Source organism: Vibrio sp. 1069, assembly GCF_033340555.1.
The window spans coordinates 1-115343 of sequence record NZ_JAWOWP010000015.1 but is presented as its reverse complement, the minus strand read 5'-3'; the positions used below and the strand labels follow the sequence as shown (position 1 = coordinate 115343).

Below are 115343 nucleotides of genomic sequence, written 5' to 3'. Positions count from 1 at the left end.
GATATGACAGGCACAAAAGGCTCTGAAACAACCGATATTTTCTTCGGCTTCTGTGGTGATGATAAGTTTGTAGGATACGGAGGTAATGATATTGTCTTCGGTGGCTGGGGAGACGATACCTTGCTTGGTGGCCGAGGTAACGACTTTGTTTCTGGCGGCTTTGGAAACGATTTCCTATCCGGAGGATTAGGAAACGACAAACTCTTTGGTGGCTGTGGCGACGACACAATTTTTGATTATTCAGGCAACAACTACTTGAGTGGTGGCTGGGGTAACGACACCCTCGTTGTTGGTGATGGTGAATCAGTACTGAGCGGTGGCTGTGGAGACGACACCTTCGTGCTTACAAACCGCCTGGCTATTGGTGTACCTGATCAGCCAGTATCTTCCAACGATATTGATGTCAAAGCCGACATTGTCGATTTTAATATTTTCCATGACAAACTTGTCTTTGATATGGGCCGAGACACTGATAACGATGGCATTCGAGATACGTTCTTGGATTCAGCGGATGATCTGACTTTATCTTACAATGAATGTGGCTGGGCAGTATTCTCAAGTGATGAATACAATGTTGAAGTGACACTAAACGGTGTGAGCTCTGCATACATCAACTATGCAGAACAAAATGGTATCGACATTTTCGATTTTGCTTAACCTCAATCAGTTAAGTTCAATGAGATATTCGATATGACAACTAAAATAGGAGGCGCGATGCCTCCTATTTTGTTTGGCGGTGGTGCGTCTACTATTCGAATGGTGCAGGGTCACCTGATCCCAAACGAACTACAACAGGTTCACCTTCGCTAAAGTCAATTACAGTCGTAGGTTGTTCACCTAGGTAACCGCCATTAAGAATCACATCAACCGCATGTTCTAGTTTATCGCGAATATCCTCTGGATCAGATTCTGTTACGTCACTGCCAGGTAGAATCAACGACGTAGACATCATCGGTTCACCTAATGCTTCCAACAAGTCCAAGGCAATTTGATTGTCTGGGACACGGATACCGATGGTCTTACGTTTTGCATTCATCAAACGACGCGGCACTTCTTTTGTGCCTTTGAAGATGAAGGTGTAAGGACCTGGTGTGTTATTTTTCAGCAGTCGGAATGCAGAGTTATCCACTCGCGCATAGAGAGAAAGCTCCGACAAATCACGACACAGTAAAGTAAAGTTATGCTTATCATCCAGACGACGAATCTGACAGATTCGTTCCAGTGCTTGTTTGTTCTCCAACTGACAGCCAAGTGCGTACCCTGAATCAGTAGGGTAAACCACAACGCCGCCGTTACGAATGATTGCTACTGCTTGATTAATCAAGCGAGCCTGTGGGTTTTCTGGGTGAACGTAAAAAAACTGGCTCATTGTAATTCCTCATTATCGAGCCTCTCGGCTCTATATTTTTATGGGTTCTCGACTTCGTATTACTGAGTATTATTCAACGAAGGATCTATTCCCCAATCTTTCCAAACTGGTTCGACGCCAGCAGGCAACCATAGGTTCCTTCCTAGCTCCATCCACGGTGATGGGTAGTGAAAATCACTGCCTTGAGAGGCTAATAGTTTGTATTGTATAGCATAATCAGCCAAGTTGCGCCTTTCTTGTTGCGCTTGCTGTGGCTGTGCAACTTCCATCGCATCACCACCTGCTTCGACAAACGCTGCTAGAAGACGCTTAATCCACTTCGCTGTCAACTTATATCTGCCAGGATGCGCTAATACCGCCATTCCACCAGCCGCATGGATAGCATCAACCGCATCCTTCATCGAACACCAATTCGGTGGTACATAACCTGGGTTATTACGCGTTAGGTATTTTTTAAACACCATTTGCATGGTTTTTGCGTAACCATTATCTACCAACCATTTCGCGAAATGCGCTCTTGTCACTGGAGCATCACCGGCGATTTGCCTTACCTCTTCAAGCACACCTACTCGAGTTGCTTTTTGTAGTCGCTCTGCAATTAACTCAGATCGTGTTATGCGATGCTGCTTCTGCTGTTCTATGAGGGCAGATAATTGTTCATTTTCCGGATCAATATTCAGGCCGACAATATGAATGTCTTTGTTTTGCCAGACGGTCGATATCTCAATGCCATTGATGATTTTTATCGGCAAATTATTATCTTGAACGTATTGCTTAGCTAACGCCAAACCGTCAACCGTATCGTGATCAGTGATCGCCAAAACCTCGATATCAAAACTCAGCGCCCTTTCCACTAAATCTTTAGGTTCTAACCGACCGTCCGATGCAGTGGTGTGACTATGTAAATCAATTCTCATATTTTTATCGTTTTAATGCCGTTTTGGGGTTGACTTTTTACTCTCGCACTAGTTAACTAGTACACAAATACAAAGTACGTAATTTAAGGTTCACCATGTTACAAGAATTTAACCAAAACCAAAAAGCGAAAGTTGCGGTTTGTCTTAATAAGGCAAACTCATCAGATCTTGCTTGGTGGCGCACTTGGACTAGTTCTTGGTGGGCAAACGTATACTTCTAGTTTATAGAACCAAACGTTGTAAAGCCCGCTACTTAAGCGGGCTTTTTTGTTTTGTTGCTCATTTCACATTCAACTGCCTAAACATTAATCGAATATGGCCAACTCTAGATTGGGAGAACGTTTGCTTTATGCGACTATGTACGGCAGGAAGATTTAAACAGCTACAAGGAGGTCTTGTGAACAAGGCCATTGAAATTAAGAAACTTGGACAGCTTGAAGTGCTAACGGCTTCCGTCCCTTATACTCAAGACCCGACTCGCTTGTTCCACACACTATGTGAGAACAAAACTGACAGCCTATTGCTGGAATCTGCTGAGATCGATTCAAAGCAAAATTTAAAATCCCTGCTGATCGTAGATTCAGCGGTTCGCATTGTTTGCTTCGGCCATACCGTTAGCATGCACGCCTTGACCAATAACGGTAAAAACCTACTGTCTCACCTAAACCAAAACATCCGTGGTGACGTTGAGAGCAAGTTCGATGGCGAAACGCTAACTTTGGAGTTTAACCAGCCATGCGACACGTTAGATGAAGACTCTCGCCTACGTGAAGCCTCTTCTTTCGATGCGCTGCGTTTGGTTCAGCATAGTTTTGATATTTCGCAGCAAGACAAGCACGCGATTTTCCTTGGTGGTCTGTTTGCCTACGACTTAGTCGCAAACTTCGAGCCGCTTGGTAATGCAAAAGCAACAAATCAGTGTCCAGATTACGTTTTCTACGTAGCGGAAACACTACTTGTTGTCGACCATCAAACGGAATCTTGCCAGCTTCAAGCGACGTTGTTTGTTGATGGTTCAGAGAAAACAACGTTAGAGACTCGTATTGCAGAAATTAGCGTCCAGTGTGCAGCGCCAAAACTGTTGCCGAGTGCAGAGCAAATAACAGATGTAACGGTAGAACCTAGCGTGTCTGATACAGACTTCTGCCAAACCGTTCGCGACTTAAAAGAGTTCGTAGTGAAAGGCGATGTATTCCAAGTTGTACCGTCTCGTAGATTCACTCTACCTTGCCCTTCTCCACTCGCGGCTTACAAAGAACTGAAACAAAGTAACCCAAGCCCTTACATGTTTTACATGCAAGATGAGCTGTTCACTCTGTTTGGCGCATCACCAGAAAGTGCGCTTAAGTACGAAACACACACTAACCAAATTGAAATCTACCCAATAGCAGGCACACGTCGCCGTGGTAAGCGCCCTAACGGCGAGATTGATTTCGACCTAGATAGTCGCATCGAACTTGAACTGCGCACCGACATGAAAGAAAACGCAGAACACATGATGTTGGTTGACTTGGCACGTAACGACGTCGCTCGTATTGCTCAATCTGGTACTCGCCACGTAGCAGACCTTCTAAAAGTCGACCGCTACAGCCACGTAATGCACTTGGTGTCTCGTGTGGTTGGTCAACTGCGTGAAGACCTAGACGCGCTGCACGCATACCAAGCATGTATGAACATGGGTACGCTCACCGGCGCACCTAAGATTCGTGCCATGCAGTTGATTCGCGATGTAGAAGGCGCACGACGCGGTAGCTACGGCGGCGCTGTTGGCTACCTCACTGGTGAAGGCACACTCGACACCTGTATCGTGATCCGCTCAGCGTACGTTGAGAACGGCATTGCTCAAGTTCAAGCTGGTGCTGGCGTGGTGTTCGACTCTGATCCACAAGCGGAAGCAGACGAAACGCGCGGCAAAGCACAAGCGGTAATCTCTGCTATCCAAGCAGCGCATAATTCACAATAAGGAATAGGGTTCAGAGATGGCTAATATCATTTTTATCGACAACTTTGACTCGTTCACCTACAACCTTGTGGATCAATTCCGCTCGCTAGGTCACTCAGTCAAGATTTACCGAAACAACATCCCAGCAGAAACCATTGAACAAGCGGTAAATGAGCTTGAAAACCCAGTGGTTCTGCTATCACCAGGTCCTGGTGCACCTTCAGAGGCAGGCTCAATGCCAGAGCTTATCCAACGTATGAAAGGCAAAGTGCCGATGATCGGCATTTGTCTTGGTCACCAAGCGATTGTTGAAGCGTACGGCGGTACTGTTGCTGGCGCGGGCGAAATCATTCACGGTAAGGTCTCTATGATGGAGCACCAAAACCATGCGATTTACCAAAACCTACCATCACCACTTGCAATTGCACGTTACCACTCGCTGGTTGCGACCAAGGTTCCTGAGAGCCTAACCATCACAGCAGAAGTGGATGACTTGGTAATGTCTGTTGTACATGAAGAAGATAAAGTTTGCGGGTTCCAGTTCCACCCGGAATCTATTATGACGACCTACGGAGCAACACTGTTGGCCAATGCCATTGAATGGGCACTTGAAGAACAAACTTCAACGAACCCACTCACTGCTTAAAAAGCACTTGGCACATAAGAAATTTAGGAGAGGAAATATGGAAGCAATCATCAACCCTATTATTACCAAACTGTACGAGCAAGAATCGCTTACTCAGGAAGAGAGCCAACAGCTATTCGACATCATTATCCGTGGTGAACTAGACCCAATTTTGATGGCATCAGCACTGACTGCACTAAAAATCAAAGGCGAAACGCCGGATGAAATAGCAGGCGCGGCAAAAGCACTACTGGCAAACGCAAACCCATTCCCTCGCCCAGATTACGATTTCGCAGATATCGTAGGCACTGGCGGCGACGGTCACAACACCATCAACATTTCAACCACTGCGGCGTTTGTTGCTGCAGCATGTGGTCTAAAAGTAGCGAAACACGGTAACCGCAGCGTTTCAAGCAAATCTGGTTCTTCTGACCTTCTTGATTCATTTGGTATCAACCTAGCTATGAGCGCAGAAGATACGCGCAAAGCGGTAGACGAGATCGGTGTTGCTTTCCTATTTGCACCTCAGTACCACGGTGGTGTGCGCCATGCGATGCCAGTGCGTCAAACCATGAAAACACGCACCATCTTTAACATCCTTGGTCCACTGATTAACCCTGCTCGTCCTAACATCGAATTGATGGGCGTTTACAGTGAAGAACTGGTTCGTCCTATCGCAGAAACCATGCTACAAATGGGTATGAAGCGCGCCGCTGTAGTTCACGGCAGTGGCTTGGACGAAGTAGCAATTCACGGTGAAACAACCGTTGCCGAAATCAAAGACGGTAAGATCACAGAGTACACGCTAACGCCTGCAGACTTCGGTCTAGACGCGCACCCGCTAGAAGCGATCAAAGGTGGCGATCCTGAAGAAAACAAAGCGATCATTACCAATATTCTGACGGGTAAAGGTACAGATGCACAATTGGGTGCAGTGGCAGTAAACGTTGCTCTGCTAATGCGTCTATTCGGCCACGAAGATTTAAAAGCCAACACGCAACAAGCGATTGAGGCAATGAACTCAGGCAAGGCGTACCATTTGGTACAACAACTTGCCGCACACGCTTAAGGAATTGAAGAAGATGACTGACTTCAACACTCAGCAAGCTGACAACCTGTCTGAACACGTTTCTAAGAAAGAAGCAGAAATGGCAGAAGTACTGGCGAAAATTGTCCGCGACAAATATCAGTGGGTAGCAGACCGTAAGGTGTCTCAACCGCTAAGCACATTTCAGTCTGATTTGCTGCCATCGGACCGCAGCTTCTACAATGCTCTGAGTGGCGAAAAGACGGCATTCATCACCGAATGTAAGAAGGCATCTCCTTCTAAAGGTTTGATTCGTGATCACTTCGACTTGGATTACATTGCATCGGTTTACAACAACCATGCTGATGCGATTTCAGTCCTAACAGACGAGAAGTACTTCCAAGGTAACTTTGACTTTCTTCCTCAAGTGCGTGGTCAAGTCAAACAACCAGTTATTTGTAAAGACTTCATGATAGACACCTACCAAGTTTACCTAGCACGTCATTACAGTGCTGATGCTGTGCTATTGATGCTTTCTGTCCTGAATGACGAAGAGTACAAAGCGCTAGAGGAGGCAGCACACAGCCTGAACATGGGTATCTTGACCGAAGTCAGCAACGAAGAAGAGCTTCATCGTGCCGTTAAGCTTGGCGCACGCGTTATCGGCATCAATAACCGTAACCTTCGCGACCTAAGTACTGATTTGAATCGTACTAAAGAACTGGCACCGACAATTCGCGAACTGGCTCCTAACGCAACAGTAATCTCAGAATCTGGCATTTATACACATAAACAAGTTCGTGATTTAGCGGAATACGCAGACGGCTTCTTGATTGGTAGTTCACTGATGGCGGAAGACAACCTAGAACTTGCTGTACGTAAAGTGACGTTAGGCGAAAACAAAGTGTGTGGCTTAACGCATCCAGATGACGCAGCAAAAGCATATCAAGCTGGCGCGGTATTTGGTGGCCTGATTTTTGTCGAGAAGTCGAAGCGTGCGGTTGACCTTGAAGGTGCTCGCTTAACCATGAGCGGTGCTCCACTGAACTATGTAGGCGTTTTCCAAAATCACGATATCGATTTTGTTGCTTCTGTCGTCACCTCTTTGGGTTTAAAAGCGGTGCAACTGCACGGTCAAGAAGACCAAGCTTACGTAAACCAACTCAAAGCCGAACTGCCAGCAACGGTAGAAATTTGGAAAGCTTACGGCGTGACTGATGCCAAGCCAGAACTGCTAGCAGACAACATTGATCGCCATTTATTAGATGCGCAAGTTGGCACTCAAACTGGCGGAACTGGTCAAGTGTTCGACTGGTCACTGATCGGCGACCCAAGTCAAATTATGCTAGCGGGCGGACTGTCGCCAGAAAATGCTCAACAAGCAGCGACACTAGGTTGCTTGGGATTAGATTTAAACTCTGGTGTAGAAAGCGCACCAGGCAAAAAAGATTCACAGAAGTTGCTCGCGGCATTCACCGCTATTCGCAGCTACTAAAGCTGGATATCAGCTAAAAAATTTAAAGCTATTCGTAGCGAAAAATACGAGAAGGAATATAACGATGGCAAAACTGAATGCCTACTTTGGCGAATACGGCGGTCAGTACGTTCCGCAAATTCTAGTTCCAGCACTGGAGCAACTAGAGCAAGCGTTTATCGACGCGCAAGAAGATCCAGAATTCCGCAGCGAATTCATGACGCTTCTTCAAGAGTATGCGGGCCGCCCAACGGCTTTAACTCTAACTCGTAACCTAACCAAAGGTACGAAAACCAAACTGTACCTAAAACGTGAAGACCTACTTCACGGTGGTGCCCACAAGACTAACCAAGTGTTGGGTCAAGCGCTACTTGCGAAACGCATGGGCAAAAACGAAATCATCGCTGAAACTGGCGCAGGTCAACACGGTGTTGCAACCGCACTAGCATGTGCACTGCTTGGCCTTAAGTGTCGCGTGTACATGGGTGCAAAAGACGTTGAGCGTCAAAGCCCGAACGTATTCCGTATGAAGCTAATGGGCGCAGAAGTTATTCCTGTCCACTCGGGCTCTGCGACACTTAAAGATGCATGTAACGAAGCGCTACGCGACTGGTCTGCAACTTATGAAGACGCGCACTACCTACTAGGTACAGCGGCAGGCCCTCACCCATTCCCAACGATCGTGCGTGACTTCCAACGCATGATTGGTGAAGAAACGAAGAATCAGATTTTGGCACGTGAAGGTCGTCTTCCTGATGCGGTTATCGCATGTGTGGGCGGTGGTTCAAACGCGATTGGTATGTTTGCTGACTTCATCGAAGAAGAAAGCGTTCGCCTAATTGGTGTTGAGCCAGCAGGTAAAGGTATCGATACTGACCAGCACGGTGCACCACTTAAACATGGTAAAACGGGTATTTTCTTTGGTATGAAAGCGCCATTGATGCAAGATCCAAACGGTCAGGTTGAAGAGTCATACTCTGTCTCTGCTGGTCTTGATTTCCCTTCAGTTGGTCCACAGCACGCACACCTAAACGCAATTGGCCGTGCTGAATACGACAACGTGACAGACGATGAAGCGCTAGAAGCATTCCAAGAGATTGCACGCCATGAAGGCATCATCCCTGCACTTGAATCTTCTCACGCCGTGGCACACGCACTGCGTATGGCACGTGAGAATCCAGAAAAAGAGCAATTGCTGGTTGTTAACCTATCTGGTCGTGGTGATAAAGATATCTTCACTGTACATGCCATCCTAGAAGAAAAAGGAGCGATCTAATGAGCCGTTATGAGAAGATGTTTGCGCGCCTAAACGAAAAGAACCAAGGCGCATTTGTACCGTTCGTAACGGTTTGCGATCCAAACGCAGAGCAGTCTTACAAAATCATGGAAACACTGGTTGAGTCTGGCGCAGATGCCCTTGAACTTGGTATTCCATTCTCAGATCCGCTTGCCGATGGCCCAACCATCCAAGGCGCTAACATTCGCGCGTTAGATTCAGGTGCAACACCAGATATCTGCTTCGAGCAAATCGGTAAGATCCGAGCTAAATACCCAGAGTTGCCTATTGGTCTTCTGATGTACGCGAACCTTGTTTACTCTCGTGGTATCGAGAACTTCTATGAGCGTTGTGCAAAAGCAGGCATCGATTCTGTTTTGATTGCAGACGTACCAACTAATGAAAGTGCTGAATTTGTTGCTGCTGCAGAGAAGTTTGGTATTCACCCAATATTCATCGCACCACCAACGGCAAGTGATGAAACACTGAAGCAAGTATCAGAGTTAGGTGGCGGCTACACTTACCTACTATCTCGTGCTGGCGTTACTGGCGCAGAAACCAAAGCAAACATGCCTGTAGGTCATATGCTGGATAGACTGAACCAATTTGATGCGCCACCAGCACTACTTGGTTTTGGCATCTCAGAGCCTGCACAGGTGAAACAAGCACTAGAATCTGGCGCCGCTGGTGCAATTTCTGGTTCAGCCGTGGTCAAAATCATTGAAGCGAACGTTGATCAGCCACAAATTATGCTCGACAAGCTAGGTGAATTCGTTTCTGCAATGAAAGCCGCCACTCAAAAATAATTTCAGTTTGATATGACACAACAACGCCCGCTTAACATTATGTTTAGTGGGCGTTTTCTTACTATCGCGTTTATGCCACGTCATTTTTTGTTCAACGCCCGCACTTTCCAAATCTATCTCAAGCAGAGCACTCAAAGAGTGTTAAGCTTGGGTAACTTAACTAACTCAATAAAGCAATGTGCAGTAAGGTTGCTACATGGAAGAAGTCAAAACACTGCTAGCCAAATGTCCTGTACTATCAGGGCTGCCAGATAAAGGGCTTAGTGAAGCAGCGCAAATGACTAAGGTTCGCTGCTTCGACGAAAAAGCACTGATTTGCAATAAAGGTGCGCTTCAATCTTCTCTTATGGTCATAGCTCAAGGTGCAGTGAGAGTGAACTCAATTAGTTCAAAAGGCAAAGAAGTCACACTGATGATTTTCGAAGCTGGTGGCTGGTTTGGAGACAATGTTTTTTCTCCCGGCATGCCTCGTATTTTTGGTGCGACCGCGCATTCGGACGTGACTGTAATGGAGCTTCCTGGAGATAAATTTCGCCAATTACTCGCCAAATACCCTCAAAGTTACCCCACTATACTCGACTTACTTAGCCGCCGCTTGTGGTCTGCTATTTCTGTTATCGAAGATGACGCGATTAGAGGAATTGAAGAACGAGTCGCCAAAAGGTTGCTGCTACTTGCTGAATACCAACTTAATCAAGCGATCGATACTCGACCATGCGTTGTCAGGGTAACAAGAGAACATATCGCTAACATGATGGGGCTAACTCGTCAGAGCGTACACAAGATACTAAAACGATTAGAAAGTATTGGGATGCTAGAGCTAAACTATGGCTCAGTAACCATTACCAATCCGAAACGCTTAGAAGAATACTTTAAAGAACTCGAGCAATAGATCCATTCAACAAACGGTAAGTATTGTCTAACGATAGCTAAAAACCTTATGCATCTAATTGGTCAAGAGCACAACACCATTTGCACTTAGGCAAGTGGCGCTGTGACACAAAAACCATTGAATTGACTAAGCTATATTCAATTCAGATTTCAACTCACGTTTCAAAATCTTTCCTGTCGCACTCATCGGGAGGTGTTCACGAATTTCGACATAACGAGGATATTTAAACGAGGCTAATTGCTCTTTACCCCACTTTTGTAATGAATCGGCGTCAATGTATTCTTTTGGTTTAAGTACAACGTAGGCTTTTATCTCTTCGCCATACTCTTCATTTGGAATCCCTATCACCGCGACCAGTGAAACGGCAGGATGAGTCATGAAAACTTCTTCAATTTCTCTGGGATAAACATTAAATCCACCTCGAATGATCAGATCTTTCATTCTATCGACAATAAATAAATTACCTGAACTGTCAAAGCGGCCCACATCACCAGTATGGAACCAACCATTTTGTAGCGCAGATTCAGTAACTTCTGGGCGATCAAGATATCCCTTCATAACATTATGACCACGCACAACAATCTCACCTTCTTCGCCTATCGGTAGTGCATTGCCTTCAATGTCGATAACTCTTACTTCGACGCCTTGAACCGGTTGACCTACCGAGCCTGGTATACGCTCCTGATCCAAATGATTAAAACATGCAATAGGACTTGTCTCCGACAAGCCGTACCCTTCTAAGATCGGCACATTAAATGTTTCTTCAAAGGTTCGAAAGATTTCGGTTGGTAATGGCGCACCACCGCTTACTGCAACACGCAATGACGAGGTATCAAATTGATGCTGCACATGAAGCAGACCGATGTACATCGTTGGTACACCAGCAAATATCGTCACCCTACGTTTTTCCACCAGCTCAAGAACATGTTTAGGCTCAAACCTAGGCACTAACACCAATGTTGCCCCGCCCAAAACACTAGCATTTAAGTGGACGGTTTGACCAAATGTATGAAATAAAGGCAAAGTTACTAAGTGAATATCATCGGCCTGGCTGCCCATAATGTTTTGTGCCACCAGAGCGTTCATTATGATGTTCTGCTGAGTCAGTTCAGCGCCTTTTGGTAAGCCTGTCGTCCCTGATGTATACAAAATCACACATGTATCATCCGCATTACGCGGTATATAATCCGGCAACGGTTGGACATCGGCTATAAACGCATTGAGAGTTATTACACCATTCCAATAGCTTTCATCTTGAGATTGAGTCAATACGACTATGCCTTCGCATGTATCGACTTGTTCAAAGGCTTTGACACCCTCTTTTGCCATTGGCAGTTCTTTCGTCCCTTCAAAGCAGAAATAAAACTTCGCTTTTGAATCTTCTAAGTGATACTTAATTTCTCGCGCTTTCAAAAGCACATTTAATGGGACTGCAACCGCGCCAGCTTTTTGTATTGCATAATAAACAAACGCGAAAAAAGGAATGTTTGGGCATGAAATCGCAACGCGGTCACCTGGCTTTACGCCTTTATTGATTAAAGACGCTGCGATCTTGCCGGCGATCGCATCAAACTGCGCATAATTTATCTTTTCAGTGCCACATATCAACGCCGTTTTATCTGGTTTACTCGCAGCATTTCTTTGTAACGCAGCAGCAAGATTCATCATAGTCTCTTCACCTCTTACTTGTCTTTCTCGTCTAATCAGCTCAGGAGCATTAACTAAGCAAGTTATCTCTAACACTGGATCGTCAGCATTTGAGTCTCACCAGTCATTACAATTTAACATTATGTTTACAACGCAATTAGAGCCAAGAATGTAAAGCAATTAACATTTCAGAAGGCAAATTAATAAAAGTGTGAGCTTGAAAGAGATGAATTGTTATAAATATCAACCCAAGTCACTAAAAACTCTGACTGCAATAGCAAATACAAAAGCGGTTAAAATTAACAAAAAGAAAACAAATAAAGAAAAATAAACTTGAACAATCCTAAGCGCGACCCTTATAAGAAAAATCAATAGCAAACGTTTGCCATTGAACAAAACTTTATCGTTCGTCAATAAAATATCGATTAATCCATCAATAATACCTTGCTGCATATTGCCAATTGTAAACGATAAGTGTAAAAAGCAAGGCGAGATAATTATCCGTAAATCCATTTATGGTTAGTGGGTAATTTTAGGATTTTACATTTTATTAGCACAGAGGTTATGGAAGTGTTAAAAGAAAAGAGTTTGCTAAACAACATTGGCGTACAAGTCGTAATCGCCATGATCGTGGGCACAGCCGTTGGTGCCATGATGGGTCATGATGCGACGGTGTTCGCTCCTTTAGGTGCTATCTTTATCAACTTAATCAAAATGTTGGTTATTCCTTTGGTCGCTGTAGCCTTGATTTCTGGCGCCGCTGGTCTTGGGAACAGCCAGTCAGCAGGTAAAGTTGGCATCGTCACTCTAGGTTATTTTGGTTTAACATCCGCCCTAGCCGTTGCGCTTGCACTATTTATGGGTGAAGTATTCCAACCAGGCATGGGTATCGACGTCTCTGGCGTTGAAGGCATGTTCTCAGCAGAATACGCTTCAAAAGGTGAACTACCTACTTTCTGGGCAACCATCACTGGTATGATCCCAACCAACGTTTTCCAATCACTAAATGAAGCAAACATCCTACAGATCCTCGTTTTCTGTATGTTCTTTGGTATTGCGATTTCTAAGCAAGCAAAAGAACGTCGTGAACCAATCATCAATGGTGTTAACTGCATCGTTGACGCAATGGTTTGGATGATCAACAAAGTAATGATCATTGCACCTATCGGTGTATTTGGTCTGATGGCAGAAGCCGTCGGTACGTTCGGTTTTGGTGCGCTAATGGTGGTGTTTAAACTGTTCGTTGTTTACGTTGCCGCCATCCTAATCTTCGGTTTCGTTGTTTACCCAGCAATGGTGCATGTTTTCACGAAGACATCTGCGAAGAAATTCCTGTCTTCAATGAAGAAACCGCAAGCAGTTGCGCTTTCAACAGCGTCTTCTATGGCAACACTGCCTGTTACAATGGACACCTGTGAAAAAGAGCTGGGCGTAAAAAATTCAACTGCATCATTTGTTCTGCCTCTAGGCGCAACGATCAACATGTCAGGTAATGCGATTTACTATGGCTTGGTTGCTATCTTCTTTGCTCAACTGTTCAATATCGATCTAGGCATGGGCGCTTACATTGCAATTATCGTAACGTCTACATTGGGTGCGGTTGGTCAAGCGGGTGTTCCTGGCCCTTCTTTCCTAGTGGTTGCCGTGCTTCTTGCCGCTGGCATTCCAATTGAAGGTCTACCGCTGCTATTCGCTCTTGACCGTATTTTCGATATGATTCGTACAGCACTGAACATCACAGGTGATGCTGCATGTGCAGTTATCGTTGATGCGCTAATTGAAGAAGAAACGGCAGAAGCTGAGCTAAAAAAGCAAGAAGCCTAACCCTTTCTTGAATAGACCAAAAACCGCTCATAATGAGCGGTTTTTTTGTCTTTTCTTGCATTACGTAACTATACAAATAGAAACCGATGGCATAAATTTTTCAAAATGATATAAACCATTACAAAATATAACAAAACGTTAGAGCTAGGTTTTATCATGAGTCTTGAGCAATCTTTGGAATATCTCACCAAAATAAATTTGCCGATCGAATCAAAGCAGCAGGCCCTGGTTGACTCAGTTATTCTTACCCTAACGAAACAAAAACGAGATGCTCTTTTTCAACAGGTTGCTCTGTATCGAATAAAACTGCTTAAATCTCTCTTTCCTAAACACGCATCAAAAAGTCTTTCTGCACTATTTGAGTTAATGGATTATCGAGATTTAGTGCAACAGTATCCGACAGGTTTCTCCAAAGAGATTCGTTTACTTGAACAACTTGCCGCAGATTGTTACCCGCATTGGATGGTTTTCTGGTGTCAATGCGAGATCGAAGCAATCAAGCAAAAATATCCTTCAAACGAAGCTGCGATTCCTACTCCGCTTCCGTTTGACGACCACAGCTATACTAGCGTGTTAATTGAAGATATCGCAGATTGCGATCTTGAGGTAATGCTGCCAAATCATGCAGCGTTAATGCCGATTTCCGAAGCGATCACACTGAGTAATCTTGAGCTTTTCGTCCAAACTGAACAATGGTTTGAAATCTTGCCTCTTTTATCACTCTCGCAAAAAGGGCAGCACTTTGCCCTCTTGCTCAAATCGTCATCTTCACCAATCATGGTCTCCTCCGCTTTAGTGCAAAGCTGGCATCAACGAAATAACTGGCTCAGTTACTCACCACAGTTTAGTAACGAACAATGGCAGTTTTGCTTTCCTAATCATGGGTACAGTGTTCTCAATCAACTGGGTATTTTGGAGTGTCGTGCTCTAACTCATGAGCACACTCTTATTGAGTTTGATGCTCAGTTTCAATCTCGTGTAAAGAACAGTGAAGCGGTTTGCGAAGTACTGCGTCTTACGGTGGGAGGCAACATTCAACAAAAGCTGTATTTTTTGTATCTGGCGCAAAAAACTATGATGAGCGAGCTCTATAAAGCAGGCTATAAGCTCGGCTTTACCATTATTGAGCAAGTATTTATGTTAAATTTCTATCAATCTATTGATTTAAGTGCCTACTTTCACTCAGGATACCGCGACATTAACGGTGACGGAACCAAGACATACCGCGGTTTCTGGAATTTAGGTATGATGGTTGAAGCATTTCAAGACATACAATTTCGCGACTACAAACATTGCGTACGAACAAAAAGAATGGATAAAAAGGTGAATGAGCATGCTTGATGTTCATTTGCACGGTCTCTTTTACCCAAAAGCAATGGCATTGTACGCGACTGTACTAATAGTATTCGCTTGGCTACTGTATTACTGCTATCGCCTAAAACAGAAGAGTGAATCAATCTTAGGCTCGCATCACGCGCCTTACATCGCTTATTCCAGCTGTATCATTGTTTGGATAAGCAGCAACGCCTATTTCCATACCGATTTATTGCCAGAATTAGGCTCTGTTGGTGGCATTTTTATGGCTAAGTTAGCGAACTTAGCGTCTTTTTTCGCCTTTGCGTTTGCATTCTATTTTTCTTGCCAGTTAACCGCAGATGTTAAAAAAACAGCGGTCAAAGTCTGGCAAAAAGTCGTCTTTGTCGCACTAGCAACGTATTCACTGTACATCAACTTAGTGCCGAATCTTACTGTCGAAAATGTCACCATTAGTGGTCCAAGCCAGTTCGTCATTGAATTTGGCCCACATACCTCATATTTTTTCATTAGTTTGCTAGCTTTCGTGGTACTAACGCTGCTTAACTTGATTGCCATGCGCGCTAACAGCAGTAAGCTCACGCTAGCAAAAAGCAACTATATGATCGCTGGCATTTTGGTATTCATGTTATCTACGGCAGTGATACACCTTGGAATGACGTATTTCCTTGGCGACTTCTCCCTAACTTGGTTACCACCAGCACTTTCAATCAGCGAAATGTTGTTTGTGGGCTATGCCCTACTTACCTCTCGCTTCTACAGCGCTAAATATCTCACGTACTTAACGGTAAGCGCGCTCTTAGTCTGCGCCATTTTTGTTCTGCCGCTAGGGGCGATATTTATTCCTATCTCTGAAGATAACCAATGGCTTGTTGCGGTACCTTTATGCGCGCTTATCGGTATCACTTGGCACTTGCTTTTTAAGCGAGTCAGTCGTTTCGCTTCGTATTTTATTTATGGGAAACGACACACTCCCGTTCAGCAAATCCTTGGGTTAGAGGAAGAGTTTAAACGCTCAATAGATGATGCTATGCGTCAGTTGGCATCGTTACTTAACATACCAAACAACAAGCTACAGCTAGTCACTAGCAATTACACAGAAACGTTTTACGAAGAGTACCTGCCGTCAAGCAAGTCAGTTCTCGTGCTAGATGAGTTGTCTGAAGAAATTGATTATGCCTCCTCTTCTAAAGGGTCGATGAGAAAGCTCTACGAGCGCATGCGCTCAAGCAATACTGCGCTCGTTATGCCTCTCTTCGGTCGTGGAAAGTCTGTTACTCACTTACTAATTTCTTCACATAAAATAGATAATAAGCTGTTTTCTAATGAAGAAATCTCAGCTCTGCAAACGTTATTAGTTCGCATCCAGAGCACCATTGAAGCCGATAGAAAGGTACGCCAAAGCCGTGCGCTGGCTAACTCCATTGCACATGAAATGCGTAACCCTCTCGCTCAAGTACAATTACAATTTGAAGCTTTAAAACAGCATATAGAGTCAAACGCCTCACTGGATACGCTAAAAAGAGAAATTGATAAAGGTGAAGCCGCTATACAACGCGGTAGACAACTTATCGATATTATTTTACGAGAAGTTAGCGACAGTTCACCAGAGCATGAGCCTTTAGCTCTCACTTCCATACATAAAGCCATCGACCAAGCAGTAAGCCGTTATGGTTTTGAAAACGATCAAATAATAGAGAGAATTAACCTGCCACAGGCACACGATTTTGTCGCGAAGTTAAATGAGACCCTGTTTAACTTTGTCATTTTCAATTTGATTCGTAACGCTATCTACTATTTTGATTCTTATCCCGACAGTCAAATTGAGATTCGTACCCAGACGGGGGCTTACGAAAACATTCTGATCTTCCGAGATAGTGGGCCAGGTATAGATAGCAGTATCTTACACAAGATATTTGATGACTTTTTCTCGTATCAAAAAAGCGGAGGCAGTGGCTTAGGTTTGGGCTATTGCCAACGTGTTATGCGCTCCTTCGGAGGACGAATAGAGTGCCAGTCTGAATTGAACGAGTTCACAGAATTCTACTTGTATTTCCCAGTCGTACCAAACGCACCAAAACCAGAGACATTAAGAGCACCGGACTTTGATAGCTGGAAAGCAACTGCATCACATTCTGAAAATCATTCAGCTCAACACGTACAAGTATGTAAAGATGCACCAACAGTGCTCATTGTTGATGACAAAGAGGTGCAACGCACCTTGGTACAGATGTATTTAAAAAGATTGGGAGTCAACAGCTTACAAGCAAATAATGGAGCCTCTGCGGTAGAACTATTCCACTCTCACAAGATTGATCTCGTTCTTATGGATGTCCAAATGCCGGTAATGAATGGATTTGACGCAAGCCAACGGATTAAGCAAATCACATCCTCCGTTCCAATCATTGCCTTATCTGGTGAGTCTGGAGCTAGAGAGTTGGAGCTAATTTCGAAACTCATGGATGACAGACTCGAAAAGCCCACCACGTTAAATGCACTTCAAGTCGTCATCCAAAGATGGTTACAGAACGAGAATTTTGCACCTTCCAACACTTTTTAATCTGCAAATATAGAATTGGCACTAGATGTGCATTAGTGGAGTAAATCGAATTATCCAGAAGGTCAAGCAGGCTGCAAAAGAGTAGCGTATGAGCTTGATAAGGAGATCGCCATGTTACTTCATCGACATACATACTACGGCTTGATTCATCATGGAATCAAAACACTGTTACTTGATCGCTTAGGCCACTATACAGAAGAAGAGTATCATCAATATCTGAGCCTGATGACTGGTAAATCCACTTGCTTCACGATGTCTCTCGAAGAGCTAGAAGCAACGGTCGATAACTTACTGCGGGAAGGCTATTTAGAAGATGTAAAAACGCTTATTTCCCAATATCAACGTGTGGCTTAAGGTTTAAAACTCTCAACTTTATTGCCGCTTCACGCGGCAATTTTTATTCCTTCCATTTGCTGTTTAGACATGGAAGAAGCTTGCGGGCTGTACGATATACTAAGCGTTACTATTCTTACCTTAACTTCCTCAGTATTCACATCTTGTCAGATTCCGTTAGACTGTCTTCAATTCAACAATTAGGTAGATTTTGCCATCATGAAGCAGATCCTAGACTTTATACCACTCATCATTTTCTTCGCTTTATACAAGCTGTACGACATCTACGTGGCGACAGGTGCACTGATCGTAGCAACAGCCATTCAACTTGTCGTCACCTACGCGCTGTATAAGAAAGTCGAAAAGATGCAGCTAATAACATTTGTTATCGTCACTATCTTCGGCGGCATGACCCTTTTCTTCCACGACGACAATTTTATAAAGTGGAAAGTCACCATCATTTACGCGATTCTGGCGATTGGCTTAGCAGTGAGCCACGCATTGGGAAAATCAGCTATCAAAGGAATGCTAGGCAAGGAAATTACGTTACCTGACGCTGTTTGGGCAAAGATTAACTGGGCTTGGGTTGGCTTCTTCTCATTCTTCGCTGGCTTAAACATTTATATTGCTTACGAATTGCCGTTGGATGTTTGGGTTAACTTCAAAGTATTTGGAATGTTGATCGCGACATTTGCCTACATGATTGCGACTGGCTTTTACATTTATAAACACATGCCAAAAGAACAAAAAAATAACTCATCCGATGTGTCCACTGATGATTAAAAACTCAGTTTTGCTATAATCCGCGACTTCACAGCGACCTTAGGGTCGCTGTTTTGCTCCATGTATCAGTAAACCGCTCAAACAACGTACCGTTTTCAGACCATTCTTGCTGCTGTAAACCAACTTTCTCTGGTCCGGTATCTGCGGTTTTTTAAGGACCTTTGGTTCTAGGTATTTACTATGTTGGCGCTTAGTTTGAGCGCCTTTAAGATTTAGGATGTCACAATGAGTCAAGAAATTAGCTCTCCGAAAGGTCAAATGCTGCTTCGTACCCTTGCAATGCCTGCAGATACAAACGCCAATGGCGATATTTTTGGCGGTTGGATAATGTCTCAGCTCGACTTAGCGGGCGCGATTCTGGCAAAAGAGATCTCTTGTGGTCGCGTTGTCACCGTTTCGGTATCAAGCATTACGTTCAAAAAACCTGTTGGTGTGGGCGATGTCGTATGCTGCTACGGCGAATGCACTAAGATCGGCCGCACATCCATGAGTGTCGATTTGGAAGTATGGGTCAAACCCGTCAAAGCTCACGGTGTTGGCGAACGCTTCATGGTTTGTGATGCGACCTTCAACTACGTAGCCATTGACAGTGAAGGTAAACCACGTCCGGTTCAGAATTAGTCAACCTACAACGCTAACAGTTAGAAAGGATCTCACATTTTCTGTTGTTCACTTGTGAGAGACACAAAAAAGGCGTTAAATTAACACTTTACCCTACCAATTAAGGAACTATGCTATGTGGTATGTCATCTTTTCACAGGACGTTGAGAACTCGTTGGAAAAACGCATGAGCGTTCGCCCACAACACTTGGATCGCTTACAAAAGCTACAAGACGAAGGTCGCCTTCTTACAGCTGGTCCGATGCCTGCGATAGATTCTGACAATCCTGGAGAAGCTGGATTTACGGGCTCAACTGTCATCGCTGAATTCGCCTCTCTAGAGGATGCTAAAGCGTGGGCAGAAGCCGATCCTTATGTAGCGGCTGGTGTTTACGATCATGTAATCGTGAAACCGTTCAAAAAAGTGTTTTAATTTATGAAAAAATTACTGTGTCTTTTCTTGGTATTTGGTGCTCTGGCTGGCTGTTCATCAACCGATGATAATCAGCGCCAACTTGAGCTTATGGCATCAAACCGAGCAGGAGTCTTGTCTGCGGGCCTCCCTTTAGAGTACGGTCCACTGCAAATAATGCGTGTCTCATCCAACAAAAATGTTGTAGAGATGATGATGATTTATAACGATGGCGCACTCGGTGCAAAGCCGTTAAATCAAGTACTGAATACCAGTATCTATACCTACTGCAGCAACCCAGAAGTTCGCAAGCAAATTGATATGGGCTTGATGTATCGTATTAAGGTACGTAATTCTCGCGGTCAGTTGATGGCAGATGAGTTGGTTTCCGCACAGACTTGTACTCAGGTGAAGTAGCTACAGTAATTTTTGTTGCTTTCGGCATGAGACGATGATTCGCTATTATTGGATAATCTGAAAACGAAAGTTAACAATTAAGAATAGAAAAACGGAGACCACAGTCTCCGTTTTTATTTGCTGTAACGATGTGTTACGCCAGCTCAGCACGGAGCTTCTTCGCCGCTGAAACCAGATTTGCCAATGCGGCTTCTGTCTCCTTCCAGTTTCGTGTTTTCAGACCACAATCTGGGTTTACCCACAAACGTTGAGCCGGAATTTTTTCTGCCGCTTTCTTGATTAAACCTTCAATCCATTCTTCCGTAGGAATGTTTGGTGAGTGAATGTCATAAACACCAGGGCCAATTTCGTTCGGGTAATTGAACTCTTCAAATGCTTTCAGCAACTCCATATTCGAGCGAGATGTTTCAATGGTAATGACGTCCGCATCGAGTGCCGCAACCGAATCAATGATTTCATTGAACTCGCTGTAACACATATGAGTGTGAATCTGAGTTTCTGGTTTTGCACTTGCCGCAGAGACCTTAAACGCATTTACGGCCCATTCTAAGTACGCTTTGTGATCGCGTTTTTTTAGTGGTAAACCTTCTCGAATGGCTGGCTCATCAATTTGAATGATATTGATGCCTGCATCTTGCAGGTCAGACACCTCATCACGCAGTGCCAAAGCAAGTTGCTGCGCAATTTCTTGACGTGTGATGTCTTCACGTGGGAACGTCCAACATAAAATCGTTACTGGTCCAGTCAACATGCCTTTCATCTGTTTGCGGGTTAGCGACTGGGCGTACGTCGACCATTCAACCGTGATCGGTTTTTCACGTTCAATGTCAGCAACTACAATGGCAGGTTTCACACAGCGAGAGCCATAACTCTGTACCCAACCAAATTTGGTCGTTTGAAAACCCGCCAAGTTCTCAGCGAAGTATTCCACCATGTCGTTACGCTCTGCTTCACCGTGAACAAGCACATCTAGGTCGAGCGCCTCTTGACGTTTCACTGCGTCAGCAATATGTCCTTTAAGTGCTTGGATATATTCAGACTCAGATAATTGACCTGTACGATAAGCGCTGCGCTGCACCCGGATTTCACCCGTTTGAGGAAAAGAGCCGATTGTCGTTGTTGGCAACAAAGGCAAGCCCAATACTTCAGCTTGATGCGCAGCACGCTCTGCATAAGGTGCGCTGCGCTCGGCAAGTGACGCGGTAATGTTGTTTAAACGCGCTTGTACTTGAGGTTTATTCACATGTGTTGCTGTCTTGCGCGCTTTGATTGGCTGGCTATAGGTATCACAAGCGCGAATCGCATTTTGATCACCATCGAGCGCTCGGCCAAGCAAGGCGACTTCTGCCACTTTTTGTTTTGCAAAGGCAAACCAACTTTTTACTTCTTCGCTCAGTTCTGTTTCCAGTGCTAAATCAACAGGGCTATGTAGCAGAGAACATGAACTGGCAACCCAAAGTTTGTCGCCCAGTTTCTCTTTGACTGGCTGTAGACGCTCGAGTTGGGTACTTAAATCTGAACGCCACACATTACGACCATTCACAACACCAGCAGAAAGCACCCAATCTTCCGGTAACTTGGTAACTACATCGTCAAGCTGCTTAGGGACGGTAGATAAATCGATATGCAAACCATCCACCGGTAACTCTACAATTTTGTCTAGCGTATCGCTTACGGAGTCAAAGTACGTCGTTAGCAGCACTTTTACATCGCTTCGAATCACTTGGTAGGCCAGCTTAAACGAATCAGCCCATTTGCTTTCTAGCTCCAGTGACAAAATTGGCTCATCAATCTGAACCCACTCAACACCTTGACTTGCTAGCTTTGCCAAAATAGCGTGGTAGCAGGGTTAAGCGGTCAAACCCTTCTTCGACCTCTTTGCCCAAGTAAAGGTAACTGACTGGGCCAAGCAAAACAGGCTTCACTTGGTGGCCAGCTTGAAGCGCTTCATTGACTTCTTCAAACAGTTGGGGCCAGCTCACTTCAAACGTATCGTCCTTACTGAATTCAGGGACGATGTAATGGTAGTTTGTGTTGAACCATTTGGTCATATCCGATGCCGCAGCGCCCGCACAGCTGCAACCCGCCTGAGATTGACCGCGACCCACTTTAAACAACGTATCCAGGTTAGGGAAACCACCAGCGTGACGCTTTGGCACATGACCCAATAGCAACGTGGTCGTCAGTACATGATCGTACCAAGCGAAGTCGCCAGCTGTGGCAAAACTCAGACCAGCATCCGTTTGTGTTTGCCAGTTTTTGGCGCGTAGATCTGCCCCAACCTTTTTAAGCTCAGCTTGATCAATTTCTCCTCGCCAGTATTTCTCCTGAGCGAATTTTAATTCTCTTTTTTCACCAATGCGTGGATAACCTAGTATGTGAGTCGTTGTCGCCATGTCCCTATTCCTTTCTCAATTTTGTTCAATTTGTTTGGATCAGAGCATCTTTCGGTAAAGAATGAGATGTCTGGATGGCTAAACTATCGCTCTCATCTGATATTAGAACAACGTCCATTTATTCAACTTGTTTATTAAAAAAATTCATCATGAAGCGACATGATTCGCAGATAAAAACAACAAATAGACGTCTAGACGTTTACATATCCATTTTTTGTCGTTAAGTTATTTACACGATTGCTATTCTGTTCATAGCGAGCAACAAAGGATGAAAGGAATTCATGATAGAGCTAAAACATTTGCGGACACTCACTTCGCTTCGAGACACTGGCTCTCTAACGGCGACAGCGACCGCTTTGCATCTCACTCAGTCGGCACTGTCTCATCAGATCAAAGATTTGGAGGCGCGAATTGGAGGGCAACTGTTCCTGAGAAAGACTCGTCCGGTGAAGTTCACTTCAGAGGGAGAAATCCTATTGCGTCTTGCAGAAGATATCCTTCCGAAACTCGCAAGAGCAGAAAATGATTTAGCGAGCTTGAAAGAAGACGTCAATGGCCGATTACATATGGCCATTGAATGTCACTCTTGCTTCCAATGGCTAATGCCTGCACTTAGGGAGTACCAACTTGCTTGGCCTAGCGTAACATTGGACTTTTCCTCTGGTTTTGGCTTTGAACCACTCCCAGCTTTATTGGCAGGCGAACTCGATCTTGTTATTACTTCCGATATCCAACCTCGATCTGAAGTCCACTACGAGCCTCTATTCGACTTTGAAATGCGTTTAATTACCGCAACCAACCACCCATTGGCGGAAAAAGAAATTATTGATCCGCAAGATCTCGCAGATCAAACCATGCTCTCTTATCCTGTTCAAAAACAGAGGCTAGACGTCGTAAAACACTTTCTTCAGCCAGCAGGAATAGAACCTGCGAAATGGAAGCAAGCCGACAATACTCTCATGTTAGTTCAGATGGTCTCTGCTGGATTAGGGGTGGCGGCACTACCCAATTGGGCGATTTCTGAATTTTCTCGCCAAGGTCTTATTACCAGTAAACCTTTCGGCCAAGGCTTATGGCGTCGCTTGTTTGCAGCAACGCGTCACTCAGAGAGAGAGAAGCGTTACTTACAAGCTTTTTTCGCAACCGCGAGGCTACAATGTAAAAGCCACCTTGACGGAATCAAGGTGGCTTAAAATATTTGGGTTATGAAAGGCTTAGCGTTGATATGCTTTAAATTGGTTAGTCAATGGATCGTACTGATAACCGAGCATATCAAGCTTGCCGACTACAGACTCTACATCCATCTCATACACTGATACTAACTCGTCAAAACTGTCGCACTCTAAACGTAGCTTTTCGTTGACGATACCTAGCAAAATAGTGCTGTCCAGATTACCTACATTGCTTAAATCCATCGCGACTCTCCTCTTCGACAAGGTATATAAACAAGCGTAGTAGTAATCACGCGAATTTAAAGTGAGTGAGATCTAAAACGTGATCACCTTATACCCAAGCACCAAGAAAGCACTTGGATATAAGCCGTCTAACTTTGTCTTTAGAGTAGAGGTCAAGCCGCGAGAGAGAATAAACCTTGCAGGCTCGTCATCGACGCGAGTGCTAGCAACAAAGCTACGCTCAGTTGCACCTTTTCTGGTTTCTTATGCGTAAAAATATGCCAACACCACACGATAATTGAAGAAATTAGCATAGCTAAAGACAGCAAGATTGGCTGTGTTGCAGCGTTCAGTGCAGCTTCATTTAACTGGTAAGAAGCAAACAACGTTGCGATGACTAATAGCATTCCAGACACAATGCCAGTAACTGGTAAAATGCGGTGAAATGCCTGTAATCTGCTGCGAGCTATCGTAAGTAGCAATTGAGAAAATGACGCCCCAAGGAAAAATATCATTAGCGCCATCGCTATCGATGCTGGCCAGCTTGATTGCTCAAATACCTGAATACTTACATACGCAAAGGCCAAACCATTCGCTAAATGCATCGCCCATAGTGGCCCTTTTTCACGCGTTTTCTTGGTTTGAACCTGAGAATAGAAGTAGAAAATAGCAAACACGATCATAAATGCTTCAATGCGAAGTGACGCAACAGCGAGCCACAATACAGCTACTGCTGGCAACATTTTATGAAGACGTCCTCGCTGACCAGGACAAATATCGCCCTTGATTAGAAGCAAAGTCAGTAGCGCTTGTGCGCCAAATAGCATCGGAGGGAAAGTAACCAGCAATTGTTGAATCATGTTGAATGCACGCTCAAAAGTCATTTTGGGGGGCGATAATATCAAATCAACTATCGCCAAACCACCGAAAGTCGGCCCCCAAATGAGCTAAAACGGTAAGACAATTTTATTCACAGAGAAGCAAGATACTTCAACGCGTCTTCCTGCGTTAAAACTCCACGGTACTCTTCTTTGGTATTACACAGTACCCAAGGGAAACGAATCCCGATTTTAACCAACTCTCGAATAACAGAGACAGGTAAATCCTCATCAACCAACACAAATTCGGTGCTCATTATCTGATTAACAGGACGTTTCCAAATTCGGCTTTCTCGTTCAGTTTCTCGCTCTGTTCCCATCGAAGGCGTTAGGTGTAAATTCACTGTCTCTTTCGTAATTAACCCAACACAACGATTTTCATTGAGAACAACTAAAGGCAAGCTTGGATTCAAATTCATGTACTCCACTGCCAAGGAGAGCGGTTCTCCAGGGTCCATAGACCTGACTTGTTCATGGCTCACAGATTGCAACACATCACTTTGCTTAGACTCAATCGCGATGTCAGAGAACAGATGCTCATAACTGTCCGCTTTATCCATCAAATCGACAGGCACGGCAGCAGAAAATAGAAAGCCCTGCATGTAATCGACACCGATTTCTGCCAATACTTGAAGTTCTTGCTTAGATTCCACGCCTTCAGCAACCACTTTTACATTCATTTGCTGTGCAAGCTCGGTGACCATTTTCACAATGTTATAGCTGGTGCTCCCTTTATGAATGTTCTTAACGAATTTTCGGTCTATTTTCAGTAAATCAAACTGCCCTTTTTCTAGATAAGAAAAAGAAGAATACCCAGTACCGAAGTCATCAATCGCGATCTCAATGCCCTCTTTCCGCACTTCCTCTAGAGCTCGAGTATGCTCCTCATCTTGTTCAAAATACGCGGTTTCTGTTAGCTCGATAGTTACTCGCTTAGGGTCTACACCACTGGCTTTAATCAAATCATGCGACCGCTGAAGGATCTGAAGAGAATCCAATTTCGTATTGAGGGAGCGATTGATGGTCACGCCCACTTCCTCGCCATAAATTTCTTGTAAGCGCGGAAAGTGCTTCAACGCAGCTTGGCAGACCACATCATCAAGTGCCGCTATGAGTTCTAGATCTTCAATAATAGCGATCATCTTTTGCGTACAATACGCATCATTTTCATCATAGAAGCGTGCGAGAGCCTCGAACTTAACCACGCTTCCGGTTTGAACGTCGATAATCGGTTGAAAGTAAACGTCCACTAGCCCACTCTCTATTTGCGCCTCCAAAAACGCCTCGAGATGTTGGCGCTTCACTAATTCAGAGTGAAGTTCACTGTCGTAAAAGTTGAAATAGCTGCCTTCACCGGAAATAGAGGACAACATTGCTTGCGCTGCATGTGCTAGCGCTTGTCTTGGTCGGTTCGTATCATAGCCAAGGATTGACACACCAGTTTGGCCTTTAACGATAGTGGCATGCATTTTTGTGCCCATTTCATTTCTAAGCTCATTAAAGAACCCTTTCATGGCAATTTGGATCAAACGAACCGGGCTCAACCATTGACAATGAGGGGTCTGCAAGCATACGACAAACACATCCCGAGATAACTGCCCCGCAATACTGGTGTAGCGACTTCGCATAATAAAATCTGCAAAACCTAATTGCTGTTCAAGCAAGTATCTCTCCGAAAACTTGGGTCTTAGTGTCATAACAATGTTGAGTTCTTTATTTCTGCTTTCATTCGCTAAGGTAGCTAATTGGAGTTCAAATTCTTTCCTCGTCGGTAAAAAGGCAGCCCAATCATGCTGTTGTTCACAACGATTTTTCATCCACAACAACGAAGCAGAAATATCCGTAGAAAATCCGAGATAAAGAATTCGTCCAGAGTGAAACGTAAGTCGGTAAATACAAAGATGATGAGCTTGGTTGCTACCGTTTGCTGTTTTGCTCAGCAAGTTACCACACCAACATCCTTCATCATTAATTTGCTGCCACAGCTGATCATAAAACGCTTGGCTATGGTGAGAGGTACTGAATATATGAGTTTTAAGCCCAACCAGATCTCGGTTTTGATAGCCCATTTGTAACTCAAAGGCACGGTTACAACCTAAAATGCGCGTATCTTCATCGGCAACTAAAACGCCTACATTTGGCAAATCAAAAATCGTTTCGAGAATTTTCGCTAACTCCTCGCAACCAGTGATTGTTAATTGTGGAATGATAGTGCCTTGGATAATGCGCTTATTGAGCCTTTCAAAACTAATAGTAACGTGCACTAAGTTAACGTTTTTTAGCATCATGCAACAAGAAAACCGCCCCCGTCCGCCAAAGAGTTCCACTTCTAGAATTCGTTGTTTTAGCGTTTCTTGTTGCCCCATCAGCATATGATCAAACAAGTTATTTAGGCTGGTTACTGGCGTACTTATCCCAAATGCCTTTGCCATTCCTTGCTGATCACATTCGAACTCGCGAGTATCAATATCGTAAGACCACTCTATAACAGGAGTTAGACTGGAAGTCGTTTGCATTTTTGGATGCACTGTTGTCGTAGATTCACTCATACCCTAGCCCCTTTTTTTGTAATTAGCCCAAGGCTCAAAATTCACAGTCAATTCGCGACATTCCAGTTGGGACCTGCCGATCCTCTTTATAGATGGATTGTGTCAACGATAAGCCTATCGACTTAGAACTATTTCCAGAGCAGCTCAGCCTTTTGTATTTAATATGCACCAATTTGATTATAGGCTTTACCCCATATAAGCACACCATTGCTTATGCTTTGTATTAAGATTGCGACATTTTTCATGAACCGATCTATAACCATGAGGCTTTCAAGGTGAAATTAGACAGAAAATCGCCGATAGAGCATTGATATTTTTACAAACCAAATAAAACTCGATGAACTAAGCTTGAATAGATGAGTTTGTTATAGATACCTGATAATCAAATCGCTATAATTCGCGCTCCCTGGAACAGAGAGCAAAATATGACCAATAACATCACTCCTATTCATGAGTACAAAAAATACTGGGCAGAGTGTTTTGGTACGGCACCTTTCTTGCCGACCAGTCGCAAAGAAATGGATGCCCTAGGATGGGATAGCTGTGACATTATCATTGTAACCGGTGACGCTTATGTGGATCACCCAAGCTTTGGTATGGCTATCATTGGCCGCCTGCTAGAAGCACAAGGTTTCCGTGTCGGTATCATTGCTCAACCAGAATGGCAAAATAAAGATGCGTTCATGCAACTTGGTAAGCCAAATCTGTTCTTCGGGATCACTGCGGGTAACATGGACTCCATGATCAACCGTTACACCGCGGATAAAAAGCTTCGTCACGATGACGCGTACACACCGAATAACGAAGGTGGTAAACGCCCAGACCGAGCAACGTTGGTTTACTCTCAACGTTGTCGTGAGGCATACAAAGAAGTACCTATTGTTTTAGGTGGTATCGAAGCTAGCCTACGCCGTGTTGCACACTACGATTACTGGTCAGATAAAGTTCGCCGTTCTGTACTGTTTGATGCAAAAGCAGACATCCTACTTTTTGGTAACGCAGAGCGCGCACTTGTCGAAGTAGCACATCGCATCGCAAACGGCGAAGACATCAGCACCATGACCAATATTCGTGGTACTGCCGTGAACTTGCCAGCTGCACCAGAAGGCTACACGGTTATTGATTCTTCTCGCATTGAAAAACCTCGTAAAGAAGCGTTCGTACCAAAGAACCCGTACGAAGTAGAAACTCAGTGTGAAACTAAAAAAGACGAGCCAGTTGCACAACCAATCACAATTCGCCCATCACGCCACGATGCTGCGACGACTGCGGTCCGTTTACCTTCGTTTGAAAAGCTAAGAAACGATCGCATTCTTTATGCGCATGCAAGCCGTGTACTGCATTTAGAAACGAACCCGTACTCTGGTCGAGCGTTACTTCAAAGCCATGGTGATCGTGAACTTTGGGTAAACCAAGCTCCAATTCCATTGACGACCGAAGAGATGGACTTTGTGTTTGGCCTGCCTTACGCGCGTGTTCCTCATCCTATGTACGGCAAAGCAAAAATTCCTGCGTACGACATGATCAAGACGTCTGTGAACATCATGCGTGGTTGCTTTGGTGGCTGTTCTTTCTGTTCGATTACCGAGCATGAAGGTCGAATCATTCAAAACCGTTCGAAAGAGTCTATCATCAACGAGATTGAAGAAATTCGCGACAAAGTTCCAGGCTTTACCGGCACAATTTCCGATCTTGGTGGCCCGACTGCAAACATGTACCGCCTGGGCTGTAAAGATCCAAAAGCGGAAGCGAACTGTCGTCGTCCTTCTTGTGTATTCCCGGGCATCTGTAACAAGCTAAACACAGACCACAAACACACGATCGATTTATACCGCGAAGCGCGTAAAGTTGAAGGCGTGAAGAAAGTGATGGTTGCATCTGGCGTACGTTACGACCTTGCGATTGAATCACCAGAATACGTGAAAGAGCTCGTGACTCACCACGTAGGCGGTTACTTGAAGATTGCACCGGAACATACAGAGAAAGGTCCTCTTGATCTGATGATGAAGCCAGGCATGGGTACGTACGATCGCTTTAAAGAGATGTTCGAGAAATACAGTGCAGAAGCAGGCAAGAAGCAGTACTTAATCCCTTATTTTATCTCTGCGCACCCAGGCACAGAAGACGAAGACATGCTGAACCTTGCTCTGTGGCTGAAAAAGAACAACTTCGAATGTGACCAAGTACAAAACTTCTACCCTTCGCCAATGTGTAACGCAACGTCGATGTACTACTCAGAGACAAACCCTCTGAAACGCGTGAAGTACAAAAAACGTGAAGATGTACCTGTAGCAAAAGGTGAACGTCAACGTCGCCTGCATAAAGCGCTGTTGCGTTATCACGATCCAGCAAACTGGCCAATGATCCGTGAAGCCCTAGTCAGTATGGGTAAAAAACATTTGATCGGTGACAAACAAGGCTGTCTCGTTCCTGCGGAAGACATTGAAGCACAAACACCTGCGCAACGTCGTAAATCTGGTCGTCACGGGGCAAACCGCTTTGCAACCAAACATACCAAAAACCAACCAGGCTTCGGTGGTCATTTGAACAAACGTTCTGAAGGCGGTTCAAAAGATGGTAAACCATCTGGCAACCGTAACGGTTCGGGTAAAGCTACAGGTGGTCAACGCCCTGCAAGCAACGGCCAACGTCCTAGCGGCAACGGTGCAAACCGCCCGGCAGGTAGCAAGCCGCAAGGCCAAGGTCGCCCACAAGGACAAAGCAAACCAGCTGGTCAACGTAAACCAAAGCGTCGCTAACTCTTTAGCACTTAAATACTAGAAAGGGCTCCAGAGGTAACTCTGGAGCCCTTTTGTTTTGTCGGCTCATTGAGGCATCACTCACAACTAAAACTTTGATTCAATCAATACAAAAAATGGTAAACACCAACCAACTTATTGGAAAAACAAACAATTATTTGATTGACGCAAAACCATAAAAATCTAACTCATTGATTTTTAATTGCTTTATTTTGGTGCGATATTTGCGTAATAGAATAAAACTCTTAAACATGGGCTAACGATGAATAATCCACTTCCCCCAAAAACTTCTATGTTCTGGTATGACAACAGCTATACCTATGAGGAGGCCGTTCAGGCATTTGAAAGCGATGGTACACTGAAATCGCTGAATATCGTTCCAACCACGGAATCCGATGATCTTGCTGGCTCACCCCCAGAGCGCAGTATGTTTTGGGAGGGAGAAACAAAAAAAATCGATCCGCCACCGCCGTCTGAACCAGAGCCTCTCAATTTAAAAACTGAGAAAGAAGCAACGGAAGCATCACCTGCGCACTTTATCCCAGTCCGCTATGCCATCGATCAGCTAGAAACAGAAGAGACACAACCTTTTGGTTTGCCTGAAGAATGGAAAGGGCAAGGCCCAGCCAAACTCAATACCGTTGGTTACACCCTGCGTCAACTGCGCGACGGTTGGCTGTATGTCTATGATGCAATCAACAAAAGCTTAGACGAATACGAAATCAAAGGAACGCAATTCACGCTCTATAAGTTGGGAGAATCAGAAAGCCCAAAATCAGAGCAGCGTGGGACACCACAAGATGCAAAGCCCTTTCTTACTTACGTCAACGGAAGCGTACTATCGATTTGCTTCTCTGAGCACCGCTGGACATGGCACACGTTCATGCGCGTACTTAACAATCCGAGTAATCATATCGATCGCATGCAAACCATTGTTCTATCCTCAAACGAGAATCAGCACAACATTGCACCAATTGATAAGTTAACCCAAGTCGCTGATATTGAATCTTCTGCCGTCGATGATGGTCGCTTTGCGGATTCTGGCATCGCCACCAAAGCAGATGAAGATGGTTCTGTTTTTAAACCTGTCGCAGTCGAAAGCGATTTAACCTCTGCGATTCCAGAAGAAGAATCAGGCAACTTCGTCGCGATAAAAGATTACGCCGCAGACATTCAAGATATGTCACTGCATTTTGTTGGTGCCGCAAGCCCTTACCGCCTTTTCACTGACCAGTTTTCAAACCAGTGGAACTTGATGCAGACCGCCATGCAACTGTGTATGTTTGGTGCAAGTGACGAGATAGACATGCCAGCTAGCGTTAAGCGTAACGGCGAAGAGCTGTCGTTTTATACCGACATGGCTGACTATTATGACTCTTCTCACCAACTTGATTTGGCAGAGCAGAACAAAAGCTCAGTTCAGTCCGGCTATCCTGCTAAATTTTCCGCTGGAGCGATTGAATCACACCAACATACCCAAAGTGACATTGCTAAAGCGATACAGGACAAATATCGAATTTCTGCGAGCCGTTTTGGTAAATACGAACAATGGATAGCGACTGAACGCTGGCGTCAGCAGCTCAACTGGAAGCAAATGCTGAGCGAGATGCAAGAGCTGTCAGAGCAAAAAGAAACCATGCTAGCCCAAGTGGTTTCGGTCAAACGCGACTTTATCGCAGTAATGGAGTCCTTAACACCTCATCATCTTGAGAGAACCTTCGACCTATACAGCGAAGACACGCAGTACAGCTTGTATCAACTGCACAAGCAAGCCGTTGAGTCATTTACTCTGGTGATGCAAGAAGAAGACCGCCAATGGGCTGAAAGCCAATGGGAAAGACCAACCAGTTTACTTGCTCTCTATGCCTCTGGGTTTAGTCGTAGTTTATTTAAAGTGATGGAGAAGAATATTACAGAGGCGCTTGATGAACAGTCGATCGTCTCAGAAAATCCTGATCCTGATAATCAGTTGATGGACCAGATATCTGATACCAGCAACCGCGTGAATATATACTCTAAGATCATGGACTTTGTTTCCAACCCAAACACTGCGGAAACAGCCTTTCTCAAAGATATCGCCAAAGGTTTCCAAGAGCTGGATATTATTTTTAAATCTGCAATAGGTGCGCTTGCAAAAGGCGTTGTAGAGTTTGGTGTTAGCATGACCTCACAAGTATCAATTTCGCTGATGCCTGTTTTCGCTAAACCTCTGAACCGTCATAGCTATTATTTATTTGCCGTTATTGCAGAACATATGGCACACAATATGCCCGTAACAATAAAAGAAGGTTACGCTCACGATTTTAAAAAATGGAAAACACGCGTAAATGATTATCTGATTAAGCTCGAAAAAAACGATGCAATCATTGCTGACTTCCAGAAAAATAACCGCAAAGCTGACTCTAAATACACAACAGCTTTAGAAAATAGAAAGACTATTAAGAAGGCTCTCGCTGTAGCTACATTGGAGTACCCGCAGTACATTGAGTTACCTGATGATCTACCTCAAAGAACCATCGAGCTTAGAACGCGGATCGTGATGAATAAGCTCAATGACTTGAATAAACTGTTCGAGAATGCCGGTGGTCTAGGCTTTCTGGCATTAGTATTTAACTGCATCGCGCTTGGTGATGCCATGAGCAGTATCCAAGACACAGGGTTAACATCCTCAGATGAATTTTTAGATATTCAGCAAAAGCTTTTTTATACAGCAAACGCTTGGACGGGTATTCGTACGGGTAAGTATTGGGATAAGGTTAAGGGAAGTGACGAACTCAGAGAGCACTCGCTAAAAACTCTAAAAAAGTTAGTAGATCGAAATACAAAAGGCTTTGAAAACCTGATTCTTGATGACTTAAAAGTATTTAATAAATGGCTTGCGATTACAGGGGCTTTAGGAGCGCTGGCTTCAGGTATTGAGGCTTACCGTTCTTGGCAGAGTATCGATAACGTTTATGGCCTCGAAAGCAAATTATATTTAGCGAATACCGTAACACTTGGTTTAACTGGTGCGATTGGTGCGTTTCAGTTCTTAGGAGCCTCTACTGGTACTTTTTCGACTAACTTGCTTTTTGGTGGCCCGGTAACGGCAGCTTTAGTTATTCTTACAGTTACATACTTAGCCATCAATTATAAGTTGAATAAACTGAAACAAGATGATTTCCAAAAATGGTTAGATAAACTGCCTTGGGGTTATCACCCTGCTCGCACTCAGTGGAGCCAATCTTCGAGCTTGCCCGAAAGAGAGAAGCATAATTCAGCATTAGTGCAGCAAGCGCTGTTTGACTTACAATCTATTATTCAACAGCCTACGATATACCATCAACCTATTGAAAATATACAGGCTTATCCAGGCTATACACATCGTGAGTTAGTTGGCTTGGAAGTGCATATTCAGCTGCCACGGCGCGCTGCAACGAATGGTATTATGGTGAGTACTAACAGCAAGGCAACAGAAGATGATTTGACGTCCGGCTCGTGGCATCAAAACGCAGATTTAGTCACTCTTAAAACTCAAGACCTAGCTAGTGCCGAATTGGTGGTGTACAAGGTAGCATTGCCAATCACAGAAGTAGACCATTACCTTGCAATGCAAGTGGTGTACGATACGGAAGATGATGCTCCATCAAAGCGTGAGTATTGGTTCCAAAATAGCGTAAAACAGAGTGCAACTTATCGCGTGATTTCAGACAATACCAAACAAAATATCATTAAAAAATCACTCACCACCGTTGTTGGCACATTAGGTTTTAAGGAGTAACCCTTGGCATATTCACCATTTTATATCACTCCAGAAGAGTTGGCAGTTTATCAAGAGGCACAAGAGCAAGAAATACTCGCAGGCGATAACGTCAGAACATGGCATAAGTATGATGTAGAGGAACCATTTCGCTATTACTTTAAACTTTTTGCGTTTCCATTTGTGATCGCTCCATTCCTATTAACTTTGTTTATACATACGAGTGACACGGTTGACGTAACTATTTTTTCTTTTATTTTATCGGTGATGGTGTCTGGAGCCTTTTACCTTACGATTGGCCTCGACTATCGCTATGACTATATTTTTTCTGACAAAGGCTTTGTGATGAAGAAACGTCGCAACATGCCTAAGTGGGTGAATACCGCCACGCAAGCCGTTGGCTGGATAGGTGCAGTGGTATGTGTGGTGATGGTAGCGATGGTTGGCCCGATGGCGTTAGCAGGTGCAGGTGCTTTTATATTAGTCTCCTTTAAAATGCTTAAACGCCAACCAGATGAACCAACAGAAGTGAGAATTGGAGAGCGTGAGGATTGGCTGTTTGCGGACTACAATAAAAAAAGGAAAGTGATCCAGTTCTATTTTAAGCATGACATATGCAGATATCGAGATACTGCTCATAAGACTATCTTTCGCTCACAAGATAGATCAGATTGTTATGTTTTCTTTAAAACTGAAGCGGATTTAGAATCCATGGTCACACAACTGTCAGAGGTCTACAAACTGGATTGTAAAGAGGTCGATGATCATAAAAAGCTGTTTGAAGCAAAGCCAGAATCAAGGCTCTTTAGTATTCCAGTTTGTAGTAGAGAATATCAAACCGAAGAGGTATTTGATTTAAGGGCGTCAAATGCCCCACTTCCTGAGCGTGAATACCTTTACAACGGCAAGTGGCAAACGGAATCTGAAATCGAACAATCAAAATCTGAACTAACGGCAGCCAAGGTATAAACCTTGGCTTGTTTACCTTTTTACATCCCCCCATGAAAAGCTTTAGATTTACTCTGATGTACAAAAAGAAAAATTGGTTCAAATAACGAATTTTTAACTCGAGGATAGGATAGTAAGCCCGAACCTTTCTATCCTCAACTAAACACCCATTTTGCACTGAGTAAATAGTTACTCACCATGCCTACCAATATGCCTAAGATCAAAGCCAAATAGACCATCACTCCTTGCGTCCCTAACGAGAGCGTTACGCCTTTGAACACAATAAAGTTCGGCAAAGCACTGATACAGGCACTCGCCATAAATTTTTGCCATTGAGCGAAAGGGTTGGTTTTTTCTGCTTGAGAGAAAGTCAGCCAGCGATTGCCACGCCAAGTCGTGGTTGCCGCAAACAAAAATGCTATCCCACGAGCCAGCATCAACTCCAGACCAAGCCAATGGAACAACACAGAAAAGATAAGGGTGTCGACCATAAAGCCGACACCACCTACTAGAGCAAACCTTGTTAACGAAGCAAACCTTTCCAGCGAAGCAAATTTTGGTAATTTGCCCATTCCGCTATCCAACCACACAGGTGTAGAGTGAGCGTTTCGATTTTGCTGTGAACTCGTTGGTACAACTCAACGCATTTTCATGAATCATGCTATCCACTTGCTGCGATTTACCAATCAGGTGGAATTTCTTCAGATTGTTTAAGTCATTCTTATCTTCAAGCTTTTTCGCCTGACCATGACTATAGAACTGACCTGAGAACGGGCGCTTACCAATGTAAAAGACCGGAGCGTTGTCATTAATTTGCGCGAAGATTATACGGTCGCTGCGGCTATCTGCTTTGCCCATATTCAAAACCAACATCGCAATCATAAGCAGGGCTGGCAACACCGCTGCCGTTCCGGTCAACCATTTGAAATCGTGTTTATCCACCAGCATTGCAATCAAAATACCCAACGCAGGCACACCCGGTAATACGTAAGCAGGCAGAATATTCCCAGCCATGGTGAACAAGATCATTGGAGAAATCAGCCAACACATCAGGAAGCTAAACAAACCTTGATGATCGGTTTCAATAGCTTTGAGTACCTTACGACGTTTCCAAGCCAAGATAGGCAATACAATTGACCAAGGCGCAGCCGATTGCAGCCAGAATACCCAGATCATCCCACGTGGTTGATCATGAGCAGAGCCATACAGGTCCCCTTCCCAACCGCTGACAACAAAACGCTTGAAGTGCTCGCCAACAATGAAGTAATCAATAAATCCAGGCGTCGCCATTTCTGCCATGATGTACCAAGGCAGAGCAATCGCCAGCATAAGCGCCAAACCCGATACAATTGGAAAACGCTGCCACAAGGCTTTGAAGGCACCGAAGAAACCATGCTGAATCACAAGCCAAGGAAACACTGCGATGCCCATGATCACGATCGCCACTGGACCTTTTGCTAATAATCCACAAGCCAAACCAAAGAAACCGAGGTAACCCCACAATCGGCTGTGTTTGTCTTTGCCAAGCCAGCAGTAGTAAAAGCCGACCATCGCCATCGTCATTGCCAACGTCAGCGCCATGTCTGTCATCACCGCACCCGCAGCAATTGAAAAGATGCCACACGTCGCCAGTACCAACGCTGCGATGACTGCATTAAAGCCAGCGCGATGCGCCATGAAAGCAACAAAAACAATCGTCGCAACACCCGCTAACCAATGAGGCGCGCGCACTGCAAATTCATTCAATCCAAACAGCTCAATGCCGTAAGCACTCATCCAAGTGAACAGGGGTGGTTTCCCCCAAAAAGGCACGCCGTAATCAAACTGTGGGGTAAGCCAATTGCCTGTTTCCACCATTAAACGCGCCATTTCACCGTAGCGGGCTTCTGTGGTGTCCATCAAAGGGTAGGCAGCAAGTGAAATAAGACGAAGTAAAAGAGCAAACGCCAACAACAACCACAGATGGGTTTTATTAATACTCATGATTACGCGGTTTCTCCCAGTTTAAACTTCATGGTTTGGATGGATTGATGTTTTGCAGGCTGCTCGTAAACAGACTGAACAAGATAAAGAGGACGTTGCTTGGTCTCGACAAAAATGCGGCCAATGTATTCACCCAAAAGGCCAATCGACAGCAGTTGCACACCGCCCAAGGCAAGTTGGACGACCATCATGGATGGGTAGCCAGTGACAGGCTCACCAAACACTACGGTTTTCATCACTATGAATGCGCCATAGATAAAGGCACTGAACGCCACTAACGCACCAGCAAGTGTCGCTAAGCGCAAAGGACGAATGGAAAACGAGGTAATGCCGTCCATTGCAAGGCCAATTAGCTTGAGGTAGTTCCATTTGGTTTCACCACAGAAACGAGCGTCACGCTCAAACTGAACCGTCACTTGCTTGAAACCCGGCCAAGAAAAAATGCCTTTCATATATCGGTTACGTTCTGGCAGCGCATTGATGTGTTTAACCACTTTTGCGCTCAGTAGACGGAAATCGCCCACGTTCTCCGGCACATCCAATTTCGCCATGCTATTAAGCACTTTGTAAAAGCAAGCGGCCGAGAAGCGTTTGAACCAGGTTTCACCGTGGCGTTCACTGCGCTGCATGTTCACCACGTCATAACCTTCACGCCATTTTGATACCATTTGCGGGATCAACTCCGGTGGGTCTTGCAAGTCGGCATCAATCACAATCACCGCTTCACCTTGGCAGTGTTCCAGACCCGCACTCATGGCGGACTCTTTGCCAAAGTTACGGCTTAATGCAATACAACGAACGTCGCTAGAAGATTGAGAAAAGTTTTGCGCGATCATTAGGCTGTCATCTTTGCTGCCGTCGTCGACATAGACGATTTCGCAATGTTCTGGCATTTCATCCAAAACGGCGGCTAAACGACGATGAAATTCAGTCAAGACTTCTTGCTCGTTAAAGAATGGCACCACAACAGACAAAACTGTTTTAGGCTCAGTGTGTTGGCTCACCTTTGAAAAGGTTGCAGCGTGAATGTTGAAGGTTGACATGCTACTCTTCCACTAAATCCGATGAATGAATCCAGTCTACAAACATCAACGTGAAAGAGATGTTATTGACATCTTTTTCACGTCCTTAGTGAATAATGTTCGGTTAAGACGAAGTCTTATTTTCGAACACCTGCCCACTTGGAGAGAAATACATGAAACGCGTACTTTTAGTCGAAGATAATCGAGAAATTGCAGGCATGCTGTTCGATTATTTTGAGTGTGCAGGTATGGAACTCGATTATGCAGACAACGGCGAACTCGGCCTGAAACTAGCGATGGAAAACACCTTCGACATCATCTTGCTCGATCTCATGCTGCCACGCATGGATGGCCTGACCATGTGTAATAAACTTCGCGACGCGGGCAACAACACACCGGTACTTATGCTGACGGCGCTCGATAGCCGTGACGATATGCTCAAAGGCTTCCAACACGGTGCGGATGACTATCTGACCAAACCTTTCGATCTGGATATTCTTGAAGCGCGCATGATGGCACTGATCCGCCGTTACCGTGGCACTGTCGCATCGAGCAAGTTGGAATACGGTGAAGTGTCTATCGACCAAAAAACGCGTAAAGCTTATCGCCAAGATAAACTGTTGGCGCTAAACCCTACCACTTACACCATTCTGGAAATGCTTGTGAAAAGCGCGCCAGACGTAGTGACACGCGAAGAAATTGCCTTCCAACTTTGGCAAGAGAACGAGCCGAACAACGACGTTCTGCGCAGCCACATTTACCAACTTCGCAACCAACTTGATAAGCCATTTGAACAACATGTGCTTATCACCGTGCCGAAAGTTGGCTTCCGCTTGGAGACAGGTGCATGATCAATCGCTTACTTGCTAGCACGCAAAGCACACAAAGTATGACAGGGCGACTCGCTCTGTTTTTCTCTTTTGTGTCGGTCGTGATTGGCATCTTCTGCTTTTTGTTGATTACCGGCTCCCTGCTTTGGTCTGAAGACCGCGTGGGCGAGCGTCGTATTATGGTCGACAAAAAAGAAGCAATTGAACATTTCCAGTCCCACCCAGAGCAAGGCAGTATTCAACTTGACCTGCTCACCACTGCATACAACGACATCTCATTGGTTGCCGAGCGCTATCAAAAATACCTGATTGGTCAAAAGCACTTTCTTGATGAAGTAGAAGACGGTGAATACTCGCGCATGGTTTACATGAGCACTTACACCTACAAAGGCGTTGAACATCCCGTTATTCTGGTTTCCTTGATTGATGAAATCGAGATCACCTCAGAGGAATTCATTCTCGTCGTCGCTATGGTGCTGTCCATTGTCGCCGTGCTGGTGTTCCTGTTTGGTAGCCTCCTGCTGCGCTTATCACAACGCTTGATTGAACCCGTCAATGCGCTTAAAACTCAACTCGACCATCATCAAGGCGATGCTACGCAAACTTTTAGCGTGCCAGAGGGCTCGGCCAAAGAGTTCCAAACCCTCGCGGATGAGTTGAATGAGTATCGCCACAAAATCAACCAAGTCATCAAGCGTGAGCAAGCCTTTGCACGATACGCAAGCCATGAACTGCGTACACCGTTAACCGTAATGAAAGGCTCAAGCAGTTTACTGGCAAGAAGTGCGAACACGGATTTCCAGACCCGCCAGGTGAACCGAATTCAAGATGCAACGCAGCAGATGTCGACTATGGTGGATGCCCTACTCGGCTTAGTGCGTTACGAGCGTAATGCAGATGATTCACCAGTGCGCAGCATCACCGAAGAAGAACTCATCCAAATCATCTTCCAAAGCCAAGCTCAGGCGGATGAGAAAGCACTCAGCTTTGATGTACAGATCGACGGCAACCCTAGAACGCGCGCGACCAATGCCGTGTTGACCATTATTCTTGGCAACCTGATTCGCAACGGCATCGCCGCGACACCATCGGGATCAATTCATATCAGCATCGGGGAAAACACCATCTCGGTACGTGATGAAGGCGAAGGCTTTTCGACCATTCCACATTCTGATGGGCACGGATTGGGTTTGATGATTGTGGATGATTTATGCCAGCGTTATGGCTGGCAATTTAAGATTGGTACACATCCAGAAGGTGGTTGTGAGGCGGTGATTAATCTTGCGTCAGAGCATCAAGAGGCTTGATCAGAGTAACTTCCTCAGCGCCTAATTCAATTGAGAGGTATCTACTTTGCTAAGTATCAAACGAGCAATTCGATACCTCTTTTTAATTTCGATTGAATGAAATCTTATGCTGCAAGCGCTGCTAGTCGATTGAATGCTTGCGATGCCGATTCCGACGCCTCACACACAGAAAACATATCTTCGATAAAGTACTTCAACGCTCTAGATTCAATGGTTCGGATTGCCGCTTGCTGTTCGTCCGATAAGTAACCGTAAATGCTCGCCGCACCAAAATCGCCGAAGATCATCTCACCTTGCTCATTAACCAAAGTATTGTGCGCATACAAATCGCCATGGCACACCTTGTTGTCGTGCAGGTGATTAAACACGTCCACCATCTGCTCAACAATGGAATTGACTTGCTCGACCGTCAACGTAAAACCTTGTGGGAATGTATCTCGGGTGCAAGTTTCCAACGTTGGTGGCAAACCCAAGTTGTAGTAACAGTTTGGGATCAGCTCCATCACCAAAGCAAGCTCATTACCGTCATCCACTTGCGCGATGGATTTCACCAAGTTGTTGTGATGCCCGGCTTGCAAACATGCTTCAAGTTCATCATGTGGGTAGCCGTCGCTGGTCACTTCGCCCTTGAACACTTTCACCGCCACTTCATTCGGGAAGTCGTATTGAGCGTCAGTCCAGTTAGCATGAGAAATCACACCACTCGCACCTTGGCCAAGAACATGATTAAGCGAGTAACTGTTTGTCGTCACTTTCGGCACACTGTCTAACGAAGATGGGTGTTTGCAGAATGGGTTACCTGCGAAAGCAAACCATGCCAATTTAGGCAGCTTCATCAACACATCCGGGAAGTGCTCTAACTGGTTCGCAGATAAACGAATCAATTCTAAATTGACCAAGTTTTCCATGCTGTTTGGCAGTTGTTTGATGCGATTGCCCGCCAATGCAAGCTTTCTTAGGCGTGGTCTTTCACCCAGACTGTTTGGCAGAACTTCAATCTCGTTGTCGGTCAGAATCAACCAACGTAACTGAGTTGGTAGTGAGGCTTCACTCACCACTTTAATCTTGTTGGTTTTAAACCCAACCATCTCAAGGTTTGGCAATTTACCCAAGACCTCTGGCAGATGGGTGAACTGGTTGTTGGAAGCAAAGATGATTTTTAGCTTGGTCAACTGTTCCAACTCTGGTGGTAAATCTGACAGTGCGTTACCAGACAAATCTAACACTTCAAGCGTTTCTGCAAGCTCTAAAATTTCCATAGGAAACTCAGTTAGCCCTTCTGCCAACTTCAGTTGTTTCGTTCCTACTAATTGTCCTGTTTTTAATTGTTCTAGAGTTTGCAAAACCAAGCCTTCTGATTGAGTTGAAATAAGCGGCGTAGTTTACGTGGCTTGAAGCAGAAAGGCGAGCCATTGCATTACAGCCCCAGTAAAAGCGCGTCAAAACATCAGGAATAACCGAAATGGTTGTACTGAAACACAGACTTTTTATCTGGGTTTAATGGCGTTACACTACGCGCCCTTTTTAAATGGCAAAGGTGACACGGTTTATTCCGTCAGCATCGACATGAAACTCTCAGAAAGTCCTATCACCCAACATAGCTTTAATGGGCACAAATTTTTCCTTAAACGTGACGACATGCTCCACTCCCACTTTTCTGGGAACAAAGCACGTAAGTTTATGACGTTAATGGAAGAGCACAATCCCGACATCACCACGTTAATAAGCTTTGGCTCCGCTCAATCTAATGCCATGTACTCGCTAGCGGCTCTCGCCCAGATTAAAGATTGGGCATTTGAGTTTTATGTTCATCACATTCCATCTTGGCTAAAAAGCTCCCCCATCGGAAACTATCGCGGCGCTCTCGATTTGGGTATGAAAATCACCGCCATGCAAGACATCGGTAGCGAACTCCACCCTAGTGAGTACATCCACCAGGTACGAAGATTAGATGAATCGACATTGCTTATTCCAGAAGGTGGACGTTCCCACCTCGCTGAAGCTGGCATCAAACAGTTAGCACGAGAAATTCTTGATTGGACGCGATTGAGAGGTAAAGAGCAGTTTGCGGTCGCCCTGCCATCAGGCACTGGCACGACGTCTTTATATCTTCATAAACATTTAAGTCCACACGGCATTGAAGTGCTAACTTGCCCTTGCGTAGGCGATGCAGATTACTTAACTGAGCAGTTCAACCAGCTCGGTGAAAACAGCCACCCAACCATTTTAACTATCCGCAACAAACACCATTTTGGTCGCTTGTACGAAGAAGATTACATCACATGGAAAGCACTCTTTGAGCAAACCGACCTCGAATTTGACCTGTTATACGACCCGTATATGTGGCAATGCCTCACCCCTTGGTTGGAAGAGAACACAGATAAAATGGTGATTTATATTCACCAAGGCGGGTTACTTGGCAACGAGTCGATGTTGCCAAGATATCAACGAGAATTTGAATAGCGTGTTCAGATAAAGTTGTTGTTGATTCCAGTGATTACTCTATTTGATGAGCGCCAGAATTTCTTTGAATTCAGGTGCTCGGCAATCTTCGACCATTTCATACAAACACATTTCTAGCCCAGTGAGCACCACACCGTTAGCGGTTAACTTCGCAAGAGCGAGCGCTTTATTGGCAGCGGTTCGGGAAGATACACAATCCGTGACTAATTCAACGCGATAACCGGACTGGCGCAGAGAAACCGCGGTTTGATAGACGCAAATGTGGGATTCAATACCGCAAACCAACCAGGTATCAACTTTCGCGTTCTCCACCGCGACCTTAAACGTCGCCTCTTTGCAACCATCAAACGTGTACTTGGTAATAGGTAAATGCGTGCTTTCAAGCACTTCACGAATCGGCTCCGCGGTTGGGCCCAACCTTTCTCGATTCTGTTCTAGCCACAGAATAGGCAAATCTAGTGCTTTGGCACCCTTTACCAGTTTCGTGATATTTTCAATCAGTGCGTCGCTTTCATGCATTAATGTAGCGAGTTTGCCCTGAACATCCACCACAATCAGGCCCGTGTTTCCTTTCGATAACATTTCCATCTCCTATCTTGTGCGACCACAAACCATACTCAACAAGTTGAGCAACAGTTAATGTATCAGAACCCTTTCATGTTAGAGCAATAAAACCTAGAAAGATGACCTTCGCTCACACATTTGCCCTTAGGTAAGTGTGGTTTGAACTGACTATTTAAATTTCTCTCGAATTAGCTCAATCAAGGCTTTGACTTTATTGGGCAGAAATAAGGCCGAGGGATAAATCAGAGTAAGATGCTGCTTCGGATGCGCGAATTGAGGCAGCACCTCGACCAACAAACCGTCTCTCAGTGCAGGCTTGGAATGAATTTGTGGAATAAACGCGATGCCGTTTCCTGCTATCGCCATCGAGCGCAGCAAGTTGAGGTCGTCCGAGCGCAACGCCACATGCAGATCTGAATCGAGCAAATCAGCATTGTAACGATTAGTTAAAAGGCGATGCTGCTTAAGATCTTCCACCGTTTTTACTGGCGGATGCGATTCTAGATAGGCTTTTGACGCAACAAAGTGACTACGATAAGGCAAAAGACTGAACTGCACATAGCTGTCATCGGTGACTTTGACCACGCTCGGAAGAAGCTGCAAATCAAACGATTGACGCTTGAGATCGACACTCTCTTGATGGTTTTCAATCTCGACCGAAATATCCGGATACCGCGTTGTGTACTCGGTGATGATCGCGTTAAACGCGGCAGAGCTCATCAATGCGGAAGGAATGGCTAAACGCACCTTGCCCGTCAGCTCTTGTTGATATTCGTGCATGGCATTTAAACCTTGCTGAATATGGTCAATAGGCTGCCCCACCAACTCAAACAAGCGTTTCCCGTGCTCCGTCAACTCAATGCTGCGTGTTGTGCGGATCAAAAGCTGTACCCCGAGCGATTTCTCTAATTCTTGCAGACGACGACTCACTTTTGAGCGTTGTAGTTGATTCGCCTCTGCCGCTGCACTTATACCGCCGTGAACCACCGTCTGAGTGAATAGGTAAATATCATCAAAATTAACGTTCATTGTCCTATTTTTAGGTCATTTATGTTCGTATTATCATTCTACTGAATTGTGAGTGACTTCTCTATAATCCGCTATCCAATATGTTTAATGGAACTTGTAATGACGGCTGACCAAAAATTCAAACACTGGATGCGAACTTTGATTGTCCTGTTCATCGTACTATTTTTGTACATTATCATTGCTGACCGCCACGCCCCCTTAACGACCGAAGGACGAGTGCAAGGATACGTTGTCCAAGTCGCACCCGAGGTATCTGGTAAAGTGACCGACGTTCTCATCGAGAATAACCAGTCCGTTCAAAAAGGCGATGTGTTGTTTACGATTGATGATCGTAAATACAAGATAGCACTTGAACAGGCGGAGCTGTCTCTGCAATCCGCTTATGAAAAAGAAGCAACACTGTATTCTCAACGCGAAGCCGCTCTTGCCAATATTGCCCGCGCACAAGCGACATTTGATAATGCACACCGCGAATACAACCGCTTACTGACGTTATCGAAGCAGAAAGTCATCTCTCAATCGACACTCGATAATGCCTTTGCCCAAAATCAGGTATCACGTGCAGCGCTTAAAGCGGAACGACAAAACTTAAAAGTCATTGAGGCGCAATTAGGCGATCAAAAAGGTCAAAGCACCGCCGTTCGAATTGCCAAAAACGGCATCGAAAAGGCGCAACTTGATTTGGCAAATACCGCGGTACTCGCTCCCAGTGATGGTGTCGTGACCAACCTGCAACTAGAAGTTGGCACGATGGCAAACACCAACATGCCATTGCTGACATTTGTACCAACAGGATCACTCTGGGTAGCCGCTGATTTTCGTGAAAAATCCGTCGCGAACGTAGACAAGACTTTCCACGCCTTGGTCACATTTGATGCCAACCCGGGTTCGGTGTACGACTTTGATTTAGCTAGCCGCGATTACGGTGTAGCAGCCGCACAACAAACGCCTAATGGCGCACTAACCAAAGTGGAAGTGAACAACCGCTGGGTACGTGATGCGCAGCGTACACGAGTGAACCTAACCAGCAGCGAAGAGTTACCACCAGCACTGTTTGTCGGCTCTCGCGCTACCATTGTTTTGTACCCAGACAACAGCATTTTCTGGCAGTTGATGGCGCAAGCACAGATTCACCTCGCAAGCTGGTTCCACTTCATTTACTAGGCGGCGACAATGAAAACCTTACGAATTTGGTTCGGCTGCTCTTTAGGGCTCGCGCTAAGCATGATCTTCGGTTGGTCTTACGGATTTTTTGCCATCATGATGCCGCTGTTTATATTGGGCAGAATGGACCACTTTAACCTAGCGGCTTTATTGATCGTGTTTTTCTCTGCGGTGTGGACAACCATACAAGCCACATTTTTACTGGAATACTTGCAGTTTCATCCAACATTAATGAACGTAGCCGTTGGAATCATGATGCTGTTCAAGTGCATTGCAATGATGAACCAGAAAACCTATTTGTTTGGTTACATGGGGCTGTTGGTGGGTTCAATTGTGTTGAATTTTGCCAGCTATAACTTCATGGATATTGAAGAGTTCAACGTCAACATGTGGGTGATGGCGTTCAGCAATATTTTTGTTTGCGCATTCGCGTATTGGTTGTTCCCGGAGCCAAAATCCTCCGCCGAACACATTGAGATATCGACCCCCGTGAAAAGCGATATTGACTACATCAGCCAAGTTGCCATGGGTTGGGTAGTGGCGATGGCGGCATTTATCGTATTCCAAGTAGCAGACTTATATGACTCGCTATCCGCACAAGCTTCCATTTTGATCATCCTAACCCCAATGACTTTAGCGGGCTCGCTCGCCATGGCAAAAATTCGCATCATCGGCACCGCACTAGGCTGCATCGCAGGGATGGCTGTTCAGCTCATATTGGGCAGTTGGTATGGGCATGGGCTACTCTTTTGGCTCGCCTTTACCATTGCGATGGGGCCATTCTGCTTGTGGCTCACCAAGGGGCAAATTAAAGCGGCTATCGCGTTTTCTGCCATGTCTGCCCTATCGGTTCCGCTGACGACCTCATTGGTGCCAGAACAAAAAGACGCGTTCTTTTCGATCTTGTACCGTTTCAGCTCGATTTTCGTTGCTGTTCTGCTCACCGCGATGGTGATGTGGGTGGTGCATCACTGGATTCGTGTGATATTGCTAAAGCATCCTGAGATGAAGAACGTGGAGTTGAATTAAGCCTTGGCAGAGGCTGGAAACGGGAAATGTATGTCGCTCACTTTACTGTGAGCGGCATTTTTATTTAAAACGGTCACCCTGAACATTGAGGAACGAGCGTGGTTCAGGATCTACTCACCGAGTGCTGTAAAGTTCTAAGGTTATCGCCATTTTCCAGTGAGTTGTTAGTAGATTCCTAGTCTCGTCTAGACTCGCTGGAATGACCAAAATTTGAATACAAGCCAAATAGTTGGGTATGTGAGTAACGTATCTTCCAACATCCGTCATCCTGAACAGCGAGGGACGAAGTGATTCAGAATCTACTAATCACGTGCTTTGAAGTGCGAAAGTTCTCGTCATTTACCAGCGAGCTGTTATCAGATTCCTAGTCTCGTTTAAACTCGCTGGAATGACGCTATCTTGAAACTGCTCTAATAACTAGGGTTGTGGCGAGCAATATATCTTCCAATATCCGTCATCCTGAACAACGAGGGACGAGGTGATTCAGGAGCTACCCACCGAGTGCTTTGAAGTGCGAAAGTTATCGTCATTTCCTAGCGAGCTGTAATCAGATTCCTAGTCTCGTCTAGACTCGCTGGAATGACCCTATCTTGGAGCAGATCCAATACCTAGGGTTGTGGCGAGCAATGTATCTTCCAACATCCGTCATCCTGAACAGCGAGGGACGAGCGTGATTCAGGATCTACCCACCGAGTGCTTTGAAGTGCGGAAGTTATCGCTATTTCCTAGCGAGCAGTAAACCGATTCCTAGTCTCATTTAAACTCGCTAGAATGACCCTCTCTTGGAGCAGATCCAATACCTAGGGTTGTGGCGAGCAATGTATCTTCCAACATCCGTCATCCTGAACAGCGAGGGACGAGCGTGATTCAGGATCTACCCACCGAGTGCTTTGAAGTGCGGAAGTTATCGCTATTTCCTAGCGAGCAGTAAACCGACTCCTAGTCTCATTTAAACTCGCTAGAATGACCCTAATTTTAGTTCATGGTGCGGAGCCTAAGTATTAACATCAACCCACCAACTCTTTACGAATGATCTCCGCACCCGCACTTAACGCATTGAGCTTAGCGGTCGATACTTCAAGAGACAAAGGCGCCATACCACAGTTGGTACATGGGTAAAGCTTGTCGGCATCAACGTATTTCAATGCCTCTCGCAGTGTATTCGCCACTTCTTCTGGCGTTTCAATTTCGTTGGTTGCAACGTCAATCGCACCAACCATCACTTTCTTACCGCGAATCAACTCAAGTAACTCAATAGGCACTCGTGAGTTATGACACTCAAGCGAGATAATATCGATATTTGACTGCTGCAATTTAGGGAATACTTCTTCGTATTGTCGCCATTCAGTGCCTAGCGTTTGCTTCCAATCCGTGTTCGCTTTGATGCCGTAGCCATAGCAGATGTGCACTGCAGTTTCACATTTCAGCCCTTCAATCGCACGCTCTAAACACGCAATGCCCCATTCGTTCACATCATCGAAAAACACATTGAACGCAGGTTCATCGAATTGAATAATGTCGACACCCGCCGCTTCAAGCTCTTTCGCTTCTTGGTTGAGGATCTTTGCAAATTCCCAAGCCAGCTTTTCACGGCTACCGTAATGATCATCATAAAGTGTGTCGATCATCGTCATAGGGCCTGGCAGCGCCCACTTGATAGGTTGCTTAGTTTGCTGACGCAAGAACTTGGCATCTTCAACAAACACGGGCTTTGTGCGGCTTACTGGGCCAACCACCGTCGGAACACTTGCTTCATAACGGTTGCGAATGGTCACCGTTTTACGGTTTTCAAAATCTACGCCGCTTAAATGCTCAATAAAGGTCGTCACAAAATGTTGCCGAGTTTGCTCTCCATCACTGACGATATCAACGCCTGCCAATTCTTGCTCTTGCAAAGCGACGCGTAGCGCATCACGTTTGCCATCAATCAGTTCTTCACCTTGCAGTTTCCACGGTGACCAAAGTTTTTCTGGTTCGGCCAGCCAAGAAGGTTTCGGTAAACTGCCAGCCGTTGAAGTCGGTAATAGTGTTTTCATCGTCATTCCTTTCTAGATTCTCGTTGTCGATTACGCGTAGTTTGCAGACCATTGTTCAAGCACAGATTGATAAGGTTTGATGAAATGCTCCTCGGCAAATTTTCCTTGTTCAATCGCCAGTTGGCTGCGCTCTTCTCGGTCGTAAACGATTTGAGTTAGCGAGTGGTCTAGGTTTTTTAGGTTTGGCTGGTAGCAATTACCGGCAACCGCGTTGGCATTGTAAATCTCAGGTCGGTAAATCTTCTGGAATGTCTCCATCGTGCTAATCGTGCTGATAAGCTCTAGGTTTGAATAATCGTTCAACAAGTCACCGAAGAAGTAAAATGCCAACGGTGCAACGCTGTTTGGCGGCATAAAGTAGCGCACCTGTAAGCCCATCTTCTTGAAGTACTGCTCCGTCAACGAAGATTCGTTCGGCTGATATTCAAAGCCCAAAACAGGATGTTGGTTTTCGGTGCGTCGGTATACCTTGTTGTCCGATACACTCAGACAAATCACCGGCAGCTTTTTGAAATGCTGTTTGTAAGACTCAGAATTAACGAAAGCTTTGAACAGTTTGCCATGCAAATCACCGAAGTTCGCTGGGATGCTGAACTGTGGCTGGTTTTTGTTGTGGTCCAACAGCAAAACGCTAAAGTCGTAATCACGCACGTATGAAGAGAAGTTGTTGCCCACAATGCCTTCAATGCGCTCGTTAGTGTTGTGGTCAACAATGTTGGTTTTGAGCACTTCAATCGATGGGAAGGCTTCTCCACTACCTTGGATATCCATATCAACGGAGATGATTTCAAGTTCAACGGAGTAGCGGTCACCTTGCGCGTTATCCCAATATGCCAACGCATTAAAACGATTGTCGATCATTCGGAGCGCATTGCGCAGATTCTCTCGGCGGTAGTTTCCGCGAGCCAGATTAGCAAAGTTGGTAGTGATTCGCGTGTTGTCTGATGGTTGGTAATTCTCATCAAAGCGAATGCTTTTGATAGCAAATGTGAAATCGTTATTCATCGTGAGTTGGTATCCTATTTCCTTAGATAAAGCAGACTTTTCCTAACTCTGTGCATGGGGACATTTTTTGTTTTTTGGTTTTCCCAATCGTTAGGTTGCACAGCACTTACGACGAACGGTTCGTACAAAAAATGACCGTCGCAGTGCCTAACACCAGAGCAGTCCTTTTTTATACTTGCTTCACGAGTTGAGTAATATTGGTATTGTTTCACATTGAACATGAAGGAAATTCATAGTGGGAGTTCCAACCCTGAGAGAGCTATCGTAGATACTGTTTTTCATTGACACCAATACACGTAACTTGGCGAGCATATTGCCAATATGTGTAATTAAGAAACGGATAAGAGATTAGCAGTACGTAAACCAGTTTTAAGCCGAGAAAACGCATTGTATAAACAATACGCCAACTGGAATATAGGACAGCGTAACTTAAATAGCACTTTTCACACTCCATCGTTTATTCAAGCATTCGTTTAATTAGAAGTACGTTACATTTTATATTCTCGAAACATGATTATTTAATAATCTTATTTATTTCTTTTTCTATCTTTACCATCTTAAACGTAAAGTTTAATTTCCTGCTGTAAAAGCACATATAACTTCATACACGAACATGGCAACTTCATTGACGGACTTTATCACTCAACTATTACATTAAGCTCTAAAAAAATAATAACAAAAAACATAAACCACTGTTTTAATTTGAATTAAATCCATAAACCCGAGATAACCACATAACGATACTTTACTTAATTTGGTATAACAAAAACCCTAAAAATAACATGGCTAACATTTATAAAATTCACTTTTATCAATAGAAAACCTCAACACAACATTAGAAAATTAAAATTAAGCAATAACTTAAAAAGACAAGACTTAATAACCAAATTCTTATTTATTATAGTTGAGTGGTGAATTTAAAAACTATGAGACATTAATCCCACGAATCTATCCTTTTTCTTTTTTTAATAAAAAACAAGATGCACTATTTCACCGCTCATTTATTGAGCTTGAATTTATAACCTGTCCATAATTATAAAGTGCCCATCAAGATGGTTTAAAACAAAAGTCTTTATGGGCTGACTAATAGGAAAAAATAATGGAAAAACAGCATCTTTCTGCGAGTATTATCGCACTCGCTTTACTTGGTTCTTTAGCACCAGCACATGCTGAAGATACATTGAAATCTTACACTTCGACGTTGCTTCAGCTTGATGATGGTGATGCTCGCTCGAAAAAAATCCGCTTAATTTATTCTTTAGAAAATGTCTGGAACCAATCTTTGCTACCAAATGGCGCTAAAGAAGCCAAGTTGATCCTAAATGGCGGTTCTGGCTTCGACATGACTAATGTTCCAAACAAAGAACAAATCTATGGTTTTGCTACTGGGGGAGATTACCGTTACACCGTTCCAACGGCTTTTAAGCTGGCACTGAGCTATTTAAATGGCGCCCCTTTACGCCACATGAGCCATGCTCCAGAAAACACCATTGCAACGGCATCTGTCAGTGAGTCGCTAGATTTTAACCTTGGATTCAGTGCTTCTACTTCTCCAAATATTAGTGGGGGAATCTCCTGGAGCAACCGTGTAACGTACGACCAGCCAGAGTTTCAAACGGTTGCCGATTTTAACCAAGCTAACGAAAGCATTAATTGGTTAATTGAAAACAAGACTATCCGCCATAATACGCCAGCTAAAGACTGGTTATTGTATCGTTGGACCAGTTGTGACATGGGTAATTTGATTGATTACAATGAGTTACCTGTCGTTATGCGTTCAGACTTTAAACCACAAGTCGGCGTCGTATATAGAAAAAATGACATTCAAGATGGCCTAGATACATCAGAGGTCAAGCTGGTTGCTGGTTGGCGAAAAACCAATTACTACTTTGGTCGCGACTGGTGTAGCTGGTATACCACTCCAGAAAATACCTGGAAGAAAAATCGTGATAGCAGTCAATGGACAGAGACTAGCCGAGCCGTAACTATCTCTTGGAATGACGATCTCTACCACTAACTTATTAGCCTGCGGCCACGGAATAAATAAGTGGCCGCTATATTTACTAATGAAATAAACGGTAAGACATGACACATGACAAGTAACAAAAAACTCTTGACTGGATCGGCGCTAGCACTTGGTGCAGTACTCGCCATATTTCTAATTAATTCAAATAACAAGAATGCCCAGACCGAACCTGTTGCAAGCCTTGATGAGCAAATCAAGACAGAAGACGCTGCGACAATAAGTGTAACGCCTCCTGAGAGCGATGCTGCTCAAGAGGTTGTTACCGCTCCAACACCACTAAGTCGCAATGATGATACTTCCGACGTCATTCCAGCTACACCTTGGATATCTGCCCCATTAAATGAACTGAGCAATGAACTGTACGATTTTATTGAAGCTGAACAGGTAAGTTACATCAGTACGACCGACTATCCATTCGACGAGAAAAAGCAAAAACAATTGCGAACATTAGCTAAGCAAGGGGGTCCTATCTTGTTTGACAATACGGAGTCATCCTATTTGGATAGCTACGGTGTCAGCGAAACCAAAGTCGTATCAGAGTATTTTGGTACGGCGTCTGAAGGTGATGTCATCATCGCTACCGGAGTACAGAATGCAGATGGCAGCATTCATTATCTAGTTTTGCCTTTGAAGAGCAAAGATCTCAACGATAACAGTAAATTGATTGAGGACACTAAGCTCGCAATCACTCTACTTAAAGAACAAAAGCATGACTTGATAAAAGAGAGACAAAGCGAACATCGCGAATAAAAGTAAAGGGAGATAGCCTCTGTATCGCTATTTCCCTTAAAACTCAGTTCTCAATTAAGAAAAGCTCATCTCTCCCTACTTACCGGCGCTCTATCCGAAATCACCTTGCCATCTTTGATCGTGATGATGCGTTTGGTGCGTTCTGCGAGGGCGTTATCGTGCGTCACGATGATCAATGTTCTGCCTTCGGCGTGGAGTTGGTTGAACAGAGCTTCGATCTCAGCACCAGATTTTGAATCGAGCGCGCCGGTTGGCTCGTCAGCTAGGATGATTTGAGGGTCGTTGACCAAGGCTCTTGCAATCGCAACTCTCTGCTTTTGACCACCAGAAAGCTGGGTTGGTTTATGGTCTAAACGATCCCCTAGCCCGACTTGCTCTAGCAATTTGGCGGCGCGCTGGCGACGTTCTTTGCCTTTGATGCCAGAGTAAACCAACGGCAGCGCCACGTTATCGAGCGCCGTCGCGTATTCCAATAAGTTAAAGCTTTGGAAGACAAACCCGATCTTTTGGTTACGAATGCCAGCTAGGTCATTCGCACTTAAACTTGCGACGTTTTGGCCGCCAAGTTGGTACTCGCCATCGGTGGGCTTATCTAAACAACCGAGCATGTTCATCAACGTTGATTTGCCTGAACCGGACGGGCCAAGAATCGAAAGAAACTCGCCTTGATTAATGGTTAAGTCAACGCCGTCTAGCGCGCGAACTTCCGCCTCCCCGCTTGAGTAATATTTGCAGATGTTGGTCAGCTCAACAAGCGGCTTCGACATGTTCTCTCCAGAGTTATTGTTGTTATTCACTTTGTAGCGCCTCCAACGGGCTGACTTTTGCGGCTCGGTTTGCAGGTAACCATGCCGAGGCCACACCAATGATCATTAAGGTGAGGATGACAATCGCGACAACGACCCACGACAACTCAGGGACAGGTTTACCCAATTGTTCATAAAAGGCATTGCCCTCTAAAGGAATGGAGCTGATGGCAGACACCAGCGCGTACGTCACGGCTAACCCAAGCGCGCCCCCCATCAACATTGTCAATAAAGACTGCACTAAATAGTGCATGCGAATGGCCGTTGGGGTTGCACCGACTGCCATGCGCACGCCGATATCACGCGTAGATCGCTTTACGGTGGCATACATCACATTGGCGATGCCAACGCCAGCAACAGCTAACGTCACGAAGCCGATAATGCCAAGAAAACTCTGCAAACCTATCAGGAACTGCTGCATACTCTTTTGCTTAAGGAACATATCATCGACTTGGACGATCTGCTCATCGCTGACACTTGCCCCGTGCTTACGGGCAATCACTTGCCTTATCGTCTTTGCTAAGGCTTCTCGGTCTACATTCGCTTGTGGCTGCACATTGATGCCACCAATTTCACCGTTGACATGAAATCGCTTCCACGTCGCTAACGGCACAAAGCTGGAATAGTTGATAAGATCCCCCAGCTCTATTTGAGCGCTGTTTTTCTCCAATACGCCCACAACGGTGAACTCCTCATTGCCGATTTTTACCTTTTTCCCCACAGGGTTGACTTGCAATGTGACTGTCGCAAACCAACTAAAGTCCTCATTCGGGTTGAATAAGTCGGCTGCCAGTTCATAACCCAGTACAACGACTTTGCGCGTCTCTTTTTGATCGAGTGGATTTAACCATCGCCCCCCCGCCATCGGCACCAAATTGGTCATGGATTGAAACTCGCTCGTGACCGCTAACGGCTCTTGCCATGAGTTTCTATCACCAACGGTGATGCGCTCTTTCCACTTCGCAGTTGGCGCAACACTTTTTACATCGGGTAACGCTCGAACGACCTCTGAATCGTCCATTTTTAATGTCAGAAATTTACCTTGGTGAAAAGCACCGTGGTCGACGGTGGCCATCCCTCCGGTCAAATAAATCAAGTTGCCGTTACCATTTTGTGCGGTTTTCAATACGCCCTGACGAATACCCTCACCTACCGCCAACATAGCAGCGATACAGAGGGTCGCCCACGCTACAGCCAGAATGGTCAAACCCAATCTCAGCTTTTCTGCAGCCATTTCTTGGAAAATTTGTCTCATCGGTAACAACATGACTAGGCCCTCGCACTCAAAGCAATGACTGGCGTGAGACGCGATGCTCGCCTTGCTGGGAAATACGATGCCATCAATGCCAAGATAAGCGTCACAAGTAAAGACCAAGCAATGGAATCTGGCGTGATCACAGGCAAACCAATCCATTCCGGTAATGCCATGCTGCTTAAGACAGATACCACGGCATACGAAAACATCAGACCTAATGCCGTGCCCACGGCTACCAAAATAAGCCCCTCAAGAATAAACTGACTGAGTATGGATTTTTGAGTCGCCCCGATCGCCAAACGCACACCGATTTCACGCGTGCGCTCCGTGACAGATAAAAACATGATGTTGGCAACGCCAAGCGCACCGACCGCCATGGTCATCGCGCCACTCGCTCCGAGAAAAATCTGAATGCCACGCAAAATTCCACTGATGACCGCCGCACCTTCACTAAAATCGGGTAATTCGACCGCATCTTTATCACTTGGGTCAAAATGAAGCTGCTTGGCGAAAAAGTTCACGATATTTTGTCGAAATGACGATGCATCCATCCCTTCTCTCGGCTTCATCAATACCATCCAAGGTTTCGCATCCCACAAATCGCGGTACGTTGTTTGAGGAATGAAAACCGTGCGGCTATCGCCGAATGAAATGCCAGTGTCCTCACCAACGGTTATCCCAATCACCAAAAACGGAATGCCGTTGACTTTGAGCCTATCCCCGATTTGGATTCCGCCCATTTGCGCAATTTGATCGCCTAACACTGCCACGCGAGTGTGGTTTTCCATATCACTTGGTGACAGGTTTCTCGAACCGGATTGCAGCTTGCGTTGCATTAAAGGAAAGTAAGACGTATCAATACCGCTGACCGTACTCGATAAGTTCTGTCCTTTGAGATTGGTGATATTCGCATCCCATTTGGCGTAAACGCTCGACGCCTGTTGCACGAAGCCCGACTGTTTGATCATGTCGACTTTTTCTTGTGGAATATCAATTTGTCGTCTTGAAGGTAACCCTTGCCACGGTTTACTGGTACTCGACGGAAACACCACTTGCACATTGTTGATCATAAAGGAAAACGACTGGGTCTGATGGCGATAAAAGCCTTCGCCAAGTGCGATTAACACCACCACAGAGATCACGCCCCAAGCAATCGCGATAATGGCCAGCACGCTCTTCATGCGGTGCGCCATCAACGTTTGCCAAGTTTGTTGCAATAGACTGCTCATGAATGAAAAGCTCGAGAGATCAACGCCATGGTATCGTCATCGAGTTTCCCTGCGGTTTCCAGTAAGCCGATTCTCTTACGCCAGTAGCTGTACAAGTTGGTTTGCAGACTGTTTTTCGCCTCAAACAAGCTGTTGTGTGCACTGATAACTTCCGACACTTCAAGCAGACCAGCGTCGTAAAGTTTCTCTTTGCTTTGCAACACTCTGGCGCGCGACTCAACCAGCTCGTTCGCTATCAAAACTTGATTCCAGTTGATATCGACCTGAGTAAACTGCTGAATAACTCGTTTCTGAATATCAATTTCCACTCTACGCATATCTTGCTTGGCGCTTAAAATGTTCAACGATGCTTCGTCCACTTTCGCTCGCACTGCACCATTGAGGTCAATCGGCAAACTCAAACTAATCCCAGCGTTAAACTCGCCGTTTGAACGATTGTCACCATCGCTGTAGCCCACACTGCCTTTGACGGTCGGGTAGTATCCACCTTTAGCTGAATCTTTCGCGAACTCGCTCGCTTTCACCATCTGCGCCGCCACCAACAGCTCTGGACTGCTGTCTTTCGCCAGTTTTAGCCATTGCTCCTGAGAGTCCACCAGCATCGGCGGCTGAATCAAAGAATCCGTTCGAATTTGGTCGACACTCTCCGGCATTTGATTGATTAACGCCGCAAGCTCTGCTTTTTTCACTTCGAGATCGGCTTTTGCATTGAGGATACTTGCTTGCTCAGAGACTTGATTCGCTCGCATCTCTTCAACATCAACCGACTTCACTTTGCCTGCTCGATAGCGTTTCTCAATGATGTTGAGAAGTTCCTTCCCCTCCTCCAGCTTGGACTGCGCCAATTTGAGGTCGCCCTGTGCGCTTGCCACATCTAGGTAAGCGGTGAGCAACTTCTGCGCAAGCTCGTTATGCGATTGAGATAGCTCTAACTGTGCTTTGAGATAATTGGCATTCGCTTGATCCAGTTCCGACCACAAACTGCTATCCCAAATAGTTTGAGATAAGGTAGCACCGTAACTGTTGGAATGGCTTGAGGACTCATTCCAATCCGCTGACGCACTAGCACTTAAACCCGGTAATAACGCACTGCGGCTACTCTGTACGCCAACCTCGCCAAGCTGGACGCCGATTTTCGCTTTTTCGTAATTTGGATCGTTCTGCTTTGCTTGTTGCCAAGCTTGTTCAATAGAAATTGCGTAGGTCGGCAAACTGAGCGTGGCAGCCAACAATGCAAAGGCGATTGTTGATCGTTGCAGCTTAACCATGCACCGCTCCCATCATACTGTTGTCGATAACCTCTTCATCAAGCTCCACGCCGTCAAGCACTTCGACATTGATGCCATCTGACAGACCGAGTTTCACAGGTTGTTTATGAAACCCTTGTTCTGAGCTATCGGGGATCAGAACATTCGGTGCGTCACCATCAAATTGCAGAGCGCGCTCCGGTAGCGTGAGCACGTTTTCAGAAGTCTTCAGAATGATTTGAGCCGTCGATGAAAAACCAGAACGAAGCAACACATCTTGTGGGATCTTGAGTTCTCCCACCTCAACCTCAAAACCGTTATCAAAACTTTTTGCCGAGGTATTGCCCTCTGGTGAGTTGAGGTTCTCAGATTGAATCGCCACTTTGGTTAGCACACCAGAAATCGCCACATCAGGATAAGGCGCAACCGTCAACATAACGGGCATTCCCGGAGACAACTGCGCAGCATCATGCTCACTGACGCTACCTTTAAAAATCAGACTGTTCATGTCGGCCAATGACATCATTTCAGTCGCGGCTTGGCTTGATTGAGTCGAAATGATCGGCTCTCCGACCTCAACTTTCTGGTTGAGTACCGTGCCATCAATTGGCGCGTAGATCGTCGACGTTAAACGCGCATCGCCGATCGACGCCTCACCACTGCGGATGAGTTCGAGATTCTGGCGCTTTTGCAATACGTCCGCTTGCGCAGATTTGACTGCCGAGCGCGCACTTACGTATTCGTCGTAGTTACTTGGAATAATATCCTGCTTGACCAAGCTTTCTAAGTTGGACATTTTTTGTTTGGCGGATTCCAGATCGGCTTCGCTACGCATGAGTTCTGCCGATGCATCCGTTAATGCTTGGGGGGTTGGGTTTGGACGCACTTTGATCAGCGGTTGGCCTTGCTTCACCTTTTCACCAACTTTCGCGTAAATTTCACCGACGATACCGTCGATTTGTGACTTGATAGACACGGAGTGTGCAGGGACAATTTTACCAACAGCCACCGCTTGTTTTTCAATCGTGCCTTTTTCCACAATCAATGTAGGCAGCAATTCTGGTTGAGCAGCAGATTGGAGATAGAAATACGTACCACCGCCGAGCAGCGCGAAGCTCACAGCGGAGACAAACCAACGTTTCGTCATTATTTATTCCAACAATTATTGGGTAGTCTAATGACTACTCCTAAAACACAAAGTTGAAGGAATAATATCCTGCTTTAATAGCGGTTTGGTTGTCACAGTTGGTATGGTTTTGTCAGTCGGCTCTGACAATCAAAAACTAAAGAATCATTCAGCAAAGACGTTGTCTACGATGGCGACTAACAAGCTCTGTAACCGCTCGTTTCAACCGCCACCCTTTTCATTCTGAACAATGTGCAAAATGGCGCTGATCTGTATCCAAGTGAGCAGCTGTTTCTTGAGCGTTTAATATGTTCTCTTGATTAGCCCCAAACTCAGCCCCCGTTCCAGGCCAATAATATGTATCTTTATCACGACATAGTGTGAGAATGACAGGATCATTGTGTATATTGGGCTCATCTCCTAGCTCGCCATACATACTGAAAGTAATCTCAGACCCAACGTCTCCACGAAGTTTCTGAATCACTTCTGCTTGAACTTTAAAGAGAACATCTTCCTCGTGTTCAGCAAACTTTTCAAAACCTGTAATTTTCACCACTGCAGAATAGGGCGTTTGAAATATCGCATCTTTGAGTACCTCATTCTGAGAGTACACTCCCTGTGAAGCACAAGCTGATAAGCTCACACAGCCTAGCAAACTTATAAATTTCTTCATATTTAACTTTCCGTTCCTGCTAAGACAGAGCCTTTTGTATATACAGGTAAAGTACCTTTTGTTTCATCGTAGTTACTCGGTACTACGAACTTGTCCCAGACATCAATAGAGTACTTTGCTATATTGACTTGGTTGCTTTGGTTTCCTCCTAACATGTACAAATGCCTACCATCAGGGCTCTTTCCCACGACAAAAGCAACATGCCCACCACCTTTTCTCGATTTAATCCCTAGAGCTCCATGTATAGGTTCTGAGATGTTTTTACCAAAACCCTTCCACTCCTTTGCTCGATAAGCTTCTTTTACTGGAGTGATTCCGTGTTGTTTAAAAACCCAAGCGGCAAACGAACCACACCAAGCATTTTGACCTCCAGAGTCATCAGTGCCCCAGAACTTAGATGCTGTAAAATACTCTAAAATCCTTGGATTGGCCTTAGTGCCTGAAACTTCTTTTTGTCCAATTTCTCCCAACGCTGTTTTCATCCAAGGTACTTTGGTTACTAGTTTTTGAGCATCATGAGGATCATTTTTCACTGAGCTATAGGATGGTAATCCATTGAGCTTACGATGAGTTCTACCATTTACATCGATCCGACCATCTGGCTTTACCATATAAAGTAGCTTACGCTGACACACTTTTATTGCCTCTACTGTTTTCGACAAATGAGGACTCCGCCCTAACGAGCCATCAACAACCAACAGTCGGGTAAAACCTATTCTCTTTTGGTTATCATTTAAAAATTGTTGAACTGCTTTAACATCATTTTTCGAATTAGTGCCATTTATACCAACAGAGCCCCGGATTTTTAATCCCATTCTCGTTACCTTTATAACTAATCATATAATTAAGAAAGTACGCTTTAGCGTGACAACAATAAAGATAAAATGTTGTTTTATACGATTAGCCATACGAGGGAAATTAGGTGTTGAAAATATAGATTACAAATAAACTCAGCTCATATCACTAAAAACATCTATTTAGCATCTTTTGGTCACGCTTCAAAACAGGACAGCCAGATGTTTTAAACCATGCGTATTAATAGACGAAAAATGTTTATAAGAGAACACTTAAATTAACATAGTGAAACTATCAATTACTATTTTAAATTTAAATAAAATTCCTTTTTAAGGTCAATCTATAATTAAATTTATTAAACTTTAATTTTTTATTAAATTGAGCTTTGATTTATTAATCTGACTATTTAACTAATTTCATTTCAGTTAATTGTACTTTTTGGCATGTTAGCGGGTGATGGCGGCGCCAATAACACCGACCCATTTTCAGAAGGAATAACGGACGATAACCAATGGATTGTGGAAGAACCACACATGATGATTATTACCCTAGACCAAGTGTTGCTCGATTCTCGACCAACCGGTTCAAGTTATGATGGCCCATACGAGATGTGGAATGGTATGCCATACGCACACATTATTATTCCCGTTAGAGCGAGAAAATAAAAAGAAAAAATCCGATACTCAATATTTTGAATATCGGATTGTTATTGCGTTATCGAGCTAACCAAATTCTCGCTAATATTCCTATCGGAGTAGTAACGCCAGTTGTGACGGAGGAAATTTCACCATTTCTTAAAACATAAATGGTTGGGGTCACGCTAATTTTCCATTCGCGCATAATATCGCTTGAAGGATCGTTTATGTTTTCGAAACGATATTCTTTTGCCCTCATAAACTGCGCCACACGCTCATTCGGTCCCGACGATCCAGAAACGCCAACTACGGTGTAGTCATCACTCAGCCAACTCACGCTTGGGCTTACAAATTTACAAGCGGGACACCAAGTCGCCCAAAAATAAACAACGACAGGTTGTTCGTAACTTTGCGCGATTGCATCGAAGTATTCACCATCGCTCAATACTGAGCTCAATGGTGGTGACTCCTGTTTAGGAAGATCTTTAGTGCGATACCAATCCATCGCGATAGAAATCGCGGTGACAATGAGCACCATCTGTACGATTTGAATGAGCCAATATCGGAATGTTCTACGCTGCTTTGTCGAACTCATTGAATAGCTCCCCCACTCGCTTGCTTCACCGCACTTAAAACAACATCATCAGTCAGAATCACAGGTAACGGGATACCTTGTGGCGCTGCCGGGCCATAGACGATGTTAAACGGCACACCGTAACGCCCATGAGCTCGTAAAAAGTCAGTTACCGAGCCGTCCGGATGTGTCCAATCCCCTTTTAACGTCGCTACATTAGGGCTTTGCAGCAATGAGTAGACAGGATCTTGCCAGATCACACCGATCTTGTTCGCTTTACACGTGACACACCAATCCGCAGTGACATCCACAAACACCACTCGCCCATTATTGACGTGATCTTCAATCGCCGAGTTAGAAAGCTTCTGCCACGCTAAGTCCTCAGGAAGCGGTGTCGCCCATTGGTCGGCAGTGATACTACCAAGTAGCAGCCCGCCAGCAATTAAGATAAGCGATGCAGAGCCGGATAGCACGAGTGCTTTATCGCCATGAACGCGTTTAACGCGAATCATCAGAACAATAAACGCGACTAAACCGGCGAAAATGACCCAAAACACTGGGAGGTGATTGGCCATCAAAGACAGTAGCCAAACGCTGGTGGCCAACATCATCACACCAAATACGTTTTTGACCACGTTCATCCACTGACCCGGCTTCGGCAATTTAAGCGCAATACTTGGGAAAATTGCCACCATAATCCAAGGCAACGCCATCCCCAACGCTAAGGCGGTGAAAATAGCAAACAGCGTAACCACATCGGCACCCAAAGCAAACGCCACGGCCGTTCCTAGGAAAGGCGCAGAACACGGCGTAGCAAGCAAGGTTGCAAACATCCCTTGCACATAGTGTCCAGCTAACGAGTTGTCACCTTTCGAGGCCAGCCATGTATTGGTACCCGATGATAGACGGACTTCAAACAGCCCCAGCATATTGGCCCCAAACAAAGTGGTGACCAACACCATCAAACCTAAGAACCAGGGGCTTTGAAATTGCACGCCCCAACCAATGGCATTACCTGTTAGCTTGAGCACCAAAATAAAACCAGCGAGAATCCAGAACGACGTTAATATACCAAGTGACGAGGCAACAAACTGAGCGCGAATTTGACGACGCTCGATACCTTGAGCGGCAACAATACTACTTAGCTTCATCCCCAAAACCGGAAGAACGCAAGGCATAATGTTAAGAATTAAACCGCCGAGCAACGCGAATAGAAAAACACTCGTTAGAGACGTGCTCGGCAGCGGTTCAACTATTGCCTCAGCAGTTGCTTGAGTGGTTTCTTCTGCTAGTAAATTGGTGTCTTTGATGGTCACAAACAGCGACTGACCATCTAACTCCACATCGCCCAGCCAAGTATCAACGATATAGCTCGCGGTGACGATGTTTCCTTCTGGATGCATTCCTTCAAGCTTGAAGCTATAGTCTCGCGTTGCTTCATCGACACCATCCACCAGCACTTGTGGTTGTTGCCAACCCTGACTGTTCTGTAGCTTGATTTGTAGTTTCGATTGGTTCGCATCCCAACTCGCCTGAGTAACATCAATAAACGGCGATGGCTGCGGCACGTTACTCACTGCTTGAGCGTAACTGAACATCACGTCTTCATCGACTTTTAGATCAGAAGGCAAGAACGTCAATTGAATTTGATAGTCGGTCAGCACACAAATCGTCGTACAAGAAGAAAGTGTCAGTACCGCATCAATCGTGACAGGTTTGGACATGTCTTCGACGTGCAGCGTCATGGGGAACAAAGTGTCGCCTTTATACCCAAGAGTCTCGATACCTAATAGTTCGAATTTTTGTGGGTGCGGCCATTGCCAATCCACTTTGGATAAATTTTGTGAATTTTGCCAATCAATAGATGGTGCTACGCCGCCCTCACCAGGTGAACGCCAGTAAGTTTTCCAGTCCCCAGCCAACTTGACGTCCAGATAACCAGTAATTGTTTTGGCTTGCGGATCTTGTTGACCAGTGAGCACAAAGCGCGTTTGCACTGGAGGATGTTGTGGGTTGGTTAGCCAACCTGTATCAGTAGTTTGAGCTGAAATACTCAGAGAGAGCAAACTCAAAGCAAGCGTCATAAAAAACATGGACGCAAACTGAGTCAGTTTAGTAATTTGATTCATAGTGATTCCTAGTTAAAAGACAAAGGTGCTAAATAACTGACGCTAGTGGTCAGAAAGCACGCTTTTATTCTCGGAACACACAGAAAGTCAGATGGACTCGATACTTACGGCCTATCGGTTCCGTCCAATGTTGCGCACCAATATAGGCACTGCACAACCAAATTGCCGAAGCAAAAAGACCCACAAACAGAACAACAATAAATACATCGAGTTGATGTTGAGAAAACTGAATTAACTTTTCAGACAATTCGCACTTGCTGGTTTCTTTAGTATCAATCGACTTGACGCTCGAACGCTCATCAGTAAGTGAAACCGCGGGCGATTCCGTCTCATATTTCATAGAGCATGACGATGCAAAGCCTGAATTTTGCATCAGACACACAACGACCACCCAGCCAATAATCGCCAGTAGCCATTTTGCCCGCTTATGTGGCGTGTGATGTCGTTTAGTCAACAAACTCATAAGAATTCAGATAAAGTAAGAACGAAGAAGATAATACGCGAGTCGTCATAAAGCTCAAGTTGTATCCTCTAAATAGCCTTAAGAGGCTTCACTCGCTAAGCTTTAATCTAACTTGCCATAAATATATGCCAACTCTGCGACGGTTTTTGCCGAGAACTTCTTCAATAGATTGGCTCGGTGTACTTCAACCGTTCGCATTGCTATGCAAAGTTCGTCAGCAATACGAATGTTGCGTTTTCCTTCAATGATCAAACGTAAAATGTCTTTTTCTCTAGGTGTGAGCGATTCATAAGCCGATTTAGCTACTGCCATATCGAGGTTTGTGGCAGACTGCGCCTGTCCCTGCAAAATAGCTCGTGCCAGTTCATCGCCTTTGACTGGTTTTTGGAAGAAATTGACCGCCCCAGCTTGTAATGCATCGACCGCCATCGGGACATCACCATGCCCTGTCAGATAAATAACGGCCAACGGGCTGTTGGCTTGATTTAAAATTTGGTGCACTTGCTGACCACGAAAGTTGGGCATTCGGCTATCAAGGATCACGCATCCGGCTTGATGAATGTCCACTTTATCGAGAAAAGATTGCCCATCAGCAAAAGTCGTCACGTTGAAATCATGCTCTTCCAGCATAAAAGCGAGCGAGTCACGCACCGATTCATCATCATCGACTACAAAAACAGGTAGCTGCTTTTCACCGCTGCTCATTGAATGCTCCTATGCCTAGTTCAGATTAGTTTTGATATGGAAACACAAGCTCAACCAAACAACCATGTGGTGCTGTCGAGCTGATGACAAACTCGCCACCATGCATTTCCATCACATCGCGACAAATGGCTAACCCTAGCCCAAGCCCTTCTTCTTTGCTACTCACAAATGCTTGAGTCGGATTCTCTTGCTGCAACCCTGTACCATTGTCTAACACTCGAATGGAAAGTTGATTGACTTGGTAATCGCAATGCAGGGCAATTTTACCTTGATAACCTGATGAGTGATATTTCTCTTGGAACAAAGTACACGCATCAATCGCGTTGCTGATCACATTAACTAAAACCTGTTGTACGCCAACTGCATCGACAAGTAACGGACGAATGTTCCCTTCTGTACTGGCCACAATAGAAATGTTTTGCTTCTGCATCCGAAAATGGAGTAACTCAATCGTGTCATCAATGAGTACTTGAAGATCGCACGACGTTTTGTCGACACTGCGCTTACGAATCAACGTTCTTAATCGCTGAATAATTGCATCGGCTCTTTCAACTTGGCCCTGTATTTTCTCAAGTACAGGGACAATATCTTCATGAGGGCGCTTTTTGGCCAAGCGAAGTAAACCGCCTTCACTATAGTTGCGAATGGCTGCCAGTGGCTGATTGAGTTCATGAGCAAGACTAGTGCCGATTTCTCCGACAATCGCGACCCTTTGTGAATGTTCTAACTGTTCACTTTTCTCTTTTAATCGTAACGATGTCTGCTCCAACGCTTGCTTACTCTTGCTAAATCGATACTCAAGCCAAAAGTGGTACGCGTTCAACACAATCACAAACATGAACAGCGCCCATGCCCATTCTTGATGACTACGCAGCCAGCGTAGAGCCTCACTCCACCAAGGTTGTTGCAACGGATGGAGATCCAACGCCTGATAAAGTTTGTCGATGCTCAGCAAGCTGACGGGGGACGTCCAACCTGACGCGCCTGCCGCAATAACCGCAGGGTGTTCAGGTGGCATCGCTAACAATACTTGCGCAATCTGTTTGGCAATCTGAGCTGAGCCGCGCTCTGTTTTGGCAAATGACCAGTTAGGATAAAGCGGTGTGGAAACAGCGCATAACGAGCGCTCGTTCGGCTGTTGATTTAAAACTCGGTAATTACCCGGTTGTAAAAGCCCTTCACTTAACATCTGTTCCAATAAACAAGCAGGGACGACGGCCGCTTCCACATTGCCATCACGTAATTGATACAGGTTGGCATCAATAGGAAAACCAAGATAGCGGACATCGGAAAAGAAATCGTTTGGATTAAGCCCCATTTTGACTATTTGATAGCGCATCGTTAGATAACCACCAAAGGCTTTTTCTGATACCGCCGCAACGGGACGTCCTGAGACATCTTGCACCGTTTGATAACTTGAATTGGCTCGAACCACAAGCGCCGAACCAATTCCGTAATTCGAGTTTTGTGGTGCTCTGCTGGTTAGCGTTGCCATCCACGACAGCGCGTATTGCCTGCCCAACCGCACTGCTTGACCTGGGTTGGTTAAGATGAAATCCATGGTCTGAAACTTCACCGCTTCGCCCATTTCATCCAAGTTAAGGGGATGAAGAACAAAATGCACATCGGAAATTTGCTGATTGAGCCAATCAATGGTCGGTTGCCATCTCTGCTCAGCATAAAGATGGCCGCGTATCGCTAACACGCCCACTTCGACTTTTTGCTTGACCTGTGGCTGCTCTGCTTTTTGCTCTTGCATTCCTTGCAGATCTGCTTGTTCAGAAACTGAGCCCTGAGCCAAAGATGCAAAGGCAACTAAGCAAAGAATCCAAAGCTGAAGCCACAGTGCTTTTTTCATGATGAGTCGAATCGTTCCGTCAAGAGAGTGCGACAAGAATAACAGCTACCTTCCCTAAACCACATTTGTTTTAGATCAAGTTTGATCTGGGTATGTGGAAATCCACAATATAAGCCTCGCAGTGCATTTCTCACAATGGAATCAGTCAATTCAAATACAACAAAAAAGCAGGTGAGTTATGGATTCCACCAAACGTCGCTTTCTCAGCGCGGTCACAGCCGGAGCCGCGTTAATTCCAGTCGCAGGCATTGGCACGGCAACTGCGGGAAACATTATTCGAAATAACCAGTCCGCTGACCGAAAAGGACAAGTCGGCAAGCGTTATGCCATGGTGATAGATTTGCGTAAATGTGTCGGATGCCAAGCGTGCACTGTGGGTTGCAGCATCGAGAACCAAGCGCCAATCGGTCAATTCCGAACCACCGTAAAGCAATACGAAGTTACGTTAGATGATGGCTCTACAGCCACGCGAGAAGCAAAAGCCTTTATGCTACCGCGCCTTTGTAACCACTGCGACAACCCACCTTGCGTGGCAGTGTGTCCGGTTCAAGCAACCTTTCAGCGCGAAGATGGCATTGTCATGGTGGATAACAGTCGCTGCGTAGCGTGTGCGTATTGTGTACAAGCTTGCCCTTACGATGCTCGCTTTATCAATGAAGACACCCTCACCGCAGATAAATGTACCTTCTGTGCTCACCGTCTAGAAAAAGGTCTATTGCCTGCCTGCGTGGAAACCTGTGTTGGCGGAGCACGTGTAATTGGTGATTTGAATGATCCATCAAGTGAAGTCCGCCGCTTAATTGCGAAGCACCAAGACGATATCAAAGTGCTAAAACCCAATGAAGGCACCAAGCCTCACGTGTTTTACATCGGCATGGATGAACGCTTCACCAGCCACATCGACGGACAACCTGCTATTTACGACCCACAAGGAGATCGCGCATGAACATCACCGAAGTGTTAGTCCAACCTCAAGCGATGGCTTGGCTCCCGTGGGCGGTGCAGTATTTCTTCTACATCGGTTCGGCTTATGCGGCTGCTGTTTTATTCCTGATCGCCCTATTATTTGAAAGACACACCAGTCACAGACTGCGCGCTGCGCTTGTTCTGACGCTGGCCATCGGCGCCATCGTGGGGCCATTAGCGTTAACTGGCGACCTTCACCAGCCGGGACGCGCATGGCATTTTTACGCCCACATCACTCCGTGGTCATGGATGTCTTTAGGGTCGCTTTTCTTGCCTGTTTTCTCAGGTTTAGCGGTAGTAACCGCATGGCTGTATCTCCGCCAGGATCTGATCAACTTACGTAATCAGCCAGGAAAAGTACTGCCTCTAATTTCAAAGCTGTCACTGGGTGACTGGGCGCTCTCTCGTAGAGCCATGCTTATGGTGTCCGCCATCACGGTGCTATCAGGCCTCACCATTGCAGTCTACACAGGCGCTGAAATTGCGGTCGTTAAATCGCGATCTTTATGGCACCAACCCGCGTCGCCGGTTCTTTGGTTTGTTACTGCATTTATGGGCGCGGTCGGGTTTTCTCTGCTGATTTGGTTACTGCTGCCTAGTCAGCCAAAGACGCTGACATCTGGCGATACTAATTTACTGAAAAAATCAGTGGTTACCAGCGGTGTATTAACGCTGATACTGCTACCGATTTGGGCATCCAACAATTCCGCATTTTCGCTCTATTCTAGCGAACAATGGATGCACAACATTGCCCTGCTCACTTTTGTCGTTTTAGGTTGTGTTTTGCTCGCTTTCATCTTCTTGCGCGATACCAAAAAGTCCGCATCAGCCAGATTTCGTCACGTCATAGGGCTCAGTTTTGTGTCTGCTGCCGCACTGGAAAGTGCATGGCTGATTCGCTGGTTTACCATCATGGAAGTGCAAACCATCGCCAAGTTCGATGCAGGGCTGTATCCATACCAACTCACTATGGATGGAAATGGCTGGATAGGCATTATCGGCATGCTCGGATTATGGCTTGCACTGGCACTGCTCGGTTCGGAGCTGGTTCAGCCAAAACAAAAGATCGAAGTAAAAGCCTCATCACCCACCTTAACTGAACGCTAATCAAAGGGGATTTCATCATGGATAACAAACGCCGTCAGTTTTTGAAATCAGGCATTGCAGTGGGTGGGCTTGGCGCATTCGCTGCGGGTTACGCCACCACCACCAAACACATGGTCGAGGGTGCGCTCGAAGGCACTGCGGGAGAAAAAACGCGTGATATTCACCACGGTAACTCGCTTGAACCAGAGTACACGGTCAACAGCAAAGGCAACCTAATCCCTAATCCAAATCAGCGCGTTGCACCATCGATGTGCTTTGGTTGTTGGTCACTGTGCGGATTGCGTGTACGCATTGATAACCGCAACGACGAGATTTTGCGTATTACTGGCAACCCATATCACCCACTCTCTCATCAGCAACACATTCCGTTCGAAACGCCAGTCAAAGGTGCTTATTTAAGTTTGGCAGGAGAAGCGGGCCTTGACGGTCGTTCAACAGCATGCGCACGTGGCAATGGGATGCTAGAAATTCGCAACAGCCCGTACCGCATTACTCAGCCACTGAAACGAGTTGGAAAACGCGGCGAAGGAAAATGGATTCCGATCAGTTACGAACAACTGATAGAAGAAGTCGTCGAGGGCGGTGATTTATTTGGTGAAGGTCATGTGGATGGCTTACGCGACATTCGCGATTTAACAACGCCCGTTGATCCTGAAAACCCAGAATATGGACCGAAAGCCAACCAACTGTTAATGACCAACGCCGGTAACGAAGGCCGAGACGACATATTCAAACGCTTCGCGTTCAACAGCTATGGTACGCGTAACTTTGGGCATCATGGCTCTTACTGCGGCTACGCATTTCGTGCTGGCAGCGGCGCATTCATGAACGATTTAGATAAGAACGCGCACTTGAAGCCAGACTTTGATAACGCGGAATACATCATCTTCATCGGTATGTCACCAGCTCAAGCGGGTAACCCTTTTAAGCGTCAGGCGCGCCAACTCGCCAATGCGCGAACAGAAGGTAGCTTGGAATACACCATCATCACACCAAGTTTGCCTGCTGGTTCATCGAGCTTGGCTGCCGGTGACAACAACCGCTGGGTACCAATCAAACCAGGCACCGACTCTGCCCTCGTGCTTGGCATGATCCAGTGGATCATCGAAAACCAACGCTACAACAAAACCTTCTTGGCGCAGCCGGGGGCAAACGCGATGAAGCGAGCCGGCACCGCGCACTGGTGTAATGCTACGCATCTCGTGATAAGCGATAATCAGCACCCGAGAAACGGCACGTTTTTACGCGCGTCGGACTTGAATCTGCCATTCGAGGGCGAAGCGTTGTCTGACTCCGACCCATACGTCATCGTGGATGAGCAAAGCGGCGAATTTGGTGTTCATACCCAAGAAGAGGAAGCGGCACTGTTTGTCGATAAAACGGTTTCGCTTGCATCGGGCGAAGTGCGCGTAAAATCGTCTCTACAAAGACTCAAAGAAGAGGCGTTCAAATACAGCCTTGCGTTCTACAGCCAACAATGTGAAATCCCTGTCGAACAAATTGTTGAACTAGCAAAGCGCTTCACCAGTCACGGAACAAAAGCGGTGGTCGATACCCACGGTGGCAACATGCACACCAATGGGTTCTATAACTCGTTTACCATCATGATGCTCAATGCGTTGATTGGTAACATAAATATGAAAGGCGGCGCGATGGCCAAAGCGGGTGGCTACCCAACTTCCGCTGCGGGTCCTCGTTACGACTTCACCAAATTTGCTGGCAAAGTCGGCCCGAAAGGCGTCTTTTTGTCGCGCAGTAAATTCCCCTACCACAAAACAAGCGAATACAAACGTCGCGTTGAGGCTGGTGAATCCCCTTATCCAACTCGCGCGCCTTGGTATCCGTTTGCCGCGCCACTGCTGACAGAGCACCTATCTGCGGCTATTGATGGTTATCCATACCGCGTTAAAGCGTGGATCAATCACATGGCGAACCCAATGTATAGTGTACCCGGTTTGAAAGCGCTGCTGGAAGACAAGCTTAAAGATCCAAAGCAGCTCGGTTTGATTGTGTCTGTTGATGCGTTCATTAACGAAACCACCGCATTGTCGGACTATATTGTGCCGGACACGGTCACCTACGAAAGCTGGGGTATGGCAACGCCTTGGCACGACGTTCCGGTGAAAACCGTCACCGCTCGTTGGCCGATAGTGGAAGCACGAACAGAGAAAACCGCCGACGGTCGCTCGATTTGCTTAGAAAACTTTTTGATTGATGTCGCCAAGAAAATGCAACTAGGCGGCTTTGGTGACAACGCGATTCAAGATGCGCAAGGGAATTGGCTCGCTCTCCACAGCGCTGAAGATTTCTACTTACGTTCCGCGGCAAACTTGGCTTATGTGAAAGGCGGGGTGCCTGAAGTTTCGGCAGAAGACATTGCGTGGTCCGGCCTAGAGCGTTTAATGCCAGCCATGCAGAAGACGCTGACAGCGGATGAGATGAAACGTGTGGCGTTTATTTTTGCTCGCGGTGGACGTTTTGAAAATGCAACCGAAGCGTATCAAGGTGAGCAAATGAAGCACAAATGGACACGACCTGTCGCGATATGGAATGAACGTGTCGGCAGCGCAAGAAACACCATGACCGGTGATTTCTACACGGGTTGCCCAACATGGCATCCACAAAAACTGGCCGATGGCACACCAATGGAAGACCAGTTCCCAAGCTCAGAATGGCCTTTCAGCCTAACGAACTTTAAATCCAACATTCACAGTGCGGTATCCAACCTATCGCCAAGGTTGAACTCGATTAAAGGCGTAAACCCAGTGTACATCCATCCAATCGATGCCGAGCGCGCAGGCATTAAAACGGGTGATGAGTTTGTTATCGAGACACCATCTGCAAGCACCAAAGCACTTGCGATGATAGTCAGTGGAATTCGCCCTGGCACACTCGGATTTGAACATGGGTTTGGTCATACCGAGCTAGGACAACGCTCGCACTGGATCGGCGATAAACAGCAACCAGTAAAAACGCGCAGCCAAGATGGCGTCAACATTAACGACATCGGATTAATTGACCCAACTCGAGAAGGGAAAGGCGTGTTGTTGGATTGGGTGGTAGGAGCCGCGGCTCGCCAATCATTACCAGCCAAAATCCGCAAAGCTTGGTAGACAACCAAACCTGAAGAGCTGCCATTTAGCAGCTCTTCACACCCTCTAAATATGTGGAAATCCACAATACCTTTAGTTATTGACAAAGCCGACAATACAGCATCCAAGTCACTATCACAGTAGACACTTGGAGATATTAATAACAATTAAAGTGAGTCAGCATGTCAAAAATACTACCTGTGGTGACGGCCTGTTTGCTGGCAACCACAATGGGCGCAAGCGCCTCGTCTATTCCTGAAAAAGCCAGCGTGTGCAGCGGTTGTCACGGCCAAGATGGCATGGGACAGCCAAATATCGCGCCGATGATCGCAAGTTTAAACATGAATTATCTCAACACTCAAATCGAACTATTCCTTAGTGGCGAACGCCAAAATGTGGTCATGCAAGGCATGGCGAAGGAACTCAGCGATCCCGCAGATCGGAAGGAAGTGATGGAGTACTTTGCTAACCTCCCGAGCTATGAGTTCACGAATCCAGAACAACGCGGCGACCAAGCTGATATTCGTAACCCGTATCGTAAATTAATTTTCCAAGGCGATTGGGATAGAAACATTCCAGCTTGCGCAACTTGTCATGGAGCCAGCGGTATGGGCGTCGACAAGTTCCCTCGCCTCGCAAGCCAACATGCTGATTACTTAAAAACGCAATTGATGGCATGGAAAAACGGCACTCGCAGTGGCGACCCGCTCAATATGATGGGGACCATCGCAAAAAATCTCACTGACAAAGAGATCGAAAATCTTGCTTACTACTTTGCCTCATTACGTTACTAGGAGCAGTCATGAAACGTTTCTATTCTTTGTTCGCACTGCCTTTCATTTCTACGCTCGTACTAGCTAACGATCTGTTACCGGACCGCCAGAAAGAGCTACCTGCGATAGAAAAAGAAAATCACGGTGAATACTTAAAACCGCGTGATCTCAGCACAATCCCAAACACCGCATTTGGTGAGCAAGTAAAACGCGGTTACTCGCTCTTTGTTAACTCACAACAAATGCGCGGAAAATACGTTGGCAACGAACAAAACTGTGTGAACTGCCATATGGAGGCAGGACGAAAAGCAAACGCTGCGCCACTGTGGGCAGCTTACATGGCATACCCGGCATATCGTAAGAAAAACGATCGCGTAAACAGCTATGCTGACCGTATCCAAGGTTGTTTCGAGTATTCCATGAACGGTAAAGCGCCCGCTTACGATTCGACAGAAATTGTTGCCCTTAGTGCTTACGCCTACTGGTTAGCGATGGGCGGCTTGCTTGACAAACATGGTATGGCGGATGAACCCATTCCAGAACTAGACGCAAAAACGTTGCAAATTGGTGGAAAAGCAAAAGACTTCCCGTTGCCCGAAGCCATCGCACAAGCATTACCAATTGAAAAGCGGGGTAATCTCTCTGGGCGTGGCTACCCAAAAATCGCCGCCCCTGAGCAAGAACCATCAATAGAGCGAGGCGCATTGGTCTACGAAAAGAACTGTGAAACTTGCCATCGCGCCGACGGTTCAGGCATCAAAGACACCAACGACCATTCATACATTCCACCACTTTGGGGCGAATATGCGTATAACTGGGGCGCAGGTATGCACCGGATTAACACAGCGGCCTATTTTATTTACGAAAACATGCCGCTTGGGAAAAGTGTGCAGCTGACAGAGCAAGAAGCTTGGGATGTCGCAGCATACGTCAACAGCCATGAGCGTCCACAAGATCCTCGATTCAAAGGCAATGTCACCGCAAACGCGGAGAAATATCACCAGCACCAAGGCTATTACGGCAAAACGCTCAACGGTACGCAAGTCGGCTCCAATGCCTTTAAGAGCGGAACGGTCAAGTAAAGTACAACTAAGTACCTTAAATAAAATGCTCTTTTTCCCTGCTCTGATTATCTGGGCAGGGTTACTTACCCTTAAAAACAAGTAATTACCCCCCTCCACAGACAAGCAATATCACATTATTTTCGACTTCCAACATACTCATCTTCGCCGTAAAATCTTGTACCAAACGCGACTTCGTTTATGTCTTAGATCTCCCATATCCTCTAATGCCAAAAGTAAGAAACTCGTAAACTCCTGAATCAAAACAAGCGTGCCTAGTGAAAAAAGAGTATTCTTAAAGCAAATGAATCTAAAACCTACCCGATGAGTATTCAACCTAATTCCCGTCAGTTAATTTCATGCGAAGAGTGCGGCCTTGTTGTTCGCATTCCCGATATCGAACAGGGGCAAAAAGCACAATGTCCTCGATGTTCGCATTCGCTGACTAAAGTGAATGCCAAGCCTTACCAAAGCGTGATCGCCATATCATCGGCATGTTTGATCATGTTAGTGCTAAGCATTTCTTTCCCTTTTATGTCGTTCAGCGTGCAAGGGTTGTCGCAAGAAATCACCTTGTTGCACGCTGCCAAAATGCTGGCTGAGTTTCAAAATGTGCTTTTGGGTGTGCTGCTACTCGCAACAGTTATCGTTTTGCCTGCAATCTATGTTGGTCTCATTCTCTTTCTTCACCTTGAAGCATTAAAAGCACGTAAACATACCCCCTCTAAAAAGCAGCAACGAATGGCAAAAGTTTTATGCCGTCTTCTGTTTCGAGTCGAACCTTGGTTAATGGTGGATGTATTTTTGATTGGCGTGTTGGTCAGCTTAATTAAAATCGCTTCCCTCGCAGACATAGGAATGGGCACTTCATTCTGGGCGTTTTGTGTATATACCGTTCTGGTAGTCAAATGCATATCAATGGTCGACAAAAGCTGGCTCTGGGGGCACTTTATTCCAGCTATCGAGCTACCTGATGTAAAAGAGGGTGATACGCACCATAACCACAACCATATTGGTTGTCATACGTGCCACCAGCTCAACCCTATTGAAGCTAAAAAACACCAACACTGCATTCGTTGTAAAAGCCCTATTCACAAATACAACCCCGCAGACAATTTACAAAAAGCTTGGGCGCTTTTGTTTGCTTCAATCATTTTCTATATCCCTGCGAACCTCTACCCTATGATGTACACCGTAAGCCTTGGACATGCAGAAGGTTCGACTATCATGGAGGGGGTAATATTGCTTTGGCATTTAGGTTCTTACCCTATTGCGATGGTAATTTTCTTTGCTAGCGTATTTATTCCAATGGCGAAAATGCTGGCACTCGCGTGGCTGTATTACAATGCGCAAAAAGCGCGATATCTTCCGCACGAAGAGAGTATTTCACGCTTAAAGATCTACCGCATAACTGAGTTTATTGGCCGTTGGTCCATGATCGATATCTTCGTCGTCGCGATCTTAGTTGCACTGGTTCAGCTGCAAAACTTAATGGCGATTTATCCAGGTCCTGCTGCGCTCTCTTTCGCGGCAGTGGTCATTTTTACTATGCTTTCTGCAATGATATTTGACTCACGTTTGTTGTGGCAATTGCCACAAAACGAAGTGCAGGAGCCGATTTCTGACAACTTAAACGAGAAAGCCAAATATGAGTGATGAGAACAACGTAACCGCTCAAATAAAACCGCAAAAGCAGATTTCTGCGATATGGATTGTCCCGATCCTTGCGCTAGCCATGGGAGCGTGGATGCTGTTCCAATATATCAACAGTACAGGCCCACAAATTACTCTCCAACTGCCAACCGCAGATGGGATTGAGGTTGGCAAAACCGAAATCCGAGCATTGAATGTAAAAGTCGGACTGATTACTGAAGTCACTCTCAGTGAAAATTACGATCACATCATCGCTAAGGCACAAATGAACAAGGATGCAGAACGCATGCTGCGAGATGACACCATGTTTTGGGTTGTGAAGCCTCGTATTGGCCGTGATGGCGTTTCAGGTTTAGAGACCTTGCTCTCTGGCGCTTATATCCAACTTCAGCCGGGTAAATCTAAGATAGAGAAAGAGCGCTTTACGGTCTTAGATGTTCCCCCAGTCGCCTCTCCTGATGCAGAGGGGTTACGCCTTGTGTTAACACACCGCGAGGCTGGTAAGCTAGGCGTTGGTGACCCCGTCATTTATAAAGGCTTTACGGTTGGTCGTGTAGAGAAAACCAGCTTTGATGTTGACACTCGCAAAGCGTTATACCAACTCTTTATTTTCAAGCCTTATGACAGCTTAGTGCGCACTCGTACCAAGTTCTGGCTGAATTCTGGCGTAGATTTACAGCTCAACGCTGAAGGGTTCGAAGTCAAGTTTGGCTCATTAGAGAGCATGCTAACGGGTGGTGTTACCTTCGATACCGTTCCAGGTCTTGAATCCGGTGAACAGCTCACTGAAAATATGGTCAACTTCCGCTTGTACGATGATATTAAACAACTTCGAGAAGGCATGTACGATGATTATATTGAATTCGTTATGCTTTTTGATGAATCGGTACGAGGACTTAAACGTAAGGCACCTGTCGAATATCGAGGCTTGAGAATTGGTACTGTGATGCGTGTACCAATGCGACTTCCAACCCCAGAAGAGAACTTTTCTGCGAAAAAAATCCCTGTATTGGTACGTATCGAGCTCGGCCGTGTTTATGGCGATTTCCAATCCCAATCTTTACCAATGTTAAAAGATAAATTGAAGAGTGAGTTTGCTAAAGGCCTACGTGGTACTTTAAAAACAGGTAACTTATTAACAGGCGCACTGTATGTTGACGCCGACTTCTATCCAAATGACGAGCCTTACGTACCGAGTAAGTTTGCTGATTTAGATGTTTTCCCAACCATGCGTGGTGGTTTTGCGCAGGTTCAGCGCCAAGTGAACGACTTCCTAAATAAGATTAATAACTTACCGATGGAAGAAACGCTAGATTCTCTCAATTCAACGTTAAAAACGTCTGAAAAAACGTTAGCTTCAGCAGAACGCGTGGCGGACAGTATTGATAAACTTTTGAATCAAAAAGAGACGCAAGAGATCCCAACAGATATTCGCCAAAGCTTACAGCAATTACAAAAAACACTCGATGGTTATGGGCCCAACTCAACCATGTACAGCGAAATGGAAGCCACGCTAAAAGAATTAGAAAGCGTGATGACAGAGTTTAAACCCGTACTTAAACAGCTAAACGAAAAGCCAAACTCTCTTGTGTTTGGAGAAGATGAAATCAGTGACCCAATACCAGTTAAAGGCCAAAACTAATGAAACGAGTATTCTTTCTGTCTATCGCGCTATTTGTCGGTCTAACGGGTTGCAGTAGCGCTCCGCAAACTAAAGGAGCTATGTACCTTCTACCTAAGGTGGAACCAGTGACGCTGAGCTCTTCTGATATCGCTCAGCGCCCAACTTTAGTTGTTCGTCCAGTGACATTGGCGAGTTATTTGAATGATAGTGGCATTGTTTATCGAACCTCTGAGACCCAAGTTATTCAGGCGAAACACAATCAATGGGCGCACAGTATTTCTGAGCAAATCACTCAGAGAGTCGTCGCGGAGCTGCGTCACAAGCAAAGTCATTACTGGCCGGCTGAAATGAATAATCTGTTGGATCAAAGCGGTGAAGCCAAACTCCAGCTTACGTTAAATAAATTTAATGGCAGCTACAAAGGTAATATCGAAATTGAGGGGGAATGGTTACTCATTAATGCCGAAGGTAAGGTAGAAAACAGCGCGCCAATACAAATCTCTCAGCCGCTTCAAGATGAGGGCTATGAAGCGCTCGTCAACGCTTTATCCATAGGCTTAGAAAGCCTAACCTCAGACATTGCCAAACAACTCTAAGTCAATGTTAATTACAGGGAAGCAAGTTGCTTCCCTTTTTTATGCAGAGTGTAGCGACTTCTACTAAGCTGAAAGCTGACGAAAAGCCGAAAAGGAAATTGGATGAAACCATGTAACCTGCTATCACTCTCCTCACTCATTCTTGTATTACCTACATCAGTAGCGCTCTCAGCCGAGACACAAGAATCTCGTTGGCGAAATAGCATAGAAGTGTACATGCTAGGACTGAATATCCACGGGGATACCAGTATTGGTCGCTTTTCATCAGAGGTGGATGTCGATCCTAAGTTCATCGTAGACCACCTCGATATTGGGGCGATGTTGCGATTCGAGAGTATTTACCAAAGTAAGTGGGGCTACTACATAGATTATAGTTTCATGAACTTAAGTGGTGATGTTAATAATATCAAGGGCGCTCTGCCTAACGCTCGTTATCGTGCGGACATCGAAATACGGCAAGGTGTTCTAGAAGCAAAGGCATTCCAACGCGAACAATATTCATTTGGTAAACTGGATTATATGTTTGGATTACGTTGGTGGGACAATGACATCACCGGCAAGCTGTATCGTAATGACAACCGGGTACTAGAAGATAGACTGTCATTACAAGAAGATTGGGTCGATTTTTTAGTTGGCTTGCGACTCATTGATGAATTGAGCGAAAACTGGCGATTTCATGCCAGCATCGACGCCGGACTTGGCAACGAGACTCACTTCACTTATGCCATTCAAACTGGTGTTCGTTATAGCTTTAACGAATGGTCTGATCTCAACTTAGCTTACAAGTCGACCTGGGTCGATTACAAAAATGAAGAGGTATTTGAATATGATACGGCTTCTCAAGGGCTTTTAGTCGGACTTGGCTTTTACTTTTGATTAGGTTGAACCCTAGCCTATATTCAAGCGTTGTAACTTGTACCAACTCTAGGTACACGTCTAGTGCCACGTTACAGATGCTTAAATAAGGCAAATTGATCTTCATCAGACTATAAATTGCTCTTCGGTGCTACTCTCTGTCACAAAATATAAAACCCCACTCTATGACCTCATATAGGTCTTGTTGATAAGGTTCCCGAATAGCAATGTCGATTAACATTTCCGATTTAACCACCGCCCTAAATAAGGTGGAGCATATTCATAAAGTGCAGCTTGAAAACGTACATCAGTTCTTCAAAGCAAACGAAGCTTTCTCGTTGCAAACATTCAGCCAGCTGATATCAAGCGACTCGCTTGATGATCGATTTAAAACCATCGATAAAGCGTTCTCTTTGCTTGGTGATGCAAAAACCTACCTTTTAGAAGCGTCTTACCTTATTAAGTAAAAAAGAAAGCCCCGATAAAATTCATTACCGGGGCTATCATTTTCTATCTAAACTACTGATTTACAATTTGTAACGATCATCAATTACCGTTAATTCTGGGAAAGTTTTACCCTCGTCCATCGCTTCTTCTGTCTCTTCTTTTACTTGGTTATCAATCCAGAAATTACCGATATCCATTGGATGAAGCACCCATTCTGTCGCTTTTGTCATGCCGTTTTTAGGAATTTTAACCCAGCGCCAATGAGCAACTCGAGAATAAGGCACCATGTAGCCAGGAACGATGATGTTCGCTTTGCTGACATAGTTTTGGATTTGATGCGACAAGTCGTAACGCTTCTCCTGATCAAACTCAGAATCATACGCTTCAATTAACTTGTCTAGCTCAGGGCTGCTGTAGTTGGTGTGAGCATTCGTTTGTGGTCGATTTGCATTATCCGAGTGTAGGTATTCCCAATACGCAGGGATCTCACCAGAGCCCATATTCAAAAACGCTAGCTGATGCTTTTTCTCAAGAATGTATTTAAACGCAGATGAGCCATCCACCAAATTTAACGTGAACTCAAGACCAGCAAGTTTCGCTTGCTCTTTCAGGTATGCAATACGCGGTGTCCAAGAGTTGTATCCATAGGTGATAGCAAAGCTCAAGCGTTGGCCCTTGTCGTTAATACGAATACCATCTGCGCCCACTTTGTCAAAGCCCGCTTTTTCGAAGTGTTTAACCGCCGCATCAGCATCAAACTTTGGCGGTGTATTGTTAGGATCATCGTATTCGCCATGACCAAAGCCGAGTCCATGCGGTTTACGTGAATAATCTCCACGCATGATGTTTTCAATCATGCCGTCATAGTCAGTGGCTGCCATAACACCTTTACGCACTTCTAGGTTATCCAACATCGGCATCGCTGTGTTCATCCAAAGACCACCAGCTCCTTGCGGTGCTTCGTTAAAGCCCCAGTACTTTTGGATATAGCCTTTTTTGTACACATCACTATTGGTTTTGTCATGCCAAAAGCTTGGTAGCACCATCTCAAAGTAGTCTAAGTTGCCTTTCTCAAAGTGCTTCATGGCAATATCAGGATCGCGAATCACCTTAATGCGAACCTTTTCAACGTTATAACGGTTTTTATAGTAGCGGTTGTTGTATCCCCACCAATCTTCACCGACATGTTTGAATGTCACGCTCTTACCTTTCTTCACTTGATCAATGTAGTAAGGCGCTGCGGTTGGCTCAGATTTAAAGTTAAACTTTCTGACGAAGTTATCAGGCATGCCATCGTTATTTGCGTCCTTTTCTCCTTCAAAGAAGTGTTCAGGACGAGGCTGAAAACCATTACTTGGCATGTTAATCATAACCATAAGTGAGTCATGACTTTGAGCTACAGCAAGATTGACTTTGATCGTGTAGTCATCAATTTTTTCAACACTCACAATACTGTTTGTGAAGAAGTCGTTATACCACGGGTCGATAATGTCTTTTGACGTGTAGTACTTCATCATAAAGACGTAATCATCTGCTGTAATTTTTTCACCATCTGACCACTCGGCCGTTTCGTCGAGTTTAAAGAATACGGTTTTGTTGTCTTCTCCAAATGCCCATGACTTAGCAAGTTGAGGGATCCATTTGCCAGTATTTGGATGACGCTGAGCCAGTTTTGGTGAACCATCCATTAAGTATTGGCGCAAACCTGAGTTCGCATCTGGACCAACACTTCGTAATGTTTGCGGAAAGCTCTGAATGTAAGTGCGATAGGTGCCACCTCGTACCGCCTCTTCAGAGGCAAATAGAGGTTCGTTGTTGTTTGAAATCCATTCGATATCAGCTGGCAATTCTGCCGCACTCAGTTGAAAACTGGCAGCGGTCAGTGTTGCTAGTACTGAAAATGGCAGTTTTTTAGTCATGTTTCTTCCTTGTTGTGTTTGCGCACTAAGGTCGTAACAAGGAAGACAGCGTGTGAAAGCTCACAGAAAGCTGCGATTTAAAATACGCAGATAGGAAATAATAGGAACGTAATATGAAGTGACGTCCTGCCAGCTTCTATATTAATTTCAAAGAGTTTCACTAGGTCATCCTAGACCTTACAACGCAGTGAATGCATCTTCGCCATAGTATTCTTTAGATATTTGTAACGCAAGCCATCAATAACACATGATTGCATTTTCGAGGCATCACAGTGAGTTATGTTACAAAAGTGTGATCAGCATAGTACCAAGCCCTACTTTACTCAGAATAAACCGCAGAACCTTTATCTCAATTGGCCCCGATATACCAGTTACAGCGAGTAAATGATCAGACATAGCTGGTTAAAAGGAATGGTTGTTTACCGCGATCAGTATTTTCACTCGATATAAAAAGTGAGGCATCTTAGCCTCACTTTTCTCCATACAATCGAGACAGTGCTTACATTTTAGATAAGCTCTCATTGATCGACTTCAGCACTTCTGCAGGATTTGACGCTTGAGTGATAGGGCGACCAATCACAAGATAATCTGAACCTGATTGGATAGCGTCTACTGGCGTCATGATACGGCGTTGGTCACCTTGTTCTGAACCAGCAGGTCGAATACCAGGGGTCACTAATTTAAATTCTTGGCCTAGTTCGCTCTTCAGTAGTGAGGACTCTTGCGCTGAACATACGACACCATCTAAGCCCGCGTTTTTGGTCAAGGTTGCTAGACGAATCACTTGCTCCTGAGGCGCAACATTCAAACCAATACCAGCTAAATCACTTTGTTCCATACTGGTTAGTACCGTTACACCGATAAGAAGTGGACGATCTTTACCATATGGCTCAAGAATTTCACGTGATGCCGTCATCATACGCTCACCACCGCTCGCGTGTACGTTCACCATCCATACACCCATTTCAGCCGCAGCGCGAACTGCTTTCGAACAGGTGTTTGGAATATCGTGAAATTTTAAATCTAGGAATACCGAGAAACCACGTTTATGGAGTTCACGTACAAAATCAGGACCAAATAGCGTAAACATCTCCTTGCCAACTTTTAGTCGGCATGACGCAGGATCAATTCTATCTACAAACGCAAGTGCATCTGCTTGGTTATCATAATCCAGTGCGACAATAACTTTTTGGTCGATCATTTCATCTCCTAACTGTTTTGGTTCTTATTAAATAAAAAGTTAAAAAAATGCAGCGGACAGAAACTCTGCCAGCTGCATTAAGAATTATTCACCATCCAATCCGCGGATTGGCTTGATCGTCCCCCATCCTTTACAGGACGGACAATGCCAATAAAGGGAATGGGTAGAAAATCCACACTTCCGGCATCGGTAATGCGGTTTCACTTTTAACTGTTCACCCACCATCGCTTGTAGTGTTGATAGGCTGTCTTTCGCTCGACCATCTTCTGCTTCTGCAATGTGGTAGTCAATTAAACGGTAGAAGCCCTTCATGGTTGGGTTTTTCAGCAATTGTTTCGTCAGTAACTCTTGAGCAGCCCCAACGTTCTCGTGATGAGCAACTAATTGAGCCAACATCAACTCGGCTGATACGCCTGCTTTCTTATCAATACAAGCTCTCAGAAACTCGACAAGTTCATCTTCCTGACCCAGATGATGATAGCATTCTGCAATAGTTGGCAAGACATCACTGATAAAGTCTTTATCTTGCTCAAGTACCCCCGTCAGATATTTGATGGTGTGCTTATAGTCTTCAGACTCTAGGTAAATTCGTCCCAAAGCAATACTTGCTCGAACACACTTCGGGTCTTCCGCTAACGCTTTTTTAAAATGCTGTATTGCCTTATTAGTATTCCCATCAGCTTGGTCGAGCATGGCTATTTCACACCAAAAATGGGCAATATTTGCACGCATCCTTGAGCGTTTATTACCTAACTTAGCCAATTGGTTCGCGTAATAAATCGCCTTTTCCCATTCTCGTGTTTGCTGATAAATGGTCACTAATTGTTGAAGAGCCGCCTCTTTGTAATCTGGCTCTTCGACTAACTGTTCAAAGATTTTCTCTGCACGATCAAGAAAACCAGAGACCATGTAGTCTTTCGCTAACTGTTGAAGGGCGAGGTTCTTTTGGTCCAGTGTTAAGCCTGAACGAGAAATAAGATTTTGGTGAATTCTGATTGCGCGGTCGACTTCACCACGAGACCGGAACAGGTTACCCAACGCAAGGTGAGTATCGATGGTCTCGTTATCAACTTGGAGCAATTCAATAAAGTGATCGACAGCCTTATCTGATTGGTCAGAGAGCAGCAGATTAAGACCCGTCATATACTGACGAGAGATTTGATGAGATTGCTTCTGCTTGTCTTGCTGAGCGCTGCGATGCCCCATATACCAGCCATACGCAGCAGCTATAGGCAACAACAAGAAGAGTAGTTCAAGCATTAAAGTTAAGCCTTATCCTTATGCCTGTTTTTCAATGGCTGGCTTATCAGCAGCGTTGTTTGATTCAGTTGGTTCGTACTTTTTCAGTTTTTTCTTTAAACGACGGACCTGTAGCTGAGTTTTCAGTTGGATGCTACCAAAGATAACCCACGCTAAAGCAAAGCCAACCACAAATACTACACCTAATAGCGTAGATAAGTGGAACTCTCCTTTTGCTAGAAGATAGTTAAAAGTCACGAGCTCTTGGTTTTGGGAACCTAACGCCAATGCAATTAAAAAGAGAGCTAAAACAGCAACGATTTTTATAATTTTCATGTTACATCACCCTTCTAGGAGTAAGTCGGTAAGATTATGCAGGAAAATGCTTCTTCAGACTACGTATATTAGCAATAATCTATACCCAAGTAACCTCAAGATGCTTAGTTTGTAGACATGCTTAGAAGTTAAAGTTATTTGGGTATAGAAAGCAGCAAGGAAAACGGCTGAATCCACAATTAGATTAGTAAACGATCTTGGATGTATGACTAACTTGGATACATTACAAAAAAGCGGCATACACAAACGTATGCCGCTTTTTTCAAACTAATAAGAGTGCATTAACCAATATTTACACGCTCACGAAGTTCTTTACCAGGTTTGAAATGTGGAACGTATTTACCTTCCAATTCCACTTTATCGCCCGTTTTAGGGTTACGACCTACGCGAGGCTCGCGGTAATGAAGAGAAAAACTACCAAAGCCACGGATCTCGATACGGTCACCGCTCTCTAGTGTAGAGGCCATGTGCTCTAAAATATCTTTTACAGCATCCTCTACCTCTTTCGCTGATAAGTGTGTTTGCTCAGCGCAGAGTCTTTCAATCAGTTCAGACTTAGTCATAGTTGCCCTCTTTGAGTATCTTTATCACTTATTATAGTAAGTAATACTAATTCCAACAAACACTTGCTGACAATTCTAGACAAATTTTATGCAAAATGCGCAATGAAGAAATGCCTTTTATTAAGATAGTTTACTGTCATTAGTATTACTACTTAAATATGACCAAATATAAAAAAGGAGCCTTGCGGCTCCTTTTTTGCTTAAGCGAGTATATTATTCGCCTTTAGCAGCTTTGAAAGCGTCAGCCATTGCGTTACCGAATGCATTGTCATCTTGCTTGTTGATAGATGCCATTGCTTCTTGCTCGTCAGCTTCGTCTTTAGCTTTGATAGATAGGTTGATTACGCGGTTCTTACGGTCTACACCTGTGAACTTCGCTTCAACAACATCACCAGCGCTTAGGATTAGAGAAGCATCTTCTACGCGATCGCGTGATACTTCAGAAGCACGGATGTAACCTTCAACGCCTTCTGCGATTTCAACAGTAGCGCCTTTAGCGTCAACAGCAGTTACAGTAGCGTTAACTAGAACACCTTTCTTGTTGTCAGCAACGTAAGCATTGAATGGGTCATTTTCCATTTGCTTGATGCCTAGAGAGATGCGCTCACGCTCAGCGTCTACTGCTAGAACAACTGCAGAGATCTCGTCGCCTTTCTTGTACTCACGTACAGCTTCTTCGCCAGCAACATTCCAAGAAATGTCAGATAGGTGAACTAGACCGTCGATGCCGCCTTCTAGACCGATGAAGATACCGAAGTCAGTGATAGACTTGATCTTACCAGTAACTTTGTCGCCTTTAGCTTGTGCTTCAGCGAATGACTGCCATGGGTTAGCTTTACACTGTTTCAGACCTAGAGAGATACGACGACGTTCTTCGTCGATTTCAAGAACCATAACCTCAACTTCGTCGCCAACATTAACAACTTTAGAAGGGTGGATGTTCTTGTTAGTCCAATCCATTTCTGAAACGTGAACTAGACCTTCAACGCCTTCTTCGATTTCAACGAAGCAGCCGTAGTCAGTTAGGTTAGTTACGCGACCAGTTAGTTTGTGACCTTCTGGGTAACGCTTAGCGATTGCTACCCATGGATCTTCGCCTAGTTGCTTAAGACCTAGTGATACGCGAGTACGCTCACGGTCGAACTTAAGAACTTTAACTTGGATCTCGTCACCAACGTTAACGATTTCAGATGGGTGCTTAACGCGCTTCCAAGCCATATCAGTGATATGTAGAAGACCGTCAACGCCACCTAGGTCAACGAACGCACCGTAGTCAGTAAGGTTCTTAACGATACCTTTAACTTCAGAACCTTCTTGTAGAGTTTCTAGAAGCTCGTCACGCTCAACGCTGTTCTCTGATTCGATAACTGCACGACGTGAAACAACTACGTTGTTACGTTTTTGGTCAAGTTTGATAACTTTGAACTCTAGCTCTTTGTTTTCTAGGTGAGCAGTGTCGCGGATTGGACGTACGTCTACTAGAGAGCCAGGAAGGAAAGCACGGATACCGTTTAGTTCAACAGTGAAACCGCCTTTAACTTTACCGTTGATGATACCAACAACAGTTTCAGCTTCTTCGTAAGCTTTCTCAAGTACGATCCAAGCTTCGTGACGCTTAGCTTTCTCACGAGAAAGTTGAGTTTCACCGAAACCATCTTCAACAGCGTCTAGAGCTACGTCTACTTCAGCGCCAACTTCAACTTCAAGTTCGCCAGCAGCGTTCTTGAACTGTTCAGCAGGGATAGCAGATTCAGACTTAAGACCAGCGTCAACAAGAACGAAACCGTTCTCGATAGCTACTACAGTACCTTTAACGATGCTGCCTTGTTGGAATTCTGTTTCGTTTAGAAACTCTTCAAAGAGTTGAGCAAAAGATTCAGTCATTTAATTAATCTTCAATAAATTAAACTTCCACGGGTATCCTACCGCATGGGGTTATTAAATTCGCCAGTCATCATCCTTGCGACCAACGCTCTTAGCCTAGTCGAGTATTATTACTCAGCTAGCTTCGATTCGATATATTGTAGTGCCTTTTCTACTACTTCGTCGATAGTCATCGACGTAGAATCTAGCACAAGCGCATCCTCAGCAGGGCGTAATGGCGCCACTGGGCGGTTACGATCTCGGTCGTCACGCTCTTGGATCTCGCTTAAAAGGTCAGCAAATCTAACATCTAACCCTTTCTCTTGCAACTGTTTAAGGCGTCGATTTGCACGCTCTTCAGCACTCGCATCAAGGAAGATTTTTGCTTGCGCACTCGGGAATACAATTGTGCCCATATCACGACCATCAGCAACCAGACCCGGAGCGGTCTCAAATGCACGCTGACGACGTAGTAATGCTTCACGAACACGTGGCAAAGCCGCAACTTTAGATGCTGCCATACCCGTTTCTTCTTTACGAAGCTCCCCTGACACGTCTTCGCCTTCTAGAATGACCTTAACTAAGTCACCTTCCGCGATAAATTGAACGTCTAGGTGGGTTGCTAGTGGGACAAGAGCATCTTCTGACTCGGTGTCGACACCGTGGTGAATCGCAGCGAGTGCAAGTACACGATAAATTGCGCCAGAATCTAAGAGTTGGAAACCCAACTTTTTCGCCAGCAACATACATAAAGTGCCTTTACCTGCACCACTAGGTCCATCTACGGTTACAACCGGAGTTTGAGAGGACATGTTCTTCTCCACCAATAGTTTCTTTTCAGCAATTTGCTCGGTTTTCGAGGCGCACATTATACGGGTAATCAGTCTTTGGAGCGAGGAAAAATGTCGTGTAAAGCATTACACCTAATGCGTAATTGGATTCATCAATAAACATAAAGTTCAACAAAAACGGCGAGAGCTTCCGCCCTCGCCGTTTTAAATGTCATGAACTTAAGCTCGATTAAACAATCGGCTTTTGACCACGCTCAGCTAACTTTAAAATCACACTATCAGCGACTTTACCCGCCACACCTGCTAGCTTGTCGGCCAGTTTTTTCTTTTGTACATAATGCACAGAAAGTACAGTTTTATCTTTGCATGCCGCAACAACGATATCATCAGATGTACTAATGTCATCCACCAAACCAAGCTCTTTCGCTTGTGTACCGAACCAGTGCTCACCAGTGGCTACTTTGTCTAGGTCCAAACTAGGACGACGCTCACGGATGAAGTCTTTAAACAAGACATGTGTTTCTTCAAGTTCTTGCTTAAACTTATCGCGCGCTTTATCGGTATTCTCACCGAACATCGTTAGCGTGCGTTTATATTCACCCGCTGTTAGTTGTTCGTACTCAATGTCATGTTTCTTCAACAGTTTGTTGAAGTTAGGAATTTGTGCGATAACGCCAATAGACCCCACAATTGCAAATGGTGCAGAAACAATCTTATCTGCTACACATGCCATCATGTAACCACCACTTGCCGCAACTTTGTCAACAGAGATGGTCAGAGGAAGACCCGCAGCTTTGATTCGGTCCAGTTGAGAAGAGGCAAGGCCGTAACCATGAACCATACCACCGCCAGACTCTAAGCGAAGTAACACTTCATCACCTTCACGTGCGACAGCCAAAATAGCGGTGATTTCTTCACGTAGAGACGCGACTTCTTTTGCGTCTATGCTACCGTTGAAATCAAGAACAAATAGGTGTGGTTCACGCTTGCTATCTAATGAACCGTCTTTGCTCGCTTGTTTGATTTCTTTCTCGCGAGATTTGTTCTTCTCTTTTTCTTCTTTCTTGACGGCTTTATCTCGAGCCTTGATGAAAGCATCGTCATGCAAATGATGCTCTAACTGCTCAACAGATTGTTTGTGTTGCTCTGAAAGGTTGGTAATCTCTAACTCCCCTTTCGCCGCACCCGATTTGCCACCAGCCGATTTTGCAATAATGAGCAGAACAATTATCGCAGCAACCACCGTGATAATTTTGGCCAGAAACAGACCATAATCTAATAAAAATTCCAACGAGAGCTCCTTTATCTCATTTCAGATGACGTTAGTATGTTACGCAGAAACATCAGCGAGAAGGCAGCGCGGTTTGTAACCACTTGTTCTGATTGATAGCATACCTAACGAAAGTTCTGGAATTGGTATAACACATGAATTGGTGTATTGTAACCATCTTGTCACGATTACCAAGATTTTCCATTGAGAAACAGGCGTTTTTTAGCGTCAATTAACTATCATGGACCCTCTTACAATAATAAGGATTTATCGCCGTGAACTACTCCGTTTCAGCTGATGCTCTAAAAGGTAAAGTCATTCTTGTTACTGGCGCTGGTAATGGCATCGGCCGTCAAGCCGCGCTTTCTTATGCCGAGCACGGTGCAACTGTTATTCTCTTGGGTAGAAATGTGCAAAACCTTGAATCTATCTATGATGAGATTGAAGCTGCTGGCTATCCACAAGCTGCTATCATTCCATTGGATCTCAAGGGTGCAACTCAGCAGAATTACATTGATATGGCAGAGACAATCGAAGGACAGTTTGGTCGCTTGGATGGTCTATTACACAACGCAGGTGTCTTGAGTTCGCTGTGTCCATTTGATCAAATCAAAGAGGAAGACTTCGACGATATCATGCAGATCAACGTGAAAGCCGAAGTGCTAATGACTCAAGCATTACTGCCTGTGATGCGTAAATCAGAAGCTGGGCGTATTATCTTTACCTCTTCAACCGTCGGCCACTCTGGCCGCGCATTCTGGGGGCCATACGCTATCTCTAAATTTGCCGTAGAAGGCATGATGCAAGTTTTAGCTGACGAGCTGAGTGATACACCGATCCGCGTTAACGCAATTAACCCTGGTGCCACTCGTACTCGCATGCGTGAAAAAGCATATCCGGGTGAAGATGCGAATACTCTCAAAACGCCACTGGATATCATGCCGCTATATTTGCACTTAATGGATCCTGCGGTTACCGATGTGAACGGTCAGTGCATCGACGCTCAACCGAAGCGTAAATAACTCATTCAGGTTACCTCACATAATCGATTGAAAAGGCAGCAAACGCTGCCTTTTTTCATTTCTCTCTTCATAAAAATCTTGCGACTTTCTCCCACAGAAATATACTGTACATATATACAGGTATTTATTATGCAAGATATTATTCAGAACTTAAAAAGCCAACACCTTGTTTGGCAAGCAAATTTAACGAAAGCAGATCCTCAGCAGTTGCAGACTAGTTCCGGTTTTTCTGAATTAGATGATTTGCTCGGCGGAGGCTTTCCACCTCATGGCGTAGTGGAGATGGAATCTATTGGTAGTATTGGTGAATTGCGTTTGCTCGCTCCCTATTTAAAAGCCACTCAGACCAATGGTGTGACCGCATTTATTCAACCACCTGCGCTAGTGAATTCTCTGTTTTTACACTACATCGGGTTGGATATAAACCAAGTGTGGGTCGTTACTCCAACTCACCCCAAAGACGCTCTTTGGGCTGCAGAGCAATGTCTGAAAAGTGGGGTATGCAGTAATGTTTTGTTATGGCAAGAAGAGCTTGAAATACATCAAGTGAAACGCTTACAGGTAGCGAGTGAACAAGGTACTTGCCCTCTCTTTATGCTTAAAACAGATACTATCAACCGCTTGTCTTTACCTGTGTCACTCAGTTTAAAACTGAAAGGCGACGAGCAAGGGATTCATGTTGAAGTGCTGAAAAGGAAAGGAGGCTGGAATAGAGGTAGCGTTAGTATCGGCTTCCAACACCATTACCCGCAACTGGTGAAACCATCATCTGAAACTGTGCACTCGACTGTGGTCAATTTCCCACTGGCGAACCAAGGTTAGTGATATGGCTCTGTGGATTTACTTGCACTTCCCTCGCCTACAGCTAGACGCACTCTTTGGTGATAACCAAGAACAACCCGTGGTGATTGTCGAAAGCCAACGTTGCCAGATTCTTCAATACAACGAGATTGCCGAACAACAAGGCATTAAGCCAGGTATGGGACTAGGCAGTGCTGCGTCCTTGTGTCGAGATTTACAAGTGCATCCTTATCATCCGCACACCGAATGGAGCAAGTTACAAGAAATTGCTCAATGGCTGTATTTGATCACATCTGACGTTGTGTTGATGCCAAACCAAGGTATTTTGCTGCGTGCTACTCCAATGCTCGCTCTGTATGAAGGGTTTGAAAACTATTGGAACAAAGTCAGAGCTCACTTATCGGAGCTGAAACTGAGTTTTCAATTCGGATGTGGTTTTTCGCCTTTTGCTGCCAAATTGATGGCATTATCAGGAGCGAACGTCATCAGCGAAGACAAATCTGCCATACAAAAAGCCTTATCACCAATACCGTTAACACTGACAGATTTATCAAACGCTACCGTAGAGAAGTTACAACGTGTAGGTGTCACCACATTGCAAAACCTGCTTGAACTGCCATTGCAAGACATCGCACGACGCTTTGATATCGATTTGGTGAACTACGTTGGTCGACTGACTGGGCAGTTTAAACACCCTGTCGACTTTTATCACCCTACCGAATCCTTCCAAGTTTATTTAGAGCTGTTGTTTGAGATCGAAAACGTTCAGTGGATTGAAAAGCCGTTGGCCAAATTACTTCGTCAACTCGAAATCTTTCTTAAATTAAGAGATAAGGTCGCTTTTGAACTGTGTTTAACACTCCACCAGCGTGAGAAACAAGAGCAACACCTTCAACTCACTTCTGCGCAAGGTGATTACCTATGTCAGCGTTGGCAACAGTTAGCGAGTTTGAGCTTAGAGTCACTCTCGCTTAATGGCCCAGTCACAGGGCTAACGTTAAAAGTCATCCGTCAAGGTGAGCCTCTTAGTGCATCACGCGATCTCTTTGCTGGGCAGAAAGGAAACATGAATGCTTTAGAGTTGCTTTCTTTACTGCAAGCTAAATTGGGAAAAAGTGCCGTTTTAAAACCCAATATTGCTTGCGATCCTAGACCAGAAAAGGCCAGTCAGTATCGCCCTGCTGATGCTACGGATGAAAAGGGGCACGCCATACCATCCATACTACGCCCAGCAATGCAATTACCGACTCCCATTGTATTGCAAGAGCAAGTTTCTTTGGTCCACGGACCTGAGCGAATAGTTTCTGGGTGGTGGGATGGTGATGAGATCATGCGTGATTACTACATTGCACACACCAAGCAAGGCCGCTGGTTATGGATATTTCGTGATCAGCACAAGCACTGGTTTCTTCATGGCTATTTTTGTTAAATCGACAGTTATTTTTGTTGGGTCATTATGAGTTACGCGGAACTATTTTGTCAGTCTAACTTCTCTTTTTTGACTGGAGCTTCTCATGCAGAAGAGCTGGTACTCCAAGCTGCTTTCTATCGCTATCAAGCTCTAGCTATAACGGATGAATGTTCAGTCGCGGGCGTTGTCAAAGCCCATGCGACCATCGAACAACATAAACTCGATATCAAACAAATCGTTGGAAGTATGTTTTGGTTAAATGATGAATGCCAAATCGTACTGCTTTGCCCTTGTCGCAAGGCTTATGCCGAGTTGTGTCGTATCATCACAAACGCAAGAAGACGCAGTGAAAAAGGCAACTATCAACTGTTCGAATGGGATTTGATGTCGGTTCGACATTGTTTGGTATTGTGGCTGCCCACACATCAAGAGAGTGATCACTATTGGGGGCGCTGGCTCAATCAACACCACGCTAATCGTTTGTGGGTAGCGATTCAGCGCCATTTGAGTAACAACGATACTGAGTACATTGCGCACTGCGAGCAGTTAGCACATGAATTTCAATTACCTATAACTGCCTGCGGAGGCGTTCTCATGCATGACGTTGAACGCTTGCCATTACAGCATGTACTTACTGCTATAAAACATGGGTGTAGCGTCGATAAACTCGGTTTTGACCGTATTTCGAATACTGAGCGAGCGCTTCGTCCTTTTAAAAAGTTGATTCGGATTTACAAACCAGAATGGCTGGAAGAAAGTACTTACATCGCCGATTTATGCGAGTTTAAGCTCTCCGATTTAAAATACGAATATCCTACCGAGCTGATCCCAGATGGTTATACACCCGACTCTTACTTACGTATGTTGGTCGAACGTGGTAAAAAGCTGCGTTTTCCTGAAGGCGTGCCAGCAGAAGTCAATCAAACCATCGAGAATGAACTGGCGCTTATTCAAGAGCTTAAATACCACTACTACTTCCTTACTATTCACGACATCGTAATGTTTGCGAAACAGCAAGGTATTCTTTACCAAGGGCGAGGTTCCGCTGCAAACTCTGTAGTGTGTTATTGCCTGGAAATTACCGCCGTCGATCCTCGACAAATCGCTGTCTTATTCGAACGATTTATCAGTAAAGAACGTAAGGAACCGCCGGATATTGATGTGGACTTTGAACACGAGCGCCGTGAAGAAGTTATCCAGTATATTTACAAAAAATATGGTCGTGAGCGTGCAGCACTTGCTGCAACAGTGATCAGCTATCGCTTTAAAAGTGCCGTGCGTGAAGTCGGTAAAGCACTAGGGATTGAAGAGACCCAATTAGATTTTTTCATTAAGAACGTTAATCGCCGAGATCGCAGCCAAGGCTGGCAAGCTCAAATTATTGAACTTGGCTTACAACCAGAATCTCTCAAAGGGCAGCAGTTTATCCAATTGGTCAACGAGATCATTGGCTTCCCACGCCATTTATCTCAGCACGTAGGTGGCTTTGTAATTTCATCTGGCCCTTTATATGAGTTGGTACCTGTTGAAAATGCCTCGATGGAAGATCGCACTATCATTCAATGGGATAAAGACGATTTAGAAAGCTTGAAGCTACTAAAAGTCGATGTACTCGCACTCGGCATGTTAAACGCCATCAAAAAGTGCTTTCAACTGGTCGAGAAACATCACCAGCGATCCCTCTCGATTTCCGAGATCACTCGCCGACAAGATGATCCACACGTGTACCGCATGATCCAAAAAGCTGACACGATAGGCGTATTCCAAATTGAATCTCGTGCACAAATGAGCATGCTTCCTCGCCTAAAGCCTGCTTGTTATTACGACTTAGTGATTCAAATTGCAATTGTTCGTCCAGGCCCTATTCAGGGTGATATGGTGCATCCTTTTTTAAAACGACGAGATCACAAAGAGCCTGTCAGTTATCCATCGGAAGAAGTAAAAAGCATTCTGGAGCGGACTATGGGCGTCCCTATTTTCCAAGAGCAAGTCATCAAGCTAGCCATGGTAGCCGCAGGGTTTAGCGGCGGCGAGGCCGATCAACTCCGTCGAGCGATGGCATCATGGAAAAAGAATGGCGATCTCGCTAAATTCAGACCAAAACTGATCAATGGTATGCAAGAGAGAGGTTATGACTTAGCGTTTGCTGAGCGCATTTTCGATCAGATTTGCGGCTTTGGTGAGTACGGCTTCCCTGAAAGTCATTCAGCGTCTTTCGCAGTGCTGGCATATTGTTCTGCATGGTTAAAATATTATTACCCAGCCGAATTTTACACTGCATTATTGAACAGCCAACCAATGGGATTTTATAGCCCATCGCAATTAGTACAAGATGCTCGCCGACATGGCATCGAAGTATTGCCGGTGTGCGTCAATCATTCAAAATATCAGCATCATCTCGTCTCACGTCCGAATGGCAGGCTCGGCGTGCAACTTGGTTTTCGCTTGGTGAAAGGCTTTAACGCAGAAAGCGCACAAAGGCTTATTGAGCGCAAACCACTTAATGGTTACCGAACGATTCAAGAAGTAAAGCAGATATTAAGAAGCCGAAGTGACATTGAATTATTGGCTTCAGCCAATGCATTTCAGGCCTTATCGGGGAATCGTTATAACGCTCGCTGGGCAGCAATGGATTCCTTATCTGACCTACCATTGTTTCACAAGGTCGAAGAACCCAATGTTAGCTACCAGACTCAACCCTCTGAATATGAAAATTTAATTGAGGATTACGCAAGCACGGGACTATCTCTTAGCCGCCATCCAATTAAATTATTAGAAGAAACGGGCAAACTCCCTCACTTTACTCGCATGATGCAACTGGCAGAGAAGCCGCATAAGTCACTGGTCACAGTGGTAGGCGTGGTAACAGGAAGACAATCTCCAGGCACCGCCGCTGGCGTGACATTTTTTACGCTAGAAGATGACACGGGCAACATTAATGTGGTCGTTTGGCAAGCGACAGCACGAGCCCAAAAGCAAGCGTATTTAGGCGCTAAAGTATTAATGGTGAAAGGCATTCTTGAAAGAGAGGGAGAAGTCACGCACGTTATTGCTGGCAAGTTGATTGATTGCACGCACTACTTGAACAATCTACAAAGTAAATCTCGGGATTTCCATTAGTACAGAGGAATTAAGGAGAGAGATGTTAAAAATCAGAGAGAGGTGCGCTCCCTCTGATTTCACTAGATCTAATCATGCACTTTTAGAAAGCATCTGGCGTAATCGGTCTTGAGCAACTTCTACCAGCAGATCCGGTTGGAATTTAGATATAAAGCGATCACAGCCTACTTTTTGTACCATGGCTTCATTAAAACTACCGCTCAGAGAAGTGTTCAATGTGATAAACAACTTAGACATACGTGGATCTTGGCGCACTTCATGGGTCAGTTTATAACCGTCCATTTCAGGCATTTCAGCATCCGTAATCATCATCAACAGCTCTTTTTCTACATCTTTACCTTCATCACACCAACGTTTTAAAACCGTTAACGCTTCTAGCCCGTCACGACACTCGATGATATTCATACCCAATTGAGAAAGCGTATCGCGAACTTGATTACGAGCTGTAGAGGAATCATCCACAATCAGAACATTACGCCCGACCATTGCTTGGGCCAGTTCTTGATCGAGAATGTCCTCCGAAATAGTCACGTCGTAATGCACGATCTCTGCTAAAACTTTTTCAACGTCAATAATTTCGACAATTTGAGAGGCATCCCCCTCTTTGATTTGCGTGATAGCCGTGAGGTAATTCGAGCGACCAGACGTGGAAGGAGGCGGCTGAATTTCAGTCCATGCCGTATTAATAATGTTTTTAACCGGACCGACTAAGAAGCCCTGCACCGTGCGGTTGTACTCTGTCACGATCAAATTTTCTTCTTCCGCTTCACCACGTAAAGCAGGAAAACCAATTGCGCCTCGTAAATCAATCACTGGTACCGCTTCACCTCGTAGAGAAGCAACCCCACGAATATTGTAGTGCGATCCAGGGAGCTTGGTTAACGGTGGAAGCTTGATGACCTCTTTCACTTTGAACACATTAATCGCAAATAATTGGCGACTATTTAAAGTGAACAGCAGAAGCTCTAGTCGATTTTCACCAACCAAGTTTGTACGCTGGTCAACCGTATTTAACACTCCGGACATACTACTACCTAAATTATGGATAATTCTTATTTTACTCGAAATCAGTACAGACACAGCAAGGTTATATAACCAAATAACCTTAAAATATTTGGCTTTTCGAGCACAGCTTTAAAGTACAACAGTTTTAGCGTATTACTTCTCTTTGCATCAGACGCAAAGTCACGCAGCACATTGAAAGCCATTTTGTTTATTTACTTGAGCTTTTTAGGAAATTACATGAATGGCGCAGATATAGCAATGCAACATAACTCAAATTCCCTTTCTAGTAATAGGCGATCAAAAAGGGTGAGCCGTTAAGTCTCACCCTAAATCACCTACAAATGCAGTCTCAACAGCCAGGCACATCATCATGTTAAAAAGTACTTAACCTTCCACAACCTTCATCAATAGTTGACCATCGTACAACGCTTGCTTAATCAACGCGGCACCAGGCATTGTGGCTTGCTTATAGAAACGAGACTCCACCAGCTCAAGATCTTGGTGATAAACAGGTAAACTCTGCTCTTCGATACAGCGACGAACCGCAGGATAAAGCACATCTTTTGCTTGGTTAATCACACCACCGATCAAGATTTTCTCAGGGTTAAATAAGTTGATCACAATAGCAATTGCAGAGCCTAAGTAGCGTCCAAGTTTTTCAATCACATCGACGGCCAAAGGATCACCGTTTGCAGCGGCTTCACAAATGCTCTCAATACTCATTTCTTCTTGTTTAGCAAGAATAGAGTCTTCGCCATCAGCGATTCGTCTTACGACTTCTTCACGAATTGCTTGAGAACTGGCAACGGTTTCCAAACAGCCAATATTGCCGCAATGACAACGTTTTCCATTTGGGTCAATTTGAATATGCCCGAGTTCACCAATGTTACCGTGACGGCCTTGCAAAACGCGCCCATCCAGAATGATGCCCGCACCTAAACCGTGGTGGATAGAGATAAGAACGGAGTTGTCATTATCTTGAGAATGACCAAAAAGCTTTTCTGCTAATGCCCAAGCTCGCGTGTCATTGGCAATGAAAACTGGCAAGCCCGTTGCTTTGTATATCTCTGGTCCAAGAGCAAGATTTTCGACATTGTAATGAGGCATCTGCAAAACGACACCTTGCTCTGAGTTCACGAGACCAGGCAGCGTAAGGGCAATACTGGTAACACGATCAAGTTGATCCGCGTAAGTCTGAAAGAATTCATCAATTTCGTAAAGCAGGCGCTCAAGCACATCGTCTTGATCAAGCTCGTGTATCTCGATTTTAGTATCGATCAGTACATCACCGCCTAACTCATGCAAAGCAATGGTTAAATAACCCCGCCCCAAACGCATTGACAAAAATTGCCAGCCTTCATTATTGACCTGCAAACCGACAGCAGGTCGACCACGACTCGTCGCTTCTTGTACTGTCGTTTCATGAATCAAGTGCGCTTCAATTAATTCTCGAGTGATTTTGGTGATACTAGCAGGAGCAAGCTCACTCTGCTTGGACAAATCAATTCGAGAAATAGGACCTTTTAGGTCAATTAGTTTATATACACGACCAGCATTGACCTGTTTGATATGATCAATATGGCCCGGTTGAGCCATGTACATCTTGCACTCCGAAATTCTATAACGGGACAATTTTTTTACTTTGCGAACTAATTGTGAAGTGAATTAATAAATCCCCGTGACAAGCATCACGTATAAACCTGTTTGTTTGTGTATTCAATCAAATAACGAAGAATCTACTCCTGTTAAATTGTTTGAAAAATAACTTATTTTTATTCACTAAATTATGAAGTAATGCCTTTAAAGCAGCGTATTTTTATCAATAAGGCCATTGCCTGTCGAATATCTGTCTGTTTTACCGGGGTTACTCTTAATGTAAACATTCTGTGCATATACTTATATTCAAGTAGCTTTAAGGTGTGGGCTCAGCAACGAGGCTAACCTTGAGAGCGACTGCGTAAAGTAAGGATAGAGTTCAAGTTACCTTTACACACACATTCATCGGAGAATCTATGACTTCCAAATTAAGACGAACAAAAATTGTCACTACGCTGGGTCCTTCAACGGATAAGGACAATATACTTGAGGAGATCATCAAAGCCGGTGCAAACGTTGTCCGTATGAATTTTTCACATGGAACCAGTGAAGACCACATTCAACGTGCGAATAAAGTCCGTACCATTGCAGCAAGACTTGGGCGTCAGGTTGCAATTCTTGGTGACTTACAAGGCCCTAAAATCCGTGTATCAACGTTTAAAGACGGCCAAGTCATTTTGAATGTGGGCGATAAATTCACATTAGATAGTGATTTACCAAAAGGTGAAGGCAATCAAGAATCTGTAGGGTTAGATTATAAAGAACTGCCGCAAGATGTTTCACCAAATGACATTTTATTACTCGATGATGGACGCGTTCAGCTGCAAGTTACTAAAGTAGAGAGTAATAAAGTTCATACCCGTGTGATTGTCGGTGGTCCACTGTCCAACAATAAAGGGATCAACAAAAAAGGCGGCGGATTGTCAGCGGATGCGCTCACAGAGAAAGATAAAGCCGACATTCTTACCGCCGCAGCAATTCAAGTAGACTACCTTGCTATTTCATTCCCGCGTAACGGCGAAGACATGCATTACGCTCGACGCTTAGCTAGAGATGCTGGCCTTGAAGCCATGTTAGTGGCTAAAGTCGAACGAGCAGAAACCGTCGCGACCAATGAGTCTATTGACGACATTATTCTCGCATCCGATGTAGTGATGGTTGCACGTGGTGACCTTGGTGTAGAAATCGGTGACCCTGAGCTCATAGGTGTCCAGAAAAAACTGATTCGCCGCGCACGCAGTTTAAACCGTATCGTGATTACTGCGACACAAATGATGGAGTCCATGATTACTAGCCCAATGCCAACGCGTGCTGAAGTGATGGATGTGGCCAATGCGGTTCTAGACGGCACTGACGCGGTGATGCTGTCTGGAGAGACTGCTGCAGGTAAATATCCTGTAGAAACGGTCAAATCCATGGCCGAAGTATGTGTGGGGGCAGAAAAAATGTCGGAGGCAAGTCTATCTACTTATCGCTTAGATAGAACCTTCGAAACCGCTGAAGAAACCATCGCAATGGCAACCATGTACTCTGCGAATCACATGGAAGGAATTAAAGCGATGATCTCATTAACTGAGTCCGGCAGGACTGCGTTGATGATGTCTCGCTTAAGCTCTGGCTTGCCAATATTTGCCTTATCACGGAATGAATCGACACTAAATCGAGCAGCATTATACCGAGGCGTGACACCTGTATATTTCGAGTCAAAAAGTGATGCGGGTTTACCAACGGCTCAAGCAGCTATTACTAGCCTTAAAGAGCAAGGGTTCTTGCACAAAGGTGATTTAGTCATTATTACTCAAGGCGATGTAATGGATGTTGTTGGCTCAACCAACTGCATGCGCATTCTACAAGCGTAGTCGTTATACCTAACCGGAGTTAACCACAAGAACCCGCAAATAAGGCTCCGAAAATGGAGCCTTATTTATATGCTTTGTATATTGCGCACATCGTGAACGTAAGAAGGTTTATGCACTCTCTCTACCATCAATTTCAACATCCAGCTGGTCATAGAGTTGAACTAGGTTAAACCCAGCTTGAAGCCCAAGTTGATAGTCATGCTCTAGTGACTCTTGGTCACTTAACAAAGAAGAAGAACGAAGTCCCTCTTTAGGCGCAACTTGTAAAATAAAAGTGTCGTCAGGTGGAGCAGATATAAAGGCCTGAGTGAGCTCAAATGTTTGATAATGAATCATCAGCATGTCGGCTAAACCTGAATCAAAATTCTCACCAATCAGATGACTTAAACGATACAAGTTATCGGCACCGAACAACCAACGACCTCCATTTAACAGCATTTTCCCTGCAAGCTTCGATTGATGTGCTGCATTAATTTTTTGTTGGAAGAACGACGCCCAATCCAGCTTCCACTGATTCACTTTTTGCTGCCATGATTGCTGTACTGAGTTGATAGACTCTCGATACCATTCGACAGGCACATCCCCCACTTCACTTTGGGCTCTCGCTTCAATCTCTGAAAACGGCTCTGTGCGAATGACAATAATGTTGCGAGCATTCTGACGCCACGCTTCTTGAACAGGGATAGAGGCAGACACGCCGCCATCAACAAACTTATTGCCATTTACGTCGACAGGTCCGTGGTACAACTTGGGAATCGCACATGTCGCTAGCATAGTGTTAAACCACGAGTCATCCAAGATTGGTAGATATTGATCTGATAGCGTCTCTATATTCGTTACCGCAGCAAACGCTCCTCGTTTTCCCAATGCACTACGACCTAAATCAAGGTCAAGCTTGTATGGGAAATCTTGAATCCGTTCTAATGCCCACTCTAAACCTAAGTACTGCTGCTTTCGGATATAGCGAAACAGATTAAAAAATTCAGGAGACGTTGTCAGCTCGGTAATAAAAGCTTTGCCCATGCCATGTTGACGACACAAGTAAGAACATAAGTTAAGTGCTCCGGCAGAGGTGCCATAGAACTCATCGAAAGGATCGAAGTTGGAAAGTAAAAAGGCGTCTAAAACGCCAGCGGTAAAAATCCCTCTCTGCCCTCCACCTTGCGTGACTAAAGCAGTTTTACCATGCCTAAAGTGCTCATAAACTTTTACATCAAGCTCTGCATGGCTTTCTGTGATTATACCGCTGTTACGTATCATAGGCTCACGCCATTTTGTTAAATCGTTTGGTAAAAGTGGTTATCTTAAGCTGTTGTAATAGCAATGATGCCAAATGACAAAAGCACTGCAAAAACAGTCACCACAATGATTAATGCGGATTTTAGATCGTGTTCCATAAACACCTCCTTAATATGTAACAAATTAATAACACCGGTGTGAAATATGTTCAAGATTTGCTTAATTTAGTCGCGCAATTTTGACTAACCCATCACAATTAGCTTAGTCATAATAAGGAGATAGGGCATGAACCAAAAACTCAGCTGGCTAGTAGGAATCATGATGATGAGTACTGCTATCAATGCACAAGCGAATATCATCGTTACGCCATACATAGGCTATACAGGAGGCGGCCAAGTAGAGGATGAAAGTGGTAATAAATACGATCTCGACCCCGCAGTGAATTACGCTCTTTCAGTCGAGACTCCCTTAGAAAAAGGAAGGATCGGATTGTTTTACTCCAATCAGTCGACGGAACTTGAAAAGCTGTCCAACTCGGCAGATATCCATTATCTGCACTTCCAAAGCAGCATGTACTATCCTGTCGCAGAAAATTGGCAAACCTATATCGGTGTAGGTTTGGGCGCTTCTTATGCCGATGTGGATTGGGTAGACAAAAAATACGGATTTTCGGCTAGCGCTTTTGCAGGGCTGGAATATGAATTTTCAAAGAACTTTGCGTTAACAGCCCAACTGAGATGGTTAGGAACGGTCGTTGATAACGATACATCTGGCGCCTGTACTCTACCTAATGACGGCTCAAACTGTATCATTAAGTTCGATACTGATTGGATGAACCAATTCCAATCAAATGTTGGTTTTAGTTTCCGCTTCTAATTTTTATGCATGTTCCTCTGTAGGGCTCGTCACAAAGAACGCTGAACGAGTCCTGCACAGAGCCGATAAAGGACATCGTCTAAACACCATTGTTTGGCAAAGTAACGAAGCATCATCTAGATAGGTGCACAAAAGATAGCCGTACGCCCTAATTCATCAAAATAGTCTTAAACACCAAAGCAATTACTAGATCCCAGTTATTTATTCCAGACAAACAACCAACCAACCACACAAAACCACAATCAAACTCAAATTTAACAAGATTAAAACCAGACAACGCATCTGAATTAACATTTAGATTCTATTGCGCTAAGTATTATTAGAAGTTAGTCTGATCAGTGAAAACAGATAAATATTTCAGTTTTATCAAACACACATCAATTTTTTAAGATTAATAATCTACTTTCTCTTACAGTAGCCAGAATATAGCTCTATAAAATTATAAGAAGTTAGAATTAAGGATAGAAAAGCTGATGGATAACAGCGGCCCTTTCTTCCAACTGTTTGCGCAATTATTACTGTGTTACGTAGAGAGCTTCATTCCTCAGGGAGTCTTATAGGAGTCAAATATGAAGCGAGAACAATGGGGATCCCGGGCGGGATTCATCTTAGCAGCAGTTGGGTCTGCTATCGGTTTGGGAAACATTTGGCGTTTCCCATACATGGCCTATGAAAACGGTGGCGGCGCATTTTTTATTCCTTACATTTTTGCCATGATCACTGCCGGTATTCCATTTATGATCCTTGAGTTCAGTATGGGACAAAAATACCGAGGCTCGGCACCAAAAACACTTGCGAAAATTCATTCTAAATTTGAATGGCTTGGCTGGTTCCAAGTTGGTGTGGCTGCAGTTATTGCCGTTTACTATGTGGCTGTTATCGGTTGGTCGATTTCTTACTTTGGGTTGTCGTTCACTCAAGGTTGGGGAACCGATACCAACGCATTTTTCTTTAGTGAATACCTAAAGCTAGGTGACAACTCACCAACAGACTTAGGCAGTATTCAATGGAAGATTGCTTTATCCATGGTAATTGCTTGGGCAATTACTTACACCGCCATTGCCAAAGGCGTGAAATCAGGAATTGAACGAGCATCTAAAATTATGATGCCAATCCTATTCTTGATGGTGATTTTCTTAATCGGACGTATGATTTTCTTGCCAGGAGCTCTAGATGGCGTGAACTACATGTTCGAACCCGATTTCAGCAAAATTTGGGATGTGAAAGTATGGGCAGCGGCATATGGTCAGATCTTTTTTACGCTAAGTATCGGCTTCGCCATCATGCTAGCTTACTCTAGCTACCTACCAGAAAAGTCAGACATAACGAATAACGCGTTTATGACCGTGTTGATCAACTGTGGCTTCTCGATCCTAGCCGGCATCATGATCTTCTCAGTATTGGGTTACATGGCTCAAGAGCAAGGTAAGCCGTTAACAGAGGTGGTATCTGCAGGCGTTGGCTTGGCTTTTGTTACTTTACCTGCGGCAATTAACCTACTACCTGCCCCATATATTCTTGGTCCACTGTTCTTCTTTGCACTGGTGGTTGCTGGTCTAAGTTCGCATATTTCAATTATGGAAGCCGTAACTTCAGCCATTATCGACAAGCTGAAGTGGAGCCGTAAAAAAGCTGCAAATGTTGTGATTGGTATTGGCTTCGTTGTCTCTATGGCGTTTGCTACCAATGGCGGTCTGCTGCTACTCGATCTAGTAGACCACTTTGCAAACAACGTTGGCATCATGGTTGGTGGTCTGGTTGAGATTGTCTTGATGGCGTGGCTATTGAAGCGCGTGCCAGAAGTACGTAATTACGTTAACGAGCGCTCTGATTTCTCTGTTGGTCAATGGTTCGAGATCTGCTTACGCTTCGTTACACCAATCATGCTCGCCATTATCTTAGCGACCAAGCTATACGCCCTAATTACTGAAGGCTACGGTGGCTATGATCTAACTTTAGGCTGGGCACTTATCGCCGCACTCTTTATCTTTGGTCTAGTGATCAACGCAGTGAACCGCAAGGAGACAGCAAAATGACAATCAGCGCAATTATTATGATGGTTATTGGTTTAGGTATCACTTGGGGCGGCGCTGCCGTTTGCATCAAGCGAGCCATGGATAAACAATAGAACGTTAAGTTCCATATAAAAAAACGCCGGTAGTTACCGGCGTTTTTTGTACATACATTAGTTCAATTCTAGAAACTGTACTTGATGCCAACGGCGCCGCCAAGTTGCAAGTCAGCACCTTTGTAAAGATCTAGCTCTGGGTGTATTTGACCATAAAGGTCCCAGCCGCGTGATAAATCCCAGTTCACACCAAGTGGTACTCTCACACCAAACTCGTCATCCCATTCATACCAGCCACCAACGCCGACATACCAAGTCACAGGCATGTTTTGATCGAATGTTCCACGCTTAGCGATGTAATCAAACGCCATACCATCGTTTCCGATAATGCCACGATATTTGTTATCTAACTCTACAACAACACTTAATTGTTGATCGACAGCCATACCAACTGATAGATCCGTTGGTTCGCTTGCCGCCATTGCCGTACTAGAAACTAGTCCCAAAACTAAAATGAATTTGTTCTTCATACACGTTATCAATTATTCAAAAAAACATTATTCGCTATTCAAACATAATGGCATATCAATATGTCAACGATGGGTAAGCTCGATGTATGAAAAAGCTGACAAAAGTAAAGATGAGTTTAGGATCACACTAAAAAGGAACTGTCAGTTAATAAAATAGGAACTAAAAAAGGAGGCCGAAGCCTCCTTTTATGCATTACTATGAATGACTGCGATTAACCGTGGTTACGAATCCACTCATCCATTTCAGTTTTTAGGTTATCAGACTTAGTACCGAAGATAGCCTGTACACCACCAGCTACAACTACAACACCAGCAGCGCCTAGTTGTTTTAGCTTGTCTTGGTCAACAGCTGCTGTATCTGCAACTGCTACACGTAGACGTGTGATACATGCATCTAGACCAGTAATGTTAGCTTTACCGCCAAACGCTGCAACCAGTTCACCGCCCATATCAGAGCCAGAAGTTACAGCTGCACTTTCCGTTTCATCTTCACGGCCAGGTGTTTTTAGGTCAAGCGCTGTGATTACACCACGGAACACTACGTAGTAAATTACTGCGTAAACTAGACCAACGGCAATCATTAGCACCATCTTCTGAGCGTTACCAGATAGAACTAGGAAGTCGATCAGACCGTGAGAGAAAGAAGTACCGTGTACAAAGCCTAGAGTGTTCGAAACGATGTATGCAGAACCAGCTAGTAGAGCGTGGATACCGTATAGTAGTGGAGCAACGAATAGGAATGAGAATTCGATTGGCTCAGTAATACCAGTTAGGAATGAAGTCAGTGCAGCTGACGCCATGATACCCATTACTTTTGCACGGTTTTCTGGTTTAGCACAATGAGCAATTGCGATTGCTGCAGCTGGTAGACCGAACATCTTGAACATGTAACCACCCGCTAGCTGACCGAAGCCATTACCAGCAGCACGAGATGCTTCATCAGCAACTAGGTAACAAGTTAGTACACCATTTTGAGCTTCACCGGCAGCGTTAACACAAGAACCTGCTTCGAAGAAGAACGGTACGTTCCATACGTGGTGTAGACCGAATGGGATTAGAGAACGCTCAACAACACCGTAGATACCGAATGCTAGCTGTGGGTTTTGGTGTGCAGCCCAATCAGAGAATGCAGAAATTGCACCGCCAATTGGTGGCCAGATAACAGAAAGGATAACACCTAGGATGATCGCAGCAAAACCAGTGATGATTGGCACTGCGCGCTTACCAGCGAAGAAGCCAAGGTACTCTGGAAGTTGGATTTTGAAGAAACGGTTGAATGCCCAAGCAGCCACACCACCGACAAGGATACCACCTAGTACACCTGTATCGATTTTCTCAACACCCATAACGCCCGCCATTACACCTAGCGTTGCCGTCATGATGCCGTAACCAACGATAGCTGCAAGACCTGCAACACCGTCGTTGTTAGTGAAGCCTAGAGCTACACCTACTGCAAATAGAAGTGCCATTTGGCCGAATACTGAACCACCAGCTTGTTCCATAAGATTAGAAACGATCTCTGGAATAAAGCTTAGATGGGCAGCACCCACACCTAATAAAATACCTGCAACTGGTAAAACTGATACTGGAAGCATCAGAGCCTTACCAACTTTTTGCAGGTTAGCAAAAAGGTTCTTAAACATGTTTATGCTCCTGATAAATTTATAAGTATTATTTGGGCACTAACGGCACACCCCCGTAGCCTAAAGGTTAGCACCCAATGAAAATGTAACCACAACTGCATTATATTTTCCGGCTCTAAATATATATTGATGACCCTCAAACTTTCCACACAGTTACGAAATTTAGTTTCAAAACAAGTCTTGGATCACACCCAAAAACAGCCGATGAAAAGGTTTGCATTGCACTTATGTTACTGTTTTATAAGGAATTAATTATTTATATAATTAATTTTAAGGCGTAAATAAAATACGCCTCAATGTTATTTTTAGTAACAAAATTACATTTGTGATTTTTGAATGTTATTAAATCAACATTTTTAGTAAACATTAAACTCGTGAGCGTATCTGTTGTTTTTATCAACAAAAAAGGAGCCTAAGCTCCTTTTTTATGCTCTTATTATTTTTTCATCGCAAAAAAAGATTTCGGAAGTTTTCGGTGGTTTTTTGTGCCACTTCAGAAAGAGAGCACGATTTGAGTTGCGCAATATAAGAAGCGACTTCGACAACGTAAGCGGGTTGATTCTCTTTGCCACGATGAGGGACAGGAGCCAAGTAAGGAGAATCTGTCTCAATAAGAAGCTTCTCTAAAGGTAGAGTCTTCACCACTTCTTTTAACTCTGTAGCTTGACGGAAAGTAACAATCCCCGAGATAGAAATATAAAACCCCAGCTCCAGTGCAGCTTCAGCAAATGGAAGATCTTCTGTAAAACAGTGGATAACACCACCACATTTCTCTGCCCCACCCTTACGCAAAATATCAAGAGTATCCGCACGTGCGTTTCTGGTATGGATAATTAAAGGTTTGTTGAGCTCCACTGCAAGATCAACGTGTTGCTCAAAGCGCTCTTTCTGTAACGCGGCCGTTTCGGGCTTGTAATGATAATCTAAACCCGTTTCGCCAATAGCGACGACTTTTGCATTCGACGCATGGTGGCGCAATACGTCCATCGAAAAGTCGCTTTCAACATCAAGTGGATGCACACCGCACGAAGCATAAACATTGTCATAAGGCTCGATCATTTCCATCATTTTCGGGAAAGAATCCAGCGTTACTCCAACAGAAAGTAGCTCAGTTACGTTTGCTTGTTTAGCTTTGTTAATAACGTCTTCCACATTGATGTGGAGATCGTCGTAATTCAATTTGTCTAAATGACAATGAGAATCTACGAACATAATGCCTCTCGTGATTCAATTAACCAATTCATTGATAGTAGCTCAAGGTTCAGGCCAGGAAAGGCTTGCACCTGAGCTTTCAGGTTCATCAGCGCCTTCGCTGATGAGTACAAACCGTTATAGTTGTCCGGTTGAAACTTTGTCGCGCCCGGAAGCATTTGAGCTTCTGATACACCAAACTGCGCTTTCTGAGCATCTGTCAGTAAATACCATGCCCAGTCTAGTGATTGCTCTGAGTGTTTAGCGATTAAAGAAGCACACTCAGAAACGTCTGAAACAGGCGAAGACATTGCCTTAATAAAACTGCGTTCAAAAGCCAAGTAAGCTTCGAGCTCACCATTATTTAACGCATCCAATGTTTTTATTGGAGAGCCCATATTCAGTTTTAAGGCATAAGCAGGAACTTGCTTCGCCCCTTGTTCGTGCATCCATTGCATCGCTTGTTCCGCTGACGGAGGCGCAACAACCCAGTGTTGGCAACGGCTACGAATCGTTGGGAGCAGACGCTCCTGATTGTGGGTAACGAGCAAAAACAAGCACTTTGCCCCAGGCTCTTCTAGCGTCTTTAACAGCGCATTCGATGCCGACTCGTTCATAGAGTCCGCCGGTTCTATTACAAATAGGCGGTAACCATTAAGCTGAGATGATTCCTGAGCAAGACGGTTACAAGCGCGAATTTGGTCCACCGTTATCGCCTTTCCTTCTTTCTCTGGCTTGATCCAGTGTAAATCAGGGTGGTTTTGAGATTGATTTAGCTGGCAGCTATGACAAAAACCGCATGCTTCACTCGCGTAATTTTGGCAAAGAAGAGCTTGGCTAAAAAACTCGATAAGTTTTTCGATGCCCAAGCCCTGCTCGCTTTGTAATAAAAGCGCACCTGGTATTCTGTCCGACTCTAACCCTACTTTGAGGTTATCCCATATTGGCTGTAGCCATGGATAATCATTTAACATGAGTCACCTAAATTTACGTTTCACTTATTGACGAGCTAGCCACTCGTTTAGAGCGTCCCGAATATCACGCGACACGCCTTCAATCGTCTGTTCTGCGTTAATGATAACGATGGAAGGATCGGCATGAGCAATCTCCAAATAACGCTCACGTGTACGCTCGAAGAAACTAATATCCATCTTCTCTATACGATCTAACTCACCACGCCCACGTGCACGCTCAAGCCCAACACGAGGGTCAATATCCATATAGAGAGTGAGAGCAGGTTTAAAATCACCAAGCGTTGTATCTCGGAGATTTTTCATTAACGATGCGTCAATCTGACGGCCACCACCTTGATAAGCTTGCGACGACATATCGTGTCGGTCACCAACCACCCACTGACCGTTTTCCAAAGCTGGTTTGATCACGTTCTCAACCAACTGAACACGTGCAGCGTACAGAAGAAGCAACTCCGTCATGTCCTTAAGTTCTTCGCCTTCGTGCTCTTCTTTCACCAGAGCGCGCATTTTTTCTGCTAGCGGTGTTCCTCCTGGCTCACGGGTATTTACGATATCCTCAATACCGGCCGCTTTTAGCGTATCTAAAACGGTTTTAATCGCAGTGCTTTTACCCGCGCCTTCTAGGCCTTCAACGACAATAAAGTTTGCTTTCATCATTTGTTCTTTCTTAGTTCTCTTAAATAGGCACGAACAGCACGGTTGTGCTCAGCAAGGGATTTCGAAAATACATGTCCGCCCTTTCCACTTGCTACAAAATATAAATAGTTGCTGCTTTCTGGATTCAAAGCCGCTTCAATGGAAGCTTCACCAGCCATCGCAATCGGTGTTGGTGGCAAACCATTGATGGTATAAGTGTTATATGGTGTCGGCGTACGCAAATCTTTCTTACGAATATTGCCATCGTATGCATCACCCATACCATAAATAACTGTCGGATCAGTTTGTAACCGCATGCGTTTGTTCAATCGGTTGATAAACACAGAAGCGACGCGCTCACGCTCAGAATCAATAGCCGTCTCTTTCTCGATGATAGACGCGAGAATCAAGGCTTCGTATTTGTCCTGTAATGGCAGCTTTTCTTGACGAGCTTCCCAGCTAGCGTCCAGTATTTTATTGAGTTTTCGATGCGCTCGTTTTAATAACTGGCTTTCACTCGCACCCGCTGTGTAATGGTAGGTTTCTGCTAAAAACAACCCTTCTAGCTTTTCTCTCTCAATTCCGAGCTTCGCAGCCATTTCTTTTTCTGAAAGATCGGTTAAATCATGCTTTAAATAAGGAGCACTTTTTAGTTGATCTACCCATTCAGAAAAGCGGCTGCCTTCAACAAAAGTGATCGCAAACTGGTATTCTTTTCCAGTATTCAGATGCTCCAATGTTTGCGAAAGCGACATACCAGGCTCAAGTTGGTAAGTACCCGCTCGCACTTGCAACAATTCTGGATATAAGTGAGGAATTAAACGGATGTACTCCGATGTCTCAATCACCTCATCTTCAACTAAGGCGCGCATGACATGATGAAAGCTTGTACCACTTTCTACAGTAAACAGCTGAGGTTGTTCCAATAGAATAGGCTTTTCAACGTATTGTTTAGCCTGTGAAATTATATAAAAAACAGCTGCTGCGCCTATCACTGCGATCAGCACAACAAAAGCCAACAGTTTTTTAATCACGTAGTTAAATTCCCTTGCAGTCGTTGAGTCAATTTTCCTATCGGAAATATAGTCTTAGAGTTCGATGTCACTATGCTGCGAATAGGTGCGACACCTAATATTGAGTTACACATGAAAGCCTCATCAGCACTCAGAAAATCTGGAAGTATAAAACGCCCCTCGATGACTTCAATATGACTTACTTTAAGTAACTCAAGCACCTTACGACGCATTACGCCCGTAACGCCTGATAAGGTCAGCTCCGGCGTAAATACTTTATTACCTTTAACCCAAAAAAGGTTGGCCATTGTAGTTTCAATGACATGGTTTTGCACATTTAACGTTATTGCATCTGCAAACTCTGTATTGTCGATTTCAGCCTTGGCGAGAATCTGCTCTAAACGGTTGTTGTGCTTATGTCCCGCAAGTAAAGGTTGAATCCCTAGACGAGTATTACAAACGCCCAAGTCCACACCTTGTTCTTGCCAAGATGAATAATGAGAAGGAAACGCAAAATTGGAAATCGTCACGATAGGGCCTTTAATCCCATTAGGGCTATACCCTCGCCCGCCAATACCGCGGCTAACGTGAATCTTCACCCCCGCTCGTGCGTCAGATAAAACCGCTTTGCTTGCCCAATCATGCACAACTTTCCAGTCAGGTGAAGAGATCTTCAAAGCGTCAAGGCAAGCACTCATGCGCTCAGTATGTTCTTGCCAGTAAACCAACTCTCCATTTTGGGTCAGGATGGTGGTAAAGCCTCCATCACCGTATTGGAATGAGCGATCACCTAGCTCTACATGCGTTTGCGGAACTCCATTTACCCAAAACATTCACGTACCTTCAAATTAGCAGACAACAAATAAAACAAAACGGCTCAATGCTAAGCATCGAGCCGTTAGAATACAAGTTTCGCTTATCTAAATAAGGTTAGATAGTGTTACTCAGCGAACTTCTTGAAGATCAAAGAACCGTTTGTACCACCAAAGCCAAACGAGTTACAGATAGCGTACTCCATACCTTCAACTTTGCGCGCTGTATGCGGCACAAGGTCGATGTCTAGGCCTTCTTCTGGTTCATCAAGGTTAATGGTTGGCGGAACAATTTGGTCAACCAAAGACATAACCGTGATAATTGCTTCAACAGAGCCAGCAGCACCTAATAGGTGACCCGTCATCGACTTAGTTGAAGACACAAGAACTTGCTTCGCACCTTCTTCACCAAGAGCACGTTTCACGCCCTTGATTTCTGCAACATCACCAGCAGGAGTAGAAGTACCGTGAGCATTCACATAACCTACTTGAGTACCTGTGATGTTAGCGTCACGCATCGCCGCTTCCATCGCAAGTGCACCACCAGAGCCATCTTCGCTTGGAGATGTCATGTGGTAAGCATCACCAGACATACCAAAACCAACCAGTTCTGCGTAAATCTTCGCGCCACGTGCTTTTGCGTGTTCGTACTCTTCAAGCACCATCATGCCAGCACCATCACCTAGAACAAAACCATCACGGCCTTTATCCCATGGGCGAGATGCTTTTTGAGGCTCTTCATTACGAGTAGATAGCGCTTTAGCTGCACCGAAGCCAGCCATGCCAAGAGGCGTAGAAGCTTTTTCTGCACCACCAGCAACCATCGCATCTGCATCGCCGTAGGCAATCATACGTGCTGCATGGCCAATATTATGCAGGCCAGTAGTACATGCGGTAGAAATCGCGATATTTGGACCACGAAGACCACGCATGATAGATAGGTTACCTGCAACCATGTTTACAATGGTCGAAGGAACAAAAAATGGGCTAACTTTGCGAGGGCCTTTGTCTACTAATGCAGTATGGCCAGTTTCGATAAGGTCAAGACCGCCAATGCCTGAGCCGATAGCAACACCAACTCGAGCCGCATTTTCTTCGGTAATTTGTAAGCCAGAGTTATCAAGAGCTTGAATACCCGCTGCAATGCCGTACTGGATGAAAAGGTCCATCTTACGAGCATCTTTTTTAGACATGTACTCTGTGCAATCGAAATCTTTAACAAGACCTGCAAAACGAGTTGAGAAGTTCGTAGTATCAAAGTGCTCGATATTTACGATACCACTTTGACCTTCTAGCAGGGCTTTCCAAGATGATTCTACTGTGTTGCCTACCGGTGACAACATACCCATGCCAGTGACAACTACACGACGCTTGGACACGATATAATTCTCCGGGAATTGAATATTTCTATGAGAGGATAGAAGAAGTTAGAAAGAACACAGGCGGTCTAGGAGACCGCCTGGGAGAGCTAATTACTGAGCGCTGTTTACGTAGTCGATTGCAGCTTGAACAGTAGTGATCTTCTCAGCTTCTTCGTCAGGAATCTCAGTGTCGAATTCCTCTTCTAGAGCCATAACTAATTCTACAGTGTCTAGAGAATCAGCACCTAGATCGTCAACGAAAGAAGCTTCGTTTTTAACTTCTGCTTCGTCTACACCTAGCTGTTCAACAATGATTTTCTTTACGCGTTCTTCGATGTTGCTCATTTTTCTTTTCCTTTACAGATTTCGCCTAATGCGATGATTCCGTAGTTTATTCGAACTATTGAAAGTTGCAAGGGGGTCCTTGCTGGTCAAACCACAAAATTAGCGAATTTAACCGAATTTCAATACATTTTTGACTTAAATCATGCACAAATCTTGCGCATAAGCATGACAAGTTCATGACAGTTAACTGCAACTATAGGCTATTTTTCACAATGTAAAATAGCTTATTTTGCATAAACTGTCGCATTAAACCATGTACATACCACCATTTACATGCAAAGTTTCACCAGTAATGTACGCTGCTTCAGGAGAAGCAAGGAAAACTACTGCTGATGCAATTTCACGTGGGTCACCTAAACGACCTGCTGGCACGTTCGACAAAGTTGCCGCACGTTGGTCATCATTTAGTGCCTTAGTCATGTCAGTTTCGATGAAACCAGGAGCAACAGTATTCACTGTTACACCACGAGACGCAACTTCACGAGCCATTGATTTAGTAAAACCAATCACGCCCGCTTTCGCTGCTGCGTAGTTAGTTTGACCTGCGTTACCCATGGTACCAACAACAGAGCCTACGTTGATGATACGACCCGCACGTTTTTTCATCATGCCGCGTAAAACCGCTTTAGACATGCGGTAGATTGGCGTTAGGTTGGTATCGATGATGTCGTTCCACTCATCATCTTTCATGCGCATCAATAGGTTGTCACGAGTAATACCAGCGTTATTCACCAGAATATCGATCACACCAAATTCTTCGTTGATCGTTTTTAATGTCGCTTCGATAGACTCGACATCAGTCACGTTAAGCGCTAAGCCTTTACCGTTATCACCAAGATACTCGCTGATAGCAGCCGCACCACTTTCAGAAGTAGCAGTACCGATAACCGTAGCACCTCGCTCGACAAGAAGTTCCGCGATCGCGCGGCCAATACCACGGCTTGCGCCGGTAACTAGCGCGATCTTACCTTCTAGATTCATCATGTTGTGTTTCCTTTTCTTATCGCAAATTTATCGCTTGATGGATTACTTCGCAGCGTCTAGCGATGCGATATCATTCACTGCGGCTGCAGTTAGCGTTTTCACGATACGTTTTGTTAGACCTGTTAAAACTTTACCAGGACCAAGCTCAAGAAGATTTTCTACGCCTTGTTCGTGCATCAGTTCAACTGTCTCAGTCCAACGAACTGGGCTATGTAGCTGACGAACAAGCGCATCTTTGATTTTTGCAGGATCTGTCTCAGCAACCACATCAACGTTGTTGATAACTGGCAGCTGTGGTGAGTTAAATTCGATAGACTCGAGAGCTACAGCAAGTTTTTCCGCTGCTGGCTTCATAAGTGCACAGTGTGAAGGTACTGAAACAGGAAGAGGAAGCGCACGCTTCGCACCAGCTTCTTTACATAGCGCACCAGCTCGCTCTACTGCGTCTTTGCTACCAGCGATAACGACTTGACCAGGCGAGTTAAAGTTTACTGGAGAGACCACTTCGCCTTGCGCTGCGTCTTCACACGCTTTTGCAATCGCATCATCAGCCAAACCGATAATCGCGTACATTGCGCCAGTACCAGCTGGTACTGCTTCTTGCATAAGTTGACCACGTAATTCAACCAGCTTGATGGCTTCTTTAAAGTCAATAACACCCGCACATACAAGTGCTGAGTACTCACCTAGGCTGTGACCGGCTAGGTTTGCTGGTTGCTCTAAGCCAAGTTCCTGCCATACACGCCAGATTGCAACAGATGAAGCTAGCAAAGCTGGTTGAGTACGGAAAGTCTCGTTTAAATCTTCTGCAGGTCCATTTTGAACAAGCGCCCATAGATCGTAACCTAGTGCGTCAGATGCTTCTGCAAATGTTTGTTTTACTACGTCATATTGTTCGCCTAGTTCTGCAAGCATACCTACAGCTTGAGAACCTTGACCTGGAAATACGATAGCAAACTTGCTCATGTTGTTTTCCTTTAAGCAAAGTAAAAAGAAATAAGATGCACCAAGTGCACCTTAAATTTTGAATTCTTGTGAAACTTAGAACTTCACAAGGGCCGAGCCCCAAGTGAATCCGCCGCCAAACGCTTCAAGAAGCAGAGTTTGACCGCGTTTAATACGACCATCACGTACCGCTTCATCTAGTGCTGTTGGCACCGTCGCAGCTGATGTGTTGCCGTGTTTATCAAGTGTAATCACGACTTGGTCTAGTGACATCGAAAGTTTCTTCGCTGTCGCTGAAATAATGCGGTAGTTCGCTTGGTGCGGCACTAGCCAGTCTAGTTCAGACTTATGCATGTTGTTGGCTTCAAGCGTATCTTTTACTAGTTTCGATAGCTGAGTGACAGCGACTTTGAATACTTCGTTCCCAGCCATATGAAGCCATTTATCCGCATCTTGCCCCCGCACAGGTACAGGTAGGCTTAGAAGCTCTCCGAATTGACCATCCGAGTATATGTGGGTAGAGATAATGCCAGGCTCTTGGCTAGCGCCTACGACAACGGCTCCGGCACCATCACCAAATAGGATAATGGTTGAACGGTCTGTCGGATCACACGTTTTAGACAAAGCATCTGAACCAATCACAAGTACGTTTTTGCACATACCAGATTTGATATGTTGGTCTGCAACAGATAATGCGTACACAAAACCAGAACAAGCAGCGGCTAAGTCAAAAGCTGGACAACCTTTAATGCCAAGCTTTGCCTGCACCTGACACGCAGATGAAGGGAAAGTATGGCTACTGCTCGTTGTGGCTACGATAATCAGGTCGATATCGTTTTTATCAATACCCGCCATATCGATAGCGTTTTCAGCTGCGTAGAATGCCATGTCTGCTACAGTCTCGTTTTCTGCAGCAATTCGACGCTCTTTAATACCCGTGCGAGCAACGATCCACTCATCACTTGTATCTACCATTTTCTCTAGATCTGCGTTTGTACGCACCTGAGATGGCAGGTAGCTGCCAGTACCTAAAATTTTGCTATACATGAAGACTAATAATGCCTCTCGAGTAAAACCGCTTCCAAACGATCGCTAATACGGCTTGGTACTTGTCGTTTGACCTCGTGTACTGCCTCGCCAAGTGCATTGACAATCGCAGATACATCCGCACTTCCATGGCTTTTTATGACAATGCCGCGCAATCCTAGCAAACTTGCGCCGTTATACTGGTCGGGGTTCAGTGTTTTTAGTTCATTAAACAGCCTAGAAAACAACTTTCTAGCTATCCAACCCTTTATCGTTGATGCCATTATGCTGGTTTTAATTTTTTCGATAAAAAGTTGAGCTGTTCCCTCACTGGCTTTTAAGCATACGTTGCCGACAAATCCATCACAAACAATGACGTCAGCAACATCATGCAAAATTTGATTACCTTCAATATAACCGACAAAGTTAATCGCATCGGTCTGAGAAAGCATTTCTGCGCAACGTTTGACTAAATCGTTACCTTTAATCTCTTCTGCGCCAATATTGAGTACAGCAACGCGAGGAGGACGACCCAAGTGTTCTTCAGCTAATGCACTGCCCATTACAGCAAATTGGAACAAGCTATCAGCATCGCACGATACATTCGCCCCCAGATCTAGCATCCAAGTGCGCTTTCCGGTAATCGTCGGTAAAGCGGAAACTAAAGCAGGACGTTCAATGCCAGGAAGTAACTTAAGAATGAAACGCGATAGTGCCATTAATGCACCGGTGTTGCCACCACTAACACAAGCATCCGCTTTCTGCTCAGAAACCAAATCGATAGCCATACGCATAGAGCTATTTTGGCTATTACGTAACGCCAATGAAGGTTTTTCTGAGTTCGAGATAACTTTCTCGCTGTGAAGAATAGTCAAGCGGGAACTGGTCGAGGTACCGAGTTGAGATAATTGAGACGTGATCAGAGATTGATCACCAATAAGAATCACTTTTAGCTCTGGGAAATGAGACAGTGCCTGCACGGCGGCAGGCACTGTTACGCGTGGACCGAAATCCCCGCCCATTGCATCAAGTGCAACGGTAATACTTTGCAAAGGTTCAACCTTACTTGTTGATAACCTTTTGACCACGGTAGTAACCTTCAGCAGTTACGTTGTGGCGTAGGTGAGTTTCACCAGAAGTCGCGTCTACAGATAGAGCAGCTGTAGTTAGCGCATCGTGTGAACGACGCATACCGCGCTTAGAACGAGTTTTACGGTTTTTCTGTACGGCCATTGACCCTACTCCTATACTATTGGGTTAAAAACCTGAAGAAGAATCGGCTACCACACCTATTACTTTTTCAGACTTTTCAAAACGTCGAATGGATTCGGTTTTTCTTCCTCAATTTCTTCAGGAATCTCACCAAAAACCATGTTATTTGAATCAACGCTACAATCCGCTTCATCGTGCATCGCAATTTGAGGTAATGCTAAGATGAACTCGTCTTCAACAAGTTGTATGAGGTCTAATTCACCATATTCATTTAGATCTACCAAATCATAAATTTCTGGTGCTTCCTGTTCTGTTTTCTCACCGTAGTAAGGAGTAGAAAGGAATTCAACTTCGCACTCATGTGCGAATACCTCATTACAACGCTGACACTCTAAATCGACTTCGATGTTAGCTTTACCAGAGATAACAACGAGTCGCTGTTCATCCATCCCAAATGACAATGAGACTTCTGCGTCGCGTTTTACGCCTTCAGTTGTTTCCACTAAGCGCTTGAAAAGACTAGCTTGGATGATGCCATCGTAATCCAATCGTTTCTGTGCGGCTTTAGCTGGGTCAACCGTTCGCGGTATTTTTACCTTTTGCATAGGGCGCGAATATTATCTTCCAAATCAAAATTAGTCAAAGAAAAAGGCAAAAAAGTTGTACTTTTTTGCGCTTAACATACAGAGCATTAGCCAGAATCATTTTTGATCGATTATCCTATTGGAAATGCT

Annotated in this window: 100 protein-coding genes, 1 pseudogene and 1 other annotated feature (1 of these 102 running past the window's edge); of the genes and pseudogenes, 47 read left to right on the top strand and 54 right to left on the bottom strand. The window is 44.8% G+C overall.

Annotated elements, in window-relative coordinates; translation table 11 throughout:
- Positions 1-657, top strand: partial view of a calcium-binding protein gene (locus R7040_RS19510; protein ID WP_005376796.1) — the 3' portion only. 54 nt of this gene lie to the left of the window's left edge; 657 of the gene's 711 nt are visible here — the last part of the coding sequence; the start codon falls outside the window, past its left edge; it ends in the stop codon at positions 655-657.
- A 91-nt stretch (positions 658-748) separates the two neighbouring features.
- On the opposite strand, the gene R7040_RS19505 is transcribed toward R7040_RS19510, so the two are convergent.
- Together R7040_RS19505 and rnm are read right to left on the bottom strand one after the other, a co-directional pair.
- Positions 749-1369 carry an L-threonylcarbamoyladenylate synthase gene (locus tag R7040_RS19505; RefSeq protein WP_005376791.1) on the bottom strand — a complete coding sequence of 207 codons (621 nt, stop codon included), beginning with the start codon at positions 1367-1369 and terminating at the stop codon, positions 749-751.
- A gap of 59 nt (positions 1370-1428) precedes the next feature.
- The gene (gene rnm / locus R7040_RS19500; protein ID WP_005386777.1) at positions 1429-2286 is read right to left on the bottom strand and encodes an RNase RNM; all 858 of its coding nucleotides are present in this window, start codon (positions 2284-2286) and stop codon (positions 1429-1431) included.
- A 95-nt stretch (positions 2287-2381) separates the two neighbouring features.
- On the opposite strand from rnm, the gene R7040_RS19495 reads away from it, so the two are divergent.
- The 8 genes from R7040_RS19495 (at position 2382) to R7040_RS19460 (ending at position 10328) form a co-directional block, all read left to right on the top strand.
- Positions 2382-2507, top strand: coding sequence for a trp operon leader peptide (locus tag R7040_RS19495; protein WP_005376787.1), 126 nt, complete (start codon positions 2382-2384; stop codon positions 2505-2507).
- Positions 2454-2557: a sequence feature (Trp leader region), on the top strand. Its footprint overlaps the gene before it by 54 nt.
- A 126-nt stretch (positions 2558-2683) precedes the next feature.
- Positions 2684-4249, top strand: coding sequence for an anthranilate synthase component 1 (locus tag R7040_RS19490; protein ID WP_064354137.1), 1566 nt, complete (start codon positions 2684-2686; stop codon positions 4247-4249).
- Between the two features lie 16 nt (positions 4250-4265).
- The gene (locus tag R7040_RS19485) at positions 4266-4874 is read left to right on the top strand and encodes an aminodeoxychorismate/anthranilate synthase component II (protein WP_053807588.1); all 609 of its coding nucleotides are present in this window, start codon (positions 4266-4268) and stop codon (positions 4872-4874) included.
- Between the two features lie 37 nt (positions 4875-4911).
- Complete coding sequence (trpD, locus tag R7040_RS19480; protein WP_213967813.1) at positions 4912-5922, top strand: anthranilate phosphoribosyltransferase; 1011 nt, start codon at positions 4912-4914, stop codon at positions 5920-5922.
- 13 nt (positions 5923-5935) lie between these two features.
- Entirely contained in the window at positions 5936-7375 is a 1440-nt protein-coding gene (gene trpCF, locus R7040_RS19475; protein WP_213967814.1) for a bifunctional indole-3-glycerol-phosphate synthase TrpC/phosphoribosylanthranilate isomerase TrpF, read from the top strand.
- A 64-nt stretch (positions 7376-7439) separates the two neighbouring features.
- Positions 7440-8630, top strand: a complete 1191-nt coding sequence (trpB, locus tag R7040_RS19470; protein WP_005376781.1) for a tryptophan synthase subunit beta — start codon at positions 7440-7442, stop codon at positions 8628-8630.
- Positions 8630-9436, top strand: a complete 807-nt coding sequence (gene trpA, locus R7040_RS19465) for a tryptophan synthase subunit alpha (RefSeq protein ID WP_047009991.1) — start codon at positions 8630-8632, stop codon at positions 9434-9436. The genes trpB and trpA overlap by 1 nt, the downstream gene beginning before the upstream one ends.
- 196 nt (positions 9437-9632) lie before the next feature.
- Complete coding sequence (locus R7040_RS19460) at positions 9633-10328, top strand: Crp/Fnr family transcriptional regulator (RefSeq protein ID WP_005376777.1); 696 nt, start codon at positions 9633-9635, stop codon at positions 10326-10328.
- A gap of 126 nt (positions 10329-10454) precedes the next feature.
- On the opposite strand, the gene R7040_RS19455 is transcribed toward R7040_RS19460, so the two are convergent.
- Positions 10455-11996 (bottom strand): long-chain-fatty-acid--CoA ligase, encoded by a 1542-nt coding sequence (locus R7040_RS19455; protein ID WP_170890392.1) that lies wholly within the window; start codon positions 11994-11996, stop codon positions 10455-10457.
- 543 nt (positions 11997-12539) lie between these two features.
- Here R7040_RS19455 and R7040_RS19450 point away from each other — a divergent pair.
- The 8 genes from R7040_RS19450 (at position 12540) to R7040_RS19415 (ending at position 20218) form a co-directional block, all read left to right on the top strand.
- Positions 12540-13799 (top strand): dicarboxylate/amino acid:cation symporter, encoded by a 1260-nt coding sequence (locus R7040_RS19450; protein ID WP_005376774.1) that lies wholly within the window; start codon positions 12540-12542, stop codon positions 13797-13799.
- Positions 13800-13955: 156 nt separating this feature from the next.
- The gene (locus tag R7040_RS19445) at positions 13956-15140 is read left to right on the top strand and encodes an acyl-homoserine-lactone synthase (RefSeq protein WP_054730548.1); all 1185 of its coding nucleotides are present in this window, start codon (positions 13956-13958) and stop codon (positions 15138-15140) included.
- The gene (locus R7040_RS19440; RefSeq protein ID WP_170897279.1) at positions 15133-17673 is read left to right on the top strand and encodes a hybrid sensor histidine kinase/response regulator; all 2541 of its coding nucleotides are present in this window, start codon (positions 15133-15135) and stop codon (positions 17671-17673) included. Before R7040_RS19445 ends, R7040_RS19440 begins: the two co-directional genes overlap by 8 nt.
- Before the next feature lie 111 nt (positions 17674-17784).
- Positions 17785-18027, top strand: a complete 243-nt coding sequence (locus R7040_RS19435) for a hypothetical protein (RefSeq protein ID WP_005376770.1) — start codon at positions 17785-17787, stop codon at positions 18025-18027.
- A 198-nt stretch (positions 18028-18225) separates the two neighbouring features.
- The gene (locus R7040_RS19430) at positions 18226-18789 is read left to right on the top strand and encodes a septation protein A (protein WP_033905687.1); all 564 of its coding nucleotides are present in this window, start codon (positions 18226-18228) and stop codon (positions 18787-18789) included.
- A 225-nt stretch (positions 18790-19014) separates the two neighbouring features.
- The gene (gene yciA, locus R7040_RS19425; protein ID WP_005376768.1) at positions 19015-19410 is read left to right on the top strand and encodes an acyl-CoA thioester hydrolase YciA; all 396 of its coding nucleotides are present in this window, start codon (positions 19015-19017) and stop codon (positions 19408-19410) included.
- A gap of 115 nt (positions 19411-19525) precedes the next feature.
- The gene (locus R7040_RS19420) at positions 19526-19822 is read left to right on the top strand and encodes a YciI family protein (RefSeq protein WP_005386727.1); all 297 of its coding nucleotides are present in this window, start codon (positions 19526-19528) and stop codon (positions 19820-19822) included.
- A gap of 3 nt (positions 19823-19825) precedes the next feature.
- Positions 19826-20218 carry a GspS/AspS pilotin family protein gene (locus tag R7040_RS19415; RefSeq protein ID WP_005386726.1) on the top strand — a complete coding sequence of 131 codons (393 nt, stop codon included), beginning with the start codon at positions 19826-19828 and terminating at the stop codon, positions 20216-20218.
- A gap of 133 nt (positions 20219-20351) precedes the next feature.
- Here the strand turns inward: R7040_RS19415 and metE are convergent.
- Positions 20352-22614: pseudogene (gene metE, locus R7040_RS19410) on the bottom strand (5-methyltetrahydropteroyltriglutamate--homocysteine S-methyltransferase).
- A 281-nt stretch (positions 22615-22895) separates the two neighbouring features.
- Between metE and metR the strand changes: the two are divergent.
- The gene (gene metR, locus R7040_RS19405; protein ID WP_054730490.1) at positions 22896-23807 is read left to right on the top strand and encodes an HTH-type transcriptional regulator MetR; all 912 of its coding nucleotides are present in this window, start codon (positions 22896-22898) and stop codon (positions 23805-23807) included.
- 21 nt (positions 23808-23828) lie between these two features.
- On the opposite strand, the gene R7040_RS19400 is transcribed toward metR, so the two are convergent.
- The 3 genes from R7040_RS19400 to R7040_RS19390 form a co-directional block, all read right to left on the bottom strand.
- Positions 23829-24029: a DUF4250 domain-containing protein gene (locus tag R7040_RS19400; protein WP_005376762.1), complete on the bottom strand. Its 201-nt coding sequence runs from the start codon at positions 24027-24029 to the stop codon at positions 23829-23831.
- Positions 24030-24181: 152 nt separating this feature from the next.
- Positions 24182-24892, bottom strand: coding sequence for a hypothetical protein (locus R7040_RS19395; RefSeq protein ID WP_064354144.1), 711 nt, complete (start codon positions 24890-24892; stop codon positions 24182-24184).
- Between the two features lie 86 nt (positions 24893-24978).
- Positions 24979-27435, bottom strand: a complete 2457-nt coding sequence (locus R7040_RS19390; protein ID WP_064354145.1) for an EAL domain-containing protein — start codon at positions 27433-27435, stop codon at positions 24979-24981.
- A 425-nt stretch (positions 27436-27860) separates the two neighbouring features.
- Here R7040_RS19390 and R7040_RS19385 point away from each other — a divergent pair, with 425 nt between their 5' ends.
- From R7040_RS19385 to R7040_RS19375, 3 genes are all read left to right on the top strand, one after another.
- A complete protein-coding gene (locus tag R7040_RS19385) occupies positions 27861-30194 on the top strand; it encodes a YgiQ family radical SAM protein (protein ID WP_064354146.1) in 2334 nt (777 codons plus the stop codon).
- Between the two features lie 262 nt (positions 30195-30456).
- A complete protein-coding gene (locus R7040_RS19380) occupies positions 30457-33954 on the top strand; it encodes a T6SS effector BTH_I2691 family protein (protein WP_064354147.1) in 3498 nt (1165 codons plus the stop codon).
- 3 nt (positions 33955-33957) lie between these two features.
- Positions 33958-34902, top strand: a complete 945-nt coding sequence (locus R7040_RS19375) for a hypothetical protein (protein ID WP_064354148.1) — start codon at positions 33958-33960, stop codon at positions 34900-34902.
- A 134-nt stretch (positions 34903-35036) separates the two neighbouring features.
- Here R7040_RS19375 and R7040_RS19370 read toward each other — a convergent pair whose 3' ends face one another.
- From R7040_RS19370 to R7040_RS19360, 3 genes are read right to left on the bottom strand one after another with little or no spacing between them, the layout of a single operon-like run.
- Positions 35037-35453, bottom strand: a complete 417-nt coding sequence (locus R7040_RS19370; protein ID WP_064354149.1) for a GtrA family protein — start codon at positions 35451-35453, stop codon at positions 35037-35039.
- A 4-nt stretch (positions 35454-35457) separates the two neighbouring features.
- Positions 35458-36864, bottom strand: a complete 1407-nt coding sequence (locus R7040_RS19365; RefSeq protein WP_045412049.1) for an ArnT family glycosyltransferase — start codon at positions 36862-36864, stop codon at positions 35458-35460.
- 2 nt (positions 36865-36866) lie between these two features.
- On the bottom strand, positions 36867-37907 hold the full coding sequence (locus R7040_RS19360) for a glycosyltransferase family 2 protein (protein ID WP_017820495.1): 1041 nt from the start codon (positions 37905-37907) through the stop codon (positions 36867-36869).
- A 152-nt stretch (positions 37908-38059) separates the two neighbouring features.
- Here R7040_RS19360 and R7040_RS19355 point away from each other — a divergent pair, with 152 nt between their 5' ends.
- Both R7040_RS19355 and R7040_RS19350 read left to right on the top strand, forming a co-directional pair.
- Positions 38060-38737: a response regulator transcription factor gene (locus R7040_RS19355; protein WP_005389368.1), complete on the top strand. Its 678-nt coding sequence runs from the start codon at positions 38060-38062 to the stop codon at positions 38735-38737.
- The gene (locus R7040_RS19350) at positions 38734-40023 is read left to right on the top strand and encodes a sensor histidine kinase (protein WP_213967568.1); all 1290 of its coding nucleotides are present in this window, start codon (positions 38734-38736) and stop codon (positions 40021-40023) included. Before R7040_RS19355 ends, R7040_RS19350 begins: the two co-directional genes overlap by 4 nt.
- Before the next feature lie 104 nt (positions 40024-40127).
- On the opposite strand, the gene R7040_RS19345 is transcribed toward R7040_RS19350, so the two are convergent.
- Entirely contained in the window at positions 40128-41366 is a 1239-nt protein-coding gene (locus R7040_RS19345; RefSeq protein ID WP_064354152.1) for a leucine-rich repeat-containing protein kinase family protein, read from the bottom strand.
- Between the two features lie 223 nt (positions 41367-41589).
- Between R7040_RS19345 and R7040_RS19340 the strand changes: the two genes are divergently transcribed.
- Positions 41590-42486 (top strand): 1-aminocyclopropane-1-carboxylate deaminase/D-cysteine desulfhydrase, encoded by an 897-nt coding sequence (locus R7040_RS19340; protein ID WP_064354217.1) that lies wholly within the window; start codon positions 41590-41592, stop codon positions 42484-42486.
- A 39-nt stretch (positions 42487-42525) separates the two neighbouring features.
- Here R7040_RS19340 and R7040_RS19335 read toward each other — a convergent pair whose 3' ends face one another.
- Both R7040_RS19335 and R7040_RS19330 read right to left on the bottom strand, forming a co-directional pair.
- A complete protein-coding gene (locus tag R7040_RS19335) occupies positions 42526-43068 on the bottom strand; it encodes an isochorismatase family protein (RefSeq protein ID WP_064354153.1) in 543 nt (180 codons plus the stop codon).
- 150 nt (positions 43069-43218) lie between these two features.
- Positions 43219-44079 carry a LysR family transcriptional regulator gene (locus R7040_RS19330; protein ID WP_064354154.1) on the bottom strand — a complete coding sequence of 287 codons (861 nt, stop codon included), beginning with the start codon at positions 44077-44079 and terminating at the stop codon, positions 43219-43221.
- 99 nt (positions 44080-44178) lie between these two features.
- On the opposite strand from R7040_RS19330, the gene R7040_RS19325 reads away from it, so the two are divergent.
- Positions 44179-45243 carry an HlyD family secretion protein gene (locus R7040_RS19325; protein WP_005376744.1) on the top strand — a complete coding sequence of 355 codons (1065 nt, stop codon included), beginning with the start codon at positions 44179-44181 and terminating at the stop codon, positions 45241-45243.
- Positions 45244-45252: 9 nt separating this feature from the next.
- Positions 45253-46272 carry a DUF2955 domain-containing protein gene (locus tag R7040_RS19320; protein ID WP_064354155.1) on the top strand — a complete coding sequence of 340 codons (1020 nt, stop codon included), beginning with the start codon at positions 45253-45255 and terminating at the stop codon, positions 46270-46272.
- A gap of 1007 nt (positions 46273-47279) precedes the next feature.
- Here R7040_RS19320 and R7040_RS19315 read toward each other — a convergent pair.
- Both R7040_RS19315 and R7040_RS19310 read right to left on the bottom strand, forming a co-directional pair.
- A complete protein-coding gene (locus R7040_RS19315; RefSeq protein WP_017636058.1) occupies positions 47280-48308 on the bottom strand; it encodes a methionine synthase in 1029 nt (342 codons plus the stop codon).
- A 30-nt stretch (positions 48309-48338) separates the two neighbouring features.
- Positions 48339-49313 carry a DUF1852 domain-containing protein gene (locus R7040_RS19310; protein WP_017636059.1) on the bottom strand — a complete coding sequence of 325 codons (975 nt, stop codon included), beginning with the start codon at positions 49311-49313 and terminating at the stop codon, positions 48339-48341.
- 1099 nt (positions 49314-50412) lie between these two features.
- Between R7040_RS19310 and R7040_RS19305 the strand changes: the two genes are divergently transcribed.
- The gene (locus R7040_RS19305; RefSeq protein WP_005376731.1) at positions 50413-51330 is read left to right on the top strand and encodes a leukocidin family pore-forming toxin; all 918 of its coding nucleotides are present in this window, start codon (positions 50413-50415) and stop codon (positions 51328-51330) included.
- 75 nt (positions 51331-51405) lie between these two features.
- Positions 51406-52089: a hypothetical protein gene (locus tag R7040_RS19300; RefSeq protein ID WP_064354156.1), complete on the top strand. Its 684-nt coding sequence runs from the start codon at positions 51406-51408 to the stop codon at positions 52087-52089.
- A gap of 65 nt (positions 52090-52154) precedes the next feature.
- Here R7040_RS19300 and R7040_RS19295 read toward each other — a convergent pair whose 3' ends face one another.
- From R7040_RS19295 to R7040_RS19265, 7 genes are all read right to left on the bottom strand, one after another.
- On the bottom strand, positions 52155-52856 hold the full coding sequence (locus R7040_RS19295; protein ID WP_141135643.1) for an ABC transporter ATP-binding protein: 702 nt from the start codon (positions 52854-52856) through the stop codon (positions 52155-52157).
- Positions 52857-52878: 22 nt separating this feature from the next.
- Entirely contained in the window at positions 52879-54162 is a 1284-nt protein-coding gene (locus R7040_RS19290) for an ABC transporter permease (RefSeq protein ID WP_064354158.1), read from the bottom strand.
- 2 nt (positions 54163-54164) lie between these two features.
- Complete coding sequence (locus R7040_RS19285; protein WP_064354159.1) at positions 54165-55379, bottom strand: ABC transporter permease; 1215 nt, start codon at positions 55377-55379, stop codon at positions 54165-54167.
- Complete coding sequence (locus R7040_RS19280) at positions 55376-56647, bottom strand: TolC family protein (protein ID WP_064354160.1); 1272 nt, start codon at positions 56645-56647, stop codon at positions 55376-55378. Before R7040_RS19280 ends, R7040_RS19285 begins: the two co-directional genes overlap by 4 nt.
- A complete protein-coding gene (locus tag R7040_RS19275) occupies positions 56640-57773 on the bottom strand; it encodes an efflux RND transporter periplasmic adaptor subunit (RefSeq protein WP_064354161.1) in 1134 nt (377 codons plus the stop codon). Before R7040_RS19275 ends, R7040_RS19280 begins: the two co-directional genes overlap by 8 nt.
- Before the next feature lie 217 nt (positions 57774-57990).
- Positions 57991-58425: a hypothetical protein gene (locus tag R7040_RS19270; RefSeq protein ID WP_017821643.1), complete on the bottom strand. Its 435-nt coding sequence runs from the start codon at positions 58423-58425 to the stop codon at positions 57991-57993.
- Between the two features lie 2 nt (positions 58426-58427).
- Complete coding sequence (locus R7040_RS19265; protein WP_005385788.1) at positions 58428-59240, bottom strand: TIGR02594 family protein; 813 nt, start codon at positions 59238-59240, stop codon at positions 58428-58430.
- A 423-nt stretch (positions 59241-59663) separates the two neighbouring features.
- Here R7040_RS19265 and R7040_RS19260 point away from each other — a divergent pair, with 423 nt between their 5' ends.
- Positions 59664-59885, top strand: a complete 222-nt coding sequence (locus R7040_RS19260) for a hypothetical protein (protein WP_064354163.1) — start codon at positions 59664-59666, stop codon at positions 59883-59885.
- A 49-nt stretch (positions 59886-59934) separates the two neighbouring features.
- Here the strand turns inward: R7040_RS19260 and R7040_RS19255 are convergent, their stop codons facing one another.
- The 5 genes from R7040_RS19255 to R7040_RS19235 all read right to left on the bottom strand — a co-directional run bounded on the left by R7040_RS19255 (position 59935) and on the right by R7040_RS19235 (position 65584).
- Positions 59935-60450: a protein disulfide oxidoreductase gene (locus R7040_RS19255; RefSeq protein ID WP_258469982.1), complete on the bottom strand. Its 516-nt coding sequence runs from the start codon at positions 60448-60450 to the stop codon at positions 59935-59937.
- Positions 60447-62558 (bottom strand): protein-disulfide reductase DsbD family protein, encoded by a 2112-nt coding sequence (locus R7040_RS19250; protein ID WP_085569769.1) that lies wholly within the window; start codon positions 62556-62558, stop codon positions 60447-60449. Before R7040_RS19250 ends, R7040_RS19255 begins: the two co-directional genes overlap by 4 nt.
- 64 nt (positions 62559-62622) lie before the next feature.
- A complete protein-coding gene (locus tag R7040_RS19245; protein ID WP_033905718.1) occupies positions 62623-63021 on the bottom strand; it encodes a hypothetical protein in 399 nt (132 codons plus the stop codon).
- 102 nt (positions 63022-63123) lie between these two features.
- Positions 63124-63726, bottom strand: a complete 603-nt coding sequence (locus tag R7040_RS19240; protein ID WP_085569768.1) for a response regulator transcription factor — start codon at positions 63724-63726, stop codon at positions 63124-63126.
- 25 nt (positions 63727-63751) lie between these two features.
- Complete coding sequence (locus R7040_RS19235; protein WP_064354167.1) at positions 63752-65584, bottom strand: sensor histidine kinase; 1833 nt, start codon at positions 65582-65584, stop codon at positions 63752-63754.
- Positions 65585-65762: 178 nt separating this feature from the next.
- Between R7040_RS19235 and dsrO the strand changes: the two genes are divergently transcribed.
- The 10 genes from dsrO (at position 65763) to R7040_RS19185 (ending at position 77778) form a co-directional block, all read left to right on the top strand.
- Positions 65763-66530 (top strand): sulfate reduction electron transfer complex DsrMKJOP subunit DsrO, encoded by a 768-nt coding sequence (gene dsrO / locus R7040_RS19230; RefSeq protein ID WP_064354168.1) that lies wholly within the window; start codon positions 65763-65765, stop codon positions 66528-66530.
- The gene (nrfD, locus tag R7040_RS19225) at positions 66527-67657 is read left to right on the top strand and encodes an NrfD/PsrC family molybdoenzyme membrane anchor subunit (RefSeq protein WP_104979539.1); all 1131 of its coding nucleotides are present in this window, start codon (positions 66527-66529) and stop codon (positions 67655-67657) included. The genes dsrO and nrfD overlap by 4 nt, the downstream gene beginning before the upstream one ends.
- 17 nt (positions 67658-67674) lie before the next feature.
- Positions 67675-70770, top strand: a complete 3096-nt coding sequence (locus tag R7040_RS19220) for a tetrathionate reductase subunit A (RefSeq protein ID WP_318081390.1) — start codon at positions 67675-67677, stop codon at positions 70768-70770.
- A gap of 209 nt (positions 70771-70979) precedes the next feature.
- Positions 70980-71543: a c-type cytochrome gene (locus tag R7040_RS19215; protein WP_373921435.1), complete on the top strand. Its 564-nt coding sequence runs from the start codon at positions 70980-70982 to the stop codon at positions 71541-71543.
- 8 nt (positions 71544-71551) lie between these two features.
- Positions 71552-72604 carry a c-type cytochrome gene (locus tag R7040_RS19210; RefSeq protein WP_213967574.1) on the top strand — a complete coding sequence of 351 codons (1053 nt, stop codon included), beginning with the start codon at positions 71552-71554 and terminating at the stop codon, positions 72602-72604.
- Between the two features lie 303 nt (positions 72605-72907).
- The gene (locus tag R7040_RS19205) at positions 72908-74239 is read left to right on the top strand and encodes a paraquat-inducible protein A (protein ID WP_005376683.1); all 1332 of its coding nucleotides are present in this window, start codon (positions 72908-72910) and stop codon (positions 74237-74239) included.
- Positions 74232-75878, top strand: coding sequence for an intermembrane transport protein PqiB (pqiB, locus tag R7040_RS19200; RefSeq protein WP_005376682.1), 1647 nt, complete (start codon positions 74232-74234; stop codon positions 75876-75878). Before R7040_RS19205 ends, pqiB begins: the two co-directional genes overlap by 8 nt.
- A complete protein-coding gene (locus tag R7040_RS19195) occupies positions 75878-76456 on the top strand; it encodes a membrane integrity-associated transporter subunit PqiC (protein WP_158156711.1) in 579 nt (192 codons plus the stop codon). The genes pqiB and R7040_RS19195 overlap by 1 nt, the downstream gene beginning before the upstream one ends.
- A 102-nt stretch (positions 76457-76558) precedes the next feature.
- A complete protein-coding gene (locus R7040_RS19190; protein ID WP_318081392.1) occupies positions 76559-77332 on the top strand; it encodes a hypothetical protein in 774 nt (257 codons plus the stop codon).
- Positions 77333-77538: 206 nt separating this feature from the next.
- Complete coding sequence (locus R7040_RS19185) at positions 77539-77778, top strand: hypothetical protein (RefSeq protein ID WP_005376679.1); 240 nt, start codon at positions 77539-77541, stop codon at positions 77776-77778.
- Positions 77779-77838: 60 nt separating this feature from the next.
- Here the strand turns inward: R7040_RS19185 and R7040_RS19180 are convergent, their stop codons facing one another.
- From R7040_RS19180 to sohB, 8 genes are all read right to left on the bottom strand, one after another.
- Positions 77839-79677, bottom strand: a complete 1839-nt coding sequence (locus tag R7040_RS19180) for an extracellular solute-binding protein (RefSeq protein ID WP_005376669.1) — start codon at positions 79675-79677, stop codon at positions 77839-77841.
- A gap of 499 nt (positions 79678-80176) precedes the next feature.
- Positions 80177-80878 (bottom strand): orotidine-5'-phosphate decarboxylase, encoded by a 702-nt coding sequence (gene pyrF / locus R7040_RS19175; RefSeq protein WP_017821659.1) that lies wholly within the window; start codon positions 80876-80878, stop codon positions 80177-80179.
- Positions 80879-80962: 84 nt separating this feature from the next.
- Positions 80963-82138, bottom strand: a complete 1176-nt coding sequence (gene lapB / locus R7040_RS19170) for a lipopolysaccharide assembly protein LapB (RefSeq protein ID WP_005376665.1) — start codon at positions 82136-82138, stop codon at positions 80963-80965.
- An 18-nt stretch (positions 82139-82156) separates the two neighbouring features.
- Positions 82157-82453 carry a LapA family protein gene (locus R7040_RS19165; RefSeq protein WP_005376663.1) on the bottom strand — a complete coding sequence of 99 codons (297 nt, stop codon included), beginning with the start codon at positions 82451-82453 and terminating at the stop codon, positions 82157-82159.
- A 281-nt stretch (positions 82454-82734) separates the two neighbouring features.
- On the bottom strand, positions 82735-83016 hold the full coding sequence (gene ihfB, locus R7040_RS19160) for an integration host factor subunit beta (protein ID WP_005385816.1): 282 nt from the start codon (positions 83014-83016) through the stop codon (positions 82735-82737).
- Between the two features lie 213 nt (positions 83017-83229).
- Positions 83230-84900, bottom strand: a complete 1671-nt coding sequence (gene rpsA / locus R7040_RS19155) for a 30S ribosomal protein S1 (protein WP_005385817.1) — start codon at positions 84898-84900, stop codon at positions 83230-83232.
- A gap of 110 nt (positions 84901-85010) precedes the next feature.
- The gene (gene cmk / locus R7040_RS19150) at positions 85011-85691 is read right to left on the bottom strand and encodes a (d)CMP kinase (RefSeq protein ID WP_021033981.1); all 681 of its coding nucleotides are present in this window, start codon (positions 85689-85691) and stop codon (positions 85011-85013) included.
- 208 nt (positions 85692-85899) lie between these two features.
- A complete protein-coding gene (sohB, locus tag R7040_RS19145) occupies positions 85900-86961 on the bottom strand; it encodes a protease SohB (RefSeq protein WP_005385819.1) in 1062 nt (353 codons plus the stop codon).
- Positions 86962-87215: 254 nt separating this feature from the next.
- On the opposite strand from sohB, the gene R7040_RS19140 reads away from it, so the two are divergent.
- From R7040_RS19140 to R7040_RS19125, 4 genes are all read left to right on the top strand, one after another.
- On the top strand, positions 87216-87962 hold the full coding sequence (locus R7040_RS19140) for a YciK family oxidoreductase (protein ID WP_005372980.1): 747 nt from the start codon (positions 87216-87218) through the stop codon (positions 87960-87962).
- Between the two features lie 129 nt (positions 87963-88091).
- Entirely contained in the window at positions 88092-88784 is a 693-nt protein-coding gene (imuA, locus tag R7040_RS19135) for a translesion DNA synthesis-associated protein ImuA (protein ID WP_053306608.1), read from the top strand.
- A 4-nt stretch (positions 88785-88788) separates the two neighbouring features.
- Positions 88789-90192, top strand: a complete 1404-nt coding sequence (locus tag R7040_RS19130; protein WP_064354174.1) for a Y-family DNA polymerase — start codon at positions 88789-88791, stop codon at positions 90190-90192.
- 27 nt (positions 90193-90219) lie between these two features.
- A complete protein-coding gene (locus tag R7040_RS19125; RefSeq protein ID WP_318096931.1) occupies positions 90220-93294 on the top strand; it encodes an error-prone DNA polymerase in 3075 nt (1024 codons plus the stop codon).
- A 72-nt stretch (positions 93295-93366) separates the two neighbouring features.
- Here the strand turns inward: R7040_RS19125 and R7040_RS19120 are convergent, their stop codons facing one another.
- Together R7040_RS19120 and R7040_RS19115 are read right to left on the bottom strand one after the other, a co-directional pair.
- On the bottom strand, positions 93367-94320 hold the full coding sequence (locus R7040_RS19120) for a chemotaxis protein CheV (RefSeq protein ID WP_005372976.1): 954 nt from the start codon (positions 94318-94320) through the stop codon (positions 93367-93369).
- Positions 94321-94683: 363 nt separating this feature from the next.
- Positions 94684-95901, bottom strand: coding sequence for an ROK family protein (locus R7040_RS19115; RefSeq protein ID WP_005385828.1), 1218 nt, complete (start codon positions 95899-95901; stop codon positions 94684-94686).
- Positions 95902-96311: 410 nt separating this feature from the next.
- Between R7040_RS19115 and pyk the strand changes: the two genes are divergently transcribed.
- On the top strand, positions 96312-97754 hold the full coding sequence (gene pyk, locus R7040_RS19110; protein ID WP_064354176.1) for a pyruvate kinase: 1443 nt from the start codon (positions 96312-96314) through the stop codon (positions 97752-97754).
- A 108-nt stretch (positions 97755-97862) separates the two neighbouring features.
- On the opposite strand, the gene R7040_RS19105 is transcribed toward pyk, so the two are convergent.
- Together R7040_RS19105 and R7040_RS19100 are read right to left on the bottom strand one after the other, a co-directional pair.
- Entirely contained in the window at positions 97863-99014 is a 1152-nt protein-coding gene (locus tag R7040_RS19105; protein ID WP_005372971.1) for a patatin family protein, read from the bottom strand.
- Between the two features lie 44 nt (positions 99015-99058).
- Positions 99059-99151, bottom strand: a complete 93-nt coding sequence (locus tag R7040_RS19100) for a YnhF family membrane protein (RefSeq protein ID WP_005372970.1) — start codon at positions 99149-99151, stop codon at positions 99059-99061.
- A gap of 127 nt (positions 99152-99278) precedes the next feature.
- Here R7040_RS19100 and R7040_RS19095 point away from each other — a divergent pair, with 127 nt between their 5' ends.
- From R7040_RS19095 to R7040_RS19085, 3 genes are all read left to right on the top strand, one after another.
- Positions 99279-99869, top strand: coding sequence for an outer membrane protein (locus R7040_RS19095; RefSeq protein ID WP_053306612.1), 591 nt, complete (start codon positions 99279-99281; stop codon positions 99867-99869).
- A gap of 569 nt (positions 99870-100438) precedes the next feature.
- The gene (locus tag R7040_RS19090; RefSeq protein ID WP_005372966.1) at positions 100439-101905 is read left to right on the top strand and encodes a sodium-dependent transporter; all 1467 of its coding nucleotides are present in this window, start codon (positions 100439-100441) and stop codon (positions 101903-101905) included.
- Entirely contained in the window at positions 101902-101997 is a 96-nt protein-coding gene (locus tag R7040_RS19085; protein ID WP_005372963.1) for a MetS family NSS transporter small subunit, read from the top strand. Before R7040_RS19090 ends, R7040_RS19085 begins: the two co-directional genes overlap by 4 nt.
- Positions 101998-102065: 68 nt before the next feature.
- On the opposite strand, the gene R7040_RS19080 is transcribed toward R7040_RS19085, so the two are convergent.
- The 15 genes from R7040_RS19080 to yceD form a co-directional block, all read right to left on the bottom strand.
- Complete coding sequence (locus R7040_RS19080) at positions 102066-102467, bottom strand: hypothetical protein (protein ID WP_005372960.1); 402 nt, start codon at positions 102465-102467, stop codon at positions 102066-102068.
- A 212-nt stretch (positions 102468-102679) separates the two neighbouring features.
- A complete protein-coding gene (gene ptsG / locus R7040_RS19075) occupies positions 102680-104110 on the bottom strand; it encodes a PTS glucose transporter subunit IIBC (protein WP_005372959.1) in 1431 nt (476 codons plus the stop codon).
- Positions 104111-104554: 444 nt separating this feature from the next.
- Entirely contained in the window at positions 104555-105322 is a 768-nt protein-coding gene (locus tag R7040_RS19070) for a TatD family hydrolase (protein ID WP_005372957.1), read from the bottom strand.
- Positions 105313-106275, bottom strand: a complete 963-nt coding sequence (locus R7040_RS19065) for a DNA polymerase III subunit delta' (RefSeq protein ID WP_054729226.1) — start codon at positions 106273-106275, stop codon at positions 105313-105315. Before R7040_RS19065 ends, R7040_RS19070 begins: the two co-directional genes overlap by 10 nt.
- Before the next feature lie 24 nt (positions 106276-106299).
- Positions 106300-106932 carry a dTMP kinase gene (gene tmk, locus R7040_RS19060; RefSeq protein ID WP_005387350.1) on the bottom strand — a complete coding sequence of 211 codons (633 nt, stop codon included), beginning with the start codon at positions 106930-106932 and terminating at the stop codon, positions 106300-106302.
- On the bottom strand, positions 106929-107945 hold the full coding sequence (mltG, locus tag R7040_RS19055) for an endolytic transglycosylase MltG (protein WP_005372950.1): 1017 nt from the start codon (positions 107943-107945) through the stop codon (positions 106929-106931). The genes tmk and mltG overlap by 4 nt, the downstream gene beginning before the upstream one ends.
- Positions 107942-108757 carry an aminodeoxychorismate lyase gene (pabC, locus tag R7040_RS19050; protein ID WP_213896223.1) on the bottom strand — a complete coding sequence of 272 codons (816 nt, stop codon included), beginning with the start codon at positions 108755-108757 and terminating at the stop codon, positions 107942-107944. The genes mltG and pabC overlap by 4 nt, the downstream gene beginning before the upstream one ends.
- Before the next feature lie 107 nt (positions 108758-108864).
- Positions 108865-110115, bottom strand: a complete 1251-nt coding sequence (gene fabF, locus R7040_RS19045) for a beta-ketoacyl-ACP synthase II (RefSeq protein WP_017821387.1) — start codon at positions 110113-110115, stop codon at positions 108865-108867.
- A gap of 93 nt (positions 110116-110208) precedes the next feature.
- Complete coding sequence (gene acpP, locus R7040_RS19040; protein WP_004406112.1) at positions 110209-110442, bottom strand: acyl carrier protein; 234 nt, start codon at positions 110440-110442, stop codon at positions 110209-110211.
- Between the two features lie 246 nt (positions 110443-110688).
- Positions 110689-111423, bottom strand: a complete 735-nt coding sequence (gene fabG / locus R7040_RS19035; protein ID WP_031781117.1) for a 3-oxoacyl-ACP reductase FabG — start codon at positions 111421-111423, stop codon at positions 110689-110691.
- A gap of 45 nt (positions 111424-111468) precedes the next feature.
- Complete coding sequence (gene fabD, locus R7040_RS19030) at positions 111469-112392, bottom strand: ACP S-malonyltransferase (RefSeq protein ID WP_005387313.1); 924 nt, start codon at positions 112390-112392, stop codon at positions 111469-111471.
- A 75-nt stretch (positions 112393-112467) separates the two neighbouring features.
- Positions 112468-113418 (bottom strand): beta-ketoacyl-ACP synthase III, encoded by a 951-nt coding sequence (locus R7040_RS19025; protein ID WP_017821385.1) that lies wholly within the window; start codon positions 113416-113418, stop codon positions 112468-112470.
- A gap of 5 nt (positions 113419-113423) precedes the next feature.
- The gene (gene plsX, locus R7040_RS19020) at positions 113424-114449 is read right to left on the bottom strand and encodes a phosphate acyltransferase PlsX (RefSeq protein WP_017633846.1); all 1026 of its coding nucleotides are present in this window, start codon (positions 114447-114449) and stop codon (positions 113424-113426) included.
- Positions 114450-114459: 10 nt separating this feature from the next.
- Positions 114460-114630, bottom strand: coding sequence for a 50S ribosomal protein L32 (rpmF, locus tag R7040_RS19015; protein WP_005396978.1), 171 nt, complete (start codon positions 114628-114630; stop codon positions 114460-114462).
- Between the two features lie 59 nt (positions 114631-114689).
- On the bottom strand, positions 114690-115214 hold the full coding sequence (gene yceD, locus R7040_RS19010) for a 23S rRNA accumulation protein YceD (RefSeq protein WP_005387307.1): 525 nt from the start codon (positions 115212-115214) through the stop codon (positions 114690-114692).
- Positions 115215-115343 lie beyond the last annotated feature (129 nt).

Bases quoted from the DNA above. Each gene is read 5' to 3' on its own strand.
- R7040_RS19505 (WP_005376791.1), bottom strand. From the start codon at position 1,369: ATGAGCCAGTTTTTTTACGTTCACCCAGAAAACCCACAGGCTCGCTTG.
- rnm (WP_005386777.1), bottom strand. From the start codon at position 2,286: ATGAGAATTGATTTACATAGTCACACCACTGCATCGGACGGTCGGTTA.
- R7040_RS19495 (WP_005376787.1), top strand. From the start codon at position 2,382: ATGTTACAAGAATTTAACCAAAACCAAAAAGCGAAAGTTGCGGTTTGT.
- R7040_RS19485 (WP_053807588.1), top strand. From the start codon at position 4,266: ATGGCTAATATCATTTTTATCGACAACTTTGACTCGTTCACCTACAAC.
- trpD (WP_213967813.1), top strand. From the start codon at position 4,912: ATGGAAGCAATCATCAACCCTATTATTACCAAACTGTACGAGCAAGAA.
- trpCF (WP_213967814.1), top strand. From the start codon at position 5,936: ATGACTGACTTCAACACTCAGCAAGCTGACAACCTGTCTGAACACGTT.
- trpB (WP_005376781.1), top strand. From the start codon at position 7,440: ATGGCAAAACTGAATGCCTACTTTGGCGAATACGGCGGTCAGTACGTT.
- trpA (WP_047009991.1), top strand. From the start codon at position 8,630: ATGAGCCGTTATGAGAAGATGTTTGCGCGCCTAAACGAAAAGAACCAA.
- R7040_RS19460 (WP_005376777.1), top strand. From the start codon at position 9,633: ATGGAAGAAGTCAAAACACTGCTAGCCAAATGTCCTGTACTATCAGGG.
- R7040_RS19455 (WP_170890392.1), bottom strand. From the start codon at position 11,996: ATGATGAATCTTGCTGCTGCGTTACAAAGAAATGCTGCGAGTAAACCA.
- R7040_RS19450 (WP_005376774.1), top strand. From the start codon at position 12,540: ATGGAAGTGTTAAAAGAAAAGAGTTTGCTAAACAACATTGGCGTACAA.
- R7040_RS19445 (WP_054730548.1), top strand. From the start codon at position 13,956: ATGAGTCTTGAGCAATCTTTGGAATATCTCACCAAAATAAATTTGCCG.
- R7040_RS19440 (WP_170897279.1), top strand. From the start codon at position 15,133: ATGCTTGATGTTCATTTGCACGGTCTCTTTTACCCAAAAGCAATGGCA.
- R7040_RS19435 (WP_005376770.1), top strand. From the start codon at position 17,785: ATGTTACTTCATCGACATACATACTACGGCTTGATTCATCATGGAATC.
- R7040_RS19430 (WP_033905687.1), top strand. From the start codon at position 18,226: ATGAAGCAGATCCTAGACTTTATACCACTCATCATTTTCTTCGCTTTA.
- yciA (WP_005376768.1), top strand. From the start codon at position 19,015: ATGAGTCAAGAAATTAGCTCTCCGAAAGGTCAAATGCTGCTTCGTACC.
- R7040_RS19420 (WP_005386727.1), top strand. From the start codon at position 19,526: ATGTGGTATGTCATCTTTTCACAGGACGTTGAGAACTCGTTGGAAAAA.
- R7040_RS19415 (WP_005386726.1), top strand. From the start codon at position 19,826: ATGAAAAAATTACTGTGTCTTTTCTTGGTATTTGGTGCTCTGGCTGGC.
- metR (WP_054730490.1), top strand. From the start codon at position 22,896: ATGATAGAGCTAAAACATTTGCGGACACTCACTTCGCTTCGAGACACT.
- R7040_RS19400 (WP_005376762.1), bottom strand. From the start codon at position 24,029: ATGGATTTAAGCAATGTAGGTAATCTGGACAGCACTATTTTGCTAGGT.
- R7040_RS19395 (WP_064354144.1), bottom strand. From the start codon at position 24,892: ATGACTTTTGAGCGTGCATTCAACATGATTCAACAATTGCTGGTTACT.
- R7040_RS19390 (WP_064354145.1), bottom strand. From the start codon at position 27,435: ATGAGTGAATCTACGACAACAGTGCATCCAAAAATGCAAACGACTTCC.
- R7040_RS19385 (WP_064354146.1), top strand. From the start codon at position 27,861: ATGACCAATAACATCACTCCTATTCATGAGTACAAAAAATACTGGGCA.
- R7040_RS19380 (WP_064354147.1), top strand. From the start codon at position 30,457: ATGAATAATCCACTTCCCCCAAAAACTTCTATGTTCTGGTATGACAAC.
- R7040_RS19370 (WP_064354149.1), bottom strand. From the start codon at position 35,453: ATGGGCAAATTACCAAAATTTGCTTCGCTGGAAAGGTTTGCTTCGTTA.
- R7040_RS19365 (WP_045412049.1), bottom strand. From the start codon at position 36,864: ATGAGTATTAATAAAACCCATCTGTGGTTGTTGTTGGCGTTTGCTCTT.
- R7040_RS19360 (WP_017820495.1), bottom strand. From the start codon at position 37,907: ATGTCAACCTTCAACATTCACGCTGCAACCTTTTCAAAGGTGAGCCAA.
- R7040_RS19355 (WP_005389368.1), top strand. From the start codon at position 38,060: ATGAAACGCGTACTTTTAGTCGAAGATAATCGAGAAATTGCAGGCATG.
- R7040_RS19350 (WP_213967568.1), top strand. From the start codon at position 38,734: ATGATCAATCGCTTACTTGCTAGCACGCAAAGCACACAAAGTATGACA.
- R7040_RS19340 (WP_064354217.1), top strand. From the start codon at position 41,590: ATGAAACTCTCAGAAAGTCCTATCACCCAACATAGCTTTAATGGGCAC.
- R7040_RS19335 (WP_064354153.1), bottom strand. From the start codon at position 43,068: ATGTTATCGAAAGGAAACACGGGCCTGATTGTGGTGGATGTTCAGGGC.
- R7040_RS19330 (WP_064354154.1), bottom strand. From the start codon at position 44,079: ATGAACGTTAATTTTGATGATATTTACCTATTCACTCAGACGGTGGTT.
- R7040_RS19325 (WP_005376744.1), top strand. From the start codon at position 44,179: ATGACGGCTGACCAAAAATTCAAACACTGGATGCGAACTTTGATTGTC.
- R7040_RS19320 (WP_064354155.1), top strand. From the start codon at position 45,253: ATGAAAACCTTACGAATTTGGTTCGGCTGCTCTTTAGGGCTCGCGCTA.
- R7040_RS19315 (WP_017636058.1), bottom strand. From the start codon at position 48,308: ATGAAAACACTATTACCGACTTCAACGGCTGGCAGTTTACCGAAACCT.
- R7040_RS19310 (WP_017636059.1), bottom strand. From the start codon at position 49,313: ATGAATAACGATTTCACATTTGCTATCAAAAGCATTCGCTTTGATGAG.
- R7040_RS19305 (WP_005376731.1), top strand. From the start codon at position 50,413: ATGGAAAAACAGCATCTTTCTGCGAGTATTATCGCACTCGCTTTACTT.
- R7040_RS19300 (WP_064354156.1), top strand. From the start codon at position 51,406: ATGACAAGTAACAAAAAACTCTTGACTGGATCGGCGCTAGCACTTGGT.
- R7040_RS19295 (WP_141135643.1), bottom strand. From the start codon at position 52,856: ATGTCGAAGCCGCTTGTTGAGCTGACCAACATCTGCAAATATTACTCA.
- R7040_RS19290 (WP_064354158.1), bottom strand. From the start codon at position 54,162: ATGTTGTTACCGATGAGACAAATTTTCCAAGAAATGGCTGCAGAAAAG.
- R7040_RS19285 (WP_064354159.1), bottom strand. From the start codon at position 55,379: ATGAGCAGTCTATTGCAACAAACTTGGCAAACGTTGATGGCGCACCGC.
- R7040_RS19280 (WP_064354160.1), bottom strand. From the start codon at position 56,647: ATGGTTAAGCTGCAACGATCAACAATCGCCTTTGCATTGTTGGCTGCC.
- R7040_RS19275 (WP_064354161.1), bottom strand. From the start codon at position 57,773: ATGACGAAACGTTGGTTTGTCTCCGCTGTGAGCTTCGCGCTGCTCGGC.
- R7040_RS19270 (WP_017821643.1), bottom strand. From the start codon at position 58,425: ATGAAGAAATTTATAAGTTTGCTAGGCTGTGTGAGCTTATCAGCTTGT.
- R7040_RS19265 (WP_005385788.1), bottom strand. From the start codon at position 59,240: ATGGGATTAAAAATCCGGGGCTCTGTTGGTATAAATGGCACTAATTCG.
- R7040_RS19260 (WP_064354163.1), top strand. From the start codon at position 59,664: ATGTTAGCGGGTGATGGCGGCGCCAATAACACCGACCCATTTTCAGAA.
- R7040_RS19255 (WP_258469982.1), bottom strand. From the start codon at position 60,450: ATGAGTTCGACAAAGCAGCGTAGAACATTCCGATATTGGCTCATTCAA.
- R7040_RS19250 (WP_085569769.1), bottom strand. From the start codon at position 62,558: ATGAATCAAATTACTAAACTGACTCAGTTTGCGTCCATGTTTTTTATG.
- R7040_RS19245 (WP_033905718.1), bottom strand. From the start codon at position 63,021: ATGAGTTTGTTGACTAAACGACATCACACGCCACATAAGCGGGCAAAA.
- R7040_RS19240 (WP_085569768.1), bottom strand. From the start codon at position 63,726: ATGAGCAGCGGTGAAAAGCAGCTACCTGTTTTTGTAGTCGATGATGAT.
- R7040_RS19235 (WP_064354167.1), bottom strand. From the start codon at position 65,584: ATGAAAAAAGCACTGTGGCTTCAGCTTTGGATTCTTTGCTTAGTTGCC.
- dsrO (WP_064354168.1), top strand. From the start codon at position 65,763: ATGGATTCCACCAAACGTCGCTTTCTCAGCGCGGTCACAGCCGGAGCC.
- nrfD (WP_104979539.1), top strand. From the start codon at position 66,527: ATGAACATCACCGAAGTGTTAGTCCAACCTCAAGCGATGGCTTGGCTC.
- R7040_RS19220 (WP_318081390.1), top strand. From the start codon at position 67,675: ATGGATAACAAACGCCGTCAGTTTTTGAAATCAGGCATTGCAGTGGGT.
- R7040_RS19215 (WP_373921435.1), top strand. From the start codon at position 70,980: ATGGGCGCAAGCGCCTCGTCTATTCCTGAAAAAGCCAGCGTGTGCAGC.
- R7040_RS19210 (WP_213967574.1), top strand. From the start codon at position 71,552: ATGAAACGTTTCTATTCTTTGTTCGCACTGCCTTTCATTTCTACGCTC.
- R7040_RS19205 (WP_005376683.1), top strand. From the start codon at position 72,908: ATGAGTATTCAACCTAATTCCCGTCAGTTAATTTCATGCGAAGAGTGC.
- pqiB (WP_005376682.1), top strand. From the start codon at position 74,232: ATGAGTGATGAGAACAACGTAACCGCTCAAATAAAACCGCAAAAGCAG.
- R7040_RS19195 (WP_158156711.1), top strand. From the start codon at position 75,878: ATGAAACGAGTATTCTTTCTGTCTATCGCGCTATTTGTCGGTCTAACG.
- R7040_RS19190 (WP_318081392.1), top strand. From the start codon at position 76,559: ATGAAACCATGTAACCTGCTATCACTCTCCTCACTCATTCTTGTATTA.
- R7040_RS19185 (WP_005376679.1), top strand. From the start codon at position 77,539: ATGTCGATTAACATTTCCGATTTAACCACCGCCCTAAATAAGGTGGAG.
- R7040_RS19180 (WP_005376669.1), bottom strand. From the start codon at position 79,677: ATGACTAAAAAACTGCCATTTTCAGTACTAGCAACACTGACCGCTGCC.
- pyrF (WP_017821659.1), bottom strand. From the start codon at position 80,878: ATGATCGACCAAAAAGTTATTGTCGCACTGGATTATGATAACCAAGCA.
- lapB (WP_005376665.1), bottom strand. From the start codon at position 82,138: ATGCTTGAACTACTCTTCTTGTTGTTGCCTATAGCTGCTGCGTATGGC.
- R7040_RS19165 (WP_005376663.1), bottom strand. From the start codon at position 82,453: ATGAAAATTATAAAAATCGTTGCTGTTTTAGCTCTCTTTTTAATTGCA.
- ihfB (WP_005385816.1), bottom strand. From the start codon at position 83,016: ATGACTAAGTCTGAACTGATTGAAAGACTCTGCGCTGAGCAAACACAC.
- rpsA (WP_005385817.1), bottom strand. From the start codon at position 84,900: ATGACTGAATCTTTTGCTCAACTCTTTGAAGAGTTTCTAAACGAAACA.
- cmk (WP_021033981.1), bottom strand. From the start codon at position 85,691: ATGTCCTCTCAAACTCCGGTTGTAACCGTAGATGGACCTAGTGGTGCA.
- imuA (WP_053306608.1), top strand. From the start codon at position 88,092: ATGCAAGATATTATTCAGAACTTAAAAAGCCAACACCTTGTTTGGCAA.
- R7040_RS19130 (WP_064354174.1), top strand. From the start codon at position 88,789: ATGGCTCTGTGGATTTACTTGCACTTCCCTCGCCTACAGCTAGACGCA.
- R7040_RS19125 (WP_318096931.1), top strand. From the start codon at position 90,220: ATGAGTTACGCGGAACTATTTTGTCAGTCTAACTTCTCTTTTTTGACT.
- R7040_RS19120 (WP_005372976.1), bottom strand. From the start codon at position 94,320: ATGTCCGGAGTGTTAAATACGGTTGACCAGCGTACAAACTTGGTTGGT.
- R7040_RS19115 (WP_005385828.1), bottom strand. From the start codon at position 95,901: ATGTACATGGCTCAACCGGGCCATATTGATCATATCAAACAGGTCAAT.
- pyk (WP_064354176.1), top strand. From the start codon at position 96,312: ATGACTTCCAAATTAAGACGAACAAAAATTGTCACTACGCTGGGTCCT.
- R7040_RS19105 (WP_005372971.1), bottom strand. From the start codon at position 99,014: ATGATACGTAACAGCGGTATAATCACAGAAAGCCATGCAGAGCTTGAT.
- R7040_RS19100 (WP_005372970.1), bottom strand. From the start codon at position 99,151: ATGGAACACGATCTAAAATCCGCATTAATCATTGTGGTGACTGTTTTT.
- R7040_RS19095 (WP_053306612.1), top strand. From the start codon at position 99,279: ATGAACCAAAAACTCAGCTGGCTAGTAGGAATCATGATGATGAGTACT.
- R7040_RS19090 (WP_005372966.1), top strand. From the start codon at position 100,439: ATGAAGCGAGAACAATGGGGATCCCGGGCGGGATTCATCTTAGCAGCA.
- R7040_RS19085 (WP_005372963.1), top strand. From the start codon at position 101,902: ATGACAATCAGCGCAATTATTATGATGGTTATTGGTTTAGGTATCACT.
- R7040_RS19080 (WP_005372960.1), bottom strand. From the start codon at position 102,467: ATGAAGAACAAATTCATTTTAGTTTTGGGACTAGTTTCTAGTACGGCA.
- ptsG (WP_005372959.1), bottom strand. From the start codon at position 104,110: ATGTTTAAGAACCTTTTTGCTAACCTGCAAAAAGTTGGTAAGGCTCTG.
- R7040_RS19070 (WP_005372957.1), bottom strand. From the start codon at position 105,322: ATGTTCGTAGATTCTCATTGTCATTTAGACAAATTGAATTACGACGAT.
- R7040_RS19065 (WP_054729226.1), bottom strand. From the start codon at position 106,275: ATGTTAAATGATTATCCATGGCTACAGCCAATATGGGATAACCTCAAA.
- tmk (WP_005387350.1), bottom strand. From the start codon at position 106,932: ATGATGAAAGCAAACTTTATTGTCGTTGAAGGCCTAGAAGGCGCGGGT.
- pabC (WP_213896223.1), bottom strand. From the start codon at position 108,757: ATGTTTTGGGTAAATGGAGTTCCGCAAACGCATGTAGAGCTAGGTGAT.
- acpP (WP_004406112.1), bottom strand. From the start codon at position 110,442: ATGAGCAACATCGAAGAACGCGTAAAGAAAATCATTGTTGAACAGCTA.
- fabG (WP_031781117.1), bottom strand. From the start codon at position 111,423: ATGAATCTAGAAGGTAAGATCGCGCTAGTTACCGGCGCAAGCCGTGGT.
- fabD (WP_005387313.1), bottom strand. From the start codon at position 112,392: ATGAGCAAGTTTGCTATCGTATTTCCAGGTCAAGGTTCTCAAGCTGTA.
- R7040_RS19025 (WP_017821385.1), bottom strand. From the start codon at position 113,418: ATGTATAGCAAAATTTTAGGTACTGGCAGCTACCTGCCATCTCAGGTG.
- rpmF (WP_005396978.1), bottom strand. From the start codon at position 114,630: ATGGCCGTACAGAAAAACCGTAAAACTCGTTCTAAGCGCGGTATGCGT.
- yceD (WP_005387307.1), bottom strand. From the start codon at position 115,214: ATGCAAAAGGTAAAAATACCGCGAACGGTTGACCCAGCTAAAGCCGCA.